This is a genomic window from Paraburkholderia jirisanensis, from assembly GCF_054782355.1.
Genome location: NZ_BAAGSQ010000033.1, coordinates 1,008,183 through 1,121,141 on the forward strand (window position 1 = coordinate 1,008,183; position 112,959 = coordinate 1,121,141).

At 63.3% G+C, this 112,959-nt stretch carries 105 protein-coding genes and 1 pseudogene (2 of these 106 running past the window's edge); 45 read left to right on the forward strand and 61 right to left on the reverse strand.

The genetic code is table 11. The features are described from left to right. On the forward strand, positions 1–278 hold the 3' portion of the coding sequence (locus ACYVNQ_RS36495; RefSeq protein WP_460910436.1) for an aminotransferase-like domain-containing protein. 1,057 nt of this gene lie to the left of the window's left edge; only the last 278 of its 1,335 coding nucleotides appear in the window; the start codon falls outside the window, past its left edge; its stop codon occupies positions 276–278. Positions 279–297: 19 nt separating this feature from the next. Here ACYVNQ_RS36495 and ACYVNQ_RS36500 read toward each other — a convergent pair whose 3' ends face one another. Then, positions 298–1,503 (reverse strand): MFS transporter, encoded by a 1,206-nt coding sequence (locus tag ACYVNQ_RS36500; RefSeq protein ID WP_460910438.1) that lies wholly within the window; start codon positions 1,501–1,503, stop codon positions 298–300. 296 nt (positions 1,504–1,799) lie between these two features. Between ACYVNQ_RS36500 and ACYVNQ_RS36505 the strand changes: the two genes are divergently transcribed. Next, on the forward strand, positions 1,800–2,717 hold the full coding sequence (locus ACYVNQ_RS36505; protein WP_460910441.1) for a LysR family transcriptional regulator: 918 nt from the start codon (positions 1,800–1,802) through the stop codon (positions 2,715–2,717). Positions 2,718–2,780: 63 nt separating this feature from the next. Here ACYVNQ_RS36505 and ACYVNQ_RS36510 read toward each other — a convergent pair whose 3' ends face one another. Next, complete coding sequence (locus ACYVNQ_RS36510; RefSeq protein WP_460910443.1) at positions 2,781–3,902, reverse strand: Gfo/Idh/MocA family protein; 1,122 nt, start codon at positions 3,900–3,902, stop codon at positions 2,781–2,783. A gap of 234 nt (positions 3,903–4,136) precedes the next feature. On the opposite strand from ACYVNQ_RS36510, the gene ACYVNQ_RS36515 reads away from it, so the two are divergent. From ACYVNQ_RS36515 to ACYVNQ_RS36525, 3 genes are all read left to right on the forward strand, one after another. Further along, positions 4,137–5,009: a DUF427 domain-containing protein gene (locus ACYVNQ_RS36515; RefSeq protein ID WP_460910445.1), complete on the forward strand. Its 873-nt coding sequence runs from the start codon at positions 4,137–4,139 to the stop codon at positions 5,007–5,009. 49 nt (positions 5,010–5,058) lie between these two features. Continuing rightward, positions 5,059–6,843 (forward strand): MOSC domain-containing protein, encoded by a 1,785-nt coding sequence (locus ACYVNQ_RS36520; protein ID WP_460910447.1) that lies wholly within the window; start codon positions 5,059–5,061, stop codon positions 6,841–6,843. A gap of 273 nt (positions 6,844–7,116) precedes the next feature. Continuing rightward, entirely contained in the window at positions 7,117–7,767 is a 651-nt protein-coding gene (locus tag ACYVNQ_RS36525; RefSeq protein ID WP_460910449.1) for a chalcone isomerase family protein, read from the forward strand. 200 nt (positions 7,768–7,967) lie between these two features. Here the strand turns inward: ACYVNQ_RS36525 and ACYVNQ_RS36530 are convergent, their stop codons facing one another. Then, on the reverse strand, positions 7,968–9,035 hold the full coding sequence (locus ACYVNQ_RS36530) for an extracellular catalytic domain type 2 short-chain-length polyhydroxyalkanoate depolymerase (RefSeq protein WP_460910451.1): 1,068 nt from the start codon (positions 9,033–9,035) through the stop codon (positions 7,968–7,970). 544 nt (positions 9,036–9,579) lie between these two features. Here ACYVNQ_RS36530 and ACYVNQ_RS36535 point away from each other — a divergent pair. Together ACYVNQ_RS36535 and ACYVNQ_RS36540 are read left to right on the forward strand one after the other, a co-directional pair. Beyond that, a complete protein-coding gene (locus ACYVNQ_RS36535) occupies positions 9,580–10,515 on the forward strand; it encodes a helix-turn-helix transcriptional regulator (protein WP_460910454.1) in 936 nt (311 codons plus the stop codon). A 66-nt stretch (positions 10,516–10,581) separates the two neighbouring features. Continuing rightward, positions 10,582–10,836 carry a hypothetical protein gene (locus ACYVNQ_RS36540; protein WP_460910456.1) on the forward strand — a complete coding sequence of 85 codons (255 nt, stop codon included), beginning with the start codon at positions 10,582–10,584 and terminating at the stop codon, positions 10,834–10,836. 24 nt (positions 10,837–10,860) lie between these two features. On the opposite strand, the gene ACYVNQ_RS36545 is transcribed toward ACYVNQ_RS36540, so the two are convergent. The 5 genes from ACYVNQ_RS36545 to ACYVNQ_RS36565 all read right to left on the reverse strand — a co-directional run bounded on the left by ACYVNQ_RS36545 (position 10,861) and on the right by ACYVNQ_RS36565 (position 16,233). Further along, entirely contained in the window at positions 10,861–11,814 is a 954-nt protein-coding gene (locus tag ACYVNQ_RS36545; protein ID WP_460910458.1) for a helix-turn-helix domain-containing protein, read from the reverse strand. 322 nt (positions 11,815–12,136) lie between these two features. After that, positions 12,137–13,576 (reverse strand): CHASE2 domain-containing protein, encoded by a 1,440-nt coding sequence (locus tag ACYVNQ_RS36550; RefSeq protein ID WP_460910459.1) that lies wholly within the window; start codon positions 13,574–13,576, stop codon positions 12,137–12,139. A 126-nt stretch (positions 13,577–13,702) separates the two neighbouring features. Next, a complete protein-coding gene (locus tag ACYVNQ_RS36555) occupies positions 13,703–14,287 on the reverse strand; it encodes an OmpA family protein (RefSeq protein ID WP_460910461.1) in 585 nt (194 codons plus the stop codon). A 59-nt stretch (positions 14,288–14,346) separates the two neighbouring features. After that, complete coding sequence (locus tag ACYVNQ_RS36560; RefSeq protein ID WP_460910463.1) at positions 14,347–14,811, reverse strand: FecR family protein; 465 nt, start codon at positions 14,809–14,811, stop codon at positions 14,347–14,349. Between the two features lie 288 nt (positions 14,812–15,099). Next, complete coding sequence (locus tag ACYVNQ_RS36565) at positions 15,100–16,233, reverse strand: porin (protein ID WP_460910465.1); 1,134 nt, start codon at positions 16,231–16,233, stop codon at positions 15,100–15,102. Between the two features lie 456 nt (positions 16,234–16,689). Here ACYVNQ_RS36565 and ACYVNQ_RS36570 point away from each other — a divergent pair, with 456 nt between their 5' ends. Next, entirely contained in the window at positions 16,690–18,102 is a 1,413-nt protein-coding gene (locus ACYVNQ_RS36570) for a sensor domain-containing diguanylate cyclase (RefSeq protein WP_460910467.1), read from the forward strand. 100 nt (positions 18,103–18,202) lie between these two features. Here ACYVNQ_RS36570 and ACYVNQ_RS36575 read toward each other — a convergent pair whose 3' ends face one another. The 5 genes from ACYVNQ_RS36575 to ACYVNQ_RS36595 all read right to left on the reverse strand — a co-directional run bounded on the left by ACYVNQ_RS36575 (position 18,203) and on the right by ACYVNQ_RS36595 (position 24,293). After that, positions 18,203–18,949, reverse strand: a complete 747-nt coding sequence (locus ACYVNQ_RS36575) for a hypothetical protein (RefSeq protein ID WP_460911250.1) — start codon at positions 18,947–18,949, stop codon at positions 18,203–18,205. Between the two features lie 252 nt (positions 18,950–19,201). Then, entirely contained in the window at positions 19,202–19,792 is a 591-nt protein-coding gene (locus ACYVNQ_RS36580; RefSeq protein WP_460910469.1) for a tetratricopeptide repeat protein, read from the reverse strand. Between the two features lie 212 nt (positions 19,793–20,004). After that, a complete protein-coding gene (locus ACYVNQ_RS36585) occupies positions 20,005–21,060 on the reverse strand; it encodes a helix-turn-helix domain-containing protein (protein ID WP_460910471.1) in 1,056 nt (351 codons plus the stop codon). 252 nt (positions 21,061–21,312) lie between these two features. Beyond that, positions 21,313–22,140: a flagellar brake protein gene (locus ACYVNQ_RS36590; RefSeq protein ID WP_460910473.1), complete on the reverse strand. Its 828-nt coding sequence runs from the start codon at positions 22,138–22,140 to the stop codon at positions 21,313–21,315. A gap of 470 nt (positions 22,141–22,610) precedes the next feature. Next, positions 22,611–24,293 carry a carboxylesterase/lipase family protein gene (locus tag ACYVNQ_RS36595; protein WP_460910475.1) on the reverse strand — a complete coding sequence of 561 codons (1,683 nt, stop codon included), beginning with the start codon at positions 24,291–24,293 and terminating at the stop codon, positions 22,611–22,613. 214 nt (positions 24,294–24,507) lie between these two features. Between ACYVNQ_RS36595 and ACYVNQ_RS36600 the strand changes: the two genes are divergently transcribed. Continuing rightward, entirely contained in the window at positions 24,508–25,536 is a 1,029-nt protein-coding gene (locus tag ACYVNQ_RS36600) for a linear amide C-N hydrolase (RefSeq protein WP_460910477.1), read from the forward strand. A 75-nt stretch (positions 25,537–25,611) separates the two neighbouring features. Here ACYVNQ_RS36600 and ACYVNQ_RS36605 read toward each other — a convergent pair whose 3' ends face one another. Further along, a complete protein-coding gene (locus ACYVNQ_RS36605) occupies positions 25,612–25,953 on the reverse strand; it encodes a RebB family R body protein (protein WP_460910479.1) in 342 nt (113 codons plus the stop codon). A gap of 335 nt (positions 25,954–26,288) precedes the next feature. Here ACYVNQ_RS36605 and ACYVNQ_RS36610 point away from each other — a divergent pair, with 335 nt between their 5' ends. The 3 genes from ACYVNQ_RS36610 to ACYVNQ_RS36620 all read left to right on the forward strand — a co-directional run bounded on the left by ACYVNQ_RS36610 (position 26,289) and on the right by ACYVNQ_RS36620 (position 28,053). Then, positions 26,289–26,957 carry an N-acetylmuramoyl-L-alanine amidase family protein gene (locus tag ACYVNQ_RS36610; RefSeq protein ID WP_460911252.1) on the forward strand — a complete coding sequence of 223 codons (669 nt, stop codon included), beginning with the start codon at positions 26,289–26,291 and terminating at the stop codon, positions 26,955–26,957. 53 nt (positions 26,958–27,010) lie between these two features. Further along, the gene (locus ACYVNQ_RS36615; protein ID WP_460910482.1) at positions 27,011–27,391 is read left to right on the forward strand and encodes a lysozyme inhibitor LprI family protein; all 381 of its coding nucleotides are present in this window, start codon (positions 27,011–27,013) and stop codon (positions 27,389–27,391) included. Positions 27,392–27,729: 338 nt separating this feature from the next. After that, on the forward strand, positions 27,730–28,053 hold the full coding sequence (locus ACYVNQ_RS36620; RefSeq protein WP_460910484.1) for an HdeA/HdeB family chaperone: 324 nt from the start codon (positions 27,730–27,732) through the stop codon (positions 28,051–28,053). A 75-nt stretch (positions 28,054–28,128) separates the two neighbouring features. Here the strand turns inward: ACYVNQ_RS36620 and ACYVNQ_RS36625 are convergent, their stop codons facing one another. The 5 genes from ACYVNQ_RS36625 to ACYVNQ_RS36645 form a co-directional block, all read right to left on the reverse strand. Then, complete coding sequence (locus ACYVNQ_RS36625; protein ID WP_460911254.1) at positions 28,129–28,824, reverse strand: DJ-1/PfpI family protein; 696 nt, start codon at positions 28,822–28,824, stop codon at positions 28,129–28,131. A gap of 231 nt (positions 28,825–29,055) precedes the next feature. Next, a complete protein-coding gene (locus ACYVNQ_RS36630) occupies positions 29,056–29,511 on the reverse strand; it encodes a cupin domain-containing protein (RefSeq protein WP_460910486.1) in 456 nt (151 codons plus the stop codon). Between the two features lie 125 nt (positions 29,512–29,636). Beyond that, complete coding sequence (locus ACYVNQ_RS36635; RefSeq protein ID WP_460910488.1) at positions 29,637–30,674, reverse strand: carbon-nitrogen hydrolase family protein; 1,038 nt, start codon at positions 30,672–30,674, stop codon at positions 29,637–29,639. A 36-nt stretch (positions 30,675–30,710) separates the two neighbouring features. Next, complete coding sequence (locus ACYVNQ_RS36640; protein WP_460910490.1) at positions 30,711–32,570, reverse strand: solute symporter family protein; 1,860 nt, start codon at positions 32,568–32,570, stop codon at positions 30,711–30,713. Continuing rightward, positions 32,560–32,901 carry a DUF485 domain-containing protein gene (locus ACYVNQ_RS36645; RefSeq protein WP_460910492.1) on the reverse strand — a complete coding sequence of 114 codons (342 nt, stop codon included), beginning with the start codon at positions 32,899–32,901 and terminating at the stop codon, positions 32,560–32,562. The genes ACYVNQ_RS36640 and ACYVNQ_RS36645 overlap by 11 nt, the downstream gene beginning before the upstream one ends. 170 nt (positions 32,902–33,071) lie before the next feature. Here ACYVNQ_RS36645 and ACYVNQ_RS36650 point away from each other — a divergent pair, with 170 nt between their 5' ends. From ACYVNQ_RS36650 to ACYVNQ_RS36665, 4 genes are all read left to right on the forward strand, one after another. After that, complete coding sequence (locus ACYVNQ_RS36650) at positions 33,072–33,962, forward strand: LysR family transcriptional regulator (protein ID WP_460910494.1); 891 nt, start codon at positions 33,072–33,074, stop codon at positions 33,960–33,962. Positions 33,963–34,173: 211 nt separating this feature from the next. Continuing rightward, on the forward strand, positions 34,174–34,920 hold the full coding sequence (locus ACYVNQ_RS36655) for an SDR family oxidoreductase (protein WP_460910496.1): 747 nt from the start codon (positions 34,174–34,176) through the stop codon (positions 34,918–34,920). 140 nt (positions 34,921–35,060) lie between these two features. After that, on the forward strand, positions 35,061–35,996 hold the full coding sequence (gcvA, locus tag ACYVNQ_RS36660; RefSeq protein WP_460910498.1) for a transcriptional regulator GcvA: 936 nt from the start codon (positions 35,061–35,063) through the stop codon (positions 35,994–35,996). Positions 35,997–36,221: 225 nt separating this feature from the next. Next, positions 36,222–37,142, forward strand: coding sequence for a LysR substrate-binding domain-containing protein (locus ACYVNQ_RS36665; RefSeq protein ID WP_460910500.1), 921 nt, complete (start codon positions 36,222–36,224; stop codon positions 37,140–37,142). Between the two features lie 45 nt (positions 37,143–37,187). On the opposite strand, the gene hutC is transcribed toward ACYVNQ_RS36665, so the two are convergent. The 7 genes from hutC to ACYVNQ_RS36700 form a co-directional block, all read right to left on the reverse strand. Then, positions 37,188–37,928 (reverse strand): histidine utilization repressor, encoded by a 741-nt coding sequence (gene hutC / locus ACYVNQ_RS36670; RefSeq protein WP_460910502.1) that lies wholly within the window; start codon positions 37,926–37,928, stop codon positions 37,188–37,190. Positions 37,929–38,000: 72 nt separating this feature from the next. Beyond that, a complete protein-coding gene (locus ACYVNQ_RS36675; RefSeq protein ID WP_460910504.1) occupies positions 38,001–39,611 on the reverse strand; it encodes an HAL/PAL/TAL family ammonia-lyase in 1,611 nt (536 codons plus the stop codon). Positions 39,612–39,666: 55 nt separating this feature from the next. Beyond that, positions 39,667–40,458 carry an ABC transporter ATP-binding protein gene (locus ACYVNQ_RS36680; RefSeq protein ID WP_460910506.1) on the reverse strand — a complete coding sequence of 264 codons (792 nt, stop codon included), beginning with the start codon at positions 40,456–40,458 and terminating at the stop codon, positions 39,667–39,669. A 39-nt stretch (positions 40,459–40,497) separates the two neighbouring features. Further along, the gene (locus ACYVNQ_RS36685) at positions 40,498–41,241 is read right to left on the reverse strand and encodes an ABC transporter permease (protein ID WP_460910508.1); all 744 of its coding nucleotides are present in this window, start codon (positions 41,239–41,241) and stop codon (positions 40,498–40,500) included. 36 nt (positions 41,242–41,277) lie between these two features. After that, positions 41,278–42,000 carry an ABC transporter permease gene (locus ACYVNQ_RS36690; protein WP_460910510.1) on the reverse strand — a complete coding sequence of 241 codons (723 nt, stop codon included), beginning with the start codon at positions 41,998–42,000 and terminating at the stop codon, positions 41,278–41,280. Between the two features lie 37 nt (positions 42,001–42,037). Next, a complete protein-coding gene (locus ACYVNQ_RS36695; RefSeq protein WP_460910512.1) occupies positions 42,038–42,889 on the reverse strand; it encodes a transporter substrate-binding domain-containing protein in 852 nt (283 codons plus the stop codon). 251 nt (positions 42,890–43,140) lie between these two features. Further along, complete coding sequence (locus ACYVNQ_RS36700) at positions 43,141–44,073, reverse strand: LysR family transcriptional regulator (RefSeq protein ID WP_460910514.1); 933 nt, start codon at positions 44,071–44,073, stop codon at positions 43,141–43,143. Between the two features lie 108 nt (positions 44,074–44,181). Between ACYVNQ_RS36700 and ACYVNQ_RS36705 the strand changes: the two genes are divergently transcribed. Next, positions 44,182–44,841: a peroxiredoxin-like family protein gene (locus ACYVNQ_RS36705; protein WP_460910516.1), complete on the forward strand. Its 660-nt coding sequence runs from the start codon at positions 44,182–44,184 to the stop codon at positions 44,839–44,841. Between the two features lie 107 nt (positions 44,842–44,948). Continuing rightward, a complete protein-coding gene (locus ACYVNQ_RS36710; protein ID WP_460910518.1) occupies positions 44,949–45,752 on the forward strand; it encodes a hypothetical protein in 804 nt (267 codons plus the stop codon). Between the two features lie 66 nt (positions 45,753–45,818). On the opposite strand, the gene ACYVNQ_RS36715 is transcribed toward ACYVNQ_RS36710, so the two are convergent. The 3 genes from ACYVNQ_RS36715 to ACYVNQ_RS36725 form a co-directional block, all read right to left on the reverse strand. Then, a complete protein-coding gene (locus ACYVNQ_RS36715) occupies positions 45,819–46,496 on the reverse strand; it encodes a dihydrofolate reductase family protein (protein WP_460910520.1) in 678 nt (225 codons plus the stop codon). 64 nt (positions 46,497–46,560) lie between these two features. Further along, complete coding sequence (locus ACYVNQ_RS36720) at positions 46,561–47,883, reverse strand: PQQ-dependent sugar dehydrogenase (protein WP_460910522.1); 1,323 nt, start codon at positions 47,881–47,883, stop codon at positions 46,561–46,563. Continuing rightward, positions 47,876–48,319, reverse strand: coding sequence for a DUF2231 domain-containing protein (locus tag ACYVNQ_RS36725; protein ID WP_460910524.1), 444 nt, complete (start codon positions 48,317–48,319; stop codon positions 47,876–47,878). Before ACYVNQ_RS36725 ends, ACYVNQ_RS36720 begins: the two co-directional genes overlap by 8 nt. 206 nt (positions 48,320–48,525) lie before the next feature. Here ACYVNQ_RS36725 and ACYVNQ_RS36730 point away from each other — a divergent pair, with 206 nt between their 5' ends. Continuing rightward, positions 48,526–49,044 (forward strand): hypothetical protein, encoded by a 519-nt coding sequence (locus ACYVNQ_RS36730; protein WP_460910526.1) that lies wholly within the window; start codon positions 48,526–48,528, stop codon positions 49,042–49,044. Positions 49,045–49,112: 68 nt separating this feature from the next. Here ACYVNQ_RS36730 and ACYVNQ_RS36735 read toward each other — a convergent pair whose 3' ends face one another. Then, positions 49,113–50,141, reverse strand: a complete 1,029-nt coding sequence (locus tag ACYVNQ_RS36735; protein WP_460910528.1) for an ABC transporter substrate-binding protein — start codon at positions 50,139–50,141, stop codon at positions 49,113–49,115. Positions 50,142–50,315: 174 nt separating this feature from the next. Then, positions 50,316–51,287 carry a LysR family transcriptional regulator gene (locus tag ACYVNQ_RS36740; RefSeq protein ID WP_460910529.1) on the reverse strand — a complete coding sequence of 324 codons (972 nt, stop codon included), beginning with the start codon at positions 51,285–51,287 and terminating at the stop codon, positions 50,316–50,318. 551 nt (positions 51,288–51,838) lie between these two features. On the opposite strand from ACYVNQ_RS36740, the gene ACYVNQ_RS36745 reads away from it, so the two are divergent. After that, the gene (locus ACYVNQ_RS36745) at positions 51,839–53,779 is read left to right on the forward strand and encodes a thiamine pyrophosphate-binding protein (RefSeq protein WP_460910530.1); all 1,941 of its coding nucleotides are present in this window, start codon (positions 51,839–51,841) and stop codon (positions 53,777–53,779) included. 22 nt (positions 53,780–53,801) lie between these two features. Further along, positions 53,802–54,485, forward strand: a complete 684-nt coding sequence (locus ACYVNQ_RS36750; RefSeq protein ID WP_460910531.1) for a c-type cytochrome — start codon at positions 53,802–53,804, stop codon at positions 54,483–54,485. Between the two features lie 131 nt (positions 54,486–54,616). Here ACYVNQ_RS36750 and ACYVNQ_RS36755 read toward each other — a convergent pair whose 3' ends face one another. Further along, on the reverse strand, positions 54,617–54,973 hold the full coding sequence (locus ACYVNQ_RS36755) for a DUF4148 domain-containing protein (RefSeq protein ID WP_460910533.1): 357 nt from the start codon (positions 54,971–54,973) through the stop codon (positions 54,617–54,619). A 375-nt stretch (positions 54,974–55,348) separates the two neighbouring features. On the opposite strand from ACYVNQ_RS36755, the gene ACYVNQ_RS36760 reads away from it, so the two are divergent. Next, positions 55,349–56,365 (forward strand): alcohol dehydrogenase, encoded by a 1,017-nt coding sequence (locus ACYVNQ_RS36760; RefSeq protein WP_460910535.1) that lies wholly within the window; start codon positions 55,349–55,351, stop codon positions 56,363–56,365. A gap of 82 nt (positions 56,366–56,447) precedes the next feature. On the opposite strand, the gene ACYVNQ_RS36765 is transcribed toward ACYVNQ_RS36760, so the two are convergent. Further along, positions 56,448–57,467, reverse strand: coding sequence for a GlxA family transcriptional regulator (locus ACYVNQ_RS36765; protein WP_460910537.1), 1,020 nt, complete (start codon positions 57,465–57,467; stop codon positions 56,448–56,450). Positions 57,468–57,591: 124 nt separating this feature from the next. On the opposite strand from ACYVNQ_RS36765, the gene ACYVNQ_RS36770 reads away from it, so the two are divergent. The 4 genes from ACYVNQ_RS36770 (at position 57,592) to ACYVNQ_RS36785 (ending at position 60,368) form a co-directional block, all read left to right on the forward strand. Further along, positions 57,592–58,233: an HD domain-containing protein gene (locus ACYVNQ_RS36770; protein WP_460911256.1), complete on the forward strand. Its 642-nt coding sequence runs from the start codon at positions 57,592–57,594 to the stop codon at positions 58,231–58,233. Between the two features lie 108 nt (positions 58,234–58,341). Further along, complete coding sequence (locus ACYVNQ_RS36775; protein WP_460910540.1) at positions 58,342–58,923, forward strand: TetR/AcrR family transcriptional regulator; 582 nt, start codon at positions 58,342–58,344, stop codon at positions 58,921–58,923. A 102-nt stretch (positions 58,924–59,025) separates the two neighbouring features. Further along, positions 59,026–59,907 carry an NmrA family NAD(P)-binding protein gene (locus ACYVNQ_RS36780; protein WP_460910542.1) on the forward strand — a complete coding sequence of 294 codons (882 nt, stop codon included), beginning with the start codon at positions 59,026–59,028 and terminating at the stop codon, positions 59,905–59,907. Between the two features lie 167 nt (positions 59,908–60,074). After that, complete coding sequence (locus ACYVNQ_RS36785; RefSeq protein ID WP_460910544.1) at positions 60,075–60,368, forward strand: hypothetical protein; 294 nt, start codon at positions 60,075–60,077, stop codon at positions 60,366–60,368. A 111-nt stretch (positions 60,369–60,479) separates the two neighbouring features. On the opposite strand, the gene ACYVNQ_RS36790 is transcribed toward ACYVNQ_RS36785, so the two are convergent. Further along, on the reverse strand, positions 60,480–60,641 hold the full coding sequence (locus ACYVNQ_RS36790) for a DUF1328 family protein (RefSeq protein ID WP_460910546.1): 162 nt from the start codon (positions 60,639–60,641) through the stop codon (positions 60,480–60,482). Between the two features lie 403 nt (positions 60,642–61,044). Between ACYVNQ_RS36790 and ACYVNQ_RS36795 the strand changes: the two genes are divergently transcribed. After that, entirely contained in the window at positions 61,045–62,967 is a 1,923-nt protein-coding gene (locus tag ACYVNQ_RS36795) for an AAA family ATPase (protein ID WP_460910548.1), read from the forward strand. A gap of 57 nt (positions 62,968–63,024) precedes the next feature. Here ACYVNQ_RS36795 and ACYVNQ_RS36800 read toward each other — a convergent pair whose 3' ends face one another. Then, on the reverse strand, positions 63,025–64,197 hold the full coding sequence (locus ACYVNQ_RS36800) for a GGDEF domain-containing protein (RefSeq protein ID WP_460910550.1): 1,173 nt from the start codon (positions 64,195–64,197) through the stop codon (positions 63,025–63,027). A 175-nt stretch (positions 64,198–64,372) separates the two neighbouring features. Here ACYVNQ_RS36800 and ACYVNQ_RS36805 point away from each other — a divergent pair, with 175 nt between their 5' ends. Further along, a complete protein-coding gene (locus ACYVNQ_RS36805) occupies positions 64,373–67,042 on the forward strand; it encodes a ligase-associated DNA damage response DEXH box helicase (protein WP_460910552.1) in 2,670 nt (889 codons plus the stop codon). Next, positions 67,039–67,719 (forward strand): ligase-associated DNA damage response endonuclease PdeM, encoded by a 681-nt coding sequence (pdeM, locus tag ACYVNQ_RS36810; RefSeq protein ID WP_460910554.1) that lies wholly within the window; start codon positions 67,039–67,041, stop codon positions 67,717–67,719. Before ACYVNQ_RS36805 ends, pdeM begins: the two co-directional genes overlap by 4 nt. Before the next feature lie 47 nt (positions 67,720–67,766). Here pdeM and ACYVNQ_RS36815 read toward each other — a convergent pair whose 3' ends face one another. From ACYVNQ_RS36815 to ACYVNQ_RS36825, 3 genes are all read right to left on the reverse strand, one after another. Further along, positions 67,767–68,495, reverse strand: coding sequence for a cysteine hydrolase family protein (locus tag ACYVNQ_RS36815; protein WP_460910557.1), 729 nt, complete (start codon positions 68,493–68,495; stop codon positions 67,767–67,769). Between the two features lie 93 nt (positions 68,496–68,588). Next, complete coding sequence (locus ACYVNQ_RS36820; protein ID WP_460910559.1) at positions 68,589–69,179, reverse strand: TetR/AcrR family transcriptional regulator; 591 nt, start codon at positions 69,177–69,179, stop codon at positions 68,589–68,591. Positions 69,180–69,238: 59 nt separating this feature from the next. Further along, positions 69,239–69,421 (reverse strand): helix-turn-helix domain-containing protein, encoded by a 183-nt coding sequence (locus ACYVNQ_RS36825; RefSeq protein ID WP_460910562.1) that lies wholly within the window; start codon positions 69,419–69,421, stop codon positions 69,239–69,241. A 151-nt stretch (positions 69,422–69,572) separates the two neighbouring features. Between ACYVNQ_RS36825 and ACYVNQ_RS36830 the strand changes: the two genes are divergently transcribed. Further along, positions 69,573–70,307 carry a GNAT family N-acetyltransferase gene (locus ACYVNQ_RS36830; RefSeq protein WP_460911258.1) on the forward strand — a complete coding sequence of 245 codons (735 nt, stop codon included), beginning with the start codon at positions 69,573–69,575 and terminating at the stop codon, positions 70,305–70,307. Between the two features lie 18 nt (positions 70,308–70,325). Here ACYVNQ_RS36830 and ACYVNQ_RS36835 read toward each other — a convergent pair whose 3' ends face one another. From ACYVNQ_RS36835 to ACYVNQ_RS36850, 4 genes are all read right to left on the reverse strand, one after another. Beyond that, on the reverse strand, positions 70,326–71,171 hold the full coding sequence (locus tag ACYVNQ_RS36835) for a helix-turn-helix domain-containing protein (RefSeq protein WP_460910564.1): 846 nt from the start codon (positions 71,169–71,171) through the stop codon (positions 70,326–70,328). A gap of 37 nt (positions 71,172–71,208) precedes the next feature. Beyond that, the gene (locus ACYVNQ_RS36840) at positions 71,209–71,766 is read right to left on the reverse strand and encodes a carboxymuconolactone decarboxylase family protein (RefSeq protein ID WP_460910567.1); all 558 of its coding nucleotides are present in this window, start codon (positions 71,764–71,766) and stop codon (positions 71,209–71,211) included. A 177-nt stretch (positions 71,767–71,943) separates the two neighbouring features. Next, positions 71,944–73,284, reverse strand: coding sequence for an MFS transporter (locus tag ACYVNQ_RS36845; protein WP_460910570.1), 1,341 nt, complete (start codon positions 73,282–73,284; stop codon positions 71,944–71,946). Positions 73,285–73,758: 474 nt separating this feature from the next. Beyond that, positions 73,759–74,901: an ACT domain-containing protein gene (locus tag ACYVNQ_RS36850; RefSeq protein WP_460910572.1), complete on the reverse strand. Its 1,143-nt coding sequence runs from the start codon at positions 74,899–74,901 to the stop codon at positions 73,759–73,761. A 437-nt stretch (positions 74,902–75,338) separates the two neighbouring features. Here ACYVNQ_RS36850 and ACYVNQ_RS36855 point away from each other — a divergent pair, with 437 nt between their 5' ends. Then, complete coding sequence (locus ACYVNQ_RS36855) at positions 75,339–76,448, forward strand: alkene reductase (RefSeq protein ID WP_460910575.1); 1,110 nt, start codon at positions 75,339–75,341, stop codon at positions 76,446–76,448. 8 nt (positions 76,449–76,456) lie between these two features. Here ACYVNQ_RS36855 and ACYVNQ_RS36860 read toward each other — a convergent pair whose 3' ends face one another. The 5 genes from ACYVNQ_RS36860 to ACYVNQ_RS36880 all read right to left on the reverse strand — a co-directional run bounded on the left by ACYVNQ_RS36860 (position 76,457) and on the right by ACYVNQ_RS36880 (position 80,569). Then, entirely contained in the window at positions 76,457–76,633 is a 177-nt protein-coding gene (locus ACYVNQ_RS36860) for a DUF1427 family protein (protein ID WP_460910577.1), read from the reverse strand. A gap of 177 nt (positions 76,634–76,810) precedes the next feature. Beyond that, positions 76,811–77,773 (reverse strand): quinone oxidoreductase family protein, encoded by a 963-nt coding sequence (locus ACYVNQ_RS36865; RefSeq protein ID WP_460910580.1) that lies wholly within the window; start codon positions 77,771–77,773, stop codon positions 76,811–76,813. Positions 77,774–77,926: 153 nt separating this feature from the next. Beyond that, positions 77,927–78,736, reverse strand: a complete 810-nt coding sequence (locus ACYVNQ_RS36870; protein ID WP_460910582.1) for an AraC family transcriptional regulator — start codon at positions 78,734–78,736, stop codon at positions 77,927–77,929. A gap of 69 nt (positions 78,737–78,805) precedes the next feature. Beyond that, positions 78,806–79,279: a VOC family protein gene (locus ACYVNQ_RS36875; protein ID WP_460910584.1), complete on the reverse strand. Its 474-nt coding sequence runs from the start codon at positions 79,277–79,279 to the stop codon at positions 78,806–78,808. A 282-nt stretch (positions 79,280–79,561) separates the two neighbouring features. After that, the gene (locus ACYVNQ_RS36880; RefSeq protein ID WP_460910587.1) at positions 79,562–80,569 is read right to left on the reverse strand and encodes a zinc-dependent alcohol dehydrogenase family protein; all 1,008 of its coding nucleotides are present in this window, start codon (positions 80,567–80,569) and stop codon (positions 79,562–79,564) included. A 148-nt stretch (positions 80,570–80,717) separates the two neighbouring features. On the opposite strand from ACYVNQ_RS36880, the pseudogene ACYVNQ_RS36885 reads away from it, so the two are divergent. The 4 genes and pseudogenes from ACYVNQ_RS36885 to ACYVNQ_RS36900 form a co-directional block, all read left to right on the forward strand. Continuing rightward, positions 80,718–80,990 (forward strand): annotated as a pseudogene (locus ACYVNQ_RS36885) (3-hydroxybenzoate 4-monooxygenase); the annotation flags it as partial. Beyond that, positions 80,977–81,417, forward strand: a complete 441-nt coding sequence (locus ACYVNQ_RS36890) for a MarR family winged helix-turn-helix transcriptional regulator (protein ID WP_460910589.1) — start codon at positions 80,977–80,979, stop codon at positions 81,415–81,417. The pseudogene ACYVNQ_RS36885 and the gene ACYVNQ_RS36890, both read left to right, overlap by 14 nt. A 317-nt stretch (positions 81,418–81,734) precedes the next feature. Next, the gene (locus tag ACYVNQ_RS36895) at positions 81,735–82,673 is read left to right on the forward strand and encodes an aldo/keto reductase (RefSeq protein WP_460910592.1); all 939 of its coding nucleotides are present in this window, start codon (positions 81,735–81,737) and stop codon (positions 82,671–82,673) included. Positions 82,674–82,705: 32 nt separating this feature from the next. Continuing rightward, positions 82,706–83,089 carry a nuclear transport factor 2 family protein gene (locus ACYVNQ_RS36900; RefSeq protein WP_460910594.1) on the forward strand — a complete coding sequence of 128 codons (384 nt, stop codon included), beginning with the start codon at positions 82,706–82,708 and terminating at the stop codon, positions 83,087–83,089. 67 nt (positions 83,090–83,156) lie between these two features. Here ACYVNQ_RS36900 and ACYVNQ_RS36905 read toward each other — a convergent pair whose 3' ends face one another. The 4 genes from ACYVNQ_RS36905 to ACYVNQ_RS36920 form a co-directional block, all read right to left on the reverse strand. Continuing rightward, positions 83,157–85,982, reverse strand: a complete 2,826-nt coding sequence (locus tag ACYVNQ_RS36905) for a 2-oxoglutarate dehydrogenase E1 component (RefSeq protein ID WP_460910597.1) — start codon at positions 85,980–85,982, stop codon at positions 83,157–83,159. Positions 85,983–86,344: 362 nt separating this feature from the next. Further along, positions 86,345–87,136 (reverse strand): SDR family oxidoreductase, encoded by a 792-nt coding sequence (locus ACYVNQ_RS36910; protein WP_460910599.1) that lies wholly within the window; start codon positions 87,134–87,136, stop codon positions 86,345–86,347. Between the two features lie 33 nt (positions 87,137–87,169). Beyond that, positions 87,170–88,507 carry an MFS transporter gene (locus ACYVNQ_RS36915; protein ID WP_460910601.1) on the reverse strand — a complete coding sequence of 446 codons (1,338 nt, stop codon included), beginning with the start codon at positions 88,505–88,507 and terminating at the stop codon, positions 87,170–87,172. Between the two features lie 63 nt (positions 88,508–88,570). Beyond that, positions 88,571–89,500, reverse strand: a complete 930-nt coding sequence (locus tag ACYVNQ_RS36920) for a beta-keto acid cleavage family enzyme (protein ID WP_460910604.1) — start codon at positions 89,498–89,500, stop codon at positions 88,571–88,573. 141 nt (positions 89,501–89,641) lie between these two features. Here ACYVNQ_RS36920 and ACYVNQ_RS36925 point away from each other — a divergent pair, with 141 nt between their 5' ends. Beyond that, positions 89,642–90,670, forward strand: coding sequence for an AraC family transcriptional regulator (locus ACYVNQ_RS36925; protein WP_460910607.1), 1,029 nt, complete (start codon positions 89,642–89,644; stop codon positions 90,668–90,670). A 1-nt stretch (position 90,671) separates the two neighbouring features. Here ACYVNQ_RS36925 and ACYVNQ_RS36930 read toward each other — a convergent pair whose 3' ends face one another. Then, positions 90,672–91,544 carry an AraC family transcriptional regulator gene (locus tag ACYVNQ_RS36930; RefSeq protein ID WP_460910609.1) on the reverse strand — a complete coding sequence of 291 codons (873 nt, stop codon included), beginning with the start codon at positions 91,542–91,544 and terminating at the stop codon, positions 90,672–90,674. Positions 91,545–91,711: 167 nt separating this feature from the next. Between ACYVNQ_RS36930 and ACYVNQ_RS36935 the strand changes: the two genes are divergently transcribed. The 5 genes from ACYVNQ_RS36935 to ACYVNQ_RS36955 all read left to right on the forward strand — a co-directional run bounded on the left by ACYVNQ_RS36935 (position 91,712) and on the right by ACYVNQ_RS36955 (position 96,522). Further along, the gene (locus tag ACYVNQ_RS36935) at positions 91,712–92,701 is read left to right on the forward strand and encodes an acetamidase/formamidase family protein (protein ID WP_460910612.1); all 990 of its coding nucleotides are present in this window, start codon (positions 91,712–91,714) and stop codon (positions 92,699–92,701) included. 182 nt (positions 92,702–92,883) lie between these two features. Continuing rightward, on the forward strand, positions 92,884–93,840 hold the full coding sequence (locus ACYVNQ_RS36940) for an ABC transporter substrate-binding protein (RefSeq protein WP_460910614.1): 957 nt from the start codon (positions 92,884–92,886) through the stop codon (positions 93,838–93,840). Between the two features lie 3 nt (positions 93,841–93,843). Further along, positions 93,844–94,677, forward strand: a complete 834-nt coding sequence (locus ACYVNQ_RS36945; protein WP_460910617.1) for an ABC transporter permease — start codon at positions 93,844–93,846, stop codon at positions 94,675–94,677. Then, entirely contained in the window at positions 94,678–95,499 is an 822-nt protein-coding gene (locus tag ACYVNQ_RS36950; RefSeq protein WP_460910619.1) for an ABC transporter ATP-binding protein, read from the forward strand. Between the two features lie 132 nt (positions 95,500–95,631). Then, the gene (locus ACYVNQ_RS36955) at positions 95,632–96,522 is read left to right on the forward strand and encodes a 2OG-Fe(II) oxygenase (RefSeq protein ID WP_460910621.1); all 891 of its coding nucleotides are present in this window, start codon (positions 95,632–95,634) and stop codon (positions 96,520–96,522) included. A 75-nt stretch (positions 96,523–96,597) separates the two neighbouring features. On the opposite strand, the gene ACYVNQ_RS36960 is transcribed toward ACYVNQ_RS36955, so the two are convergent. From ACYVNQ_RS36960 to ACYVNQ_RS36970, 3 genes are all read right to left on the reverse strand, one after another. Then, positions 96,598–97,272, reverse strand: coding sequence for a hypothetical protein (locus ACYVNQ_RS36960; protein WP_460910623.1), 675 nt, complete (start codon positions 97,270–97,272; stop codon positions 96,598–96,600). A gap of 85 nt (positions 97,273–97,357) precedes the next feature. Then, the gene (locus ACYVNQ_RS36965; RefSeq protein ID WP_460910625.1) at positions 97,358–98,824 is read right to left on the reverse strand and encodes a cytochrome-c peroxidase; all 1,467 of its coding nucleotides are present in this window, start codon (positions 98,822–98,824) and stop codon (positions 97,358–97,360) included. Positions 98,825–99,001: 177 nt separating this feature from the next. Further along, the gene (locus ACYVNQ_RS36970) at positions 99,002–101,332 is read right to left on the reverse strand and encodes an alkaline phosphatase family protein (protein WP_460910627.1); all 2,331 of its coding nucleotides are present in this window, start codon (positions 101,330–101,332) and stop codon (positions 99,002–99,004) included. Between the two features lie 312 nt (positions 101,333–101,644). Here ACYVNQ_RS36970 and ACYVNQ_RS36975 point away from each other — a divergent pair, with 312 nt between their 5' ends. Then, positions 101,645–102,634 carry a zinc-dependent alcohol dehydrogenase family protein gene (locus ACYVNQ_RS36975; RefSeq protein ID WP_460910629.1) on the forward strand — a complete coding sequence of 330 codons (990 nt, stop codon included), beginning with the start codon at positions 101,645–101,647 and terminating at the stop codon, positions 102,632–102,634. A gap of 149 nt (positions 102,635–102,783) precedes the next feature. On the opposite strand, the gene ACYVNQ_RS36980 is transcribed toward ACYVNQ_RS36975, so the two are convergent. After that, positions 102,784–103,206, reverse strand: a complete 423-nt coding sequence (locus ACYVNQ_RS36980) for a hypothetical protein (RefSeq protein WP_460910631.1) — start codon at positions 103,204–103,206, stop codon at positions 102,784–102,786. Between the two features lie 551 nt (positions 103,207–103,757). Here ACYVNQ_RS36980 and ACYVNQ_RS36985 point away from each other — a divergent pair. Together ACYVNQ_RS36985 and ACYVNQ_RS36990 are read left to right on the forward strand one after the other, a co-directional pair. Next, positions 103,758–104,567 (forward strand): enoyl-CoA hydratase-related protein, encoded by an 810-nt coding sequence (locus ACYVNQ_RS36985; RefSeq protein ID WP_460910633.1) that lies wholly within the window; start codon positions 103,758–103,760, stop codon positions 104,565–104,567. A 111-nt stretch (positions 104,568–104,678) separates the two neighbouring features. Continuing rightward, positions 104,679–106,094, forward strand: coding sequence for an aminotransferase-like domain-containing protein (locus ACYVNQ_RS36990; protein WP_460910635.1), 1,416 nt, complete (start codon positions 104,679–104,681; stop codon positions 106,092–106,094). A 77-nt stretch (positions 106,095–106,171) separates the two neighbouring features. On the opposite strand, the gene ACYVNQ_RS36995 is transcribed toward ACYVNQ_RS36990, so the two are convergent. Continuing rightward, positions 106,172–107,443, reverse strand: a complete 1,272-nt coding sequence (locus ACYVNQ_RS36995; protein ID WP_460910637.1) for a phthiocerol/phthiodiolone dimycocerosyl transferase family protein — start codon at positions 107,441–107,443, stop codon at positions 106,172–106,174. A gap of 208 nt (positions 107,444–107,651) precedes the next feature. Here ACYVNQ_RS36995 and ACYVNQ_RS37000 point away from each other — a divergent pair, with 208 nt between their 5' ends. Continuing rightward, entirely contained in the window at positions 107,652–108,554 is a 903-nt protein-coding gene (locus ACYVNQ_RS37000; RefSeq protein WP_460910639.1) for a glycoside hydrolase family 16 protein, read from the forward strand. Positions 108,555–108,587: 33 nt separating this feature from the next. On the opposite strand, the gene ACYVNQ_RS37005 is transcribed toward ACYVNQ_RS37000, so the two are convergent. The 4 genes from ACYVNQ_RS37005 to ACYVNQ_RS37020 all read right to left on the reverse strand — a co-directional run. After that, a complete protein-coding gene (locus ACYVNQ_RS37005) occupies positions 108,588–110,282 on the reverse strand; it encodes an NAD-dependent malic enzyme (protein WP_460910641.1) in 1,695 nt (564 codons plus the stop codon). Positions 110,283–110,388: 106 nt separating this feature from the next. After that, positions 110,389–111,198: an alpha/beta fold hydrolase gene (locus ACYVNQ_RS37010; protein ID WP_460910643.1), complete on the reverse strand. Its 810-nt coding sequence runs from the start codon at positions 111,196–111,198 to the stop codon at positions 110,389–110,391. Positions 111,199–111,362: 164 nt separating this feature from the next. Continuing rightward, a complete protein-coding gene (locus ACYVNQ_RS37015; RefSeq protein WP_460910646.1) occupies positions 111,363–111,509 on the reverse strand; it encodes a DUF3563 family protein in 147 nt (48 codons plus the stop codon). A 272-nt stretch (positions 111,510–111,781) separates the two neighbouring features. Further along, positions 111,782–112,959, reverse strand: partial view of an amidase gene (locus ACYVNQ_RS37020; RefSeq protein ID WP_460910648.1) — the 3' portion only. The gene runs 373 nt beyond the window's last position; 1,178 of the gene's 1,551 nt are visible here — the last part of the coding sequence; the start codon falls outside the window, past its right edge; its stop codon occupies positions 111,782–111,784.

A 112,959-nucleotide genomic window follows, 5' to 3' on the forward strand; every position in this document is an offset into this window, starting at 1 on the left:
CACGCCAGGCGATTGCGGCCCGCGCGCTCGGGCCACTGAAGCGGATTGGCCATCCGGCTTCGTACTTCGTGTGGCTGCCGCTGCCCGCCGAAGTGCGCGCGGACAGAATTGCGATGGCGCTGATGCGCGAGCGCATTTCGGTCTCCACGGCCGAGCCGTTTGCGACGACCACGCAGGTACCGCATGCGATACGTCTCGCGTTGGGGTCCGTCGAGCTGGACATGCTCGACGCCGCACTGCGGCGGGTCGCGTCCGTGATCGCCGATCATGCGTGGTAGACGCGGCGCGTCACCCCCATCAACGCCGCAGCGTCCGCACCATCAGCACCGCAAGTGCTGCCGCACACAGTGCAGCCGCCGTCAACATCGTGCTGCCAATCCCCGCATGATCGATAAGACACCCGCCAGTCCACGCCCCCAACGCGATCGAAATCTGAAAGTTGGCCACGAACAGCGCCATGCTGCCTTCAGTCGAGCGCGGTGCGGCTTCGCTCAATGCCAGTTGCAACACCACTGGCATCGCACCGTACGCGATCCCCCAAAGCGCGAGCAGCGCGATCACCTGCAGCGGTTGCGACGCGGACCACGGCAACAACAGCAACGGCACGCCGATCAGGCCGATCGCGGCGGCAAGCGTTGCTCTCGCATGCTTTGCGGCCAGCGCGCCACCTACGAAATTACCGAGCAGCCCGATCAGCGTGTAGCCGAGCAATAACGCCGAAATCGCCTCACCGCCAAAGTGCGCGTCACGCGACAGAAACGGCGTGATGTACGTGTACGCGGCAAACTGCCCGAGCAGACCTAGCGTCATCGTGATCAGCACGTTGCGGCCACCCGGCGTTGCGAGCAAACCGAACAGATCGCGCACGGCAATGCGTTGTTCAACCGCGAGCCGCGGCAGCGACCCCACCTGCGCCGCCAGCGATACCGCCGCCAGCGCCGCCGTGATGCCGAACGCCCAGCGCCAGCCCAGCAGCTCGCCGATCAACGCGCCCGCCGCGCCACCCACCAGCATGCCCACCGACACACCCGCGAAAATCAGCGAGGTCGCCTTCGGCGCGCAGGCGCTATCCACCAGCCGTCCGCCCAGTCCCGCGCCGAGCGCCCAGAAGCCGCCGAGGCCGATGCCGAACAGCACGCGCGCGGCAATCAGCACCGGAAAATTCGGCGCCAGTGCGGCAACGACGTTCGCCAGCACCAGCAGCATGCCGAGCGCCCACAACACGATGCGCCGGTCCTGCTTGCGCACCAGCACCGTCACGGCCGGCGCCGCCAACGCCGCGAGCAGCCCGGGCGCGGTGACCGTGAGGCCCGCCGCGCCCTCGCTGACCGACAGCCCGTCGGCGATATAGCGCAGCAGCCCTACCGGCATGAACTCGGTGGTACAGAATGCCGCCGCGCTCAATGCGACCGACAGTACGGCGGCCCAGTACTGCGTCTGCTGCGCGGGGTGATCCGCAACGATCGGCGGATCGACTTCGACCGTAGTGAAAACTTTAGACATGCAAGACTCCTTGATTCGTTTCGACCGCTAGCCGGCTCGACATGAGCCGTAGCGCGCAGCGCGCAATCGCCGCTGCGTTTAGCCCTGTGCGCAATGTAGGGAAGCCGGCCGCGTCGATCAACGCGATGGAACGCTGAACACTTCGGACAATTTTTCTCAGGCGCCGGCCGCTACCACGCGCACCGGGCCTTGCCATCAGGCCTGCTGCATCGCGCCCGGCACGCCGCAATGCACGCAAATTCCGCGTGTGACGCGCGTGCTATAGTCCGCGCGATACCTGTCGAGTGAGCGCCCACATGGACAAATTCGGATCGGTCGACGCGTTCGTTAAAGCAGCCGAATTGCGCAATTTCAGCGAGGTCGGGCGGCAGATGGGCATTTCGTCGTCGGCGGTCGGCAAGGCCATTTCGCGGCTCGAAGAGCGTCTGGGCGTGCGGCTCTTTCATCGCAGCACGCGCAGCGTGACGCTGACGCCGGAGGGCCAGCTGTTTTTGAGCCGCTGCCAGCGCGTGGTCGAAGAACTCGAAGCCGCCGAAGCGGAACTGTCCGCCGCATCGTCGCCGAAGGGACAACTGCGCGTGAGCCTGCCGCTGGTCGAAACGCTGCTGTTGCCGGTGCTCGGCGCGTTCGTGCGCGAGTATCCGGAGATCCGGCTCGAACTCGACTTCTCGGACCGCATCGTCAATGTGATCGACGAAGGTTTCGACGTCGTGCTGCGCACCGGCGAATCCGCCGATTCGCGCCTCGTCACCCGTCCGCTCGGTCACTACGCACCGCTGATCGTCGCCGCGCCGGCCTACCTGTCGCGCCGCGGCGTGCCGCTCGAACCGGACCATCTGCTGCAGCACGCATGTTTGCTGCATCGCTTCCCGTCGACCGGCAAGGTGGACCGCTGGCTGCTGCGCAAAGACGGCCAGGTGCTCGAGATGGATCTGCCGCCGCGCCTGACCGCCAACACCGTCGAGCCGCTGATCGCGATGGCCGAACAGGCCCAGGGCCTCGCCTATCTACCCAATTTCCTCGTGCGTCAGCAGCTGGCCGAAGGCCGGCTGGTCGCGGTGCTCACCGACTACGCAACCGAGCGCAAGGTGTTTCGCGCGGTGTGGCCTTCGGGCCGGCACCTGTCGCCGAAAATTCGCGTGTTCGTCGACTACATGGCGCGTTATCTGTTTCCCGAAGAAAACCAGCACGCGCAAACGGCATCGGCGGGCTAGCGGGAGGTTACGCTGGCTCGCTTGCTTCGACTCGTTTGCGTCAACTCGCTTGCTTCAACTTGCTTACGTCAACGCAATTTCGCGGCCCTCGACGGAAGACTGCAACGCGGCATCGAGGAAACGGTGCAATCGCACCGCATCGTCAAAACCCGGCGCTTCGGCAGAACCGCTGCGCACGTCCTGCGCATAGGCCGCATACAGCTCGCCCAACTCAAGCACCGCGGAAGGCAGGCTGGATGGCGGCAGGCGTTCGTATTGCGGCGGCACGTCGAGCTTTTGCAGCGGCATGTCGTCGCCCTGCGCACCCTCGATCCGATATTCGTCGCCGACGTCGCCGAACGCCGACGTGTTGCTGATACGCAGATCGCCCGCTTCGCCGGTGATATCGATCTGCACGCCGCGCCCGCTGCGCTTGCCGGCTTCGACGTGCACCGCCAGCACCGCTTCGCCGGGCATCCGGCCGATCAGCATCAACTGGTCCGGTGCCGCCGTTGGCAGCACCTCGCCGGTTTCGCGAATCGTGACCGTCTTGAACTGGTTCAGCGCCAGCGCGGATACGCTTTGCGGCCAGCCGGTCGCGCTGAACAGCATGTCGAGGAAATGCCCGGCGTAGATCGCAATCGCGCTCGAGAAATTCTCCACCGGCACGCTCCAGCGCAGCGCTTGCGAACGCTCGGGGCCGAAGTGCCCCATGCTCACGTGAATGCGCACCGAACGCAGCTTGCCGATAAAACCGCTTTGCAGCAGATCGCGCAGATAGCGGTTATGCGGCGCGAGCCGGCGCTGCAGACCGACCACATGGCGCACGCCCGCCTTGTGCGCCATCGCCAGCAGCGCTTCGGACGCTTCGGTCGATACGGTCAGCGGCCATTCGCAGTACACGTGCTTGCCGGCAGCGATCGCCTGGCGCACCGTGTCCGCATGCTGCGGCGCGGTGTTCAGCACGACAATCAGATCGATCTCCGGATGATTGACGAGCTCGTCCAGCGAGCCGACCACTTCGTTGATGCCATAAGTGGCGGCCACCGCTTGCGCGCGTTCGGGCCGCATGCTCCACAACGCGCGCAGCTCGTATTGCGGCAGCAGCTTCAACACGCGGACGTGACCATGAACGGCCCAGTTGCCGATACCGACCAGACCGACGCGAATCGGCTGCTCACGCTCTACTGCATCAAGATTGGACATGGATTCACCTGTCTGGCAAAAAACAAAGGAAGAACAGACGAACTATAGGGAACCGAAGCGCGCCGATTGACACGCTGGCCGTCCGATCACCTGAGCCGCGCAGGCGGAAATCCCGCGAAGCCGTGCGCACGGCCCGCGCGGCCCCTGGCTGAAGTTTCCGCCCAACTCGGCGAAACTATTCTTCTATCGTTCTTGCACCGCTCGCTGCCGGTCCAACCGTAAGGAGAAAAAGCAATGGGATTGTCATGGCAACAGGGTCCGCTTGGAGCGGGCCCCATCGGCCGCTTCCTCGTACCCGGGCCGCTGCCGCAACGCCTGCTGTACGCCGAGCCGCTGCGCCGGCGCATGCGCGTGCGCCTCGGCGATGCGTGGATCGCGCAAAGCGAACAGGTGGTGCTGCTGTTCGAGCCGGCTCGCTACCCGGTCGCGTATTTCCCGGCCAGCGACGTCGCGCCCGGCGTGCTGGAACAGCTCAGCCACACGACACAGCACCAGGACCTCGGCGCCACCGCGTGGTACGCGGTGCATGGCGGCGGCAAGAGCGTGCCGCGCGGCGCGTGGCAGCACACCGCGCTGCCCGCCCATGCGGATGCGCTGCAGGGTCGCGTCGCTTTCGCATGGCGCCTGATGGACGCGTTCTACGAGGAAGACGAACGCATCGTCGGCCATGCTGCCGACCCGTATCACCGCATCGATATCCGCAAGACCTCGCGTCATCTGGTGGTGCGCCATCGCGAGCGCATCGTCGCCGATACGAAACGGCCGCTGGTGCTGTACGAGTCCGGCTTTGCACCGCGCTGGTACGTGCCGCGCGCAGACCTCGACGAAACTGCGCTGACGCCGGTCAAAACCGAGACCTTCTGCCCGTACAAAGGCGTGTGCAGCTACTACGACATCGACGACGCGCGCCTCGCCGCGTGGTCCTACGCCGACACCTACCCGGAGGTCGAGCGGATTGCCGGCTTCGTGTCGTTCGAGCCGGACGGCGCGACGGTTACGCTGGACGGCGTCCAGCTGCAGTTGGAGCCGGGCCAGTCGGTACTGCCGCACGGCCCCGACCGCGAGCTCACCGTGGACGAAGTACGCGCGGCGCGCAACGCACCCTGAACGTTTCAGTGCCGGGCGCGCTAACCCGCCGGCACGCTGACGGAGGAACATGATGGCCCGGCTGCTATCGGTGAATGTCGGACTGCCGCGCGACATCGACTGGAAAGGCCGCACGGTGTACACCGGCATCTGGAAACGCCCGGTGCAAGGCCGCTGCTGGGCCGGCAGGCTCAATCTGCAAGGCGACGGGCAAGGCGATCCGGGCGGACACGGCGGCGAGCAGCGCGCCGTGTTCGTCTATCAGATCGAATCGTATCGTCACTGGCAGGAAACCCTGCAGCGCGGCGATTTCGAGTATGGCCACTTCGGCGAGAACTTCACGATCGAAGGCCTGCCGGACGCGGCCGTGTGCATCGGCGACCGCTATCGGATCGGCGCGGCGCTGTTCGAAGTCACACAACCGCGCGTGACCTGCTATCGCGTCGGCATCCGCACCAACGAGCCGCGCATGCCGGCCTTGCTGACCTCGAGCGGCAGGCCGGGCTTCTATCTGCGCGTGCTCGAGGAAGGCGCGGTCGGCGCCGGCGACGAGATCGTCAAGGTGGGCGAGGCGCCGGAGCGCATGAGCGTCGCCGAAATCAATGCGCTGCTGTATTCGCCGCATCATCCGCGCGAGGGTCTCGAGCGCGCGTTGCGTATCGATGCGCTTTCGCCCGGGTGGCGTGGTTCGTTCGATGCATTGCTGCGCAATGCGGACAGTGTGGCGAACGGCCATGCGGGCGGCAATGCCGGGCTCGCGCCGGCGGCCGCCGCGCATGCGGCGCCGCAAGGCTTCCGGCCGCTGACGTTAGCGGCACGCGAACCGGAGGCCGGCGACGTGCTGTCGCTGACACTGCAAGACCCGCACGGCGAGCCGCTGCCCGCGGCACTGCCGGGGCAATATGTGGCGCTGCGTCTGCCGGGCGCAGGCGGCGGCGCGCCGTGGTTTCGCAGCTATTCGCTATCGGGCGCGGTTTCGACGCAGCGGTACCGGATCAGCGTGAAGATCGAAGCGAACGGCGCAGCCGGTGCGTATCTGAAGCAGTTGGCCGTCGGCGACACGCTCGAGGTCAGCGCGCCGCGCGGCGGCTTCGTACTGCAACCCGGCGACGGGCCCGTGGTGCTGGCGAGCGCGGGCATCGGTGCCACGCCGGTGCTGGCGATGCTGCACGCGCTCGCGGCGGCCGGTTCGACGCGCGAGATATGGTGGCTGCACGGCGCGCATGATGGGCAGCACCACGTGTTCGAAGGCGAGGCGGCCGCTCTGCTGGGCACACTCACGCGCAGCAAACGCTATGTGTGCTACAGCCAGCCGGCTGCCGGCGAGCGGCCGGGCGAACGCTTCGATGCGGTGGGCCGCCTGTCGCGCGCAGCCCTGGCCGCGGCCGGCGTGCCGCGCGACGCGGATTGCTATCTGTGCGGGCCGACCCGCTTCATGGCCGACATGAAAGACGCGCTCGCCGGTCTCGGCGTCTCGCCGCGGCGGATTCACGCGGAAATCTTCAATGGCGGCGAATCGCTGACGCCGGGCATCGTCGGTGCGGTGCAGCGTGCGCCGCATCTGCCGGACGACGCGCCCGCGGCGCATGCCGCGACCGGCCCGCTGGTGTCGTTTGCGCGCAGCGGCATTGCCGTGCGCTGGAATCCGGCGGCCTATACGAGCCTGCTTGAACTTGCCGAGGCATGCGACGTACCGGTGCGCTGGTCATGCCGTAGCGGCGTGTGCCACAACTGCGAGTGCGGCATGGTTTCCGGAGCGGTTGCGTACGAGCCGCAGCCGCTCGACCAGCCGGCTCGCGGCAACGTACTGGTGTGCTGCGCGCAGCCGCTTGGCGATGTCGTGGTCGATCTGTGAATGTCGGGGCGTGTGCAGGAGGCCGCAGCCGCGAACGTGTGGCGGCACGCACACAAATTGCACGGCATTTGAGCGCTAAAACACACCATCGCATCTCAGCCCGCCTGACTGCCGGTAATATTCTGCATCCAGGCCCACGCCACGTTCGCATGCGCTGCCCGCGCGTCGCAGCGAACCGCGCCTGTGTGCCGCCTCTGCCTGACCCGCCGCCGCTCCCGCTGTGCGCTCTGTCGCACGCGAGCGGTCGACAAAACGACATGGAATTGCCGCATAGTGAAGCCGATCCTCCGCCGCCTCGCCGGCGCCGCGCCGATTGACCGCAACCGGCGCGATGCGCGCCCATCGCTGCATCCGGCGCAGCCGCACTCCGCTACGCCCGGCCGCGCCGCGCGACGCATCGCAATAGCAATCGGCATCGCCGCCGGCCTCTGCGCGATAACACCCGAGCAAGCCCGCGCTGCGCAGGACTGCCATGCGGAAATCCCTGCCGCGCAATTCTCCGGCTCGGGCCCCTACCGCTTCCTCGGTCTGCATCTATACGACGCGCAATTGTGGAGCGCCCACCTGCCGGTCAGCTACGACAACGGCTTCGCGCTGCAGCTCACCTACGCACTGTCGGCAACCCGCGAGCGTCTCGCGTCGCTCGGCCTCGACGAGATGAAACGCCTGGCCCCCGCCCCGTTGCCCGACGCGCAGGTCGCACGCTGGCGCGACGAAATGCTGCGTGCGTTCGTCGACGTGCAGCCGGGCGACTGGCTATGCGGCGTATTCTTGCCGGGCACCGGCGTACGCTTCTACGCGAACGGCACGCCGACCGCGACCATCGCCGATCTCGACTTCGCTCACGCGTTCTTCAACATCTGGCTCGACCCCGCCACGCGTGCGAAGACGCTGCGTGCGCAATTGCTCGGCGGCGGCAGCTGAGCGCGACACGCGAGCGCCCGCTTTTCGCCGCACGCATCGCCCGGATGTAAGCCCATTGTCGGCCATCGAGCCAGCCGTCACCCACGACGCATGACCTGAGGTCATGCAGGTTGAAAAAGCCTGAGATTGGTCGCGTCGCCGGCGGGCTGGAAATATCCCGCCAGAATCCGCTACGGTTGCTTTTACGCGTGAGGCCTTGTTCAATGCGCCGGATCGGAAAGGCGCCTGATCATGCGCATCACAGCGGCAATCTGCGGCGCTTTTTTTGAATAGAAGTCGGGCTTCTGCGAATCGGCGCTCGTGTAGCCCCAGAAATCCCAGCAGCCGAGCGGATTCTTCGTCGACGTCGCGGTCTGCGGATAAAGGATGATGATGTGATTGCTCTCCGCGATTTCGTCGTAGCCGGCTTGACGCGGATAGAGATCGCCGATCTTCTGCGCGTTCTGCAGGCAACCGTGAAACGCGACGTGAATGCGGCACGCGCTACCCGCCTGCGCGCAGCCGGTCGGCACATAGACATAACCGGTCGGACCCAGCGAAGCCTTGTCGTCGGGGTCGAACGGGCGCTGATCGAAACTCAGCAGGTTGCCGCCGGGCGCAACCGTCGGCGCGTTCAACGTACCGTAAATCCAGCGCAGCATGTTTTGCGATTGTTCGAAGCCGCAATTGTTGATGAACGGCGGCTGCGATAGCGCGCATCCGGTATTTGCGCTGTTAGCCGTGATGAGCCCATGGCCTGCTGCCACGTTGTCGATATACCGGATGTGGTCGTCGGGCGTGCCTGCGAGCTTGTAGAAGAGCGGTATCTGCGCGACCACACTGCTCGCGACGACATGGTCCTGGGTGCCGCTGAAAACATAGATGCGCTGCGAGGCAAGCCCGCTCACATCGTCGATGCGCTGCTCGCCTGCGAACTTGCGCGCCGCCGCCAAAGCGTCTTGCGCGCGCGGCCCGGTATCGCCGGTCGGATTCATGCAGTGGGTTTGCGCGGCGCTGGCGGGATTCGCAAGCGGGAACAGGCCCGCGCAGTAGAACGGACCGCCCGCGACGATACCTGCGCCCACGAGATGTTTCGACCACGCGACGTCGAACTGCGCAGCCATGAACGCGCCCGAAGACAGCCCCGAAACCGAGGTGTGCGTCGCGTCCGCGCCATAGCCGTGCAGCGGCGCCGCATGCAGCGCGCCGGCCATGAAAATGCCGGCAGTCACGAGCGCCGCGCGAGCGACGCGCCGGCAGCCGCTTCGGTTCAAACTCCATCCATTCATTGCATTCTCCATGATCAGACCGATGAGGTGTCCGCATCGGTACGCACTATTCTCGGCTTGTCAGGAGACTTGAGCGTTCGTCAATTGCAGAAGGACGCGTAATGACATCTCGCAGTGCGAAGCCGCCGATTAGGTCGTCGCTTGCGTCGGCTGACGCATCGACTGTCCTGAAACGTGACCGATACATGACTGAGACGTTTCTGCGCTGCCATATCAATTGACAGGACGACACCGGCGTAACTTGCGCTCGCTTATCACCGGCCACCCGCTTTCATAGGCCGCCTGCTTTAACCGATTAGCCGAGCCTATTTGAAACGGAGTCCGCTGGAATAAAAATCGGGCTTCCCGGAATATCTGCAGCACTCCGGATGTTTTCAGATACATGCCGACACATCGAAGCCGAGGTGGCAAATGTCGAATCTTACGGACTCCCGGTATGTTGAAAGATTTCCGTCGTACATCGTGTGAACCAGTGCCAACCTGAACATCAGTTCCATGTCGAGTAATCTCCCGTCTGGTTCCGCTCAATGTTTGGAGATGTGCCTTGACGCTCGCAATCGTCGAATACCCAGAAAATCCTTCGTCAGTGCAGCAGGAGAGATGGAGGTACGAATTCGAGAACCAGTGCGGCATGACGTGTCCGTCAGATCTTGGGGAAAATTTCGCCTGCTGGTCCAAAACGTGGCATGCCGGTCCGGTGGGTTTCCTGGATGCCCGCGTGACGGATCAGACATGGGTCTCCCTATTGCGGGGCAAACGCCCAGCCAGTGAAGATTGTGTGTTCGTGAAGGTGATTGCGAGTGGTTCGGTAATCATCTCGCAGCATGGTGAGGACAGAACCTTTCCCGCCTCTAGCGTATTGACCGTAGACGGCGCGTGGCCATTCAAGGAGCGCTTTCTCGGTTCAACCCGTCTCATCGCGCTAAGAATGCCCAAACAGGCGCTGAAGGCGCGCGGGTACGCCTACGGCTCGCGTCGAATCATTGTTCCCGATCTGTCATGCCCGGACGTTGCCTTTCTTAGAGACCTGTTGATCTGTATCGCTGGCCAGATGGAACTTCCCAGTCTGCCGTTTCGCGAGAGAGTGGGTGAACAGACACTAGACATGATGGAAACGTTGCTAAGCGACCCGATCAATTCTTTAGTGTCCGGACGATCCGACATTATTATTCTTCGCGCGAAGTCAACCATTGCAAGACGGCTTGGCGACTCCCGCCTGAATATCGATCAGATTGCGACAGAGCTTCGCATCTCGGCAAATTACCTGGCGAAACTCTTTAGAAAAGAAGGAACGACCGTGATGCGTTACGTTCTGGAGAAACGCCTTGAGCGGGCCCATAGCCTCATTAAACAATTCGGTCAACACCGCATGCAGATACAGGAGATCGCATACCTGTGCGGTTTTGAATCGCCATCGCACTTTAGCCGTATGTTCAAGCAGCGCTTTGGTATTTCCCCTCGGGATGCGACTGGCGCGTGACCAGGGGCTACATGTGGCTGGCGATGCATCGACGGCTGCCGGCCCTTTTCAAAGACGGAGGTGACTATGAGCAAGCTAACCACACCGGACGCGTTCGACGACCACACCTTGGTGATCAGCCGGCCCAACGCCGACCATCCGGGCGTCATGCTGCGCACTGAGTTGTCGATGCCGACGCCAATACGCGTTGCCATCGCGGCATCGTTTGATGCGCCAGCCGCGCCTGAATTGCCGGTGTCGCGCCCAGTGAGGCTGCGCGCCATATGGAGAAAGACAGAGGGAGGAGGACTGGTGTGTCACTGGACGCGCGATCCGCAATAAGCCGTGTTCCGCGCATTGCTTTAGTCATTCGGATGATGCACAGCATTTTGCGGTAAGCGCGTCGCGCGGCGACATGCCATAACGCGCCCGAAATACGCGGCTGAAATGCGTAGGCGTTGAAAACCCGCAGCGATACGCGATATCGCTGATCTGCGCGTGACCCTGAGAGCGCCTCAGCATCTCCGCCGCCAGTTCAAGGCGGCTTTCCCACACGTAGCGCATGACTGACTGGCCTGCGCCGTGAAAAATCCGGCTCAGGTGCGCGTCCGATACGCAGGCCGCCGCGGCGATTCGCGAAACCGTTAACTCTCCATTGCGCAGGTTCTGCGCGATATAGCGCCTCGCGCGAAACAGCGTCGCGTCGCTGCGGCGCGTACGCATCAGTGCAGCCGGGTCGTCGATCAGCAAATCGATCAGTTCGAGTAGCTGATCGCCCTGGCGGCGCCGCAGACTCTCGCTCGTCCTGCCGCGCTGGGCGGCGATCGACATCACAAGTTCACCGATCGCGCGCGTATCGGCGGCCGACATATCAGGCATGATCGGGCCACGCAAATCGTGCCACAGCCCGCGCTCCTTCAGCAAATGCACCGGAAAACGCAGCGCGATTATTTCGGTTTGCGTATCGAACGACTGCCTGTACGCGTGCGACGACTCGATGAGCACGATTTCGCCGGGTCCGATGCGTCCCGTCCGTTCGCCTTGTTCGATGTACATCGCGCCGGTCCTGACGAGCTTCAGGTCCAGCCATGTATCGCCACGCTCGGCAAGCGGCGCCAACGACATATGCGCGAGACAGCCGTCCACCATGTCGAGCTGTCCGAGGCTCCATATGTTGACGCGCGAGCCGGCCGGTGCGCCCGGCCCGCCGTCGCAATCCAGACGCAGCAGGCCCAGACTGTCGTGGCGCCAGCGGTCCTTGCCGTCGGCATCGTCAGTCAGTGCGACGCAGTGGAGATAGTCGTTTTTGCATGCCGTCATGACGTTGTCCATATAACCGGCGATAGGGCAGCGCCCTCGCTGCCGCACAAAAAGCAGGTGCGCAACGATGTGAAGTACGACTAGCGCTCGCGACCTCCGGGGACGGTGTTCTGACGCGCTCACTATCGGTGACGATGCTACATCGGCGGGTTTCGCATCGACTAGCCTGAAACGTGCCTCATGCGTGACTGATACGTTTCTGCGCGGCCGCATACCGCCGGGCGGATTGTCACGTGGTCCTCGTTGACCGATGCGATTGCTGCGCCGGCGTTAGCCGTACTAGCCGATCGACAAAACGACGCGGGTCGCTGGTTGAGCACGGCTATTTCGACCGGCGTCGAAACAGCTTGCGCAACGCGAGCGCGACGCTCGGCGCCTGCACACCGGGCCCGTTCTGGGCACCGCTCGCATCGGCGGTGCCGCGCGTCTGGTTGTCGATCAGCAGCACGGAAAAGAACGACCCCATCACGGCAGAGAGAATGATGAAAATCGACGCCGCATCGACCAGCAAACCGAAATACCTGAACAGCAGCAGACAGCTCAACAGCGACAGCGCATTCAACCCGATGCCGAGAATCGCCGAAGCCTTCGGCACGGTTCGCACGAACACCGCGAGCCGTGAATCGGTGCGCGGCACGTACCAGATCAGCAGCATCCCGAACCCCATGATGAAAGCGCACTCGGCCCATTTCAGCCACACTGGGCGCCGCAGGAAGCGGCCGTCGAAGATCGTCTCGATGATCTGCGCCTGAATCTCGATGCCCGGCACCAGTTCGCCAAGCGCAGTCGTGCGCGTATCGGTCAGGCCCGTGCCCGTCAGCCCGACCAGCACCAGCTTGTTGCGGATGCGCTCGTCATCGACCTTGTCTTGCAGCAGGTCGCGCGCCGACACATAGCGATCCTGAGTAACACGCATCGACGCAAAATGCAGCCATATCTCGCCATCCGGCTGGGTCGGCACGCGCACGTCGGCCACGCCGACCGCCGCCACGCCCGAGTGGTCTGCAAAAACGTCGACCGCTGCCGCCCCGGTCACCACCCGCAGCATTTCGATCGGCATGCCGGGCACCAGCTTGTCGCGCAAGCCCATGATCAACGGAATACGCCGTACGGTGCCCTGCTCGAGGCCGACGTTCAGCATCGCTTGTCCGTGCGCCGCAGCCTGCAATTCAGGCAGGCTCGCCAGCACATAGTCGAAGCGCTGCACGCTGCCGAGCGGGTCGGGGCCGTGCACCAGAATCGGCGCGCTGTGCAGGTCGGTGCTGGAATTCGATGTGGCGTGATCCAGCGCGGCCGCACCGAGTATCGAAGGTGTCGCGCGCAACGACTGCGCCAGAATCGCCTCGTGGCTCGGCAGTGCGCGCAAGCCCGCCGCGAGACTCGCGGCCGATGCGGGCAGATTGTCGGCCACCTTGTCCGGCGAAGTCTGGTCGGCCTCCGGCATATAGAGGTCGAGGCCGACCGCGAGCGGCTTATGCGCGGCGATCGCATCGATCAGACTGGCGAGCCGGTTGCGCGGCCATGGCCATTGGCCGATTGCCGCCAGCGTCCGGTCGTCGATCTCGACGATGGTCACCGGCTGCGAGGCCGGAACCCGCGGAAACCAGCGCTGAAAATGATCGAACAGCAGTTGCCGCGCGGTGCCGAACGAGTTCGGCATCACGTCGTAGAACGTATCGAGCACAGCGGGACGCGCAAGACCTTGCGGCCATTCGCTGCTCAGATTGATCAGGCTCAGGCCGAGCAGAATCGCAAAGGCCATCGGCCGTCCCCTGCCCGCCAGGACCCCGTTCTTCAGATAGCCGAAGCATGCTTTGCAGAAGCGTCTCATGTCAGCCCGTACGCCTGTGCATCGGCGCGGCTCAATGGCGGCCGCGGGCCGCGCGTGTCATTGAATCGTGATGACCACGCGCCGGTTCATCTGGTTCGGAACGCCGTCCGGCGTGTGCACTTGCGGCTCGCGTTTGCCGCGGCCGGCGGTCTCGATCTCCTGCGCGGGAATACCGGCTTTCACCAGAAAAGCCGCGACCGTCTGCGCACGGCGCATCGACAGTTTGTCGTTGAACGCGTCCGCACCCGCCATGTCGGTATGACCGACTACCGTCAGATGCGGCGCGGGCCAGTTGCGCAGCGTCGCCTTCAGTCTGTCGACGGTGGCCGCCGATTCCGGTGCGAGTTCGGTGGCGGAATCGAACAGAAAATTGATCGTGAAGGTGGTCGGGCGCGGCGGCTGCGCGGCAAGCAGCGGACCATACCGGCTCTGCACCTCGGCTGCGTTGTCCATCGTCGGTTCGATCGCGCCGCCCTTGGCAACTTCTACGCTCGCATAGGGCTTGTCGAGCACTTTCGTTTGCGTCGCGCTGTGCACCACCAGCGCGCCGACGCTGCCGTCCGGATCGGGCAGCAAGGTGACCTTGTCGGGCGGCGTGCTGCAACTGCATAGCGACGCCAACAACGCAAACAACGTGGGCAACGTGCGTAACTCGCGTAACCCGCCCGCCGGCGCGCGCCCGGCTCCGCGCGCCGCCGCCGTCATCGCGCATGCTCCGCATCGCCACCCACTTCGATGATGAACTCGGTGCCGCGCACGCCCAGCGTCGTGGTCGGCGTGCTGTAGCGTACCGCCTTGGGGTTGGCCTTCGCGATCTTGCCGTCGACCACCGCAAGCGAGCCGCGCTGGATGGTGGCGTCGAAGGTGCCGTCCCAGGTGGTCGTATTGAAGGAGAACGCGTTCAGTTCGAGCACCGAGCCTGCGCCTTCCGTGAGCAACGTATTGTCGCGCAGCGTAATGCCGACCGCCGAGCCGGGGCCGGTCACGACGCGGTCGCTGCTGTATATCTCGCTGCCGACCGCCACGTCGATGCTCTTGCCGCCGCGTTCGATATGCACCTGGCCTTTGACGGTCTTGACCACGCCGATCGCATCGGCCGCGTAAGTAGCGGCCGGCAGGCAGCCGCACGCGAACAGCAACGCAAATCTGATCGCCTGGCTTCGCATAAGGGGGTGCCTGTCGTGGCAGAAGGCGCGCGCTGCGGCGCGGACCGCGCTGAGCCGCTCGTGTCACACGGGCTTGCGCTGATCGAGCAGAGGATACGAGTCGTGTGGCCGCTTGCTCTGTGCGCTAGCGCACATATCGGTGTCGCGGCGGGCGCGCCGGTGGCAGAGATTTTGCTGGGTGAGACGCGTCGCAGAAGTTGCAACGGCGCATCGCCCGGTGAACCCGGACGATGCGCCGCTGTCATTACATCGTTTTTGCATCGATCGGAGCATCGCGCCCCGCGCGCATCAGAAGCGCGTACGCATGCCCAGCGTTGCGGCAACCTGGTTGCCGGTGCTCGACTGCGCGAGGCCGTTGATGAACGCGCCGCCGAACGCCGAACCGTTGGCGCCGTAAGCGTGCTGATACACGCCTTCGACGTAGACATCGGTACGCTTGCTGAACGCGTAATCGGCCATCAACGTCACCTGATGCCACTTCGGGTCGCCCGAGCCGCTCGACCCGTTGAAAGCGCCTTGCGTGAACGTGTAGGCGCCGGCCAGCGAGATCGCCGGCGTCAGCGTGTAGTGCACGTTGACTTCGTAGTTGTCGAAGTGCAACGAGTCGAACGCTTGCGTGATCACCGAATTCGCACCCGGCTGCGTGTTATCGAACAGCGTATGCGTCCACAACAGGCCGATCACGGCCGGTCCGATCGTATAGTTGCCGCCCGCGCCCATCACGCGCTGGCGTACCGCCGGGAAATTGACGAAGTCGTTGTTGGTGACTGCGCCGCCATTCGTCAGGCCGCCGTTGTTCAGCTGCAAATACGCTGCAGCCAGGTTGACCGGGCCGATGCTGTACGTCACGCCGAAGCTGTACGTACGGTTGTTTGCAAAACCGCCGGCCGCATTGCTGAAGCCATACAGGCCTTCGGCCTGAAAGCCCTGATACGTCGGGCTTACATATTTGACAGAGTTGTCGATATAAAACGAATCGTCGACGTTGTCGTTGTCGAACGGATGGGCGGCGAGGTTGTTGCCGTCGCCGTTATTCGCCAGCGCGATCGGGCCGAGCATGTCGACCACCGGGTCGTACTGGCGGCCGAGCGTGACCGTGCCGAACTGATCGCTTTGCACGCCGACGAAAGCCTGACGGCCGAACATCGTGCCTGCGTACGTGGTCTTGCCGTTCTGGATGTTGAAACCGTTCTCGAGGCGGAAGATCGCATGCAGGCCGCCGCCCAGGTCTTCACTGCCTTTCAGGCCCCAGACTTCGTTCGACAGCAGGCTGCTTTGTTCCTGCCACGCGCTGCTACCGCCCTGGTTGTTGGTATAAACGATACCCGTGTCGATCAACCCGTACAGGGTGACGCTGCTTTGTGCATGAGCCGCCACGGCGAAGACGGACAAAGCTGCTGCGCCGATAACCTTCTTTTTCACTTATCTACACTCCAGGAAATGCCCGGACAAAAAACCACGATGGGCGAGCATGAGCGCGGTGGGGGGGTGTAAGCCGCCTCTGTACTCGCAGCGTGGCGATTCTAGGGACATTGCTGGTTTGCAGCATCAAAAGAAACGCACGTTTCTTGCAAAGATTTCATAAACGGCGAAGTGCGCGGATCAGCGCGAACTTGCGGTTGGCGGCTGTTTGTACCGGGCTTGATGCAAAGCCGGAGCCGCGCAAAATTCCTGGTATGATTGCACCGCACCGGAACGTGCGCACCTGCGCGCTCCGGCTGTATTTCCGCCACAGCGTATGGGGCCCACACCGGATGCGCTAAGCGCACCGGCTGCGATATGCATAAAGCGTCAACTCGAATAACTTCAAACCGCCTTTTCACGCTGCTTGCATCGCCACGCGTGCTGGTAGGTGGAGGCGTCGCCTTTGCGGTCGCGATGCTTTCAATCAGTATCGTGATTCTTTACGGCGGCCGGCACGACGCGACGCAGCATTCGCTGGAATGGTCGAACAACACGCTGAACGTGGTGAGCCAGGACATCGCGCACGATATCGAGCTGTGCGACCTCGCGCTGCAAGCCGTGGTCGACGGCATGGACCGCGCCGACGTCCGGGCCGCACCCGAACCGCTGCGGCGTACCGTGCTGTTCGACCGCGCGGCGATGCTGCCGTATCTGCGCGCGGTATTCGTCGCCGACGCCAGCGGCCGCATCATCATCGATTCGCGCACGCCGCGGCCGCCCGCGGCCAGCGTCAAGAATGCCGACTATTTCGAGGTGCAGCGCGACCACGCCGCATGGGGCCTGTATGTCAGTGCGCCGCATGCGTCGCAACTGCTCGATGCCGAACAGGTGCTTTACCTGAGCCGCCGCATCACCGGTCCGGATGGCGCGTTTCTCGGCGTCGTGGTGGGGGCAATCGATGTGCGGTATCTGCAGGGGCTGCTGTCCGGCCTGAACGTCGGCGAACACGGTTCGGCCGCGCTGGTGCACACCGACGGCGAGTTCGTCGTGCGCGTGCCGGGCGGCGAGGCCATGATCGGCCGCTCGGTGCGCGGCACGCGCACGCTGGCACGTCTGATGGCCGACAGGCAAGGCTCGTTCCGGGAACAGGCGTCGGTCGACGGCGTGGTGCGGGTCTATACCTTCAAACACATCGCGGGCCTGCCGCTGATCGTCGACGTCGCGCCGGCCGAGACCGACATTTATGCGCAGTGGCGTCAGCGCGCGATCCGCGTCGGCGCGGTGATGCTGCTCGTATGCGCGGCTTTCGTCGGCGTGGCGCAGCTGTTCGTGCGCGCGCTCGGGCAAAAGGAGCGGGCCGAGGCGGCGCTGCTCAAGCTCGCGCAAACCGACGGCCTGACGGGGCTCGCGAACCGCCGCACGCTCGACGAGATTCTCGAGCGCGAGTGGCACCGCGCGGTGCGCGCGAAACAACCGCTTTCGGTGTTGTTCGTCGACCTCGATCACTTCAAGGCCTACAACGACCACTACGGGCACCAGGCCGGCGATGCGGTGCTGATCGCGCTCGGACACTGCCTCACGGAGCAGGTGCGGCGCCCGGCGGATCGCGTCGCGCGCTACGGCGGCGAAGAGTTCGTGGTGGTGCTGCCCGACACGGATAGCATCGGCGCGCTGGCGCTCGCCGAACATCTGCGCGAAGCGGTCGCGAAGCTGTCGATCGAGCATGCGGGCAGCGCCGAAGGCAAGGTGACCGTCAGCATCGGCGCGGCGAGCTGGCAAGGGCTGAGGGCGGAAAGCGTCAGCTCCGTCGTGCAGGCAGCGGATCGCGCGTTGTACCGCGCGAAATCGATCGGCCGCAATCGCGTGTTCGGCACGATTCTCGGTTGACGTCGAATGCCGCCTGCCGCGCACACTGCCGCGGTGCGCGACGGCGCTGCCGGTGCCGCCGCTGCCTTGCGCGTATCTGGTTGCGTACCCGGTTGCGTACCTAGTTGACCTGCAACGTGCCTCCGCGTCCGAGGCCGCCCTTCACGTCCTGCGCCCTGTAGCTGCGCAGCGCGACGACCATCTTGTTGTACGCGTCGATGAACGCGGCAACGGTGGCCTTGCCTTCCGGTGTCTTCGAGAAACCGCCGAGGCCGCCCGCCGCACCGCCGCCGAGGCCGGCGAGCGCCGCGCCATAATTGGTCGCCGTCGAATTGCCTTCGGCCGCCGAGATCTGCACGGCCGAGCGCACGTCGAACAGCGTCAGCGTGACCACCGAGGCCTTCGACTGCATACCGCCGGCGATCTTGCCGATCGCATTGCTGCCGATCAGCCCGCCGAGCGCGCCCGTCACCCCGCCGATCGCCGAATCGTTGATGACGATCTGCGGCTCCATGTAGTAATCCGCCGCGACCCGCTGGCCTTTCTGCTGCTTCGATCCCGCGCGGTACTCGCCGGAATTGCGCTGCAGCGACGTGATGCGCGATAGCCGCGCATCGGTTTTCTGGTTGCCGATCGACGTGATCACGAAACAGTTCGACTGCTGCACGGCGAGGCGCAGCAGCGGTTCGATGGTGGTCACCTGGGTCGCGCTGCCGAACGGGCCGTACCAGTCCGCATTGCGGCCATCGTCGACCGCGATCGTGCCGAGCGGCGCCTGGCAGCGTTCCAGCGTTTCATCGGCGCCGGCGCTGACCGCACCGCCCGCGGCGCCCGACACGCCCGCACTCTGGCCGCCGGTCGAAACCATCCCGCCGCATCCGCCCAGGCCCCCGGCGAGGCATCCGATCAAAGCCGCCGACAGCGCGCTTTTGATGCCCACATGTTTTGCATAGAGATTCATGTCGTATTTTGCGTAGTGGTGTTGAAGAGAGACCGGCAGGCGGCCGTGCGAATGGGTGGCTTGCCCGATGGTTGCTAATGGGTGCCGCGGGTTATCGCGAGTTGGCGGCGGCTACGGCTTGCGCAAGCGCGCGTGCCCCCCCCCCGCGCGTGCAGCCCGCTAATACCCGTACCAGGCGCGCTCGCGCCAATAGCCCTGATACGCGTAGCCCGAGTACCAGTCGCCGTAGTAAAGCGCGCGTTCCTGCTGTTGCCAGCGGAAATAATCCTGATCGTTCTGCTTGGCCGTACGCGCCTGTGCGAGCAACTTGCCGGACTCCGCATCGCCGCGTTGCGACGCGATCAGCAGCCATTTCTCCGCTTCGCGCGGGTCCGCGCCCATTTCGTCGAGACCGAACAGATAGAAGCGGCCGAGCGCCGCCTGCGCCTGCAAGTCGCCGCCCTCGGCCGACTTGCGCATCCACACCAGCGCCTGATAGCTGTCTTGCGCGATGCCGTCGCCGCGGAAATAGCGCAGGCCGAGGTCATACGCGGCGCGCGGGTTGCCGGCGGCCGCCTGTTTCAACGCCGCAATGCGGCCGTCCGTTGCGGCATCCTGCGCGTTGCGCGAGGTTTCCGTCGTGAGCTGGTTTTTCGGCCGGTCGGAACAGCCGTTCTGGTCGCAAATCCGCACGAACTGGCTCGCCGACGGCTGCTGTGCGCAAGCCGCAAGCGCCAGCACGGCCCATGCCGCGAACTGGCGAAACTTCATCGTGAACCCCGATTCTGATCGTAGACGGCAGACCGCAACGGCACGCTGATTCGATATCGAGCGCATGCCTGTACTGGCCTTTCGCACCTGAAAATCAGGCGAGACGATGGTAGCAGCGGCCTGGCGCGCGCTTTGGCCTCAGCGTCTCAATTGCTTGCACCAGCGTCTCACAGGTGTTTCAAACGGGGTTCAGCGCCTTGCGCGCGAGCGGCTTATTTGTCGCGGCTGTCGAGATTGCCGAGCACATCGCGCAGCGAACCCGGTTGCGGCTGCGCATGGCTGCGCGATTCCTTGCTTGAGGCGCGCATCGCGGCGGCCCGCTCGCGGGCTTCGCTCGGCGAGCAACCGAATGCCTGGCGAAAACTGCGGCTGAAGTGCGACTCGCTCTTGAAGCCGTAGCGAAACGCCAGCGTCGACAAACGCTGTGCGCCCCCTTTTGCGCCCTCGACAATCTGACGGATCTTCACGAGACGGCGCTGCTGGATATAAGCCGCCACCCCCGACTCGCGCGAGAACAGCCGATAGAGTTGGGCGCGCGAAATGCCGACGTCGCGGCAGATCTGCAACGGCGCGAGATCGGGGGAAGTCAGATTGGCATCGATGTAGCGGCGCACGCGCGTCAGCAGCGCTTCGTTGATTTCCGTCTCGGCGGCAGCGAACGTATCGAGCGACGGTAGCAGCGCGGCCGATACCATCGCAAGCGTCGCCTGCTCGACGTAGGGCAGATCGGCCGGCGCGAAATGCGGCAGCTGGCGGCGCAGCGCGAGCATGTGATCGGCCAGCAGCGTGCTGATCGGGCCTTGCAGCACCGCGCCATGCAGATTCGCGGCGCGGATGCGCGGCTCGAGCAGGTCGCGCGCGATCGTCAGGATCACGGTATCGCCGGCCACGATCTGCGAATCGAGTTCGCGCGCGAGGTCGAGCACGTAGATTTTCGAGCTTTCCGCATTGAGCGGCGTACGCGCCGCATAGCCGGAAATCGAATGGGTCATGCCGAGACACACGTACAGATGATCGAGCCCGTCCTGGCGGGCCATTTGCGTCGAACGCCGCACCGCGTAACTAACCGGCTGGCGCTCGCCGGCCCAGCTGCCGCAGCCGATCAACACCGAGCCGAGATAGCCGGTGGTCAATGCGTAGTTAAAGCCTGGGGAGACCGACTTGTCTATATCGACGGTAAATATTGCATTCACCTCGTCGCGCCACGCTTCGAATCGTTGTTCGGGCGGATATTCATTCGTGAGAAAGCGGTAAATATAGGGATTCAATGTCCGGTCTCCATGGCCCTGGATCTATTTACCCTTTTCAGGGTGGATTTTCTTTAAACCTTTTTCTGGAATTTCGCATATTAGCTTGCATGGCATTTCTACACGAAAAAGATGACACGATGCGATAAGGGATTAATTGCGGGGAAAACGCACGGGGAATCGATGCCTGAGGAAAAACGAGGGTATCGAGGCGCGCACGCGACCGGCATTGCGCCGGACGCGTGGCAGAAAGCGTGGGTTACACGTCAAACGCTACGCGTTTGCGGCGCGGCCGAGGCGGCGCGTTTCGAGTTGCGTGATCGCGCGCTGCAGCGTGCGCTCCGCATTGTCGCGCAGTTCGACGAAGCGGCAGCCGAGCACGGTGCGGCGCTCGCCGGTCGGCGTGAATGCCTCGCGCGGCGCAACGATCTCGAGATCGGTCGAGACCGAGCCGAAGCCGCCCAGCTGCAACGTGACGTTCTTCCATACGCTGCCTTTGGGCAGCGCCGCGAAGCGTGCGTCGGACGTGCGCAATGCAACGCCGCCAAGCGACAGGTCCTGCACTTCGAGCCTGAACGTATCGCCACCCTGATCGCGGCCGCTGGCGATAAACGGATCGGACAGCGGCGTGTCGACGCGGAAGAATTCGCGCCGTTGCACGTAGTACAGCGACGCCGGGAAGTTCGCCTCGAATGCCGGACGCCCTTCGAATGTGGTACGCGCGGCACGGCCAGTGAAGAATTCCGTGCGGATTCCCGCCGGCTGGCCGCGAAACGTCAGGACGTCCGCACTGGCAAGCCGCGCGTTGTAGCCATTGTCGCAGCCGCAGTCGAACACGAAACGCGCATTGCGCGAGTCGACGTCGAGCAGTTGCGTGACGATTTGCGCGCAATCGAATTCGACCGTCAGGAAGTCGCGATGATTCACGAGCTTGCGCAGGCACATCGCGATCTGCAGCGGATGATGCTGCGCGTAGCGTTCGTCGATGTCGCGTGCATGCGTGTCGATTTTTTCGGTCCGGGTCGGAGCGGCGATCATCTTGGTGTCCTTGCCTTGTGGGTTTTTATCGCGCTGCGCGACGCTCTGGTTTGTCTGGCCCATGCGGGCCGGCATAACGTTGATGGCGTGCGCGCTGTTGCGTGCCGACGCACTACTACGCGAAGACTGTGCCAGCCGTGGCTTTACGCGGCGGCCGGGTGCCGCGCTGACGTGGCGGTGCGCAGAAGCGGCGTGAAGCCGTGCTGCGACTGGTTTGACGGGGCGACAGGAATTGCCGCGTGCGGCGCGTGACGTTCGACGTAACGTTGCTTGCTACGTTACGTTCGCTGCGTGTTACGGGTACCCGCAACGTCCCCAGGCGACGGCACGGCGCCCGTTTGCATGCGTGTGCGATTGACCAGCTAGTAGAAACCCGAAGCGCGTGGGCGGCGCATGGTGCACCGGCCGCGCGGAAATCCCGGACGGCGTTCCCGGCACCCGGTCTTGTCGATGCGTGCCGATGCCGATGCGGCAGGCATCACGTCAAATCCCGGCGCATCGGCATCGCATGCCCATCGAATCGCAGCAAACCGCTACGCACGCGATGAACGCACCACGCTACCGCGATCGACGCTGTACTCATACGGCGGCAAGCCGTCGAGCGCGCGGCGCGCCACGCCGCCCGGATCGCTTTCCACATGACTCTGCACGTCGATCATCATCGTCGCGCGGCGCGTGGTGTCGTAAGGCGTCCATGTCGGCAGCGCGCCGGTGTTCGGATTGCCGGTCCGCGCAAAAGCCGTCCACGCTCCCATCACATCGCGTGACAGACCCGCGAGCTGGTCTCCATTGCCGAGCAGTCCATGCGCGGCATCCATCGTGCCGAACACGAACGGCACCTCGACCGTATGCGGCGAGCGCAGATTGCCGTCGAGCACCGGCGTTTTCCAGTCGAACACGTAGTCGTACACCGGCGCCTGGGCCGACTGCAGCGCGGCGATGCGCGTCGTATTGCGGCGGAATACATAGTCGGTGCTGAGCGCGGCGAGCAGTTCGCTCGGGTCGGCGTGGGGTAGCGTCGTGCGATATGCGTCGACAATGCGTGCGGCCGATGCCGGGCTCTGCTTCAGCAGCAGGCCGGACCGTCTCGTCACTTCGGCGAGATCCAGCGAGAAATTGCGCGGATCGGCCGCCATGTAGAGCGTCATCTCGCTGGCGGCGTTGCCGATCAGCAGCGGCATGTTGGCCGACTGCGCGGGCGCGGCGGGATCGAACGGATGCCGCACGAAGCCTCGGCCGTCGACCACCGGGCGGAACGGGTCCTGAATCGGCTTCATCGCGGCGATCAGCTGGTCCATCGGCACCGCCTGCAAGCGCACCGGATCGAGTTCCGCAAGACCCAGCCGCACAGCCAGTTGATGCGCCTGCCGCGCGGCTTCGTCGCGGCTTTCCAGATGGATGCCGCCCGAACAGCTCTCGATCACGGCCTTGTGAAACAGGCCCTGCGCAGCGGGGAAATCCATCATGGCCGCTACTTTGGCCGCGCCGCCCGACTGCCCGAACAGCGTCACGTTGCCTGCGTCGCCGCCGAATGCCGCGATGTTGTCGCGCACCCAGCGCAAACTGGCCACCACGTCGAACAGGCCGGCATTGCCTGCATCCGCAAAGCGTGGATCGCTATCGCCCAGGTGCAGGTAACCGAATACGTTGAGGCGATGATTGACAGTCACGACAACCACGTCGCCGCGGCGCGCCAGTTGCGTGCCATCGAAACCGGGCGCGGTGCCCGCGCAGTTCGACCAGCTGCCGCCATGCAGCCACACCATCACCGGCCGCTTCGCCGTCGCACGGCTGCTGGCCGGCGCAAATACATTCAGGAACAGACAGTCTTCGCTTTGCGGCTGCAGCTGCGAGTACCAGCTGTTCAGCGCGCCCAGTGGCTCGGTGGTTTGCGGCGCGGATGCGCCGAACGTATTTGCGTCCTTCACGCCTGCCCAGCGCGGCACGGGTTGCGGCAGCATGAAGCGGTTCGCGCCGGCCGTGGTATCCGCATAGCGCACGCCCTTGAACACGTCGACGCCTGCCACATTGGTGCCGCGCAACTTGCCGGCTTGCGTTTCGACAACAGGATTGCTTGCGACGGATTGCGCTGCGCAGGAGTAAAGGCCCGGCAGCATCGTGGCGCCTGCTGCTGCCGCAAGCCCCTTCAATACGACACGTCGGGCCGGATCGCGAATGCTCTCGAAACATTCGGCCTCGTTTGTTTTGGCTTTCATTGTGCTGTCTCCGTTTGATTGTGTTTCACTGCGTTTTTTGCAGTCTATCCCAAATCATTCGAATGATTCATACGGCACAAAAAAGCGTAATTCCCTATGCGTGATCAATGCGTATTGCGTGCAATCAGGCATCGTTCACTGATGCGACCAAATATTCCTCAGACCTGTGAAAAATCTGACCTACGATAGGAATTCCAATTATTCGGAGACCGCAATGTGCACTGATTTTCTTTTAAAAGCCGCTGACGGTAGCGTCGTGAATGGCCGAAGCATGGAATTCGGCACCGCACTGCACTCGGAATTGATCGTGATCGGCCGCGGGACCCCAATGTATAGCACCACGCCGCAGCTCGCACCCGGTTTGAAATGGACCTGCCAATACGGTGTAATCGGCATGAACGCGTTCGGCACGCATATCGTGACCGACGGCATGAACGAAGCGGGCCTGTCGGTAGGTTGTCTGTGGCTACCAGGCATCACACATTACGCCAGCACGGTACGCGACCCATCGCGCTCGCTGCTGGTCGGGCAAGTCGCGAACTGGTTGCTGTCGAGCTTCGCAACCACCGCAGAGGTCAAGGAGAACTTCTCGAGCGTCGAGATCTGGGGCGACAAGGAAATCGACAAACAGCTGCCGCTGCACTTCGCGGTGCACGACCGGAACGGCAACAGCCTCGTGATCGAATTCACCGACCCGGCCGGCAAACCGGTGATCTATGACAACACGGTCGGCGTGCTGACCAATGCACCGGCCTTTCCGTGGCAGTTGACCAACCTCGATACCTACGTCGGCTTGCAGGCCCAGGATGCCGAGCCGATTACGATCGGCGGCAAAACCTATAGCCCGGCGGGGCACGGCAGCGGCATGCGAGGCTTGCCCGGCGACTCCACGCCGCCGTCGCGCTTCGTGCGCACGGTTTATCAGAAGCAGTTCGCCACGCAGCCGGTGGATGTCGTCGGTGCGCGCAATCTCGCGCTGCATTTGCTGAACACCGTCGACATTCCGAAGGGAAGCAGCGCATCGCTGCCGTCTCAACGCGGCAAGGTGGAGGACGACTACACGCAATGGGCCGTCGTCAAGGCATTGAGCGCGCGGACCTTTGCGGTTCGCACTTACGACAACACGACGTTGATGGAAGTAGACCTCAGGAAAATCGATCTCGGTACGCCGGGCGAACGGACCTTTCCGGTGCCGGGGGAGCCTGTATCGATCGATATCAGTTCGAAGCTGCAGCCTCACTAATGAAGCTGCGCGAATGATGCAACAGCGTGCCGCGGCGCCAATGGCCCGCGGCACGCCTGTATGAGTTGCAGCGCTTTATTTCTTGTCGTCCTTCAGCACCTTCATCGCCTCAGCGGCGGACAACACACCCGTCAGCTCGTCGGCCACAGCGGTTTGCACGATCTTCTCTTCGGCCCCTGCGGCCGCCGTAGTGTCGAGGCTGTAGATCTGCATCACACCCTGATTGGCGGCCGCCTGTGTCAGCGTATTCTGCTGCTGTTGCGCAGACACCGCGTTCTCGAACAGGATACCGGTGGAGTGCGCGATGCTTTGATAAGCGTCGCCCAACACTTCAGCCGGCGCCTCGCCTACCTGCTTTACATCGACATGCGTAACCTCAACAGTGCCCTTGCCTTTATCGAATTGCGAAGATGTCATGGTTGAGCCCCCTTCAGTTGATAGCGCGACAGGCGCCACGCTGGTTTGTGCGTACTGGAAGAACAGGTCGCCGCGAGAATCCATCGTCGAACCTTGTGATATTGGCACAGCGCATTTGAGAAAGCAGCCCGTCGAGCCGTTCTAATATCGCCTGCCACTTTACTGCACTGCCTGTTTCGCTAAACTGTGCGCCGGTCTCGTCGCGCATATCGATGCAATCTGGATAAGTCGGCTTGCCTGACTTTCGGCATACCGCTTCAAATTACTTAAAGACAATTGTGCTAGCAACCTTATTCCGCAGGACCGTTTTTGCGAAGCCGTCTTTCACCAAAGTGATAGCAAGGCTTCTGCCTCTCGCCTGCGCACTGTGCGCAGTGCATGCGCAAGCGGCATGGATCATCGTCGATGCGGGCCATACGCCGCTGCATCCCGGCGCGACCGGGGCAAGCGGCCGCGTCGAGCATCTGTACAACCTCGATCTGAGCGCGGCCGTGGCGCGCGATCTGCAACAGGCCGGCGAGCGCGTCACCCGTACCGGCGCCGACGATCGCGAGATCGCACTGACGGACCGGCCCGGTGCCGCACCGGACGCGAACTTCTTTATTTCGATTCACCACGATTCGATGCAGCAGGCGTGGCTCGATGCCGGACGCAGCCGTGAATTCAAGGGGTATTCGATCTTCGTGTCGAAGCTGAACCCGCACTATGCGCAAAGCCTGACCTGTGCGAAGGCGATCGGCACAGCGCTGCTCGCCGCAGGCGAAACGCCATCGCTGTACCACGCGACGCCGATCAAAGGAGAAAACCGCCCGCTGATCGACCGGCACCTGGGCATCCATCAGTTCGACGATCTGGTCGTGCTGAAGACCGCGCGCATGCCTGCCGTGCTCGTCGAAGCCGGTGTCATCGTGAATCCGGACGAAGAGCCGCGGCTGCGGGATCCCGCGACGATCGCGAAGCTGGCCGACGCGATCGCTTCCGGCGTAAAGCGCTGCCAGCCTTGAAGTGCAGACCCGCTTCTTTAGCAGTAAAACCAACCCAAGGGGATAACAAGGAAATGAAAAAGATCGCTCTGGCTTTGACCGTTGCCGCACTGCTGCCGCTCGGCGCTCACGCCGCCGGCTGCGCCACGCCGCGCAATGCGTTCGACCAGGTTTATTGCGCGGGCAACCTGTTCTCGCAGGCCGACCGCGACCTGAACCAGCAATATTCGCGTCTGCGCCAGCATCTGAACCCGACGCAGCAAGGCTCGCTGAAAACCGGCCAGCTCGCGTGGATCAAGCAGCGCGACGACCAGTGCAGCGAAGAAAAGTCGAATGGCTATTTCGTGAATCTGAGCTGCGCGGTGGACCTGACGCAGCAGCGTATGGCGTTCCTGCAGGAACGTGAGCGCGAGTGCTCGAGCACGGGTTGTGTGGACGCGAAGCTGGGGCAGTAACGCATTTCGATCGGCGGTGACGGCGCCCTGCGCGCCGCCTGTCCGGACTTTGCGCTGTATGCGATGGCGGATGCGCACGGAAAGAATGCACATAAACGCCTCACGCATCCTGCAGCGGAATCGTGCAGCACCTATGCAATATAAGACCAAAGTCCAATTGCATTCTCCCCGACAGCACCGATACTGCACGGAGTAATTTCCGTCGTGCAACACAGGCTGTACGCCCGTGTTGCCGCATTGTCGTGTCAGTCCATCCCCGGGGCCTTGCGCTGGGGCCATCCAAAGCGGCCCACCGATCCTGTCAGGCCGCCGCATTCGTCGATCTGGGAGTGTGCTACATGAACCGCCTTGTGATAGTCGCTTCGCTTGTCAGTGCAACCATCGCGATACCTGCCCTCGCGCAGACCCCGAAAACCAATCCGCTCAAGATGAAATGCGAGGACTTCGTAGCGGTCAGCGAAACGTATCGCCCGGCCGTCGTGTACTACCTTGCCGGTGTCGACAAGCTGGGCATTGCGGAAACCGACACGATGGTGGAAGACACCGCGACACCCGTCAACATGATCGTGCAAGAGTGCCAGAAGACACCGAAGGCATCGGTTCGCTCGAAAGTACGCGCAATGTATAAGAGCGGCAAGCTGCCGTTATTCGATCATCACTGAACGCAGTGTGGCGCTTACCGCGCTGCGATAAGCGCCTGTAGTCGTTGCGAGGTGGCGCGCGCCGCAGGTCGGCGCCTAGCCTGCCGCAGCAATACCCAATCGCGCCGCGACCCGGCGTGCGGTCGCTTCGCGCTGCGCGGCCAGTTCGGCGACGGCGGCGCGCGCTGCGGCCAGCACTTCTGCCGGCGCCGTCTGCGGCGTGCCGCTCGAAAAAGGCGGCTCCGGTGCGTACGCCATATCGAGCTGGATCCGCTGTGCGACCGGCACGCCGCGCACTTCGGCCGCAAGCCGCAGTGCGCCATCGATGCCAGCGGTTACACCCGCTGCAAAAATCCAGTCGCCATCCACCACGACCCGCTCGTCGACCGCGGTCGCACCGAACAGCGGCAACAGGTGAAACGAATTCCAGTGCGTGGTCGCACGCCGGCCGCGCAGCAGGCCCGCGCCTCCGAGCAAAAGCGCGCCGGTGCAAACGGAGAACACTTTGCGCGCGCCTGCTGCCTGCGAGCGCAACCAGCCGAGCACGGCTTCGTCTTCCATCAGTGCCTGCTGGCCGCGCCCGCCCGGCACGTGCAGGATATCGAGTTGCGGCGCGTCGGCCAGCGTCGCGTCCGGCACGATGCGCAAGCCTTGCATGTCGCGCACCGGTTCGCTGGTGCGCGCATAGATCCGATACGTCGCATTGGGAATGCGCGACAACACTTCGAATGGCCCGGTCAGGTCGATTTGATCGAGCCCGTCAAAAGCAACAGAACCGATCGTCAGATGCAGGTTTTCAGGCAGCATGGGAACTCCCGATGATGAATGGACGTGTGAGGCGGATCGCGAAGCCGACCTGGCCAATGTAATGCGCTGCCATTTGGCGATGTCGCCAATCAACCCAAGAATTCCGCCATCCGGTCAAAAGCATGTCGTGGGCAACGCAGTCGCTCATTGCGTCGCGTCGCATCGCAGGAATCCGGCAAGCGGCCCGCAGCACGTGCGCCCACTACCGCAAAAAGCTCACTCGTACGGCGTGCCGTCCTTGTGCACAAAGCGCCCGTCCGCATTGGCGGATTTCATGTCGACATCGGAGCAAGTGGTCAGATCGTCGAAGCAGCGCGCCCCGACTTCGAGATAAACCGCCACGTTTGCGGAACGGTTGATCATATGGTGACCGTTGCCGGTACCTTTGCGGAACGCCGCGCAATCGCCGGCGCGCAACGGCGTTTCGCCGTCGTCTTCGATCAGCACCAGTTCGCCCTGCAGCACATAGACGAACTCGTCCTCATGCGAATGCCAGTGGCGCTGGCTGGACCAGTTGCCGGGCGGCAGATGCATCAGGTTGACGCCGAAATCGCCGAGCCCACCGGCCTCGCCTAGCCGTTGCCGGACACGGCCCGCACATGGCGCATTGAATGGAGAGGGGTAGCCTGAGCCCGGCACTTTGGGCACGGCGGCAACATCGATTTTCGGCATGGCGGGCCTCACCGCGAAGCGTGCCCTCGATGCGTGCGCAACCGGCGTGCGCGCGTGCGACCACGGGTCGCACGGGGCGAGGCTCCAGAATATCAGCTTGTGCGGGCCGCGCCCGCACCCGCCGCTCAGTCGTCGGTCAATGCAGCTTCCGGCACAGGCTGCTGCACCGTCGCGGCCACGCGGTTCGAATCACGCCACGACACAGGCTCGAGCCGCTCACGGTTAACCGTCAACGAAAACACATCGAAGCGGTTGTAGTAGCCGACCACATCGTGGAACTGCTTCGGTTCGATACAGCGGTTTAGATCGAACTGCGCGTATGCGATGCCTTCTTGGTCGCTCAGCGTATCGCCGAGCGGCGTGCCGGTCGGATCGACGAACATCGTCACAGCGCGCGGCGATCCGTCCAGAACGGCAGCGGCCGATGCATCGCGGGCCACCAGGTAGTCGCGCATTTGCGCATCCATATACCCGGCGCAGATGATGCCGAACGCCTTCGCTTCGAACGAGTGCGCGCCGGCGCGCAGCCGGTTCGCCGCAACGTTGTCGAAGTTGCCGCCGCTCACGGGCCGGCGCGTCGGCCACAGCGCCGGCCAGCTCGAGATATGAATCTGCTCGCCCTGCGCAATCAGCGAATAGCGCGCGAGCGGATTGGTGTTCTCGCCGCAAATCAGGCCGCCGATGCGCCCGATGCGCGTATCGGCAACCTGCAGCCCGGCGCCGTCGCCGGCTGCCCAGACGAGTTTTTCATAGAACGTCGGCACCAGTTTGCGGTGCAGATTGAGCACCGTGCCGCGATCGTCGATCAACACATTCGAATTCCACAGGCAGCCGACGCTTGCATGCGAACGCTCGCTAAAACCCAGCGACACGAATACACCGTTGCGCTCGGCTTCCGCGGCGATTTCAGCGATCTCGCTGCCGTCCGCATACAGGCTTTCCTGCGCGAAGCGCTCGAACAGATCGTGATTGTCGATCGGCGCCCACAGCGACGCCCACACCGGAAACGCCGGGATGAACGACTCGGGGAATGCAACCAGCTGCGCGCCGTTGCGGGCCGCCTCGCGAATCAGCGAAACGGCCTTCGCGACCGACGCGCGACGATTCAGAAAAACGGGCGCGGCATGAACCGCGGCGACCTTCACGGTAGGGAGATAGGACATGAGCGAGTCTCGACAAAATAAATCAGCGGGGTTAAATCAATGTTCGATTGCAGAAATGGCGCCGTAGCCTGTTTCGCGCCGCACGACGAGCTCGGCCCAGCGCCTGCGCGCGTTGGCGTCCCGGGTGCACAGCGAGACCAGGACGACGAGGAGAAAGCCGATCGGGATCGAGATGATGCCGGGGTTGCGCAAACTGACCAGCGGCGCCTTGAGCCCGACCATGCTGGTGGCATCCGGTGCGATTGCATCGGCCGCGGCTTGTGCGGCGGCGCGGCGGGTCAGCAGCCGCTGCTTTTGCGCGGCGTCGGGTGCCGGGGCAAGCAGTTGCCGGTCGATGTCGGCCACCTGCCGCAGCGCCTCTACGCGTACTTGCGCCGGGTACGTCAGGTTCGGCGAGACCAGCACCAGCACGATCGCCGCGAGCGTGCCGCCGACGATGCCGACCACCACGCCCTGGGTGGTCGTGCGCCGCCAGTAGAGCGTCAGCACCAGCGCCGGGAGATTGGCCGATGCGGCCACCGCATAGCCGAGCCCAACCAGTTGCGCGACATTCTGGCCGCGCTCGAGAATGCTGACCGCGATCGCGACGAGGCCCACCGCAAGCGTCGCCACGCGAGCGGCACGCACCTGCTGCCGTTCAGTCGCGTGCCCGCTCTTCACCGCGCCGACATAGACATCGTGCGCGAGCGATGAAGCGGCCGCCAGCGTCAGCCCCGCCACCACCGCGACGATGGTGGCGAACGCAACCGCCGCGATAAACGCGAGCATCAGGTCGCCGCCGACACTGCCCTGCCCGCCGGTCAGCGCTTGCGCCAGCAGCGGCGCTGCGAGATTGCCGCCCTTGTCGAGCGAAGCGATCAGCGGTGCGCCGACGAAATACGCCGCCGCAAAACCGATCACCACGATCGACAGGTGGCACACGCCGATGCCGAGCATCGCCCACATCACCGACTGGCGCGCCGCTTTGGCGTCCTTCACGGTGAAGAGGCGCATCAGGATATGCGGCATCGCCGCGGTGCCCAGCACCAGCGCAAGCCCCAGCGAAAGCAGTTCGAGCGGCTTGTTCAGATACAGGCCCGGCTCGAGAAAACGCCAGCCGAGCGCCTCGCCCTGCAGGCCCTGCGCGGCAGGAAGCGCGGCCACGTGCGCCTGCACGAACGGGCTATGCACCACTGCATCCATGAAGGCCGGCACGTGAAACCCGAACGGCAGCCACGCCAGCACCACCAGCACAAACGACGTGCCGATCAACAGCACGGCCTTGATTACCTGCACCCAGGTGGTCGCCTTCATGCCGCCGCACGCGACGTACACCAGCATCAGCGCGCCGACGCCGCACACCGACACGTTGTAGTCGATACCGACGAGGCCACGCACGATCACCGCGCCGCCGACGATCTGCGGAATCATGTACGCGAGCGCCACCACCACCGCGGATATCGCCGACACCGCTTTCGTCGCACGGAAGCTGTTGCGTGCGGCGAGCACGTCGCCGATCGTGTAGCGGCCCAGGTTGCGGCACGGTTCGGCGATAAACAGCAGCACCGGTATGAAGGCCGCGAAGAAACCGACCAGGTAGATCATGCCGTCGAAGCCGTACAGCGCGATCAATCCGGATGCGCCGAGAAAAGCCGCGGCAGACAGATAATCGCCGGCAATCGCGAGACCGTTCTTCGCGGGCCCGATGCTGCCGCCGGCGGTGTAGAAGTCGCCTGCGGTGCGGTTGCTGCGCGACGCGAACCAGGTGATCAGCAGCGTCGACGCGATCACGAGGCCGAACACCACATAGGTGATCAGATGATGGCTAACGGCGGAATTGACCACCTGCGCAGCGTGCGCCGCAAGCGGCGCCCCACCGCAAGCCGCCGCTAGCGCGGCGCGCAAACTAGTACGCATGATGTTCCTCCGCAACGGCAAGGCTGCTTTGAGAACGCTCGGCCAGCCCCGCAGCCGCGCGATCGATCGCAGCGGTGCGGCGCATGAACACGTAGACGATCAGCCCGCCGAACGGATACTGCGACACCGCGAACGCAGTGCCCAGGTTGATGCCCGCGGCCAGCCTGATACGAAACACCTCGGGCGCCCACGCAATCAGCGCCGGAATCGAGAAGTAGTACAGCGCGGCCAGCACGCCGAGCACGACGATCGTATTGCGCCGCCGGCGCGCCAGCTGCCTGAAGCGCTCGCTTGCCAACACGGCCTCCCAGTCGATATCGCTTTCCGCCATGGATGTTCTCCGTCAGATGATCGGTTGGCCGGAGCGAACATCCGGCACCTGTAGCGAAGTCTATGAAAGCCGCCAGTCAGGACGAACCGGAAAACAATCTATGGCATGTGCAAATTTGCACGGCGACAATAAGCGCGTGACGAACCCGAACGCCTGCTGCCGCCATGAACATGAACCGTCTTAGCTGGGACGACCTGCGCGTTTTTCTCGCCGTCGCACGCGCCGGCAATCTTTCCAAAGCCGGGCGTGTGCTCGGCATGGACCACGCAACGGTGGGCCGGCGCATCTCGGCCCTCGAATTCGCGCTTGAAACGCCGGTGTTCGAACGCGACCGGCAAGGCTACCGGCTCAACGCCCAGGGCCGCGACATGCTGATGCACGTCGAAGCCGTCGAGGCCAATGTGCTGACGCTTGGCGACATGCTGAACGGCGAGCAGCCCGGACTCACCGGGCCGGTACGCTTCGCGACGATGGAAGGCATCGCGTCGCTGTATCTGAGCGAGCAGTTCGTCGAATTCAAACGGCGCCAGCCGGGCATCACGGTGGAGCTGGTCACGTCGGCCACCGACGTGCGCATCTCGCACCGCGAGGCGGACGTGTTCCTCGGTTTTTTCGAGCCGCGCGGCCCCAATCTGCAGATTCAGCAGATCGGCCAGTTCACGTTGCACCTGTACGCCCATCCCGATTACCTGGCCGCGTTCGGCAAGCCGAAAAGCGTCGACGATTTGCGGCAGCATCGCTTCGCGGGTTACATCGACGATCTGATCCAGCTCGATGCGGTGCGCTGGCTCGAACAAGCCGTCGAAAATCCGCCGCTCGCGTTTCAGTCCACCAGCATGATTGCGCAGATGTTTGCCGCGGCCGCGGGCGCCGGCATCGTGATGCTGCCGACCTTCGCACGCGCGGAGCGCTTTGGGCTGGTGCCGGTGCTGCAGGGACGCGTCAAGGTGACCCGCGACGTGTGGATGAGCTCGCATCAATACCTGCGCCGCGTGCCGCGCATTACCGCGGTTGCGGCCTATGTCGCCGAAGTGATCGCGCGCGACTATCCGGTGGCGTGACGGCAGCCGCGCGCATGCGGGCGGCTCCCGGCCATCGCCATCGCCATCGCCATCGCCATCGCCATCGCACCGGATAGTTTTTCTTTGCCGCTCGCGCAGATCTTCTCGTTTGTCGCCCCCGACGCCATCGACGATAGTTCATTCACCGGGACGCAACGTTGCAACCGCAACGGACCGTCGAACTCAACGTCAAGTCAAAGGGTGAACCAACATGAAACTCGCAAACAAGGTGGTGCTGATTACGGGCGGTACGTCGGGCATCGGTCTGGCAGCCGCGAAACTGTTTATCGCCGAAGGCGCGAAGGTGGCCGTGATCGGCACCAATGAAGCGCGACTCAAGGCGGCCGAAAGCGAACTGGGCGGCAACGCGATGGCACTGCGTGCCGACGTGCGCGACCCGGCGCAGATCGACAAGGCGGTCGCTGAAGTGGTGGAAACGCACGGCCGCATCGACGTCGTCTATGCGAACGCCGGCGCCGGCCTCGCCGCGCCGCTCGAAGCGGTGACGCGCGAACAGATCGACGAACAGTTCGCGCTGAACGTCACGGGCCTGTTCTTCACGATCCAGAAAGCCGCGCCGCATCTGCCCAACGGCGGCAGCATCGTCGTGACGACGTCGTTCCTCAACGAAGTCGGCACGCCGGGCCTGTCGATCCTGTCCGCAAGCAAGGCCGCGGTGCGCTCGCTGGTGCGTTCGCTGGGTGCGGAACTCGCGCCGCGCGGCATTCGCATCAACGCGGTCAGCCCCGGCCCGATCGATACGCCGTTCGCTACCAAGATGGGTTTGTCGGACGAGCAGTTGCAGGCAGCCGGTCAGGCGCTCGTCGCGGCGGTGCCGCTCAAGCGCGTCGGCAAGGCGGAAGAAGTCGCGAAGGCGGCACTATTTCTCGCGAGCGACGACGCGTCGTACGTGACGGGTGCCGAACTCGTGGTGGACGGCGGGCTGTCGCAAATCTGAGCACGCGAGCTGCCGCGGCGCTGAAGCATAATGACGGACGGCGCGCGCGAGGCGCCGCCCGTCCCGCCCGATTGCAGGGTGAAATGTTCGGCCGGGCGGCCGCGCGCACACTTTCAGAACCCTTTCGTGTCGCGACGAAAATGCGAGCACCGAACAACCTGAATGCGCTGCGCGCTTTCGAAGCCGTCGCGCGGCATCTGAGCTATACGGCCGCGGCGGCGGAGCTGAACGTGACGCCCGCCGCGGTCGGCCAATTGATTCGCGGCCTCGAAAGTTATCTCGACATCGAACTGTTCCATCGTTCAACATCCGGCCCTTCGCGGCTTACGCTCACCGACGCGGCAAGAGCTGCGATTCCCGACTTGCAGGCCGGCTTCGACCTGCTGTCCACATCCGTCGAACGGCTGCGCGCGAGCAAATCGCGCATCGCGTTCACGTTGACGCTGCCGCCCGCGTTTGCCGACAAGTGGCTGCTGTGGCGCCTCGAATCGTTCCAGACCAAGCATCCGTATTACGACCTGCGTATCGATACCAGCCGGCATCTGGTCGATCTCAACGCGCAGCGCATGGATGTCGGGATCCGCTATGGCGCGGGCGAATGGCCCGGCCTTGCGGCCACGTTCCTGCTGCGCGACGAATTCTTTCCGGTGTGCAGTCCCGCGCTGCTGAAAGGCAAGCACCCGCTGACCAGCCCCGCGGAATTACGCCACCACGCGCTGATTCACGACGTATCGATGAGCGCATTCGGCGTGTTTCCGACGTGGCGTTCGTGGCTGCAGCGCGCCGGTTGCCGCGATGCCGTCGATTGCGACCGCGGGCTGCAGCTCAACGATTCCGCTGCGGCGCTGCAGACCGCGATCTCAGGCAACGGTGTGGCGCTCGGCCGCACCACGCTGGTTGAACGCGACCTCTCCGAGGGGCGCCTCGTGCGGCCGTTCGAGACAGTGCAGAACTGCGAACTCGCGTATTACTTCGTGCATCGCAACGATAGTGAAGGCGTCGCGCACGTGGTGGCGTTCAAGGAATGGTTGCTGTCCGAGGTCGGCGCGCGGTCGCAGCGGCGCGAGCGCCGCTAGCGGTCGTCAGTCACAGGCTGTCCGGACTGTCCGGACGGTCCATCTTCCATGTACACATGGTTCATCAAAGACGAACCTTCACATCGCGCGCGGCCCGGCGTCGCTCTACAGGCCGCGCCGCGTGTCCCGCCTGCAGCGGGACACCAGCCGCCTTATCGCGCATTCCGGTACGTCTTCATGCAGAATATTCTTTGCACAATCGCATACCGATCACAGAGCGAACTGATGCTGGACCTCAAGGACGTTTACTACTTCGCACAAGTGGTTGACCACGGCGGCTTCACGTCGGCCGGCGCAGTCCTTGGGCTGCGCAAGTCGACGCTCAGCAATCGCATCAAGGCGCTTGAAACGTCGTTGGGCGTGCGCCTGATCAATCGCAGCGCGCGCCACTTCGCGATGACCGAGCCGGGCGCCGAGTTCTATCAGTACGCGCTCGCCTTGCTGCAAAGCGCACATCTCGCGGAAGATGCCGTGCGGCACACGCATGACGAGCCCTGCGGCGTAGTACGCGTCACGTCGCCGGTCGAAGTGTCCCAGTATTTGTTGCGCGACGTGCTGCCCACGTTCCTGCGCCGCTACCCGCAAGTGACCGTGCAGGAAAACGCCACCGACCGTATCGTCGATATCGCGAGCGAAGGTTTCGATCTGGCCATCAGAGGACACTCGATCCCGCTGAACGACACCGACCTGATGCAGCGGCCGATCGCGCACGCGCCATGGTGCCTGTTTGCCGCGCCGGATTATCTCGAACAGATGCCGGATCTCGGGCATCCCGAACAACTGCAATTTCATGCGGTCATTTCGCTGTTTCGCGACGGGCCGCCAGAGTGGCATCTGCAAGGCCCGCACGACCGGCTGGTCACGGTGCCGATCGTGCCGCGCTTTCAGAGCAACAATCTGATCTCGTTGAAAGAAGCAGCGTGCGCGAAGCTAGGCATCGCCCCGCTGCCGGGCTACATGTGCCGCGCGGAATTGAAGGCTGGTTTGCTGCAGCAGGTGTTGCCGGGCTGGATCGCGGCCGATGCGCGCATCTCCGCGCTGATTCCGCGTCGCAATGGCCATGTTCCCGCGGTGCAGGCGCTGGTCGATTTTCTCGCTGAAGCGTTTCCGAGAATCACCGCATTCGACGACCACCGTTCGCGATAAAGCGCCCACCGTACGCGCCGTGCTCGCGAACCGGCGTGCGCGAATTCACACGCTATCGGCCAGATGAAACCGCGAAGCCGGATGCCAAAGCTGCACTGAAGTGGCCACACGTTCGCCTACCCACGTGCGCCGCCACATCATCAGACAGGGCTCGCCGATCTCCATCGCGAGTTGGCGGCGAATGTGCGCGTCGGGCTTTTGCGCATAGATGCGAAACTGCGCGCGCTGGATCGGCGCGACTCGCACCATGTAATGGTTCGGCGTTTCCGCGCTGAAATCCTGCTCCAGGTAGTGCGGAAACACCTGCGGATTCACATAGCGGTCTTCGTACTGCAGCGGCTCGCCCTCTTCGCTGTGCACGATGCGCGAGTGGAACACCGGCCCGTGCTGTAGTTGCAGTGCCTCCACCGCTTGCGCTTCGTTGCTGGTCTCGAGCGTAATCACGCGGGCCGTGTGACGATGGCCGCGCGCGGCGATTTCGTCGGCGATATTGCGGATTTCCAGCACCGTCGATTCGATGTCGCGCGGCGCAACGAAGGTGCCCGAACCCTGTACGCGAGTCAGCACGCGCTCCGCCGTCAGCTCGCGCAGCGCGCGCGACACCGTCATGCGCGCCACGCCGAATTCCTTCACCAGCTCCGTTTCCGAAGGAATCATCTCGCCCGGCTTCCACGTGCCGTTGGCCACGTGCTCGACCACGTATCGCTTGATCTGCTCGTAAGCAGGCACCAGCTTGCGCGCGGCGTCGGGCTGCGTCGTAACGTGCACCGGCGGGTTTGTATTCATTGCGTATTCATCGTCGTTCGAGCTTCGTCAGTGAACTGCAACCGGTTGAGCCATCTGCGATGGCGCGTTCGATCAACCGCCGATGGCCGCCGGCCACGTGTCGTTGGCCGGCGCAAGCACGGTGCGCCCGGCGCGCTGCGTAGCGTCCGCTTCCAGCGAGCCGGCAACCCTGCTGAGCGGCGCCGGGCCCGGCAGCGGCGGCGGCCCGCCGGCGGCGATCAGGCGAAACGCGAAGCTCATGTCGTCGGCCAGCGGTCGATCGTCGCGGTACGGCGTCAGCACGTCGCGCACCTTGTCGTGCAGCGTCTGCGTGTATGACGCGCGCGGCGCATCGACGGGCTGCAGATCGTAGGCTTGAACCGCAGCAAGCAGTTCGATGCCGAGAATGCGGCTGCTGTTCTCGATCACCGCCAGCGCCTTCAGTGCGGCTGGTGTGGCATGGCACAAGTGATCCTCCTGCAGGCCCGATGTCACACCGCCGTCGAGACTCGCGGGCGCCGCTTCGCGGCGGTTCTGCGCGACCAGCGATGCCGCTGTGTATTGCGCAATCATGAAGCCCGAATATGTCCCGCCCGTGTGCGCGAGAAACGCCGGCAGATCGCTGACCAATGGGTTCACCAGACGATCGAGGCGCCGCTCGGCCATTGCCGCGACCTGCGCGACGGCGGCTGCGAGACTGTCCATCGCGAGCGCAATCGATGCGCCTACCGCATGCGCTTGCGAGAAAACCTGCGGCAGCTCGGGCGTGCCGGCCACGATCGGATTGTCGGTGGTCGAAGCGAGTTCGCGGTTCACCACGTCCACGGTCGCCGCGAGCACGTCGCGCGCCGCGCCGTGCACGTGCGGAATCGTGCGCATACTGAGCGGGTCTTGCGTGCGGCGCCCCAGCGACGCAGCCAGCAAACCGCTATCGCCGAGAATCGCGCGCATCCGTTCGCCGACGTGCGCGAGCCCCGGCGAGATGCGAAACGCGAGCGATTCGGCATCGAACGCCGCCATCTGGCCACCGAGATTTTCGAAGCTCATCGCGGACACCACATCGGCCCAATCGAGCAGGCGTTCGGCACGCACCAGCGCGAGCGCCGCGAGCCCGGTCACGCACGGCGTGCCGTTGACGAGGCTCAAGCCCTCCTTCGCCTCGAGCGACAGCGCATCGAAACCGAGCCGCCGCAGCGCTTCCGAGCCGCTCAAACGCTCGCCTTTCCAGCGCGCGTGACCCGCTCCGACGCACACCAGCGCGATATGCGCCATGTGGCTCAGATATCCGACCGAGCCGAACGCCGGCACCTCAGGCAGGCAATTCGCTTCGAGCAGCACGACGAGGCGTTCGACCAGCTCGACCCGCACGCCCGAATGTCCATGCGCGAAGTTGTTGATCGCAGCGGCCATGATCGCGCGCGTCTCTTCCGCGCCGAGCGGCGCGCCGACGCCGACCGCGTGGCTCATCAGGATGTTGTGCGACAGGTCGTGCTGCTCGGCGCGCGACACGATCACGTCGCACAGTGCACCGACACCGGTGTTCACGCCGTAAGCGCGGATGTTGCGCTCGACGATCTGTTCGACGAGCGTGCGCGCGGCGCGGATGCTGGCGCGCGCGTCATCGGAAAGCTGCAGCGGTGCGCCGGCGGCAACCGCCGCAATCTGCCGCCAGTCCAGCGGGCGATCGGTACGAGTGATGGTCATCGGAATCTGCGCCGGTAAGAGGCCGATAAAGGGCCGAGAAGGGGCCGAGAAGGGTTCAGTGGCCGTTGCGGTCGTGATGGCTCGACACGAACTGCCGGAAGCGTTCCGATGTCGATCCGCCGAATACTTCGGCAGGCGTGCCGTCTGCGTCGACCTGGCCTTGATGCAGGAACATCACGCGATTGGATACGTGCTTGGCAAAGCCCATTTCGTGCGTGACCACCAGCATCGTGCGGCCTTCGTCGGCCAATGCGCGCATCACGCGCAGCACTTCGCCGACCAGTTCGGGGTCGAGCGCCGAGGTCGGTTCGTCGAACAGCATCACTTTCGGATGCATCGCCAGCGCGCGCGCAATCGCCACGCGCTGCTGCTGGCCGCCGGAAAGATGCGCCGGATAGTGCTGACGCTTCTCGGCAAGCCCCACTTTGGCAAGCAGCGCCTCGGCCTCTTCGACGGCTTCCGCACGCGAGCGTTTCTGCACGCGCATCGGCCCTTCGATGACGTTTTCCAGCACGTTCATATGCGACCACAGGTTGAAGTTCTGAAACACCATGCCCAGACGCGAGCGGATCCGGTCGACCTGACGGCGGTCGCCGATCTGCAGCTTGCCGTCGCGACGGCGCTTCATCTTCAGTTCCTCGCCGGCGAGTGCGACCGAGCCGTCGTCGGGAATTTCCAGCAGGTTCAGGCAGCGCAGCAAGGTGCTCTTGCCCGAGCCGCTTGCGCCGAGAATCGAGATCACGTCGCCTTCGTGCGCATCGAGCGAAATGCCCTTCAGCACGTGATGTTCGCCGAACGATTTGTGAATGTTGCGGACCGACAGCGCGACGGGTGCAGCTGAGTTCATGCGTTTCTCCACATGCGTTTCTCTACGATCGGCGGCCGGTCACGGCGCGGCGCGATGGGTTTCGAGTGCGGGCAGCGTTGGTGCTGCCGGTGGCGCGCGGCGCAGATGGCGCGACAGCCGCCGCTCCAGCAAGCCGATGAGGCGCACCACGAGGAAGTTCAAGCCAAGATAGATCAGCGCCGCGCACACGAACACTTCGGTGGTGCGGTAGGTCTGCTGGATGATCTGCTGTGCGACGCCGGTCACTTCCCACACGGTGACGAGACTGGCGAGCGCGGTCGATTTGACGAGCAGCACGGCCTCGGTCGAATACGCGGGCAGACACTGGCGCAGCGCGATCGGCCCGATCACGCGGCGCAACAGCGCGAAGCCGGACAGCCCGACGGCGTAGCCCGCTTCGATTTCGCCGACCGGCACCGCCATCAGGCCGCCGCGAATGATTTCGGCGGTGTAGCCGGCGGTGCACAGCGCCAGCGACAGCACCGCGCACACGTACGGTTCGCGTAACACCGGCCACAGGAAGCTCTGGCGAATCACGCCGAATTCGCCGAGCCCGTAGTAGATCAGGAACATCTGGATCAACAGCGGCGAGCCGCGGAATACGAGGATGTAGGCGCGCGCAAAGCGGTTGGGCAACCAGCGCGGCGATACCCGCATCGTCACTATCACCAGCGACAGCAAGCCGCCCAGCACCAGCGACGCGAAGAACAGCCCCAGCGTGACCGGCACCGCGGCAATCAGCTGGCGCAGCGTATCGAACAGGAAATCGAAATCGAAGTGCATGAGGTGGCCGCCGAAACGTAAGTTGCGTCAGTTGCGTCAGTTGCGCGCGAAGCTGCGCTTGAACGAGCGGCCGACCGCCGCTTCCGCGCGTCCGAATACGCGGTTCGAGATGCCTGTCATCAGCAGGTACAGCACGCCGCCTGCGACGAAGAACAGAAAGTACTGATGCGTGGAACCGGCTGCCACCTGGCTTGCGCGCAGCAGTTCGGCGAGACCCGTGACCGAGATCAGCGCCGAGTCTTTCAGGCTCAGCTGCCACACGTTGCCGATGCCCGGCAGCGCGAAGCGCAGCACCTGCGGAATCAGGATGCGTCGGGCCATCGTCAAGGTCGGCATGCCGATCGCGCGCGCGGCTTCGAGTTCGCCGCGCGACACCGCGAGCACTGCGGCGCGATAGACCTCGGCCTGATACGCGCCGGAAATCATGCCGACCGCCACCGCGCCGACCACGAACGGCGGCACGCCGACGAAGCCATCGGCGCCGAACCACTGCCCGACCGTCGTGACGAGCGCCGAGCCGCCGAAGTAGAACAGGTAGATCACGAGCAGTTCGGGCACGCCGCGGAACACCGTCGTATAGCAATCGCCGAGCACGCGCAACGCGACGAAGCGCGACAGCTTGGCCGCCGCAATCAGCCCGCCGAACACCGCGCCGATCGCCAGCGCGGCAAGCGTCAGCACAACCGTCATCAGCGCGCCCAGCAACAGCACGCTGCCCCAGCCTTGCGGCCCGAAACCGAGGGTTTCAAACAGAGACATGGCGACTACCTCGATAGCTCAATTGCAATGCCTGCGTTCAAGGCGTGACGTCGGTCTTGAACCACTTCAGCGCGAGCTTCCTGATCGTGCCGTCAGCCTGCGCTGCAGCGATCGCGGTATCGAATTTCGCCTTCAGGTCGGCGTCCTGCTTGCGAAACGCGAGGCCTTCGCCCGGCCCCCAGATCGCGCCGGTAATCTGCGGGCCCGCCGGCACCACCGTGCCCTGCTTGTCCGCATTCGCGGTGTAGTAGGTGACGTCGTCGAACGATGCGTCGATGCGGCCGTTGGCGAGGTCGAGATCGCGCTCGGGCGCGGTCTTGTACACGCGGATCGATGCGACGTCCTTGAAGTTGTTGGTGACGAAGCCCGTGTAGATCGTGCCCGACTGCAGGCCGATCGTTTTGCCCTTCAACGACTTGCGCAAGGTGTCGATGGCGGGCTGGGTGCTGCGCGCGTCGTTGTCGAGCTTGACGGCGCTTGTCGATGCTGCGGCTTTCGGCAGGACCTTGGTGTCGGACACCGCGAAGGTGGCAGGCGTTGCTGCATACGGCTTCGAGAATGCGAGGATTTTTTCGCGGTCCGGCGTGATCGAGATCGCATCCATCAACACGTCGAACTTGCCGGCCTGCAGGCCTGGAATCATACCGTCCCAGTCTTGGGTAACGAGGTTGCACTTGAGCTCCGCACGTTCGCACAGATTCGCAACCAGTTCCGGTTCGAAGCCGCTCAGCTTGCCGCCCGGCAAGGTCAGATTCCATGGCGCGTAGCTGCCGTCCAGCGCGATCGTCACCGTCTTCCACTCTTTGGCCTGAACCGAAGCCGCAGCGACTACGGTACCGAGCAGCGCGCCGACCAATAGCGTTGCGACGCGAATGGACCTGATCTTCATATCGACATTTCCTGTGGTTGCGGGGGGTTCCCGAGCGTTGCCGTAGAGAATGAACCTAGCTTGTATAGACAAGCATGCGGAGTCAAAAACGGGTTGGCAAGAAATTTTTTGAGAATTGGCGACGAAGCCAGGGCATACCCTGGCGAATAGCCCATGGTTTTAAGGACATCTTCCTGATTTTCGGCTGGCTTGCAGCTTGAGCAACCGGTTCAGGCGGCGCGCTTTGCGTCGATTGCGGGCCTCGAAGTCAGCTAGTCAACCTGGCCTGTTACACCGCGGTGCGAAGCGGCCGCCATCGAGATCGGCGCGAGTTCCGCGACCAGATAATCGATTAGCGCGCGGGCGGCGGGACGTGCGGCACGGCCGGGCGGAAACACCGCGTGAACGTCGACAGGCTCGAGTTGCCAGTCTTCGAGGATCTGCACGAGGCGTCCATCCGCCAGCTCGCTTCGGCATCCCCACAAACCGATCGTCAGGATGCCGAGGCCCGCGGCGGCCGCCGCAGTTGCACCTTCGTTGACGGATGCGGCGAGCCGCCCTTGTGGATGAAATACCGCTTGCTGGCCATCCTTGCGCAACGTGCAGCCCAGTGCGCCCGAGCTCGACGGCCCAAGCACGAAGTGGTGGTGAGCCAGCTCGGCGGGCTCGCGCGGCCGGCCGGCGCGCGCCAGATAGGACGGCGCCGCAACCAGCATGCGCGGCGAGCGCCCGAGCATGCGCGCGGTCGCGCTCGAATCGGGCAGCGTGCCGAAGCGGATCGCAACGTCGACGCCCTCGGCGATCAGATCCTCGCGCTCGTCCGACATCAGCAGTTCGATGCGCAACGCCGGATGCGCTTCCATCAGACGGTCGATGCGCGGGATCACTTCACGGATCGCGAAGCTGGCCGACAGCGCCACGCGCAACTGGCCGCGCAGTTCCATCGTGCCGCGCGCGGCGTGATCGGCCTCCTCGAGCGATTCGAGAATCGCTTCGACACGCAACAGATAGTCGGCGCCGGCTTGCGTCAATTTCACCGCACGCGTGCTTCTGACGAATAGCGCGATGCCCACGTCGACCTCGAGTTCCGAAATCTGCCGAGATACCGAAGGCTGGCTGATGCCGAGCTCGCGCCCGGCGCGCGTGAAGCTCGAGGTGCGTGCGACGCGCGTGAAAAGCCGCAACACGGATAGCTTGTCATTCATTCGTGCAGCAAATAATTGAAAGTCATCCAGCCATTCTACCGGCTACCGGGCAAATGAATAAATATGTCTTCACACGCCAACCACTGGCGAGCCCAACCGGAGCCGATCATGAAACTGCAAGACAAGCTGGATGCCTTCAAAGCCCATTTCGAAACCAAAGTCGCGACGCCTGAGGTGGTCGAGATTTTCCACCGGACCATGGCGGAGCTGATCGCCACGGGCCAGGCCGAGCGCGCGCTGAAGGTGGGTGACATTGCACCGACCTTCAAGCTGGTCAACGCCGAAGGCGAACTCGTGTCGTCGGAGCAGATGCTCGAACAAGGACCGCTGGTCGTGACGTTTTATCGCGGCGTATGGTGCCCGTACTGCAATATCGATTTGCAGGCGATCGAGGAAACCATCGACGAAATCCGTGCACTGGGTGCGCAGCTGGTTGCCGTGTCGATGCAGACGCCGGAGAACAGCCTGAAGTCGCAACGTCAGAACAAGCTCAGCTATCCGATCCTCACCGACGCAGGCGGCAAGACTGCTGACGCATTCGGGATTCGCTGGCGCTTGCAGGACGAGCTGATCGACGTGCACAAGGGCTTCAACATCGATCTGGCCGTGATCAACGGCGAACCGAGCTGGACGCTGCCGATGCCGGCCCGATATATCATCGGCCGGGACGGCAAGATCGCGTACGCGGAAGTGAGCCCGGACTATACGAAGCGCCCGGACCCGGGCGAGCTGCTGCCGGTGCTGCGTGCACTGGCGGGTGAGGCTTGAGCCTCGCGCGGCCGGGACCATAGTTTGCGGATGCGAGCGTCGGGTGTGCCGATATGACGTCGATCGGCACACTGCCCTTTCAAGCCTCTGAGCGAGACCCGGCTTTCATGCGCAACCTCGATTTCAGTTCCTGGCCAGCATTGCTGTCGACCCTCGCCGGGTTGGCGGTGATAACGCTGATCGGCGTCGGCATCCGGCTGCTGTTGATGCAGACCGTGCAGCGGCGCCGCGAGCGCGAGAATCGTCAAATCAACGAACGGGTACGCACGCTGATCGCCGCGTATAAGGCGCTTGGCGGCTCGTTCACGGGCAATCTCGCGGTCGATCCGGTTCATCTGCGCGATCTGAAACGCGCATCGATGGCGGTGACGGCCGTGCAGCATCTCGCACTCGACGAAGCGGGCGGCGATGCCGCATTGGCTAGCGAAGCGCTGGCTGGTGAAGCATCGGCCGATAGTGCCGCAACGGTATCCGCGCCTGCATCCGCCGCAGCGCCGGCGAGCGACCCGGGCCGCTGGGACCGGTCGCGGCGTATCCGCGACGCCGTCGAAGCGGCGCTCGCCGATGTGATCCTGCTCGGCACCGAACGGCAAGTACGGCTTGCCGCGCAAGCAGCGCAGGAAATGACGCAAGGCCGGCCGATTCATACCGCGGAGCTGGTCGTGTCGCTACGCGACTTCATCCGCGAAGTGCTCAATCTCGAACCGGTGCCGCGCGGCCTTGCGATTCCCGAGCAGGGGCCGGCGCGGCCTGCGGGCAGCAAGGCCAAGGATGCGGGTGGGGGACAGCAAGGCAAAGGGGGCAGCGGTCAGGGCGCAGGCGCCGACGGCATCGGCGGCACCGGCGGCGCTGGATTGGGCAACGTGCATCACGCCAACGCCAACGGCAGCGATGACGAGCATCGCCCGTAACGCCTCACGTGCCGCCGGTGCGCGACCACCATCATCACGCGAGTACCTCAAGCCGCGCTCCGAAACCTATTTCGTCCGATACCTCAACCACACCGCGCCGTGCGCAAGCTTGTCGACCGAGTCCAGCTCGAGGTAACGCGGCTGCCGCCACGCCTGCATCGCCACTTCGAATGAACCCGGATGCGCGTCGCGTCCATCGACAAGCGGCACGATCAGCACACTCACTTCGTCTACCAGGCCTGCATTGACGAACATACCGGCGACATGCGGACCGCCTTCGACAATCAGCTTCTTCGTTTTCAGCTCACGGCCCAGCACGTCGACGACAGCCGCCAGATCGATGTCCGATTTGCCGCCAAACACATACGACACGCCGATCGACTGCAGATACGCCAGGTAGTCGTCGGACACGCTTTCGGTCAGCACTTCGACGATGTGCGAATCGAGCGCCGTGTCCGACTTCCATGCCACCTTGCCGTGCGGATCGATCGAAATCGCGTACTGACTCGCGTCGCGCTTGACGAAGCGGTGGTTGCGCCCGATCGGCCCTTTCGCAAGATTGCGCGGATAGTCGGTACCGTGCGAAATTTCCTGCATGGTCACGCGGCCGCAAATCCAGCCGTCCGCGTTGAACGACGCGGCGCTGGTTTCGTACAGGTCTGTGGTGTAGTCGAGATGCCAACCGTCGGTGAGACTGCGGCCATCGACCGACGACATCATATGGACCACGATGTAGGGCTTCATCTGCTTGCTCCTGCTTGAAAGGACATCACGTTCACTGCGACGATTTCGCGGCCCGCAATCATTGCTAACTACCGCCCGCCTTCGTCACGCGCCAGACGGTATTGCCGACGTCGTCGGCAATCACCAGCGCGCCGTCGCGATCCTGTGCCAGCCCGACCGGTGCGCCGTGCAGTTCCTTCTCGTCGTCGGTCGCGAAGCCGGTCACCACCGGTTTCGGCGCGCCGACCGGCTTGCCGTTCTCGAACGCGACATACGTGACCGCATAGCCGGACAGCGGCGACCGATCCCAGCTGCCGTGCTCGCCGATAAACGCGCCACCCTGATACTGCGCCGGCAAGTTGCTGCCCGTGTAAAACAGCAGGCCGAGCGGTGCAACGTGTGAGCCGATCGCATAGTCCGGCTTGATCGCCCTGGCGACCAGGTCGGGCCGCTGCTGGTGCACGCGCGGGTCGACATGCTGCCCGTAGTAGCTATAAGGCCAGCCGTAAAACGCGCCCTCCTTCACCGAGGTCAGATAGTCGGGCACCAGATCGGCGCCGATCTCGTCGCGCTCGTTGGCGACCGTCCACAGTTGCCCGGTTTTCGGTTCCCACTGCAGCCCCGTCGGATTGCGGATACCCGCCGCGTAGATACGCGTGCCGCCGGTCGCCACGTCGACTTCGAGCACGTTGGCGCGCCGGTATTCCACTTCGAGTCCGTTCTCGCCGACGTTGCTGTTCGAACCGACACCGACGAACAGCTTCTTGCCGTCCGGGCTCGCAAGCAACGCCTTGGTCCAGTGGTGGTTGACAGTGTCCGGCAGATCGGTGAGTTCGACGCCAGGCCCTGCGATATGCGTGTCGCCGGCCTTGTACGGAAACTTCAGGATCGCATCGGTATCGGCAACATACAGCGTGTCGCCGATCAATTGCATGCCGAACGGCGAATGCAGATTGTCGATGAACACGGTTTTGTCCCACGTGCCGCTGCCGTCCGCGCGCTTACGCAGCAACGTGATGCGATTGGCGCCCTTCGCCTTCTTGCCCGAGCGGCTTTCGACGAGGCCGGCAATCAGCTGCTTCGGCGTGGTCACCGCTTCCTCGCCGGGGCTATTCGATTCCGCGACGAGGATGTCGCCATTGGGCAGCGCATACACCTGGCGCGGATGCTCGAGGCCCGACGCGATCTTCTCGATCTTGAGACCCTCTGCGACCTTGGGCGTTGCGTCGTTCTGCCAGCCGACGTATTTGGGCACCTGCATCGGCGGCGCGAAGAAATTGCGCGCAGCGGGCAACGGCGGATTGCCGCCGGCCTGCTGTGCGCTGTCGTACTGTGCCTGCTGGCTGCACGCGGCGAGCACGGCAGCGGCCATCAGCGTGAATGCGCCACGCACGATCGACTTATTCATGAGCCGCCTCCACGAAAACAAATTTGTCGAACGCGAGTGCGATGCGTCCGATGCTCAGCAAGCCCACTGTAATGACGGACAGAATCACGTTCAGCGGCACCATCGCGTATGCATCGCGGCTATGCACGAACGCATTGACGATCGCCGCGACGATACCCAGCAGGTTCAGCCAGAAATCGAGCCGCTCGACACCGCTTACCACGCGGCGCGCCACGATCCATACGTGCGCGAGATTGATCAGGCGCGGCAGGATCGCAAAGAACAATCCGGTGATGACCAGCCAGGCCGCACCTTTGCCCCAGAAAACATTGCCAGTGCTGGCAAAAATGATGTCGAACACCAGCGTGCCGACGAATAGCCCATAGGGAATCGGGTTGAGCAGATCGAAGACCGCGGTCGCCACGCGCGAGCGGTATTTGGGGGGAGTGGAAGTCATCGGGTGTCCTTTCTGCGGTAGGGATACGACCGGCAACGCAGCGTGCCGAACTCCCCGGCAAGTCGCATTTCTCATACCTGAACCCGACTGGCGACATCCGTATCGCGGCAAGCGTCCCCGCGCGACTCGCGTAGAATGGCGGGCTGGTCTTTCAGGCCTTGGCCACTCCCTTCATCTCTCATTCAAAGCGATCGCGCATCCACCGCATGAACACTGCTATCGACTCCGCCTCCGGCACCGACGACTCCGACGACTCCGACGACTCCGACGTCGTTCACGAAGACCGCCTGTGGCACGATAACGGCTGGACCTGCCGCGTCATCAAGAACGAGGACGACGACGGCTGGGCGGTCGCGATGACCAAAGATGGCGAGGCGGAACCCGCGCTGGTCGGCCCGTGGACGATGGGCCGCGACAAGAAGAACCCGAAGCCGCTCGACGTGAACGCGTTCAACACGCTCGTCAAGACCGCCTCGGAAGTGCTGCGCCGGCATGAACAACAGCTGCACGCGCAACTTCACAAGCAGGTGTGGGTCGACACGTCAGCTGACCGGATCAGCGTAACGCTCGACATCGTCCCCGATGAAGACGATCCGCACGCGATCCTCGCCGCCGTGAACGCGTCCGGCGACGCGCTCGCGAGCCTGCGCGTGGCGCCGACCTTCAAGCTGTCGGTGCGCAGCGCGACCGACTGGATCGAAAGCGGCTACGCGAAGCCGCGGTAAATACCGCGGCGAATGCCGGAGGGCTTGCGCGGCGCGCTGGCTTCACAAGGCCCTCCGCTTCAACCGGCTTAGCTGCCCGGCGATGCATACGCCTCGGGGAAAAAGTAGTCCTTCCACGAGGCCGCCTTGTTCTTCAACACCCCCAACCGGTTCAACTCGCTCGCGTAGACATAGCTGCGTTGCGGCGAGATCGTGAAGTCGATTTCCGGATCGTTGACGATCTTCTGCACCAGCGGCAGCGGCAGGTTCGAATGCTCGATGCGGATATACGCGGCCGCTGCGCCGCTCTTGTCGCGGTTGATGATGCGCGCCGCTTCGGCCAGCGCATCGTAGAACGCGCGATAGGTCTTCGGGTTTTCGTCGTGGAATTTCTGCGTCGTGTACAGCACGTTGAAGGTCGCCTGTCCGCCTAGCGTGTCGTACGAACTCAGCACCTTGTGCACGTTCGGATGCTCGAGCGCCTGATACTGGAATGGCGGGCTCGAATAGTGCGCGTCGACTTCAGTGTGGCCCGCGATCAGCGCAGAGGTCGCATCCGGGTGCGGCAGGCTCACCGAAATGGCATCGAAACGTTTGTAGTCGCTGTCGCCGAACACTTTCGCCGTTTCGATCTGCAGCGTGCGCGACTGAAAACCGACGCCGGCGGCGGGCACCGCGATGCGGTCCTTGTCGCTGAAATCCTTCAGCGTCTTTACGTTGGGATTGTTGGTCAGCAGATAGTTCGGCATCGAGCCGAGCGCGGCGATCGCCTTGACATTCTGCCGGCCTTTAGTGCGGTCCCATACGGTCAGCATCGGCGGCACGCCGGCCGAGACGACGTCGAGCGCGCCGGCCAGCAGCGCTTCGTTCATGCCGGTCGCGCCGGAAATCGTGCGCCATTCGACCTTGATGTCGAGGCCCTGCTCCTTGCCGTGCTTCTCGATCAGATGCTGGTCTTGCACGACGTCGAGAATCAGATAACCGATGCCGAATTGCTGCGCGATGCTGATCTTGCCTTCGGCCTGGGCCGCGCACGAAAGCAATGCGGCACCGCATAGCACGATGGTTTGCGCAACGCGCCCGCCCAAGCCACCCCGAAGCTGCTTTTTCATTGTCATGGTGCAATCCTGACGCAATGCATTGAAGACGGCCTCGCGTGAAGCGGATACATCGTGCGAAGCCTGAAAGATTGCAGGCAGTTTACAGGCGCGATGTGCACCGCATAAATGACTTTTTGGAATATGCATTGCCGTCGGAGTGGGATAGCGCGTGCCGCGCCGCGCGCGGTGCGCCTAGTTCGACGGATGCTTCAATACGGCTAGCGCGCGCGTAGTCGACTTCGCCTCGTCCACCAGCCACGCTACGAACAACTCGATGCTCGCGCGCCGCGTGGCCGATACCGCGTGGTACGCCACACCACAATCGTTCAACACCGGAAACGGCGCGATGAGGCGGCCGCTCTGCAGTTCCGGCAGTGCCAGCATCGGCGCGCTGACCACCACGCCCATCTCGTCGACCGCGGCTTCCAGCGCGGTCATCGCATGCGCGAAATGATGGCCGTTGGCTTCGTCCGGCGTGGCGATCTGCGCAAATTGCGCCCACATTTGCCAGTACGACTTGCCGCCATGCACGAGGCCGCGATCGTCGTACAGCAAGGGCAGCGACAACAATTGCGCAGGCTCGCCAACATTGATGCGCGCCGCCAGTGCGGGCGCGAGCAGCGGCGTCAGCGTCAGCGGCAAGATCGGCGTGACGTCCAGATGCTCGTATTGCCCGTTGCCCAGCACCACCACCATGTCCAGTTCGGCAATCCACTGGCGCGAGTCGTTTGCCTCCATCGCCTGCTGCGTCCACGAGCGGCCGAAGCCATGCATGCGCGACACGATCTGCACGTCGATATCCGCGTGCTGCATCAGAAAGCGGTGCAGGCGCGGCATCAGCCAGCGATTCGCAAACGACGGCGGACAATCGATCGTCAAGGTTTCCTTATCCTTGAAGCGGCCGAGCAGTTCGATCGATTCGCGCATCATCTGGAAGCTGTCGCGCAGTTTCGGCAGGCACGCGCGCCCGGCGCGCGTCAGCACCAGCCCCTTCTTCGTGCGCTCGAACAGCAGCACGCCGAGGTGCGCTTCGAGCACGTTGACCTGAAAACCCACCGCAGCCGGCGTGACGTGCAGTTCCGCAGCGGCCTTGGTGAAACTCAGGTGCCGGGCGGCTGACTCGAATGCCTTCAGCGCGTTCAGAGGGGGCAGCGGCGTGGGCATGGTCTCCCTTGGACTGGTTGCGGCCGCCGCCGTGCATGACGGGTACGTTGCGGGCACGGGGCGGGTTTGTTGCGGGCACAGAGCGGGTTTGTTGCGGGCACGTTGCTCAAGAAAAACTAGTCGACCGCACAAGGATTTCTGATGTGACGGCAGCGTGGCAGCGGACTAAACTGGCTTGCCTTGAGTGCGCGCCCTGTGACGCAAGATCGGGCGCAGCCGCGATTTTCACATAAAAGCGCCCCGCCTCAAACGCCGGCGCGCCGCGCGCGAACGGTCCGACGTACCGATAAAAACAATCGACTGGAGACTTCGATGATCCATGCCCACCGGTGTCCGGAAGGGCTTCTTTGGCTGCGAGCGCCGGTAAAGGCGCGGCAGACTGCCTGAACGAAGGCTTCGCCTTCCCATCCATTTAAGCCAGTTTGACGGGTTTGACATGCGTGCAGCGAGCGCACGGTCGCTGACCGCGCCCGCCGCCTGACGACGCGCATACGCGGTGCAACACCAGGCATCGACGTTCCAGCTTCATCGACACAGGAGGAGCAACCAGCATGAGTGACCGACGCAGGTTTCTGAAGGACGCGCTTGTCACCGGCACAGCGGCCGTGCTCGCGAAGCCGGGTGCCAGCGCGGCGCAATCCGCCGCCCCCGAACACAAGCCTGCGGTCGCGAGGCCGTCGGCCGCGCTGGCCGCTGCCGAAACGCAGACGCCGTCGCTCGACGAAGCGCCCGCCACCGACGCAGCGCACATCGGCAACCCCGGCTCCGACTTCATGGTCGACCTGCTGAAGGTGGCCGGCATCGACTATGTGGCGGTGATGCCGGGTTCGTCGTTTCGCGGTATTCACGAATCGATCGTCAACTACGCCGGCAACGTGCATCCACAGATGATCGTCTGCACGCACGAAGAGGCCGCTGCCGCGATTGCACACGGCTATGCGAAGGTCGCGGGCAAACCGATGGCCTGCCTCGTGCACAGCACGGTCGGCCTGCAGCACGCGTCGATGGCGATTTTCAACGCGTGGTGCGACCGCGTGCCGATGATGGTGCTGGCAGGCAACATCGCCGACGCTGCCAAACGCCGGCCCGGCGTCGAGTGGTATCACACCGCGCTCGATCTGGGCGCGCTGGTGCGCGACTATACGAAGTGGGACGACAATCCGGTATCGCTGCAGCACTACGCCGAGTCGTTCATGCGGGCTTACACGATGTCGGTCACGCCGCCGATGGAGCCGGTGCTGATCGTCGCCGATGCCGAGTTGCAGGAACAGCCGATCGCCGAGCCGCACGATATCGTCGTGCCGCCGTTGCGCGAAGTCTCGCCGCCGGTGGCAAGCCCGGAGGCGCTGGCCGCGGCGGCCGCGCTGATCTGCAATGCGCAGGCGCCGGTGATCGTCGCGGATCGCGCGGTACGTTCGCAAGCTGCGATGGACACGCTTGTCAAACTTGCAGAGTCGCTCAATGCGCCGGTCGTCGATCTGCTCGGGCGCATGAACTTTCCGACTAACCACTATCTGAACCACACGTCGCTGCAGGCAAAATTGCTGGCGCAAGCGGACGTAATCGTCGCGCTCGAAGTGGGCGACGTGTGGGCCTTGACGGGCAATGTGCCCGACACGATTCATCGCCCTTCGCAGCGGCGCGCGAAAAGCGACGTCAAGGTAATCAGCATCTCCACGGCCTACCTGTACGGCAAATCGAACATGCAGGACGCCGAGCGTTATTTCGCGCCGACCCTGCCGATTGCCGCAGATGCCGAAGCATCGCTGCCTGGTTTGCTGCATGCGGTGCAACACGCGCAGACGCCGGCGCAGCGCAATGCCGCTGCCGCACGCGCGCAGCCGATGCGTGAAGCGTTCGACAAGATGCGTCATGCCGCGCGCGAAGCCGCGACGCGCGCGTGGGACGGCAGCCCGGTCAGCACCGCACGCCTTTCACAGGAAGTGTGGAACGTAATTCGCCACGAAGACTGGGGGCTGGTTTCGCAGACCAACTTTGTCAGCTACTGGCCGCAGCGGCTGTGGGACATCACGAAGACGTATCAGTTCATCGGCGGCCAGGGCGGCTACGGCGTCGGCTACGGTGCGCCTGCCGCGGTGGGTGCCGCGCTCGCGCATCGCGACGCCGGCCGCATTGCGGTCAACATCCAGACCGATGGCGATCTGATGGTGCTGCCGGGCGTGCTGTGGACCGCAGTCCATCACAAGCTGCCATTGTTGACAGTGATGCACAACAACCGCGCGTGGCATCAGGAGAGCATGCATATCCAGCGCATGGCAAGCCGCCGCGACCGGCATCCGGAAAACGGCACGGTCGGCACGGTGCTGAACGATCCGCCGATCGACTATGCAGCGATGGCAAAAAGCATGGGCATGTGGGCGGAAGGACCGATATCGAATCCTGCCGATCTCGGCCCCGCGCTGGTGCGTGCGATGGCGCAGGTAAAAAGCGGCAAGCCGGCCTTGATCGACGTGCTGACTCAGCCCAGGTAACGAAGTTACAACGGAACTGTCGATGAAATCTTATTCTGGTTCTTCAATGGTCCGGATCGCGGTGGCCGCTGCGGCAACGATCGTTGCCTGTGGATGGCCGATGCTGTCGCACGCGGATGGCAACGTAGCTACCGATGCGGGTGCCGACGTCGAGGCGGGCCGTGCGCTCTTTATGCAAAAGGGTTGCTACGAATGTCATGGGATATTCGGGCAAGGCAGCATGACGACGGGCCCTGCGCTTGCGCCGCATCCGATCCCGCTCGAAGCGATGCAGGCATACGTGCACAACCCGAAAGGCCAGATGCCGGTGTTCAGCGAGAAGATCCTGCAGAATGACGACATCGCGCGGATTCACGCTTATCTCGCTTCGATTCCGCCTGGACCGCCGCTCGACAGCATCGCGTTGTTGAACGACGGTAAGGCGTCGGGTAAGACAGGCGCAGGCGCGAGCTCCACTACGCAGGCAGCGGCAGGCGTTGCGGTGCATGGCGCATCGGTCTACAAGGCGAATTGCGCTGCGTGCCACGGGCAAAACGGTGAAGGCGGTGTCGGTCCGACGTTGATCGGCATCTCTGGACGGTATCAGACCGCCGATATCGAAGCGCGCATTCGCGAGCCGCGCGGCATCATGCCGCGGCTCTATCCAAATCCGTTGAATGCGAAGGATGTGCAGGATGTCGCGCGTTATGTGGCGTCGTTGAAGTAACGGGCGCGAGGACGCGAAATAGCAGACCAGGTTGCAAGCGGCCAAGGGCGGTGGAGACTGAGTGCCGCACCGCCCGGCCGCGACATTTACCGCTTGTTGCCACCGCTTGTTGCAGCGCTTGTCGCCACGACTTAATGCCCGAAATACACCGGCTTCGTGCCGGTCGCGCCCCCGGTATGCGCCGGCTGCATCGGCATATCCGGCGAGCCCGAAGCCGATGAGCCCGGCATCACGCCGCCGTACCCGCCGCCTTCCGCCTCCCGGACCTGCTCCGTACCGATGCGGGCTTCAGCCGCCTGCGCCTCGCGCGGATAGGAGGTCTGGTCGCCCACCGAGTTGTTGTAACCCGCCCGTTCCACCTGCAGTTGATCCTGCTTCACCTGCGCGCGGCTCAGCGAATCGTTCGATTGCATATCCGACTGCGCGAAAGCGACGAGCGGAGTCGCAACGAGTGCCGCCACTGCGGCCATCTGTTTGATCGTCTTCATCATCGTTCTCCCATGAGTTGAGTGCTACGTGGTGACCCGTTGCACGCGGTGTGCCAGCGCTCGCGCGCTTGCCGACGCTTACAGCCTTGTTGCGCAGAATTTGCCGATGCACCAGCGGCGCGCATCGATGCGTGTGGCATGCGATGCGGCTCCTTGCCTGCGGACCGTGCGACCGTCGCCACGCATAGCGCACCAGCCGCACAAGTCGCACATGCCGCGTGCGGGTGAATTTGCCCGTACCCGTCTTGCGACCTACTATCGAAGACGGACCCGGCTGGCGCGCCCGGCACCAGGTGGTCTGACGATTCACGGCCGATTCGCTGAAGCGGGTCGCGGCCGCGTCGGGCGAACTGTTCTTCAACTGGAGCTAACCCGATGCGAAAGATGAGAGCGGTACAGGTAGGCAGCGCAGGCGGCTCACTCGAACTGGTGGAACTCGAGATACCGGCACCCGGCCCGCATCAGGCGCTGGTCAAGGTGCAGGCATGCGGCATCTGCCATAGCGACTCGATGACCAAAGACGGCGAGTGGCCGGGTATCCAGTATCCGCGCGTGCCGGGGCATGAAGTAGCGGGCGTGATCGAAGCCATCGGCCCGGACGTCGAAAGCTGGAAAGCCGGCGACCGTGTGGGCGTCGGCTGGCATGGCGGACATTGCGGGCATTGCGCGAATTGCCGGCGCGGCATCTTCGTGCTGTGCGAGAAGGCCCAGGTGCCGGGTATCAGCTACGACGGCGGATACGCGGAATATATGGTCGCGCCGGTCGAAGCGCTCGCCCGCATGCCGCAGGATCTCGCCGACGTCGACGCCGCGCCGCTGCTTTGCGCCGGCATCACGACCTTCAATGCGCTGCGCAACAGCGGCGCGCGTGCCGGCGACACCGTCGCGATTCTTGGCCTCGGCGGCCTCGGCCACCTCGGCGTGCAATACGCGCGGAAGATGGGCTTTCGCACCGTCGCAATCGCACGCGGTGAGGACAAGGCGCCGCTTGCGAAGGAACTCGGTGCGCATCATTACATCGACAGCCGCAAGGAGAACGTTGCCGATGCACTGAAAGCGCTCGGCGGCGCGAAGATCATCCTCGCCACCGTGACGAACTCCGACGCGATGACGGCTGCGCTAGGCGGCCTGGGGCTCGACGGCACGATGCTGGTGGTGGGGATCGCGCAGGAGCCGATACACGTGTCGGGTGCGCAGTTCATCATGGGACGCGATGCGGTGAGGGGCTGGCCATCCGGCACGTCGGCCGATTCCGAAGACACGCTCGCCTTCAGCGCGCTCTCCGACATCAAGCCGATGATCGAGACTTACCCACTCGAGCGTGCGCCGGAAGCCTATGAACGGATGATCAGCGGCGCCGCGCGCTTCAGGGTTGTGCTGACGATGGGTTAGTCCGTAGCTTTCGCGGTATTTCGCATCGAGGCCGCCATCGCGACATACGCGCGACGGCGGCCTCGCCACTGCGCGCGTGGCTTTAACCGTCCGCCGCGAAACGGCTCGCGTATTCTCTGGGACTCACACCGAAGCGCCGCATAAAGGCCTTTCTCAGCACGTCCACGCTGCGATAGCCGCAGCGGCGCGCAATCTCGTCCATCGAGCGCGCTCCTTGTTCGAGCGCCCGGCACACGGCTTCGAGCCGCACGTCTTCGACGTATTTCGCCGGTGTGGTCTGCAGTTCCCGCTGGAACATGCGGATCAATGTCCTCACGCTGGTGGACAGCCGGCCAGCTAGCAGTTCGACGGTGAGTTCCCTCTGCAGATGCTCGCTGATCCACACGCCCAGCTCGCTCAGGCTCGAGCCCGTCGCACGCTGCGACTGAAGCGCGACGCTGAACTGCGCCTGTCCACCGGGGCGGCGCAGGAACAGCACGAGGTTCCTGGCAATCTCGAGTGCGAGCTCGTCGCCGAGGTCTTCCGCTACCAGCGCGAGCGCAAGATCGATTCCCGCCGATATTCCGGCCGACGTGTACAGCTTGCCGTCTTTCACCCAGATCGGCGCAGGATCGACCGACACTTGCGGATAGCGGTCGGCGAGGCGCTGCGCCATCCGCCAATGCGTGGTTGCGCGGCGGCCGTCGAGCAAGCCTGCCTCGGCAAGCACGAACGCGCCGACACAGATCGAGCAGACCCGGCGCACCGCCGGAAAGCGCTTGCGAAGCCACGCTATCGCGGCCCTGTCGGGCTGATCGAGCGAATTGAAGCCGGTGGTCACGAGCAATGTGTCGATCGGCTTGCTGGAGCGGCGCTCCTGCGCAAGCGTTTTGTGGCCGCTCAGGCCGATACCGGCTTCGCTCGCGAGGTTCACGTCGGAACCCGCGGATACCAGTTCGAGCAGGTACGGCGCCGGATCGCGCAGCTGGTTGGCGCAGGCGAATACTTCCGCGGGGCCGATCACGTCGAGCGCGTCGACCGGCGGCAAGCCGAGAATCACCACCCGTTTGCGCGCCGCGCCTGCGAGCGGGGTGCGTGGCTTCGTGCGTTGAATGGTTGTCATCGGTACCTCGCCGTGCGGATTCGGGTTGCTGGATATTGGCACAAATCATCCGAAAACAGTCATTTTTGCCAACCCGCAACTCGCTACATTCGAACCCATGTCAACTTCCATCTGCCCAGGCCCTATGAATACGCTTGCCGCCATCGGGGGAATCAGCGCTCCCGACTCCGAACTCACTCGCAAAGCCACCGCGCTCGTTACGCGGGTTCATACCAGACCGCTGCTGCACCACGTGCATCGCACGTGGTGGTTCGCCGCGTTTCTCGGCAGGAAACATGGTTTGAAATACGACCGCGAGGCTGTTTATCTCGCGGCACTGATGCATGACCTCGGCCTCACCCGCGAATTCGCCGCCGATCAGCGCTTCGAAGTCGACGGCGCCGATGCCGCCAGCCGCTTTCTGCTGGCGAACGATTACCCGCAAGCGAAAGCCGAACTGGTGTGGGATGCGATCGCCCTTCACTCGTCGGCCGGCATTGCCGAGCGCAAACAGCCGGAGATTGCCTTGATCCATTTCGGCGCGCATGTCGACGTGATGGGGCTGCGACTGGACGAGATCACGCCCGCGCTGGTCGAGGACACGCTCGCCCTCTACCCGCGTCTGGGCATGAAAGCCGCGTTTACCGAAGCGTTGGCCGAGGTGGCGAGGAACAAGCCTCATACCGCGATCGGCACCGGCCTCGCCGATATCGGACGCCGTCATGTCCATGGCTTCGACTGCCCGGACGTCTGCGACCTGATCGACGCCGCGCCGTTCGACAGTTGAAATTCATTATTGCCAGGCCGCGCGTCGAAAACTCCGTCGCGTTGCTTGATGTTGTTTTAGATTCAAACTATCATCTAAAACAACATCAGCGACGGAGTACCGGAAGCCATGAAGAAATCGAAGGTCGAAACTGCCGAAACGCGTCAGCGCATCATCGATGTCGCGGCCCGCGAGTTCCGCCTCAACGGCATCCGCGCAACCGGCCTCAACGATCTGATGTCAGCCGCCGGACTGACGCGCGGCGGGTTTTACCGGCACTTCGAATCTAAAGATCATCTGGTTGCCGAGGCATGCGCGGCCGGCGTCAAATCGATCGTCGGCGTACTGGAAGATGCGGCGAGCGATCGCGACGGCGCCGACGGTTTTCTCGCCATCGTCGAGCGTTATGTGTCGACGGCGCATCGCGACAACAGCGTCGGCGGTTGTCCGCTTGCCGCGATGGGCAGCGAGCTGGCCCGTGCCGACGACACTACGCGCACGGCGGCATCCGACGGCTTGAACAAACTGGTCGACGTAATAGCAAAGCGTCTGATCGATCCACAGTCGGAGGACGATCGTTCGCAAGCGGTTTTCGCACTCGCGGCGATGATCGGCGCCGTCACGATGTCCCGCATCGCGGTGGATCGCGATGCGTCCGCACTCATCTTGCAGCAGGTCAAACAACACCTCGAAGCATTGCCGGCGACCTGAGCGAAAAGGGAAGCCACGGTTTTTTTATCGTCAAATGTGCATACGCACTTCAACCCCGTGCTCACCGCGAGTGCGACTACCTTGAAAACGGAGCATCTCATCATGCAACAACGTAAATTGCTGGTCACCGCCGCCACGGGAAAAACCGGCGTGCACACGGCTCAAAACCTGATCAACGACGGCCACTCGGTGCGCGCCCTCGTCCATCGCGACGACGCGCGCAGCGATACGCTGCGCGCGCTCGGCGCCGAGGTGGTGGTGGGCGATCTGCTGGTGCATGACGATGCGATTCGCGCGACCGAGGGTGTATCGGGCGCCTACCTGTGCTACCCGGTGCGCCCCGGGTTCATCCAGGCAACCGCGTATTTCGCCGACGCCGCGCGCCGCGCGAAGCTCGACGTGGTGGTGAACATGTCGCAGATCTCGGCGCGCGAGAACGCCAAAAGCAATGCGGCGCGCGATCACTGGATCGCCGAGCGCGTGCTCGACTGGTCGGGCGTGCCGACCGTCCATATTCGCCCGACGTTCTTCTCCGAATGGCTGGTGTTCCCGTGGGTGCGCGACCCGATCGTCAACGAAGGAAAGATCACGCTGCCGTACGGCAACGGACGTCATGCGCCGATTTCCGCAGCCGATCAGGCGCGGGTGATCGCCACGCTGCTTGCCAATCCGTCTGGACACGTCGGCAAGATTTATCCGCTGTATGGTTCGGTCGAACTCAGCCAGCAGGAGATTGCCGAAGTGGTCGGCAACGAGCTTGGCCGCAAGATCGTCTATAGCCCGAGCAGCCTTGCGCAGTATCGCGAGCACTTGCAGAAGTACGACCTGCCCGATTTCATCATCCAGCACTTCATCGAAGTGGCCGTCGACTACCAGAACGGTATTTTTGCCGGCACCAACGATGTGATCGAGAAGATCACGGGTAAAGCGCCGCAATCCACCGCAGCATACGTTGCCGCGAATCGTCAGGCATTTAACGTGTAACGCGGCATTGCATGCGGCGTGTCGAGCAGCCCGCCGAGTGCGAGCACGGCAATTCGCATGGCGCGAATGACCCTAAAGTTGGCGTTTGTGACGGTACCAATCGGCAGGTCTGCAGACTAGACTCATTGCGCTGTCACACTCGATTAACCCTTGTACAAGGACCTTTTATGAAAGTCTTCGCGATCGCATCCATCACCCGTCCGCTGTCGCCGGAGGAGCGCCAGCAGATCATGCCGAACGAAGTGCCCGCCACCCTCAAGCACTATCTCGACGGCAAGATCGAGCAGTTCTGGTATCGGCACGATGCGCCCGGCGTGATCTTTCTGATGAACGTCGAATCGGTCGACGAAGCAAAGGCAACGGTCAATGAGTTGCCGCTCGTGGTGAATGGCTTCGCGAAATATGAGTTTATGCAGGTGGGTCCGCTCGCCCCGCTGGGCTTGCTGATCCAAGGGAAATAGCCCGACAGGCAAGCATGGCGGATAGTCTCGGCGCCTGAACTTCTCTCCAGTAACAACGACGCCGGTCCGACCTCTAAAAGATCGGACCGGCGTCGCACGTCGACTTTAGCGTCAACGCCTCATCACACCCATCACCAGCGTCACGAGGAAAATAATCAGGAAGATAAAGAACAGCAGCTTGGCGATGCCGGCGGCGCCCGCCGCGATACCGCCAAAGCCCAGCGCGGCAGCAACAATCGCGATGATGAAAAAAACCAGCGCGTAGTACAGCATGGTGTGACCTCCGTCGTTTCAGATGTGCCGTGCACCCCAATGCACACAGGCGGCGTCCCTGCTGTCGCAAATACCGTTCCTCGTCGCACGCGGCCTCTACCGATCGTGCATGGCCGTGCAAACCCGATAAATCGCTGGATTGAGCGCAACTCTTGTGCTTTTCCTGGTTATTGCGCTTCGCGCAGTCCCGGCATAATGGCGTTGGAGCAATGCAAATAATAGGGTCGTGTTTGCATTGTTGACCATAGCAGTCTGCGCTCGATCGTCTTGCCTGTTTCAGCCCCGCGCCGCGCGCCGGGAGCATTGGGCACCATCGATACGCGAACGCGACGCGTTCGAGTGCTCCAATCCTCCGACTATAGATTTTCCGCGCCGCCCCAACGGCGCGCTCAGGAATTGATTGATGAAACCGGCAAGAAATTCACTCTGGTCACGCTTTGGTCGCTATGCGATCTTCGGTGTGACAGCGGCTGCGCTCGCGGCGACCGTCACGTTTGTCCATTGGCGCTATCAGCAGCGCATCGCGCCGACCCAGCCGGTCGCGCTAACCGGCATCGCGAGCCAGATGCGCCACGACGCATCGGCATGGACGCACCGCGAGAAAGACGCTTCGCAAATGCTGCGCGATATTCGCGATCACGATGTCGCCGCCATCGGCGTAAGCCGCGATGCGATTCTCGTCTCCACGCTGCACGGCGAAAAATATTATGTGACCGACCATAACGGCGCATTTTCGAATTCGCTGCTGCTCGGCGAGCTGAAGCCGGGCGGCACGTCGCCGTATCAGCTGGTCTGGCTGCCCGACGCGAATGTGCAAACCGGCATCGCGCGCTGGAGCGCTTCGTTCGATCACCTGCGCGATGCGTTGAGCCTGCTGCTGCCGGTGCTGATGATCGGCGGCATCCTGTGGTTCATGCGCCGTGAAATGACCGGCGGCGCGCAACTGCTTGCGAGGGCGCCGACGCTGCGCTTTGACGACGTGATCGGCGCAGGCGAAGCCAAGGCGGCGCTGGCGGACGTGCAGGCATGGCTCACCGAGCCCGCACGCTTCAGCAGCCTCGGCGTACGCGCGCCCTGCGGCATTCTGATGACGGGCGGCCCGGGCGTCGGCAAGACACGGCTCGCGCAGGCGCTCGCCGGCGAATGCGGCGCGAACTTCATCGCGATTACCGGCAGCTATTTCAGCGCGAAGTATTACGGCGTCGGCATTCAGAAGGTCAAGCATCTGTTCGAACTGGCGCGCAAGAATGCCCCGACGGTGATCTTCATCGACGAAGCCGATGGCCTGGGCAAGCGCACCGATACCGGCGGCGGTCCGGTGGAGGCGGAGAGCAATCGCATCATCAACCAGCTGCTCGCGGAAATGGATGGCTTTGCATCGAACGAAGGCGTGGTCATCGTGGCGGCGACCAACCATCCGGACAACCTCGACGAAGCGCTGCGGCGGCCTGGCCGCTTCGACCGCACGGTACAGGTGCGGCTGCCGGATCTCGAAGACCGCGCGAAGATCCTGCGCTTCTACGCGGCGAACCTGAAGACGAAAGCCGACGACGTCGATTTCGTGCAGCTCGCGCGTCTGACCACCGGCCTGTCGCCTGCCACGCTGTCGATGATCGTGAATCAGGCTGGGCTGGTGGCACGCAAGGCAGGCGAATATCAGGTGAGCGCCGCGCACTTTATCGAGGCTATCAAGATTGCCCGCATCGGCGACATCAATGGTGCGGAGCGCGCGCTGTCGGACGACGAACGCACGCGCATCGCGATCCACGAGGCGGGCCACGGGCTGGTAGCCGCGCTGCTCAACACCGGCGTGCTCGAAGAAGTGACGATCTTGCCGCGTGGCGGCGCATTGGGTGTCGCGCTGATCACGAAAACGCAGGACAAGTACCTGTATCGCGAAACGGAAATGCGCAACGAGATTCAGGTATTGCTCGGTGGGCGCAATGCCGAGCTGCTGATCTTCGACGAAGCCTCCAGCGGCGCGGCGCAGGATCTGCAGGAAGCGTCGCGCATCAGCCTCGATATGGTGTCGAAGCACGGCTTTAACGTCGACGGCAATCTGTTCAGCCTTGCGGCCTTGCCGCAGCAGTATGCCGGCCTGCAATTGAAGAACGCGATCGAACATGCCAACGTGCTGCTGCACGAGCTGAACGATGCATGCTTTGAGCTGCTGCAGGCCAACGAGCCGGTGCTGCGCGCGATCGCAACGCAGTTGCTGGAAGTGGAGACGGTGCCGGGCGAAACGGTTTATCGCCTGATTCGCGAGCACGCGGCAGCGATGACGGTGACGCAATCCGCGACGGTGACCGAAATCGCCGCGGCGTAGTGAGCTATCCGCATCGGCTGCGCCGTTCGCCGTAAGCTCACCAAGCTGACTAGCTGACTAAGCCGCCGCCTCGCGCGCGTCGTTCTGCGCGAGCTCAAGCCGATTGCCGCCGTGCGCTTTCGCCGCGTACAAAGCGCGATCGGCGGCGGCCAGCAGATCGGCGAGCACGGGCACGCCACCGGTGGAATACGCGAGGCCGATGCTGACGGTAGCCTGAATCGCCACACCATCGATCCGACGCGAGATCGTCGCGGCGAAACGCCTGACGACGGCCTCACCCACCTCTTGCGCGCGAAGACTGTCATGCTGAGGCAGCAGCGCCGCGAACTCTTCGCCGCCGATGCGCGCGACAATCGCGTCGGGTCCCAACACGCCTTGAGCGACCTGCGCAAACGACTTCAGCACCAGGTCACCGGTTTCGTGGCCGTAACGATCGTTGATCGACTTGAAGTGATCGAGGTCGATCGCCAGCAATGCAACCGGCTGCGATCCGACCTCGCGCATCGCCCGCGAACCCTGTTCGAAAAACCATCTGCGATTGCCGAGGCCCGTCAGATAATCGGTTTGCGATTCACGCAAAAGCTCGCCGTGCGCTTCCTCGCGCACGAGCCTTAGCAAGGTCATCGGCAACACGACCGAGTACAACACGCCCTCGTACATCGTGATTTTGCCGGTCTCGATCAGCCACTCCCGACCATACATTGCCACCAGCCACGGCAGCACCAATGCCCTGAACGCATAGAACAGCGCATGTCCGCCCGACACGATTGCCGGAATATGCCGCGATTGCAGCCATTTCATGCCGTCGATGCGCATCAGCTCGCGCGCCGTCATACCGCAAGCCAGCGCAATCGGAATCGCGCTCAGGTAATTCCACATCAGGTCGAGCCGCTTGGCACCGGCGATTGCCCACGTCAGTGCGAGTGCAACGAGTATGGCCAGCGACACGCCGACGTAACGGCGCCCGCTGAACGACGCGACCCCTTGCAGAACGAACAGATAGCCGGCGACGATGATCAGGTTGCTCAATGCAGAGCCTGTCACGCCGGGCAAGTCGTGACGAAACGACGCGACCGCGCAGCCGACGGCAAGCGTGGCATAGGCAGCAGCCAATAGCGTCAACGCCTTGCGGCGTTGAGGATGACTGCGGCGCTCCCAAAGCGTCATGCCGGAACTGGCCAGAAGCGTTCCGATCGCAAGGAGATAAAGGGTTATAAGATCGACGTGCATCGCGGACGTGAAAGCGCAGCGCTAGTGCATTGCGGCGGGCAGACGCATTTTACCCGGAAAATCCGGCAGGACTGCGGCATCATTCGGTAGTCCTGCAGCGGGCATGCGCGATGCTAACTTATGCAGATCGCCTGAACCGCGGGCGACGTCGAGCATCGCATACGCATGTTGCCCCATGACCGATCCGATCGATTCCGAGCGCACCGCAGCGCGCATTGAAGCCGCTACCGGCAAGGAGCGCGCTGACGAAGCTGTCGAGGCCGAAGCCGACATCGACACAGCGCCCGCCGCGTCGCCGCGTGTTCGCGCGCCTCGCCCGCGCCGCATACCGAAGACGCGCGCCGAGCCCACGCGCGACACGTTCACCTCCGCCGCCTATCTACCGGATCCCGCCAAAGCAGACGTGCCGTTCGATACGCGTCTGCAGCAATGGTTCGACGCACGTACGTGGCAGCCATTCGAATTCCAGCATGAAGTGTGGCGCGCGCTCGCAGCCGGCTCGAGCGGCCTGCTGCATGCCACCACCGGCGCCGGCAAAACATGGGCCGTCTGGTTCGGCGCGCTGGCCGCGTTCGCCGCTCACACCCCGCGCGCACTCGCCGATCCGCTGACAGTGCTGTGGATCACGCCGATGCGCGCGCTCGCCGCCGACACCGCCCGCGCGCTGCAAAGCTCGGCACGCGAGCTCGCGGTGCCATGGACCGTCGGCTTGCGCACCGGCGACACCAGCTCGACCGAACGCGCGCGCCAAAGCCGGCGCATGCCGAGCGCACTCGTGACGACGCCGGAAAGCCTCACACTGCTGCTCACGCGCAGCGATGCGCGCGATGAACTGAAGCACGTGCGCGTCGTCGTCGTCGATGAATGGCACGAGCTGCTCGGCAACAAACGCGGCACGCAGACCCAGCTCGCGATCGCGCGCCTCGCACATTGGCGTGCCGATCTGCAGGTATGGGGGCTGTCGGCGACGCTCGGCAATCTCGGCTTCGCAGCAGACGTACTGCTCGCGCCGGTCCGCACACCGCGCACGTCGGTCAGCGGCATGCAGCCGAAAACGCTGATCGTCAATACGCTGATTCCCGCGACGATCGAACGCTTTCCATGGGGCGGCCATCTGGGTACGCGTCAGGTGGAACCGGTCGCGCAGGGTATCGACGAAGCGCGTACGTCGCTCGTGTTTACGAATACGCGCTCGCAAGCCGAGATCTGGTATCAGGCGCTGCTCGAATTGCGTCCGGACTGGGCCGGCCTGATCGCGCTGCATCACGGCTCGCTTGCACAGGAAGTGCGCGAATGGGTCGAGGACGGCCTGAAAAACGGCAAGCTGAAAGCCGTCGTATGTACGTCGAGCCTCGATCTCGGCGTCGATTTTCTGCCGGTCGAACGGGTGTTTCAGATCGGCTCGCCCAAAGGCGTCGCGCGGCTGATGCAGCGCGCCGGACGCTCCGGGCACGCGCCAGGCCGCGCGTCGCGCATCTCGATCGTGCCGACCCACGCGCTCGAACTGGTCGAAGCCGCCGCGGCGCGGCGCGCCGTTCAGGCGCGGCATATCGAGGGCCGCGACACACCGCGCAAGCCGTTCGACGTGCTGGTCCAGCATCTCGTCACGGTCGCGATCGGCGGCGGCTTCACCGCGCCCGAACTGTTCGACGAAGTGCGCACGAGCTTCGCGTACCACGACCTGAGCCCGGCAGAATTCGACTGGGCGCTTGCATTCGTCGAGCGCGGTGGCACGTCGCTGTCCGCCTATCCGGATTTCCACCGGGTGGTGCGCGACGCCGACGGCGTCTATCGCGTGCCGCGCGAGGATCTGATCCGGCGACACCGCAACAACGTCGGCACCATCGTCGCCAATGCGACGCTGCACGTTGCGTGGCTGACCGGCGGACGCATCGGGTCGATGGAAGAGTCGTTCATTTCGCGGCTCAAGCCCGGCGACGTGTTCACGTTTGGCGGCCGCGCACTCGAACTGGTGCGGGTGCGCGATATGACCGCCTACGTGCGGCGTGCGAGTTCGTCGCGCGGCGCGATGCCGCAGTGGGCGGGCAGCAAGATGCCGTTGTCGTCCGAGCTGGCGGATGCCACGCTGGCGATGCTCGCGGAAGCGGGCCGCGGCGTGTATGTCGAGCCGGAGATGATTGCCGTGCGGCCGTTGCTGGAATTGCAGGCAAGCTGGTCGGCATTGCCGGAAGCCGGCGTGCTGGTCGTCGAGGCGTTGCGCTCGCGCGAGGGCCACCACTTCTTCTGCTATCCGTTTGCGGGCCGCATCGCGCATATTGGTCTTGCGTCGCTGCTCGGCTGGCGTGCGGCGCGACATCAACCGGGCACGTTCTCGATCTCCGCGAACGACTACGGCTTCGAGCTGTTGTCGTCGCAACCATTCGATTGGGCCGCGCTGATCGCCGAAGGGCTTTTTTCATCGGCCCGCCTCGCCGACGACATCATCGAAAGCCTCAACGCCTCCGAGCTGGCGATGCGGCGCTTTCGCGAGATCGCCCGCGTCGCCGGTCTCGTCTATCAGGGGCACCCGGGGCAACACAAGAGTGCGCGGCAATTGCAGGCGTCGAGCGGGCTATTCTACGAAGTGTTTCGCAAGCACGACAGCGATAACCTGTTGCTCACACAAGCCGATACGGAGGTGCAGTTGCAGGAACTCGAACTTGACCGCATCAGTCGCGCGCTGGATACGATGAACACCAGCCGGCTCGCGTTGATGCACCCGAAAAAGCCGACGCCGTTCGCGTTTCCGTTGATCGTTGCGCGCATCCGCGAGAAGGTCAGCACCGAAAAACTCGCCGACCGCATCGAACGGATGCTGGCCGAACTCGACAAGGCGGCACGGTGAGCGCGTTCCAGAGCTTGACCGTCGACGTGAGTGGCCATTCGCTGCAGTTGTCTGCGCAGCGCGCCGCGTTCGATCCGCATCTAAAGAGCCTGCTGGTCGCCGATGCGCATTTCGGCAAGGATGCCGTGTTTCGCGCGCATGGCGTGCCGGTACCAAGCGGTTCGACGATGGACGATCTGGCGCGGCTCGATGCGTTGCTTGCTGCGTACCAACCGGAATCGATCGTGTTTCTCGGCGATCTGCTGCATGGCCGGGAATCGCTTGCGGGCGCAACGATAGACGCACTGACGCAATGGCGCGCACGGCATGCGTCGGTACGCATCGTGATGGTCGAAGGCAATCACGATCGCCTCGCAGGACACTTGCCGCCGGCGCTCGGCGTCGAGACAGTCGCGGAGCCGTGGCTGCACGGACCGTGGGCGCTGTGCCATTACCCGCGCGTAGTGGACGGCGCATATGCACTCGCGGGACACGAACACCCGGTGTATGTGATCGCAAGCCGGTCGGACTCCGTGCGCGTGCCCTGCTTTCGCTTTTCGTCGCGCTACGGGGTACTGCCGGCGTTTGGCGCATTCACGGGTGGCTTCGTCGTCAACCACCTGGCTGGCGACGCGCAGATCTACGCGGTCGCACAACACCGCGTGATTGCGGTACGCGAACGGCGCGAACAACGCTAGCGACGAATAGCGCCGGCGCGACCGCTCGCGCTATCGCGCACCACACGTCAGCGCGTGAGTTCGCGCACCGTCTGCTCCGTGGTCCACAGCGCATGCGCGAGATAGCGGAAGTTAATCAGCGCCGCGAGATAGCCGTCGCCATCCGGTAGCCGCGGGCCTGCAGTCGCATCGCGCACTACCACGACTTCGAAACCCTGTTCGATCAGCTCGCGCAGATGCGATTCGATGCAAAGATTCGCCGCCATGCCGGCGAGGATAATCTGCGAGACACCCTTCTTGCGAAGCTGTAGCGCGAGATCGTTGGTCTCGGGCCCATACACCTTGTGCGGCGATGCGATGATCGTTTTGCCGTCGAGGATGTACGGCTTGTACGCTTCCAGGAAGTCCGCGCCCGATCCCTCGAACCCCTCCAGCGTAGTCGGCCCTTTACGGTCGAACATGCAGATGTGGTGCATCACCTTCTCGAGCGGCCCGCCGAAGTGCCACTCATGGTCGCTCGGGTAGTAGTAATGCGGCGAAACAGCGACGGTAAGGCCGGTTGCTTTCGCGGTCTTGAACAGCTGATCCAGATGCGCGACCGTGTCGTTCTCCGTGATGCTCGGCCCGAACACCGACCATGCGGCACCCGTCGGACTCAGAAAGTCGTTCTGCGGATCGATCACCACCAGCGCGGCTTTCTGGCGATCCAGCCTGAAGCCGGTCTGCGGCAAGGCCGGATCTGCCGGATCGGCGTAGGGATTTGCGTTCTGCTGCACTGCCTCGTTGGCGTTACTCATGAGAACCTCTGCACGTGAAGGTGATGACATCATCGGAGAGCGAACATCGCCCTTTAATAAATGACCGGTCGCTTTATAAAAAGAGTAAAAAAATCAGCGCATCAGCCGCGGCAAAACGATCTTCTCGAAACGCTCGTACGCGTTACCGTTCTGTTCGATCTTGCCGCGCATCACTGCGCCTTCATACGCCTCAATCAGAATCGCCGACAATTCGTCGACGTTCTGCTTGCGGTCAAGCTCGTTGCGCGCCTGCGCGTCGCGCAGGCATAACGCAAGCGCGCTTTGCCAGCGCGCCAGCAAGGCCAGCAGTTTCGCGCGGGTTTCGTCGCTGCCATTCGATAGTTCCAGCGACAGGTTGCCGATCAGGCAGCCCAGTGCGAAATCATGCTTGCCATGGTCATCGGTCAGTGCGCGGAAGAACTTCGCAATGCGCGTAAGCGGCTTGATGCGCGCGTCATACAGAATCGGCCCGTGGCGCTCTTCGATGGACTGCCAGTATTCTTCGAGAATCTCGGCCGCAAAGGCTTCCTTGCTGTCGAAGTAGTTGTAGAACGACCCTTTCGGCACGCCGGCTGCCGCGGTAATGTCCTGCACGCCGCAGCCGTTGAAACCCATGTCATGCACGATGTCGCGCCCGACTGAAAGCAGTCGCGAACGCACTTCGGGGTTAGCTGGACGTGGCACCTTGGTTACTCTCGTATCGGGTTGATGGGATAGCAAGATAACCGGTCATCTATTTATTGTCAAACGCGCGTAATGTCGCGTAGCATGCGCAACGTGGCGCCGTCGGCGTAGCCCACTTTAGTGGCAATCGTATCGAGGTCCATCGAGGTGGTCTCGATCAGATGTCTCGCGCACTCCACCCGTCGGCCCTGGAAGTAGGACAGCGACGATTTGCCGAGCACCGTCTCGGCGCGTCGCTGCAAGGCAGGCCATGGCCATTCTGAAAGTTATCGAGCGGAACACGAGAATGCGCATGGCGTAAATGATGCGAAAATTGTCATTTGCGGTACTACCGCCGTGCACCGTCCGAGTCTATCCTTGGCGGCGGCGGAAAGTTCAACGCAGGAGGAGACAATGTCTGAAGCAGCATCGGTTGTAGTAGCGAGCGATACGAACCGCGCTCACCCGCTCGACGCAGTGATCTGGCATGCGCTCACCGGCAGGCAGCGCAGCCTCGCGGTGGGCGACGAGCGGGCCGTGCGGTTCGCGACGGACGTCGCGCCGTTTGGCGCCATTGCCGATACCAGCGCCGCATCTTTTGAAGCATTGCGCAGCCTGGTCGCGCAGCACGGGTCGGTCGCGCTGGTCACGCCGGGCGAGCTCGCGGTGCCGTCCGGCTTCTCCGTGGCTCGGCGTGCGACGCTGAGTCAAATGGTCTGGCAGGGTCGGCACGAGCCGGAAGCGGCGGCGGAGCCAACGGAATACGTCGAGCTAGACCGGCGCGATGTGCCGGACATGCTTGCGCTGACCGCGGCAACGCAGCCGGGTCCATTCGGCCCTCGTACGATTGAATTGGGCCGCTACCTCGGCGTGCGCAAGGAAGGCAAACTCGCCGCGATGGCCGGCGAGCGCTTGAAACTCGACGGATTCACGGAAATCAGCGCGGTCTGCGTGAATCCCGCGTTTCGAGGGCAAGGCCTCGCGGGCAGCTTGATGCAGCAGTTGATCGCGGCGACACACGCACGCGGCGAGACGCCCTTCCTGCACGTCTTCACGACGAACCACACGGCCGTCGCGCTGTACCGCAGGCTGGGTTTCGAGCAGCGGCACGAGATGCATCTGACGGTGCTCGATGCTGAGCACGAATAACCCACGCAGGCCAAGCGCTCATCTTTGCTTCGCATGCGCCGCCAGCAATTGCTGATGGTGCACTTCGGTTTCGTCATCGGCGGGGAACAGGCATTCGAGGCGCAGCTCCTGCGCGGCCACGTTTCGAGGCGCGCCGACGTTCGTCACCAGCGAGAAATAGCGAAGCACCGTTGCGCCGCTGACGAAACCAAGCGGCACCACCGGCGTCGCGGGTGCCGCCGCAGGCGCATGCCAGGTCTGCCAGTCGCGCGGCACGTCGGGGTACGCAAGCAGTTCGTCGAGCAGACGCGTGGTGTCGCCGTCGATCACCTGCCCAACCGATTCGCGATGCACGCGCTGCAGCAGGCTGCGCGACACGCTATCCCAGTCCGCCACGAACGGCCGCATACCGTGCGGATCGAACATCAGGTGCAGCATGTTGCGCGGACCCTGGCGCGCGGTCATATCGATGAAACAGTTGAAAAAGCGCGGCGCGGCATCGTTGGTCATCAGCACGTTCCAGTGCCGGTCCATCACGATCGCAGGAAACGGTTCGTGTTGGCGCATCACGCGTTCGAGCGCGCGCACGATGCTTTGCATTTCCGCGGCATCCCATGGCGCTTCCGAGTATATCGGCGCGTAGCCCGCGGCGAGCAGCAACGCATTGCGTTCGCGCAACGGCACATCGAGCGTTTGCGCGAGCGTCAGCAGCGTATCGCGGCCCGGCACGCTGCGCCCGCTTTCTATGAAGCTGATCTGCCGCTGCGAGAATCCCGCCTGTAGCGACAGATCCAGCTGGCTCACGCCACGCGCACTGCGCCAGTAACGCAGCAGCTTGCCGAGTTCGCCTGACGGCGCGTGCGCATCGCGACTGCTTGCGTTCATCGGCGCTCCTTGAGGTGGGTGTTCGACTATAGCGAACTCATGCGCCTCGCGCGTGCCAGACAAATTCCTCGAACGGCCCTTCGAGCGGCGGCTGGGTCACGCTGCTTGCGTAGTTGGTGATGGTCGATGCGGCGACGACCGCGATGACTTCGAGTATCTGCTCGTGGCTGAACCGGGCTTCGATGAACTGTTGCTGGTCCGCTTCGGAAATACGTCCGCGCTCTTCGATTAGCTTACGCGCCAGTTGGGACAGCGCGGCCAAGCTGGTGTCGTCGGGCAGCCGGCCGTGCCGGATCGCGTCGACAGCGGCAGCAGGCACGCGTTGCTTCAACGCGAGCGCGGTGTGAAACGCAACCGGCCATTCGCTCGCATTCGTTACCGCATTGGTCAGCAACAAGGTCTGGATCTGCGCTTCGGTCAAACTGCTTGCATGCACGCGCTCGAATAGCCCGATAAACCCGTTGATCAACACCGGCGACGCAGCCATCACGGCGGCAATATTCGGCACCAGCCCAAACGCCTGCTGTAGTTGCCGTAGCACCGGCGTCGATGCGTGCGGCGCGGTTTCGATCGTGTGGACGGGATAGTGGGACATGACCTCTCCTTGACAGTGAGCGCCGCCGGAACAGCGGCGCGATAGCCAAAGAGTAGAGAGCGTCACGCTGCACGCCAATTACATGACATGTAATCGCCGCGCCGATGGCAACGCAAGCCGAGGCAGAGGCAACACGCAAGAACGGCGCACGCCCACTGTCCGTCAACCTCGCCCGCTTCACACGCCGCGCGGCATCCCGCTCGCGTCGCGCGCCGCGACCTCCTCGACCCGCCGCCGCGCCATAAACCAGTAGAACAGCGCCGCACATCCGGCAATCACGCCGCCGATGATGAACGCGAGCGAATAGGACCCCGTGCGATCGACGATAAACCCCGCCACCACCGGTGAAAACGCGCCGCCGAAATAGCCGCCGAAGTTCTGCACCGAACTCACCGAAGCAACCATCGATGACGGCGCGATATCCGCGGCAAGCGCCCATGCATTGCCGATGGTTGCCGAGATGAAGGCGAGGCCGATCGTCATCAGGCACACGGTGGTGACGAGCGACTGCACGAACGGTAACGCAATCGCGCACACGCCGGCAGCAAGCGAGCAGCAGACGATCACGATGCGCTTCGCGCGCATCGGCGAAACACCCCTGCCGTCGACCATGCTCTTGACCACCCACCCCGCGGCGATCTCACCAAGCGCGCCACCAACCCACGGAATGCTCGCGTACACACCAAGTTGCGCCAACGAAATGTGAAAGCGGTCCAGCAGATACAGCGGCAGAAACACGAGAAACAGATTCCACAGCCAGATCGCGCAGAAATAACCGAGCACCATGCCCCACACACTGCGATACGTGAACAGGTCGCGCCACCTGATCGACGAACTCGACAGCGAGCGCTCGTGGCCGCCGCCGCCCGCCTCGATATACGCGAACTCTTCGCGCGACAGCCGCTTGCTGTCCTTCGGATTGCGGTACAGCAGCAGAAACAGCACCGCGAACACGATGCCGAGCGCACCGGTCACATGAAACAGCGAGCGCCAGCCGAAGCTAATCATCAACGCGACCAGCAACGCGGGCGCGAGCGCCGGCCCCCACTTCGACGACGAATCCCAGATGCCGGTGGCAAAGCCGCGCTCCTTGGCGGGGAACCATGCGGCGGTGATCTTCGCGCCGGTCGGCCAGCATGGCGCCTCGCCGATCGCGAGCAGCACGCGCATCGCCAGCAGCGCACCGATCGAGCCGACCACGCCGGTCAGCCAGGTCGCCGCGCTCCACCAGATCATGCCGATCGCATAGGCCTTTTTCGCGCCGAAACGGTCGATCAGCCAGCCGGCGGGCAACTGCATCACCGCGTAAGTCCACGAGAACACGGTACCGAGCAGACCGATCTGCGTACGCGTGAGTCCCAGATCGTGAATCATGCCGGGCGCGGCGATCGCGAGATTGGCACGGTCGAGATAGTTGATCACGCCGCCTATCAACAGCCACACCAGTACCGTCCAGCGGAACTGCTGGCGCGTCGTGGCCTTAACGGCAGCGCCGTGCGCGGCGGAATTGTCGCTCATCGTGTCTCCTCCCTCATCGGTGGTTGGGGAATGTAGGTTTGTTCCGATGATAAGGGGCGATGCGCTTGCGCGTCAGGCGCAGCTGACGCGCGTCAAGATTTGGGTTTTGCCGCCGCGCGCGAGATCAGGGCGCCAGGCATCTGGGCGCTGGGCGCTGGGCGCTGGGCGCTGGGCGCTGGGCGCTGGGCGCTGGGCGCTGGGCGCTGGGCGCTGGGCGCTGGGCGCTGGGCGCTGGGCGCTGGGCGCTAGGCGCTAGGCGCTAGGCGCTGGGCGCTGGGCGCTAGGCGCTAGGCGCCGGGCATCTGGGCATCTGGGCATCTGGGCATCTGGGCATCTGGGCATCTGGGCATCTGGGCATCTGGGCATCTGGGCATCTGGGCATCTGGGCATCTGGGCATCTGGGCGTCCGGGCACCCGGGCTCAGGGTTACCCGGGCGCCGGTCTGCCCGGCGCTGCGTCACCCATCCGGCCGGCTCACGCATTGCCTTCGTCGAGCGCCATGTCGGCCATCATGTCCGCCGCCAGCGATTCGAGCAGCGTGCGCAACGCGTCGATCGACATCGACTCCGGCACCGCGAGCACCGCGTTGACGCCGAATTGATGCGCGCCGGCCGGCGCGTGCTCCAGCGCCGTGCTCAGTTCCTCGATGCTGACGTCGTGCGCCGACAGGCTCGCCGAAAAATCCTGCACGATGCCGGGACGGTCGGGCGCCGTCAGCACCAGCGACACGCGGCGCCGGCCGCGCCCGAGCGGCAGCAGATCGCTGCGCGCGATCACCACGCGCAGCCCCGCGCTCTCGAGATCGCGCAACGCGGTGGTCAACGCATCGGCGTGGCGCTGCGGCACTTCGAACTGCACCATGCCGGCAAACTGGGTGCCGAGACTCGCCATGCGGCTGCCGGTCCAGTTCGCGCCGAAGGCCCGCGCGCGCTCCGACAGCAGATTGACGATGCCCGGACGATCGGCACCGATCGCGGTGACCACCAGCATCGCCAGCGGCCCTGTGGACTCCTCGGTGAGTTCGATGCGCCGCCGGATAATCGGCGCACGCGTCGCGAACTGCTCGTCCTGCATATGCGCCGGCAGTTCGCCGTGCTCGCGCGCGTGATGCACGACCCGCAGCAGCAACGCGAGGCCCATCGGCGCCAGCGCGCGCTCCCACAGTTCACGCGCGGTTTCGCCCTGTTTGACGAAGCACCAGTCCTGCGCCGCGATCGCACCGGCGTCCCAGCCGTGCGACAGGTGGTAGATCGAGCCGCCGGCAATCGGGTCGCCTTCGAGAATGGTCCATTCGACCGCCGCAATCCCGCGATGGCGCGGCAGCAGCGACGGGTGGTAGCCGACCCCGCCCAGACGCGAGCGCGCCAACGCTTCGTCGGTGACGCGCGCATGCGTGTGGGCGGCGATGATCAGGCCGGTATCGGACGGAATCGCGCTCGCGTCGACGCGCCGCGGATTGTCGTGGATCGCTGTCGGCAGACCGGCTGCCCGGGCAGCGACAGCCAGGCGATCGTCGGCAGAAGGGGCGACGACCCCGGCAATCTCGATGCCGTCGGCCCGAAACGCTTCGAGTACCGAAGCGCCGAAATATCGCGATCCCACGATCGTGCATTTCATTCATCTGTCTCCGTGTTGGGGTGCGGTGGGTGCGGCCGGGTGCCGCTCGCACCGGCGTAAGCGTACGCGAAACTGCGCTGGCAGGCAGCCGCGCGGATTTCTGACGAGGGGTTCTGCGTGCGGCGCAGGGGTTTTGCTGCGGCGCCGGGCGATCGGGTCAGCGGGCGATCTGGCCAGCGGGCCAGCGGGCCACCGGGCCACCGGGCCACCGGGCCACCGGGCCACCGGGCCACCGGGCCACCGGGCCACTGGGCAATCGGACCATCGGACCGCCACCGGCCGATTGCGGACATTCCTGTCCAAAGTGATGCAACGCGCAACCCGTTTTTCTCGCGGCCGCGAGCCTCTACATTTGACGTCAAGCGCAGCCGGCCGCGGACATCTGAAAAGCGGCTTCGGCTCATCCGTTACCGAATCGAACCTTGCAGGAAACCATCATGTCGCAGCTCTTTTCGAAAGTCGCCGTCGGCCCTTATGAATTCGCGCACCGCGTGGTGCTCGCGCCGCTTACCCGCATGCGTGCCGAAAGCGGCGCGCGCCCCGGCCCGCTGATGGCCGAGTACTACGCGCAGCGCACCTCGCCGGGCGCCCTGCTGATCGCCGAAGCCACCATCGCCGCAGCAAACGGCAACGGCTACCTGGGCGCGCCCGGTATGTATGACGATAGCCAGATCGCCGGCTGGAAACAGGTGACCGACGCCGTGCATGCGAAGGGCGGCAAGATTTTCCAGCAGCTGTACCATGCGGGCCGTCAATCGAACGCCCAGTTGCAGCCGGACGGCGGCCGCCCGGTCGGCCCGTCGGAAGTGCCGCACGGCGGCGTTGCATACACGGAAGCCGGCTGGGTGCCCAATACGCCGAATCGCGCACTCGAGACGGCGGAACTCCCCGCTATCGTCGAAAGTTTTCGCACGGCGGCCGAGCGCAGCCTGAAGGCCGGTTTCGACGGCATCGAACTGCATGGCGCGAACGGCTATCTGTTCGACCAGTTCCTGCAGGACGGCAGCAACCGCCGCACCGATGCGTACGGTGGCTCGATCGCCAACCGGGCGCGCCTGCTGCTCGACGCGACGCGCGCGGTGATTTCGGTGTGGGGCGCGGACAAGGTCGCGGTGCGCATCGGCCCGAGCGGTTCGTGGGGCGATATGTCCGATAGCGACCCGGCCGCGCTGTTCGCCCATGTGGCCGACGAGCTCGACAAACTCGGCATCGCGTATCTGCACCTGATCGAGCCGCGCATCGCCGGCAATGTCGAGGACGACGCGCGCGACCAGCAGCCGGTTGCGGCACGTACGATGCGCGCGCACTTCCACGGCCCGATCGTCGTGGCAGGCGGCTTCGACGGCGCCAGCGCGGAAGCGATCGTGAAAGCCGGCGACGCGGATCTGGTGGCGTTCGGCCGGCATTTCATCGCCAACCCGGATCTGCCGGAACGGCTGCGCCGCCAACTGCCGCTGAATGGCTACGACCGCCCGAGTTTCTTCGGCGGCAGCGAGATCGGCTACACCGACTATCCGTTCTACGACGAAGAAGCGGTCGCGGCCTGAACCCCGTATCAACCGGTCACGTGGCTCGCCACGTGACGGACCAGCGTGACCAGCGACTCGCCGGCCAGCATGCCGAGCAGCCCGACCAGGGCGATCGCAGGCGGCGCCGGCGATTTCACGTCGAGCACGCCGTACAGTGCGCCGGCCAGCACGCCGACTGCGAGCGAAACGACATAGGCTTTCACGTCGATCTCCTGTGCTTCGATTCAATTCGTGTGGCGATAGTGAGGCGGGTGAGGCGCAGGTCTTGAGCGTGGGCGATAGGTCGGACTCATCGACCACACTCATAGGCCCCACTCATCGGCCGCGCTCAAATGTTTGGCTCAAATGTTTGGCTCAAATGTTTGGCTCAAATGCGTGGCTCACATGCGCAGCACCACGCGGCCGCGCGTGCCCGCCGCGACAGCGGCATAGGCGGCGCGTGCATCGGCCAGAGAGAACGATTGCGCGATGGTCGGCGGCGCATAGCGGCCTTGTTCGAAGCCCGGCACCAACGCGCCGAGCAGCGGCGCCGAATCGGTCACACCGAGTTTCGCGCTGTCCGCGCCGAACAGCTGCGTTTCGTTGTGATAGAAGTCGATCAGATCGAACTCGACCCGCCGTTTGCCGGTTGCGCTGATTTCGACCACCCGCCCACGGCGTTTCACAAGGCCAAGCGCCAGTTCGAACACCACCCCGCCGACCGCATCGAATACGACGTCGACACCGCCGCCGGCCAGCGCCCTCACGCGTTGCGCGGCATCGTCGCCGATCTGCACATAGTCGTCGATCAGGCGGCCGGCTGGCGAATCCGGGTCCGGCGCATGACGATCGACGGCGATCACGCGCGCGCCGCGCGCGTTGGCGATCTGCGTCACCGCACCGCCGACGCCGCCCGACGCGCCGATCACTGCAATCGTCTCGCCGGCCGCGAGTTGCGCGTATTCGACCGTACCCAGCCACGCGACGACGAAATTCACGCCGATCGACGCGGCCTGCTGATGGCTCAGATTGGCCGGTTTGCGCGCAAGCGAAGCAACCGGTACGCGGATGAACTGCGCATGCGTACCGTCGCGCGTGAAGCCGATGTCGCCGCCGGTGCCCCACACTTCAGCGCCGATCCATTGCGCCGGACCATCGGCGACCACGCCGCTGAAATCGCGGCCCGGCACACGCGGCGGCACGGTGTGCGAAAAATGTCCGGCCACGTTTTTCACGTCGCTCGGATTGACCGATGCCGCTTCGATGCGCACGACCGCGTGGTCGGCGTCGGCAGCCGGTGTGGCGAGCTCGACGTACTCCAGTACGCCTGGTTCGCCAAACGATTTGAATTGAACGGCTTTCATGATTTGCTCCTGATCGGTGGACACTGCCGCGGCGATTGCTTCGCAGCGCAACAGAAGCAAGTTTATGGAATCGCCACGGCGCGTCAGGACAAGCTGTTTCGAGTTTCGGACAAGCGCGGGTGGACCCTCCTGCCCCGACCGCCCCCACCGCCCTTACTGCTCTTGCACCACACGCGTTGCGCCGCCGGCCAATGTGTCGCTTGCCGCGAACGCGCTGGGCGCCACGCCCAGTTCGCGCCGGAACATATCGCTGAAACTGCTCAGCCGATAGCCGAGCGCATGCGCCACCGCACTGATCGATTGCCCTTCCGCGAGCCGCGATAGCGCAATCGCCAGCTGAACCTGGCGCCGCCATTCGGCGAAGCCCACACCCAGCGCGCGCGAGAACAGCCGCGCGAGCGTCCTGACACTCGCGCCGACCGACGCGGCGTGCTGCTCGAAGCTGATATCGACCGACGGATTCTCGATCACCGCATGACACAGCGCGTCGAGCCGCCGGTCCGATGCGTCGGGGAGCGGAATACGCAACGAATAGCGGGCCGCATGCGCAAGCTCGAGCGCGACGAGCCGGTATGCGGTGTCCCGATATCGCGAATCGCGCTCGGCTTCATGCTCGGCGAGCGTCGTGATCAGTTCGCGCAGCAGACCGTTGACGTCGAACACGTCCGGCTTGCTGCTCAGGTGCTGCACGTCGGCTTCCCGCAGATACAGGTTGCGCATGTCTACCGCGGTCATCATCCGGATCGAGTGCACCGTGTCGGGCGGCAGCCACACCGCGCGCTGCGGCGGCACGACGAGTGCTTCCCGGCCTACTTCGACCCACATCACACCGGCCACCGCATAGAGAATCTGCGCCCATGCATGCGCGTGCGGATCGATCCGCAAGCCGCGCGGATAGTGTCGGGCCAGCGACTTGCCGCGTGCTGCGTCGCTGGTGAGGTCGGGGGGCAGAGCTTGTGGCATCGGAATGGGGTATGAGCACGACAGAGACCGGCACAAGCATACCAACCGACAGCGTCCAGCACGCGCCTGTTAGCCGGCAGCGCCCGAATAGGCGGCCTGCAGCGCAGCGACGTCGAACTTAACCATGCTCATCATCGCGGCCGCGACACGCGCGGCCTTCACCGGATCGGGGTCGGCGATCATCGGGATCAGGTCGTTCGGCACGATCTGCCACGACACGCCGAAGCGGTCTTTCAACCAGCCGCACGCATCGGTCGAACCGCCGCCTTCGAGCAGCCCGCTCCAGTAGCGGTCGAGTTCGGCCTGATCGGCACAGTTGACCATCAGTGAAATCGAATGATTGAAGGTGTCGGGTTGCCCGGAGCTCATCGCAATGAAGGGCTGGCCGAACAGAACGAACTCGACCACTCTGGTGTCGCCGGCACCCGGCACCGGCGTGACGCGATCGACGTGCGAATCCGGAAAGATCCCCGCATAGAAAGCCGCGGCTGCTTCGGCTTCTTTGGCATACCAGAGGAAAGGCGTGATCTTTTGAATCGTCATGGCAAATCTCCCGTCAATGTATCGGCTGAACGCGCACGCAGCGCAAAACGCCTGCTGCCCGTTCAGACGACGAACGAAGACCATCCGGATCGACACGCCGACAAAAAGTTACCTTCCTGGCGGCTGCGGCCATGCACGACGATTGATTGATGAGTCGGGTTCGGTACCGCGTGCACGCCCGGCCATCTTATCCGATCGCCGATTCACCTCCAGCACGAGGCGACGCTACGTACACGCGGGCACGCATGCGCGCCGGCCGCTGCGCCAACCGCCCGCCCTGCTTCAGATTTCCAGACAGAGCTTGCCGAAATGCTTGCCCGCGGCCTGATGCGCAAACGCGTCGGCGATTTCATCGAGCGGGAACGTGCGGTCGATCACCGGTTTGATGCCGGTCGCTTCGAGCGCGCGCACCATATCGCGCTGATGTTTGCGGCTGCCAACGATCAACCCCTGCAGCTTCTGCTGGCGCCGCATGAAATCGACGGTGGGCACCGGCCCGGCGACGCCGGTCAGCGTGCCGATCAGCGCGATATGGCCGCCGGTGCGGCACGCGCGAATCGAATGCTTCAGCGTGTCGGGACCGCCGACCTCGACGACCACATCGACGCCACGGCCATTGGTGAACTCGAGCACCTTCGCAGACCAGTCCTCATCGCGCCGGTAGTTGATCGTGTGATCCGCGCCGAGCGTGCGCAGGCGCTCCAGCTTCTCGTCCGACGACGACGTGCCGATCACCGTCGCGCCCATCCGCTTCGCAAACTGCAGCGCGAACACCGACACGCCGCCGGTGCCGAGCACTGCCACGGTATCGCCGGCCTTCAACTGCGCATCGACCACCAGCGCGCGCCACGCGGTGAGTCCGGCGGTAGTCAGCGTGGCGGCTTCCGCATGGCTATAACCACGCGGCGCAAGCGTGAACCAGTGAGCCGGCCGCACCACCCGCTCACGCGCATAGCCGTCTACACCATCGCCCGGCACGGTAGCGAAATCCGACAGTGTCGGGCCGCCGTCCAGCCAACTCGGAAAGAAAGTCGACACGACCGGATCGCCGACCGCGAACTCAGCGACGCCCTCGCCGATCGCCTCGACGACACCGGCGCCGTCCGACATCGGAATACGGCCGTCGGCACTCGGCAAGCGCCCGACCACCACGCCCAGATCGTGATAATTCAATGAACTCGCATGGATGCGCACGCGGATTTCGCCCGGCCCGGGCTCACCCGGATCGGCCAGTTCGACGCGTTGCAGTTGATCCAGCCCGGCAGGCTGGCGCAGGGTGATCGCTTTCATCGGAACGGTTCCTCAATCATGTGGAAGAGCGCCGCGAACGTACGCGGCGACGCAGCGAACGAGCGATTCTCGGAGCATACGTCGTTTGCCGCAAGAAGGTATCCGGCGCGCATGGAAAAATAGCCGAGCCCGCGCAGCAAACTGAAGCCGCGACGTGCGTGTGGAAGATCTGCCGTCGCTGTTGCTGCCGCGCAAGGGACGCTACGGTCTTATCGACTACGAGAAAGCATTTACGGGCAATGCCGCCACGGATATCTTCGACGAGCGCGGCATCGACCGCGAACAGGGTGCGCTGGTCGTCGTCCGTCCGGATCAATACGTCGCGCATGTATTGCCGTTGCGCGCCTTTGCGGAGCTGAACGCATTCCTGCGGCCCATCTTCCGAACTCACCGATCCGCCATCGACCTTGCCCAGACATAATCAACGCAACACGCTGTTCCGCTTCACCGGCAGCCTGGTGCGCCGCGCGCAGCAGCGGCATCTCGCGGTGTGGCTCAGCGAAGTATCGGCCGAGATCACCAGCGTGCAGTACGCGGCGCTCGAGATCCTGCACGCGACGCCCGGGGTCAATCAGCGGCAACTCGGCGACGAGCTCGATGTGGACCGTTCCACGATTGCGGACCTGGTAGCACGCATGGTCCGCAATGGGTTGATCGAGCGCTCCGACGATCCGCTCGACAAACGCAGCTACGTGCTGTTCCTCACCGCGGCCGGCAAGCAGCAACTGGCGACGCTGCGCCCACGGGTCGAAGAAGTCGAGCGCATTCTCACGGTCGGCCTGAGCGCGCGGGAACGCACGGAGTTGCGGCGGTTGCTTTCAGTGCTGCTGACGCAGCCCACCGGCTGAACGATCCCGGCCTCACATTTCACTTTACTTACGGGCAATGGAACCTGCCGCGCGAGGCCGCGATAGACGCGCATCAGGCCGGGCAAACCGACCTCGCGAACCCAGCAACCGTCTGCTAGACTGATTCGACGCGCATATGTCTGTTCGCCCTGTTCGCCGCCCGGTTCGCCCTGCGCCGAATGCTTCACCCCACCCCGAAGCCGCACCCGCCGCGCACCTGCCAATCAGGCGGCACATCACGTTCTACTGCTCACAGCGAAACCCCGAAAACCCCGCGCAAGTGGATGGCGGGCGCGAGATAGTGTGGAGACGTCGTCATGCTTGAGTCTGCCGATTTTCAGGTCAGAAGGATCGCGCTGAATCACGGAAGCGGTCAGATGCCCGCGCTCGGATTCGGCACGCTGATTCCCGATGCCGCTACGACCATCAGCGCAACGCGCTCTGCGCTCGAGGCCGGATATCGGCATTTCGATTGCGCCGAACGATACCGCAACGAACGCGAGGTCGGCGAGGCGCTGCAGGCCGCGCTGGCCTCTGCAGAGGTTGCACGCGCAGACCTGTTCATCACGACCAAACTTTGGAACTCCAATCACCGGCCCGAACGCGTCAAACCGGCTTTCGACGCGAGCCTCGCGAGACTCGGGCTCGATTATCTGGATCTCTACCTGATCCACACGCCGTTTGCGTTTGCGCCGGGCGACGAGCAAGACCCGCGCGATGAAACCGGCAAGGTCATCTACGACGAAGGCGTGACGCTCTTCGACACGTGGAAAGCACTGGAAAGCCTCGTCGATAGTGGACGGTGCCGCGCCATCGGGCTCTCCGATATCGGCCTCGAAGCATTGCGGCCGCTGTACGACGCGGCCCGCATCAAGCCCGCGGCCGTACAGATCGAGGCGCATCCGTATCTTCCCGAAACGGAACTGCTGGAATTCTGCAACGAGAAAGGCATCGTATTTCTGGCCTTCGCGCCGTTGGGCCACGGCATCCGGCCCGGGCCGCTCGAAGACCCGGTGATCGCACAGATCGCCGCGCAAACCGGAAAAACCGCGGCGCAGGTCCTGCTTGCATGGGCAGTGCAACGCGGCGGCGCACTGTTGACCACGCCCAAAACAGCGGCGCGCGCAAAAGAAAACTTCGACGTCTCTGCGCTTCCCGCAGACGCGTTCGACGCGATCAATCGCATCGAGACCCGGCAGCGGTACAACGAAGTCGTCAAGACCGGCAGCCCGGGTTTCATTCCGCAAAACAGATGACAGCAGCAGGTGAACTGCGTCCGGAGACAAGCATGCAACAAGATGAAATTCGTGAAGCCTTGCACGCGCACTGGCAAGCGTCGGCCGCGGGCGACCTCGATGCGGAACACCAGATCTACGATGACGAGGCGGTCTGCGATTACCCGCAATCAGGCGAACGCATCCATGGCCGAAGCAATCTGCAGGCGTTGCGCGGCCATCATCCGGACAAGCCTTCGGGCTTCGACGTCCGGCGAATTCAGGGGAACGGGGACCTCTGGATCACCGAATACACGATCAGCTATAGCGGGCAGCCGTACTGTGTCGTGAGCATCATGGAGTTCTGCAACGACAAGGTGATTCACGAGACGCAGTATTTTTCGGAGCCGTTCAAGGCACCGGAATGGCGAAGCCAATGGGTCGAGCAGATCGCGTGAGCGAGTCGGTTCGTGAGCGAACGGGCGACGCCTCACCCGTCGTCGCCGATTCGCCGCCGCTGCCGCGTTAATCGTCAATCGCGGCGCGCAGAAACTTCTCCTGCCGCGCGACGTGCAGCGAGCGAAAGCCCGGTGCGGTCGAAGCGGTCGCCTCCGGTCCGACATAGCGCAGCACAGCTGGCGCCTTGACGATTTCCAGCAGCGGCTCCAGCACGAAGCTCCACGCGCCCTGGTTTTTCGATTCTTCCTGACACCACACGACGCTCTTCAGATTCGGATAGCGTGCCAGTTCCGCACTGATCTGCTTCGCCGGGAACGGATACAGCTGCTCGACACGCACCAGCGCGATATTGTCCTTGTTCGCCTGACGCCGACGCTCCAGCAGTTCGTAGTAGATCTTGCCCGAACACAAAATGACCCGCTCGACGCTCGACGCCGCTTCCTTCGAGCGCGATTCCGCAAGCATCTCGTTGAACCGGCCGGTGGCGAGATCGTCGAGGCTGCTGACGGCATCCGGATGACGCAGCAGCGACTTGGGCGTCATCACGATCAGCGGCACACGATCCTGCAGCACCGCTTGCATTCGCAGCAGGTGAAAGATCTGCGACGGCGTGGTGGGCTGACAGACTCGCATATTGTCCTGCGCACACAGCTGCAGATAGCGCTCGAGGCGCGCGGACGCGTGTTCCGGGCCTTCCCCTTCCTGACCGTGCGGAAGCAGCATCGTCACGCCGCTGCGTTGCCCCCACTTTGCCGCGCCTGCCGACAGAAAGTTGTCGATCACCACTTGCGCGCCATTCGCGAAATCGCCGAACTGCGCTTCCCACAGCACCAGCGCATTGTGCCGAACCACCGAGTAGCCGTATTCGAAGCCCAGCACCGCGGCTTCCGACAGCACCGAGTTGTTGACCGTGAACCGGCCCTGTCGATCCGCCACATGCTGCAGCGGCACGTACGTGCCTTCCGCGCGGATCGAACGCTTCTGATCGTGCAGCACCGCATGACGATGGCTGAACGTACCGCGTTCGCTGTCCTGCCCGGTCAGGCGCACATCGATGCCGGCAGACAGTAGCGATGCATACGCCAGATGCTCGGCCATACCCCAGTCAAGCGCGCGCTTGCCTTCGGCCATCTCATGGCGCGCGGACATCACCCTCGCTACCAGCGGATGCAGCGAGAACGGCTGTGGAACCGTCGTGACCTTGAGCGCCAGTCGTTGCACCCGATCCAGCGACGGCGGTGCATAAGCGATACGGCCGACGTTGCCGGCCAGCAGTTGCGGCCAGTTCGCCTCCTGGTTCTTCTGTCTGGGCGGCTTCTTCTGTTCGACCGATTGCGCAGCGTCGAGACGTTCACGATAGTCATGCACATACTGCTCGACGTTTTCCGCCGTCAGGATCTGCTGATCCACCAGCTTCCTCGCATAGAGCGTACGCACACCTGGGTGGCCCGCGATCGAGCGATACATCATCGGTTGCGTGATGGCGGGCGTGTCCTGTTCCTGGTGTCCATGGCGGCGAAAGCATACGAGGTCGATCACGACGCTCTTGCCGAACGTGGTCCGAAAATCGATTGCCAGACGCGTGGCGGCAATCACGGCCTCGGGGTCGTCGGCGTTGACGTGCAGCACCGGCGCTTCGATCATCTTCGCGATGTCGGTGCAATAGAACGACGAGCGTACGTCTCTCGGGTCCGACGTCGTGAAACCCAGCTGGTTATTCACGACCACGTGTACCGTACCGCCCGTTCCATAACCTCGTGTGTTCGAAAGGTTCATCGTCTCCATCACGATGCCCTGCCCCGAGATTGCCGAATCGCCGTGAATTTCCACCGGTAGCACGGCGCTCGCGCCTTGTCCCAGCACTTCGGCACGCGCACGCGCAATGCCTTGCACGACCGGATTGACGATTTCCAGGTGCGACGGGTTGAACGCGAGCGTCACTTCTGCCGGCCCGGTGGCCGTAGGCAGCAAGCCCGTAAAGCCCTTGTGATATTTGACGTCGCCCGCCGGCAACAGATTCGCGGTCTTCCCTTCGAACTCGTCGAATAACGCCGCCGGTGGCTTGCCGACGATATTGACGAGCACGTTCAGGCGTCCGCGATGGGCCATGCCGAGAATCGAGCTCTTGACGCCCATGGTCGCGCCGTAGGCAACCAGTTCGTCGAGCAGCACGATCAGCGACTCGCCGCCTTCGAGAGAAAAACGTTTCTGGCCGACGTAGCGCGCATGCAGGTACTTTTCCAGTCCTTCGGCTGCGGTAAGCCGTTCGAGGATGTGCAGCTTGTCGCCGTGGTCCAGCGTCGCCTTCGAACGCGAAGACTCGATCCGCATGGCCAGCCAGTTGCGCTGCTCCGGATCGGCCAGATGCATGAATTCAACGCCCAGCGTTGCGCAATAGGTTTCTTTCAGCGCCTGCACCAGTTCGCCGAGCGTCGCATCGCGGTCCATGAAATACGTGCCCGCCATGCTGAACTTCGTGTTCATGTCCGCCTGGGACAGATCGTAGTAGCTCGGGCTCAATTCCGGCACCGGTGCCGGCGCGCTCCAGCGCAGCGGATCCAGATGGGCGTTGCGGGTGCCGACCGCGCGATAGGCCGAGATCAACGCCTGCACGGCGACCTGCTTGCGGGCGAACTTCAGGACTTCGTTTTCCGACTGCCCTGCGGCTCGCGTTTCTTTGACCAGCTCGACAAAACGCGATACGACCGGGCCGTGCGCGATATCGCCGGTGTCCGAGCCATCGAGGGCCGGCATGCCTCGCAATGCATCGAAATAGCCGCGCCAGTCCTCCGACACCGTGGCCGGATCGTCAAGGTATGCCTCGTATTGCTCTTCGACGTAAGGAGCATTGCTTCCAAACAGGAAGGAGGTCTTCTGATTGCGCATCATCATGGTGATTCTGTCCTCGTGCAAAACCTCACGGCTTTTGCCGCCAGGTTCCTGTGCTTGTCAGGATCGGCACGCTTCTGAGCGCCGATGAGAACAGTTTAGGTTCGATGGATGGATGCGGAGGCGATGGCTGCGACGGTCTGGGGACATTTCCGGCGCGATTCTGGCCAACTGGCGACGCTTGCAATTAACGCGTCGAACCCGAAGAAGGCGAAGCGACCGCGACGATATGCGCCGGCTTGCACAGTTCCGGGCGGCCCGCTACCGGCGCTGAATCGGGTGAAGTTCGGCTAGCACACCGCGCGACCGTCTCTGACGGTCTTCGCGCGGCGCCGCTGTCAACTACTGGCAACGAACCCTTAGGTTCACAGATACTCGACGTTGCCGTCCACGCTGATAGCCTGCCCGGTGATGTTCTGCCCCGCCGGCGAAGCAAGAAACAACGCCATCGCGGCGATATCGTCGACGCTTACCATCCGGCGTAGCGAGATCTTGCGAAGGTATTCCTGCTTCATCGCTTCGAAGGTTACGCCGGTTGCTTCGGCGCGGGCCGCAATCACGCGCTCCATGCGCTCGCCCTGCACCACGCCGGGCAGAATCGCATTGACGCGGATATTGCTCGGTCCGAGCTCGACAGCCAGCGACTTCACCAGCCCGACGATGGCCCATTTGGTCGACGCGTACGGCGTGCGATACGCATAGCCGAGCCGCCCCGCCACCGAAGACATCGCAATGATGCCCGCGCAATCCGAGGTTTCCTTCAGGATCGGCACGGCCTTGCGCAGAAAATAGTATTGGCTGTTGAGGTTCGTCGAGATGGTGCGATCCCATTCATCCGGCGCGATTGCGTCAACGTCACCCGTGGGTCCGGCGATGCCTGCGTTGTTGATCAGGATATCGAGCCCGCCGAGCTTGGTGCAGGCATCGTCGATCACCGCGTCGACCTGCTGGCGATTGCCCACGTCGGCCAGACCCGTGTGGAGCTTCGGATTGCGCTCCCTGGCGCTCGCGATGGCTGACGAGTCGACGTCGCAGATATAAACGTTGGCGTCGGCCTGCAAGAACCCCTCGGCGATCGCGGCGCCGATGCCCGACGCTGCGCCCGAGACGAATACACGCAAGCCGGCTCGCGGCTTTAGCAGTTCAAAAGTATTCAAGTGTGTTCCCAACGGGTGAATTTGCGCTGATGTTCAGTTGAACGCCGCCGCACGTGCCGCAGCGGGTTGCTCTTCGGCCCGAATAGCTCTGGCGAGAAGCGGCACGAGACACAAGCCAATAACCGATGCCGCGACAATGACCTTGAAGCCCGCATCGCTGCGATGGCTCAACGTCTCCACCAGTCCGAAAAGATAAGGGCCGGCGAATCCGCCCAACAGTCCCACCGTATTGATAAATGCAAGGCCCGCAGCGGCCTGGATGCCTTGCAGCCGCTTCATCGCCACTGCCCAATACGACGGCAGGATGCCGCCCGCAAAGAATCCGGTCGTGCCCAGAAGCAGGATTTGAATTGTCTGGCTGCTGCTTGCAATGAACGCCAGGCCGCTCACCACCAGGCCCGCAGTCAGCACGCCAAGAAATGCGCAGTCGTTTGTCAGGCGGCGGTGAATGCGCGGCAGCGCGAGCACGCCGAACAGAAAGCCGAAGCCAACGCTGCTCGACAACAAGCCCACGAGCAGCGGCGAACTCACATGCATCTGCGACACGATCGCCGGCGTGAAGAAGTACAGCCCCACGAAAGCCACCTGATTCATGAAGTAAAGCAGACTGATCACGATGGTGGTCGGCCGCCTGATTGCCGCGAACCAGCCTGCCGGGAAGAGCCCGGCATGACCGTGGGTATCGATGACCGCATGCTTTTCAAGCGATTGCGCCTCAGGCGTCGTCAGCCATTTGACGGAAGTCGGCCGGTCCGGAAGCTTGAAATAAAGCACGATGCCCGCGACGATGGTCGGCACGCCTTCGAGCAGAAACATCCATTGCCAGCCACGCAGGCCGCCGGTGCCACCCAGTTGCATCAGCGCCGCACCGAGCGGGTTGCCGACGATCAACGCGATCGACGGCGCGGTGTAAATCCAGCCGACCGCAACCGCGCGGTCTTTCGGCGCAAACCACAGCGTCACCATGTACATCAGCGCAGGGAACAACCCGGCTTCGGCGATGCCCAGCAGCACGCGCAGCACGTAGAACGACCACTCCCCTTGCACAAACATCATCGCCGTCGACAACGCGCCCCACGTCACCGCAATACGCGCGATCCATTTGCGCGGACCGACGCGGTGTGCGGCCAGATTGCTCGGCACCTCGAGGAGCGCGTAGCCGATGAAGAAAATGCCTGCGCCAAGGCCGTAAGCTGCGGCACTGATACCCAGATCTGCGGCAAGCGCGGCCTTGGCAAGCGCGACGTTCGTGCGGTCGATAAACGACAGGAAATAGATCGCGCACATCAGCGGGAGCAGCCTGATCATCGCCTTGCGAGTCGCCAGGCGATGGGTTATGCCCATGCCTTCGTCAACGGTAGCGGCATTCATCATGTCTCCAGTTATTGGTCTGCTATTTTTTGGGCAAGGCAAATTGCAGCTCGCAGCGGCAGTTCACAGCGAAACGTTATCGCGCCCCTTCAGCCCAAGCATCGCGCGAGCCTCAGCCGGCGTCGCAATCTCGAACGACAGCTCTTCGAGAATGCGGCGAATCTTGCGCACCTGCTCGGCGTTGGTTTTGGCTTTCACGCCTCTGGAAAGATAGACGCTATCCTCCAGCCCGACGCGCACATTGCCGCCCATGATCGCGCCCATCGTCACCAGCGACATCTGATGTCGCCCCGCACCGAGCACCGAGAACTGATAGTGCTCGCGGCCGAACAAACGGTCGGCGGTCGAGCGCATCACATTGAGGTTCTCCGGGTCCGGGCCGATCCCGCCCAGAATGCCGAGCACCGACTGGATGAAAAACGGCGGCTTGATCAGGCCGATGTCGATGAAATGGGCAAGGTTATACAGGTGCCCAACGTCGTAACACTCGAACTCGAAGCGCGTGCCGTAATCATTGAACTCGGTCAGGATGTTCCTGATGTCGCGGAAGGTGTTGCGAAAGATCATGTCCTCCATGCCTTCGACATAATCCTTCTCCCAGTCGAATCGCCACGACGGCATCCGCGCCGCGACCGGATGCAACGAGAAGTTCATCGAGCCCATGTTGAGCGAACACATCTCGGGCTTCGCGATGCGCGCATACGCGAGCCGCTCGTCGAGCGTCATCCGCGTGCTGCCGCCGGTCGAGATATTGATCACCGCATCGGTGTGGGCCGCAATCTCTGGAACGAATTGCCTGAAAACGTCGGGAGAAGGCGTCGGCCGGCCATCGTCGGGATTGCGCGCATGCAGATGCAAAATGGCTGCACCCGCCTGGGCTGCTTCGAGCGCCTGAGTCCTGATGTCCGCGGGCGTGAGCGGCAAGTACTCCGACATCGAAGGAACGTGCGCCGACCCTGTCACCGCGCACGTAATGATGACCTTGCGATTCATGCTGTCTCCAGAATATTGACGGGCCATGCCATCGCAACAGGCCCGTCTGTTGTTGTACCGATGATAGTGAGATACGATTTGCTTCGTAAGGTCAATTTCGGACAGAGTGATGTCCCCGCAGGACATCCGTGAGGAGGCAGGGTGTCTTCGAAATTTCCGCTGCTCAACGAGCGCATCCATGCGCCGTACAAAATCGCGGCACTGGTCGAGGTCCTCGCGGAACAAGGCATTGCCGCCGAAGACAGCCTGAAAGGAAGCGGCGTCGCGCCGGGCGAGATCTACGATGCTGCGGTGCTGACATCGGTGCGCCAATACGCTGCTGTCTGCAAGAACGCGGTGAAGCTTTCATCGGACCCGGCCACGCCTTTCAGAACTGGCTCCCGTCTTCATCTCGCTGCGTACGGGATGTACGGGTATGCGCTGATGTCTTGCCTGTCGCTGCGCGACTACTTCCGGCTCGGCGTGAAATACCATGGCCTCGCCACGCCGACGCTGACCATCGAGTGGACCGAGTATCCGGACAGCGCCGTCTGGACCTTTCCCGACGCATTCGCATCGAACCTGCCGCACGACGTGCAACAGTTTTTACTTGAACAGCAATACACGCAGCACGTCACCCATTTGCAAGACGTCGCAGGCAGAAGCTGCCCTCCGGTCAAGGCGCGTTTTGCGTATCCGGCGCCACGTCACGCAGCCACGTATGCGGAGTATCTCGGCTGCCCCTGTGAGTTCGACGCGCCGCAGTGCGAGCTGATCTATGACAGCGCGATACTCGGGTTCAAACCGCAGCTCGCGCACCGGCATTCGGCTGCGCTGCTTCAGGAAACCTGCGACCGGCTCATCGGGCAAGCCAAAACCTCATTCGGCGCATCCGGCGAGGTGTATCAGGAGTTGATGCGCAAACCCGGCGAGTTTCCGGATATGGAAGCCGTAGCCGCTGCGCTGAAGATGACCAGCCGCACGCTACGTCGGCGGCTCGAGGCGGAAGGCACTTCGTTTCTCGCCATCGTCGACGATGTGCGCTGCTCGCTGGCGACTGAATACCTGAAAACAACCAGGATGAGCACGGAAGACGTCGCGATGCTGGTTGGCTTTAGCGATACCGCGAATTTCCGCAGGGCGCTGAAGCGTTGGACCGGAAAAGGCCCCGCGGAAATTCGCCAGCAGTAAGTCACACGAGCGGAATGTAGATATCCGTCTGCCACTGGTCCTGCGGCGTTTCGGGAAACACGCTCAGATAGTGAAAGAACAACGGATGATCGCGCAGCTCTTCTCCGCTTGCGGGAAGCCAATCGCGAAAGATCGGGTAGATCGTCTCGCCGATATGGTCGGTCGAGCCGCTATGCCGAACCACCGCGCATCGGCCTGGCGGAATAGCAAGTTCGCGCACGCCGTAGTCGTTCGCTGCAACCGCTTGATCGATTTCACCGCAGATGTCGAAGCGGAACGCATCGGCCGGCGTCGTATCCGGATTGTTGCGCGGAATACCAAACGTCCGGCTCGATACCACCGGCGATTGCCCGCTTTGCTTGCGCCACTCGACGAACTTGCGCACGCTCTCGTTGACGAGTCCCGGCGCGCCACAGTGTTCGAGCGCGGCGACGCGCGTTTGTGCGAAATCCACGATTCGTACTTGCATGGTCAGTTTCCTTGAAAGATAGGGAACAACGAAGCTCGCACTCCAGACCAGCCAGCTCGGCCGCTGCCGAAACGCGCTCGGCGTCATGCCGAACGCGCGCTTGAACGCGCGGCTGAACGCTTCCGGGCTATCGAAGCCGGCGTCGAGCGCGACATCGAGCACCGCGCAGGACTCGCGTGAAGCAAGACAGCGTGCTGCCTGACGCAAGCGCAGCAGCTGCACGTAGCGCGCAACCGGCATGCCGACATAGGCCGCAAACTGCCGGTGAAAATGGAACTTCGAGAAGTTCGCAATGCCGCTCAGCGTGTCGACCGATAGATCACCGTCGAGATGGGTATCGATATAGGCGAGTATCGCTTCGAAACGCTTCGTGTAAGCGCGGGTCGGGTCGATGTCGATCTGCATGGGCTGCGTGTCTGGGTTGTGCGATGGATGTATGGTCGCCGATTGGCGATGCGGCGCGCCTAGCCGGGCTTGCTCAAGTGTCACCCCGCAATTTAGATCGCTTGACACACGCTATACCGATTCGTAGATTGCCACTCGAACCTTGAGCGTAGCGAATCGGAGGATGAATGGGGCGGTCACACGTATTACATGCCGGGCCGGAAACGGTCCACTGGGGCTACTTCGACGCTGCGCTCAAGCCAGCGCTCACCGTCGATTCCGGCGACAGCGTGCGTATCGAATCAGTGAACGGCCAGCCGCGCGATCTGATCGGCGTGCCGTTTGACGTGCTGCCCGAACATCGGCTTATTCACGAAGCATGCACAGCGAAGCTCGGGCCGCATATCGTCACGGGCCCGGTCGCCATCGACGGCGCACAGCCAGGCGATCTGCTGGAAGTACGCATACGCGAAATCGAATTGCGCCAGGACTGGGGCTGGAACGTGATACGGCCACTACGCGGCACACTCCCCGACGATTTTCCCCTCACCCGTTTGACGCACGCGCCGATCGATCGCGAACGGCGCACAACCACCTTGCCGTTCGGCGTCACCTTGCCGCTGCGCCCGTTCTTCGGCGTGATGGGTGTCGCGCCGCCGTCCGGTTACGGTGCGATCAGTTCGACCGAGCCGCGCGAGCACGGCGGCAACATCGACAACAAGGAGCTGTGCGCAGGCACCACCTTGTTCCTTCCCGTGCACGCGAGCGGTGCACTTTTCTCGGCCGGCGATGGACACGCTGTGCAAGGCGATGGCGAGGTCAACCTCACTGCGCTCGAAACTTCACTGGCGGGCGTGTTCGAATTTCACGTGCACAAGGCGGTGCATGCGCCGATGCCGATCGGCTTGACCGCCACGCACGTCATTACGATGGGCTTCGATGAAGACCTCGATACAGCGGCACGACAGGCGCTGCGCGAAATGATCGCGCTGCTGGCCGAGATCACCGGATGGGCACGCGAGGATGCGTATATGTTCTGCAGCATGGCGTGCGACCTGCACGTCACCCAGATGGTCAACGGCGAAAAAGGCATCCACGCAATGGTCGATCGCGCTCGCCTCATTTCGGTGCTCAAAGGCTCGCATCCTTTAACGATTGCGTTAAAGCAAGCGAGCTGATCGCTCCGCAAGCTTGTCAGCCGTGACTAACACGCGCAACAACACAAAATCATTTTTGAAATTCGCACGAGCCCATCCAGAATAGGCCTCGCAATCCGGCGGCCCATCATCTGGAGGACAAGGTGTCTTGCGCATCAAACAAGTCGGTTCCGTCACGCGGCGCGAAATATAGCCGCCGCCATATGCTGAAGCTCGGTGGCGCACTCGCCGGTACGCTGGCGATGCCGGCTCTTTCACATGCTGCGGGTCCGAAGATACGGGTGGGCTATCTGCCGCTGTCGGCAGGTCTGCCGCTCTTCGCGGCCGTAGAGAAAGGCTATTTCAAGGAAGCCGGCCTGGACGTTGAGGTCGTGCGTTTCGGCTCCGCGCAGCAAATCATGGAAGCCATGTTGGCCGGCCGGCTGGAAGGCTGCGCCAACGGCACCGGCACCGCCACGCTGGGTATAGGCAACATCGCGGAAAGCGGCGTATTTCGGCTGTTCTGTACCAACCCCAGCAACAAGGACCACGTGCTGGAAGAAATTCTGGTGGGCAAGGCGAGCCCATACAAGACGCTTGCCGATCTGAAAGGCAAGAAGATCGCGTGCGGCCCCGGCATCCAGAACGTGACGCTGTGCAAAGGGATCCTCGAAGGCGGCGGCGTGCCCGGTGTGAAGCCCGTCGAACTGCCGTACGAACAACACGTCGCAGCCGTCGCCGCGGGTCAGGTCGATGCGTGCTACACGCTGGAACCGATGGGCACGCTCGGCCGCCTGAACGGCACGACGCGTGTGCTGGAACCCGCTGTGGTGTCGCATTACGTGCTCGGCGATCCCGCAGCGCCCTGGCATGGCGGCGCGGCCGCGCTGACCGCGTCCTTCGTCAAGGCGAACCCGCAGGCCGCGAAGCAATACATCGCAGCGTATCTGCGCGGCGTGGATCGGGTGCGCCATTCGCTGGACTCGACGATCGGCTACCTGACCGGCTATACGCCGATTACCGCAGACCTCGCGAAGCAGGTGCCGATGGCAGCCTACGCGTCTTACACCGAATTGACCGCCGACGATCTGCGCTACTACCAGAAGTTCTACGATTTCTTCGCACAGAAAGGGGTGTTCTCGGAAAAGGTCGACGCGGCATCGATGCTGTACAAGGCATAGCGAATGGACAAGCCCGCCGTTTCCGACTCGCCAGCCCACACCTGGGCGCCGCCGGCTTCACGCGACGCCGCGCCGCCCCGCGCGCCGCTGGGCGACCGCCTGCTGCCCTTCGTAGGCCCTGTGATCCTGTTCATCGTGTGGGGTGCGGTCGTGCGTATGGGGCTGATCAAGCCCATCCTGCTGCCCGGTCCGATCGACACGCTAGGCGCGTTGGTGCATGGCCTAGCGGGCGGCCCGCTACTGAACGACTTCCTCGTCACGGTCGGCCGCACGCTGGAGGCGTTTGTGATCGCAGCGGTGATCGGCATGCCGCTCGGCATTGCGCTTGGCAGCAATCAGCGCGCGTATCGCAGCGTCGAGTTCCTGGTGGATTTTTTCCGCTCTACGCCGGCGTCCGCGCTGATTCCGCTGTTCCTGCTGATCTTCGGTGTGTCCGATATCAACAAGGTTGCGATTGCGGCGTTCGGCGCACTGCTGATCGTCGTGTTCAACAGTGCATATGGCGTCATCAATGCGCGCAAGCAACGCGTGATGGCCGCAAGAGTGATGGGCGCATCGCGCTGGCGCATCTTCAGGGACGTGCTGATCTGGGAAAGCCTTCAACCCAGCTTTGTCGGCCTGCGCTCCGCGGTGTCGATGTCGCTGGTCATCGTGATCGTGGCCGAGATGTTCATCGGCTCCGAAGATGGCCTGGGGCACGCGATTCTCGATGCACAGCAGGTTCTGAATGTGAAAACCATGTATGCGGCGATTCTCGCGGCGGGTGCGCTGGGCTATGCGCTCAACGTGCTGTTTCTGTTGCTGGAGCGGCGCGTGGTTCATTGGAGCGGACGATAGATGAACACGGTAGCGAACCCGCCGCGTTTTGCCGATATACCGCCCGCGCGGTTCAAGCCGGGACCGGCAGGCACCCACATCACGATTCGCGGCCTGACCAAATACTTCGCCGGATGGCCGCTGTACGAAGACTTCGACCTCGATATCCCGAAGAGCCGTATCGTATCGATCTTCGGCCCGAACGGCTGCGGCAAGAGCACGCTGATCAACATGATCGCGGGCCTTGTGCCGATCGATCGCGGCGAGATCCTGTTCGACGGCAAATCGCTGAAAGACACGCGCATCGGCTACGTGTTCCAGAACTATCGCGAGGCGCTGTTCCCGTGGATGCGCACACTCGACAACATCGCGTACCCATTGCTGCTGGAAGGCAAAAGCAAAGCCGAAGTCGATCGCCGCATGGAAGAGCTGGTCGCATCGTTCGACGTCAAATTCGACCTGAAGCGCTACCCGTACGAACTATCCGGCGGCCAGCAGCAAACGGCCTCCATCATGCGCGCGCTGGCGCCGCGCCCAGAAGTGCTATTCCTCGACGAGCCCTTCTCGGCACTCGACTTCGAGATGACGCTGTTCATCCGCGAAAAACTGCAGGAAGTTTTCATGCAGACCGGGACGACGATGCTGCTGGTTTCGCACGATCTTGAAGAGGCGGTGTATCTCGCCGATCAGGTGCTGCTGCTGACCAAGCGCCCCACCCGTGTCGCCGAAACCATCGAGTACGGCGAAGCACGACCACGCACGGTCGAAACGCTGTCGCAGCCGAGCTTTATCGACACCAGGAAGCGCAGCCTGGAAATCTTCCAGCGCGAAGTGCGCCGATGAGCGACGGCGAGTGCACAGGCAAGCCGCATTGAAACAACCGATAACCGCGCATGCAAGTATTGTCATGTAAGCATGCTATTGTCTTGCGCGCCTTCGGGATGCAATCTTTGCGCTCTACCTGCTGCCACGCTCATGCCCATCACCGTTAGTTTTCCCGCAGAAATCCGCGACTGGATTGCCCACAATCTGACGCGCGGTGTCGCTCCGCAATTGCTGGTGCGCGAACTGGTCGATCGAAACAACGCCACCGAACTGGCTACGGCAATGGTCGACGCGGTCACTTCGGCCTTTATGTACGGCACGTCGCTGCCCGGCGAAACACTTGAAGTGGGCGGCGCTCCGGTCACCTATGTACCGGAACCGTTGCGCGTGCCGGACGGCGCACAGATCACGATCGGCGAGCGCAAGCTACGCGTACTGGCCCGCATGCAACGGCCTGCCGCGGTGCATCTCGCCGGTTTTCTCAGCGCGAACGAATGCGAGCAGCTGATCGCACTGGCGCGGCCGCGCCTCGATCACTCGACCGTCGTCGATCCGGTCACCGGCCGCAACGTCGTGGCGGGCCACCGCAGCAGCCATGGCATGTTTTTTCGTCTGGGAGAAACGCCGCTGATCGCGCGCGTGGAAGCGCGCATCGCCGAACTCACCGCGTTACCGGTGGAAAACGGCGAAGGCCTGCAACTGCTGCATTACGAAGCAGGCGCGGAATCGACACCGCATGTCGACTATCTGGTTGCGAACAACCCGTCGAACCGCGAATCGGTGGCGCGCAGCGGCCAACGCGTCGGCACGCTGCTGATGTATCTGAACGATGTGGAACGTGGCGGCGAGACCGTGTTCCCGCAACTCGGCTGGTCGGTGGTGCCGCAACGCGGCGACGCGCTTTACTTCGAATACGGCAACCGCTTCGGGCTGTGCGATCCGAGCTCGCTGCATGCGAGCACGCCGTTGCGCTCGGGCGAGAAGTGGGTCGCCACCAAATGGATCCGTACGCATCGTTTCGTGCCGCGCGATCAGGCCTAACCAGCAACAACCGGACGCGGAACAAACCGGCACCGCGCGGAGCGCAGCAAGCGCCCGCCCCGCACTGCCGCTGTGTTAGCGCTGGAATACCTCGTCGGCAACCCAGCCATCTGCCGTCAGGTACACCCCTTCACGCAACTGCATCGTGCCGGCGCCCTCGACCACGCGCTTGATCATCGGGAACACGCGCTGTGCATCGGCATTTTTGGCCCACGGTGCCGGATCGATCTTGTACGTGTAGATGACCGACGTGGCCAGCTTGCCTTCCACTTGCGACGGCCGCTCCCAACCCACCACCTTGTCGAGCGTCAGCGTGGCCGCGCAGAAATCGCCCGGGTGCGTCACCTTGGTGGTGGCCGTCTGAACCACTTCGGGAATGTTCAGGTAGTACTTCTTGCCTTCTTCCGTCAGCTGGTACTGGCGGGCTTCGGCGGTGATCTTCTTGCCCGCGTCGTCGGTGCGCCCGACAACCATGTTCTTGCCCGACACGAGGCCGAGCTTCTCAAGTACCGGCATCTGCACCGCGTCGCGCGTGCCCGCAGCCATATCGTCCGCCGTCACATAGATCGGCCAGTCGTATTTGGCGAGGCACAGGTGGCCGCGTTTGGCGAGAAAGTCGTTGATGGTGGCCGTGAAATTCTCGCGGCTAACGTCCTGGCTCTTGTCATGGCAGCCAGCAGCAAACAGTGTCAGGGAGATCAAGGCAGCCGCGCCGCAAGCGAGGCGGACGGCAGTGGTACGTCGCGTCATGGTGTGTTGCTCAGGTTAATGGCTAAAGCGCAGATAAATCGCAGCGCGCAGCTCGCCGTTACGGCGGGCCGCGCGCAGAACATCGTTAGTTCACGCAGGCACCGCTGGTGGGCGGCGTGGCCGGAGCCTGGTAGCCGTCGGTCAGCGTGTTCATGAAGCAGATCAGATCGGAAATATTCTGCTGCGTCATCTGCGGCGCCGAATGGATCGCACGCGGCTTCGCACCGTCAGCCGCGGTGGTGCCGCCAGCGTCGGTCTGCCCCTGCCCCATCGGCAATTCTTCGTCGACATTGCCCTGGAACTGCGCCGGCAAGTCGTTAAACGACTGGGCCGTCGCACCCGATGCAGCCGTCGGATACAGCGCGTATTCCGGGTTCTGTACGACATGGGTGGGGTCGCCACCGGTGCTCGGATACCAGTATTCCGGGTTCGTATCGCGGGTGTTGTAGAAATTCAGCACCTGCGTGAGCGAGTGGAATACGCCATTGTGGAAAAACGCGCTACGGGTGGCCACATTGCGCAGCGTCGGCACCTTGAAGCGGCCGCAGTACGGATCAGGTACGTTGACACCGGTAATCGCATCCGGGCCGCCGCCGCTGTTGGCCGTACCCGGCGGGTGGATCGTGGCGAGCGGACCGCACAGGCCCATATCGACGAACGACGTGTCGGCGTTGGCCGGAATCGGATTCGGGTTGCCGGGGATCTGCGTGTCGTTGCGCGGCACGCCGAGCGACTGATACGTGAAGTCGGTCATCAGCCCGATCGAGCCGTTGAAGTTCGCGCCCGCATAGTGGCAAGCCACGCAGCCGGCGCCGGCATCCGTGTCGTTGAACAGCTGCAGGCCGCGCATTTCCGCCGGCGTCAGCGCGCCGCCAATCTTGTTGCCCGCAAACAGGTCGAACTTGCTCGAGTACGGCGCAAAGCTCGGGTCTTCAACCTGATAGGCCTGCAACGCAGTGCCGACGGCATTGAAGGTCGCGTTCGCGTCGGAGAATACGCTTGCGCCGAAGGCCTGCTGGAACAGCGCCGCGTACGACGCCGTTTGCACGGTCTGCACCACGGCGGCTGGCGACGCGTTGTTCATCTCAATCGGATTGAGCAGCGGCAGTGCCGGCTGCGTGGCGAGCGTGGTTGCGCGGCCGTCCCACATGAAGCCGCCGCCGGGCGCATTCTGCGTGATGCCGTCCGGATTGTCGGCGACGTCGTTGTACGGCGGCGTCATCGATTTATAGCGCAGCGAAGGCACCGCGCGCTGTCCAGCCTGCGACGGATCGGAGCCGAGCTGCACCGACAGACTGTTCGGCGGTCCGTACGCGAACTGCGGGTTGTGGCAGGTCGCGCAGGCCATGTTCTTGCCGCCCGACAGATTCTTGTCGAAGAAGAGTTGCTGTCCGACTTGCGCCGCGAGGCTCAGCTTGACCGCCGCGGGAGGCGGGAGTCCGCCGTTCGGGCTGCCGCTCGTCGTCTGGCTCGCGCCGCTGCTGCCGCCGCCGCCGCAGGCGGTCAACAGCAGGGATAGCGCGCAGAGTCCGCTAAATAGAAGTTTTCGCATGACAAGGTCTTTGATTGCCTGGGTCTGGTACTACGCAGTCCCGGTGAAACCGAGGGCCACCTGGCGATGGGAGCGACGATACGCAAACTGCCGGACCGCAAAACAGCGCGGTCCGGCAGCGAGATCACAAGCTTGCAATTGCGGGAGGCCACCACGCGCCTCCCGCGTACCGCGTGCTTACTTGGAGAGTGCCCAGATGTTGACCGCGCTCGCGTCCGGACCCGGAGCACGCGAAGCCAGCGAGGTACCCGTCACGTCGACCGGGTTCAGCTTCTGCGTGTAGGTTGCCGGCGTGATGTACGCGTGGTTCATCGGACGTACGCCGTCGAAGTGCGTATCCGCGCTGCCTGCGAGTTCCGGCAGGTTCAGGATGTTCGTCGCGATGAACGATTCCGTGTACTTTGCGCGAGCAAGGTACGTGGCCGGCTGCACCGGGTCGGCGACCTGGAACATGTCCTGCAGCGTACGCACCAGCGAGAAGTGGCTGTACTCGTCGCTGTCGACGATGTTCGGGTTCAGCTGGTTCGTCGCCACACCGAAGATCGAGTTGCCGTGACCGTGGTTGCCGCCGTTGTAGAAGGCGGTCGGCGTCGGCGCGAGCGCGCCGTTGGTCAACGTCAGCGGTGCCTGGTTGACGTTGGACGTCACCGGGTTCCAGCCGCAGCACGAGGTGGAGCTGCCTTCGCCTTCGTCGAACATCACGACGATGGCCACCTTGCGTTGCTTGTTCAGCCACAGCGGCGAAGCCTGGATCTTCGTGACCACCTGGCGAACATAGTCGTCGCCACGCTGCACGATCGGCGAGCTACCGCCCGCGCACGACGGATCCGAACCCGTGCCGTGCATGTCGTCGCACTGGTCAGGCATGATGAAGTTCACGTTGCCCACGTCGCCCGATGCGAGGTCGGTGCTGAACTGGTCCGGGTTGTAGCCGGTCGGGATCGGGTAGACGGTGGTCTTCGCCCAGTCGGCGGCGGTGTATTGCGTGCCGAAGATCGTGCGGTTGTCTGCCATGAACTCCGGCAGCTTACGCGTTTGCTGGTACGCCATGCCCGGATGGTGCTTGGTCTTGTACAGCGCGTTCGGCACGACGGAGGCCACGCCGGTGCCGCCCGGGCCCTGGTACGTATCCGTGATCGCCGGGTCGGCGATACTGTCGACGCGCGGGTCCTGGCCCGGGTTCATCGATTCGCTGTAGGTACGCCACGTCATGCCCGCTTGCGACAGCAGGTTGAAGATCGACGGTGCCTGGATGTTGTGGTTGGCCAACGTGCCGGCCGTCAGACACGACGCGCCCGTCACGCCCGACAGCGTGTTGCCGTTGCCCAGCGGCGGAACAGCGGGAGTAGCGACCAGCGGCTGCCCGTCGGAAGCCTTGCCGCCCGCGAATGCTGCATCCGTCGGCGCGTTGACGCCGGTGCCGGCTGCGCAACCCCACCAGTTGTCGTCGGTGATACCCCAGTCGTCGCCGCCGCCAAGTGCCGTGTAGTTCGGCTCGCTCGGGTTGCCGGTCGAGTAGTAGGTCGTGAACTGTGCGTTGGCGCTGAGGAACTGGTTGATAAACGGAGCCTGAGTGGCACCCAGAATACCCGGCAAGGTGCCGATCGGCGCCACGCTATGGTTTTCCAGCATGATGACGAACACGTTGTCATAACGCGGCACGCCTTCGACGTTGAACGCGGCTTGCTGTGCTTGTGCGAACGTGATCGGCTTCTGCTGCGCGGCCGGTTGAACGGCGGTAGCGGTGCTCACGCCTGCCTGACCGACCAGCGCCGGATCCCCACCCAGCACGGCGAGGTTGTCCGGGTACAGATCGGCACGGTCGAGCTTGGTCGTTGCGTACGTGTAGCGGTTCGCGAGCTGGTTGTCTTCGAACAGCACGGCTTGCTGCACAGCACCCGTCAGCTTGTTCGCATCGCTCAGCACGTTCGCGGCCGTCACGGCCACGGTCGCCGTGCCCAGCTGCGGTGCGCTCATGCGCGTCACGAGGTTGGTCTTCTCGGTCGCGTACGCGGTGCCATTCGCTTCAACCAGGCGTTGCACTTCGCTCGACATCGGGCTGATCACAACGGCCGACGAGCCTTGCTCCGTGATCTGGGCAGCCGAGGCGCGCAGGATCATGTGGCTCGGGACAGCTGCGCCGGTGGCCGTGTTGGTGGCCTTGGTGCTGATGTCGGCGATCAGTTGGCCGCTACCTGCTGCCTGCAGCGAGAAATGGCCGTTGGCATCGGTCGTCGTTTTGACTTCCGAAGCATCGCACACGCCATTGCCGTTTGCGTCGAGGCACACCGTTGCGCCGGTGAAGTAGCCGGCCTTGAGGGTCGGGTTACCGCTCGTGCTGCCCGGCGTGACGCCTGACGAGGCAACGACGCCCGCGAACGTGGTCGGCGTAGCATTGGCCGAAGTCGACGGGTTGTTGTTGTCGCTGCCGCCGCACGCTGCCAGCGTGCAGGCAGCAGCGATCGACGTTAGAAGAAGCGTGGTGCGATTAGGTGATATGACCGACATTATGGGAGCCCCTGCTGGTTTGTGATTACTACTCTTTTGCTGTCGCGAGACAGATCGCTTACCTGGCGGGGCGGATTATCAAGTCGTTACATTAATGTTTCGTGAAAGCAAGCTTGATTAGAGTTTCCTTACGTTTTAATTTCATTATTCTTCTATTTTCATTTTTTGCGCTGCCATTTATCGCAAAAAAGAATGGCCGTTAGCCATTTACTGGTATTTCGGGCAAGTTGCCGAACCAATAGATTACAGATCGCCAACACAATCGTCGCGCAAGCCTTAATTACGATTAACTTTCAATTTCAGGAGATTCACATGTCACGCATCGTCCAGTTCTCCCGTGCCGGCGGCCCTGAAGTGCTCGAATACGTCGACGTACCGGTTCGTGCGCCTGCTGCAAATGAAGTCCGGATCAACGTGAAGGCAATCGGCATCAACCGCGCCGAAGCGATGTGGCGCGCCGACCTGTATATCGAACCGGTGCAGTTTCCGGCGGGTCTTGGCTATGAGGCGGCAGGCATCGTCGAGGCGGTCGGCGCGGATGTGTCCGGCATTGCGACCGGAGATGCAGTCAGCGTGATTCCTTCGTTCTCGATGAACCAATACTTTACGTATGGCGAAATAATCACGGTTCCGGCTTATGCGGTCGTCAAGCATCCGCAATCGCTTTCGTTTACGGACGCGGCATCGGTATGGATGATGTTCATGACGGCGTACGGCGCGCTGATCGAAGATGCCAAAATAGGTAATGGCGATTTTGTCGTGATTCCCGCTGCGTCCAGTAGCGTCGGCCTCGCGGCAATCCAGCTCGCCAATTATGCCGGCGCGACCCCGATCGCATTGACGCGCACGTCGGCCAAGCGTGACGCGCTGCTCGCGGCCGGCGCCGCGCATGTGATCGCAACCGACGAAGCGGACATGGCAGCGGAAATCATGCGCATCACCGGCGGCAAGGGCGCGCGCGTCGCGTTCGATCCGGTCGGCGGTCCGACCTTTCCGAAGCTGATTTCCGCACTGTCGTTCCAGGGCACGGTCTACCTGTACGGTGCGCTCGCCAAAGGCGAAACACCTATCCCCGTGCTCGAGATGCTCGCCAAAATGCAAACCATCAAGGCGCACAACATCTGGCTGACAAGCGGCGATGAAACGCGCCGCAAGGCGGGCGTGGAATTCATCGTCAAGGGCCTCGCGAGCGGCGCGCTGAAGCCGGTTATCGATCGCGTCTTCAAGTTCGACGAAATGGCCGACGTGCATCGATATCTCGAGAACAATGGTCAGTTCGGCAAGATCGTCGTCACGGTCTAGCATTCATCCGGATCTGGAATAGCCGTCATCCCGGTTGATGCCTATCTGAAGCGAGTGGCACGCTCTAAAGTGGTCTCAACGCATCGCGCAAGTCCGAGACCAAGCGGGCTGGAAAGCGATTGCCACTTCTATCGCGAAGGCATCCGAATTTATCCCTTCCACACCAACAGCCCCCACAGCACCCACCCCACCGCAACCACTATCGCCAGCGAGCCGCCACCCAATAACACGGCGACGATCACCTCGCGTGACGGACTTGCCTGATGCCCCGCGCCTGCAATAGGCGTGGCCCGGCTGGTGCCCCACAACGCAGCCAGTAGCAAACTGGAAAAGATCGCGTACAGGCCCAGCACCGCCAGAACCTGCGTTGTCCGCTGCGCTCCCTCCGGCAGCGCGAGGTGCGGCCACATCAGCCCGAATGCCCATAGCGTCATGCCGCTTTGCAGGCCCGTGACGTGCGCCGTCACGCCCATGCGGGAATTCGGCAAGACTGGCAACGCGAATCCGATCAACAGTCCGAACAGGAAAAGCACCGTGCCATAGATCAAAAACTGCTGGGGGATCGGGTTCATCGCTTTTCTCGCTACTAGAACATGAAGTCGTCGTTGCTGTCGGGAATGGCATTCAGCAGATCGCGCAACCGCCTGCGTCTCGCCTCGATGCGCGACAGGATCCAACGCAACATGCTCACGCGAGCGCGGCCAGTCGGCCGATCCAACGCTTGACGGGACATCGCGGCACGCAGCTTTAAACACGCACACATTGCATCCTCCGTAATTCTGCGCGAGGCTGCGGGACGCATGGTTTGCGAGTGACATCTTCATAGATCATGCAGCGGGTCCTTCCAGTGACGACAAACGCGGTTGAACAATAACGTCTCGCGCATCCTCGCCCGAAGCACCCGTCATAGCCAGAAACAGTGCGGGGTATGTCGAAGGGACTGTACTGTCTTTGCGCAGGGTACGGTCGCGCACTGTGCCGCGTTTAACCGTACCGGTTGAATCATCCGTACAGTACCTTCGCACCGCCGATGGGTGTCGCTGGCACGGACCGATGACGTTTGAAATGAAGAGCGTTGCCCACTACAAGTGTCTTTTCCAGCTCACATTTTCAAAGGACGCGAATGACCGACGTCATCCGGGTAACGCGCAATCAAGGGGTAGCGTTCGTCACCCTGCAACGCCCTGAACGAAACAATGCCCTCAACCGCGCGCTGATCGATGCCCTTCACGGTGCGTTTGTGACGCTCGCTGCCGATAGGTCGATCGCAAGTGTCGTGCTATGCGGCGAAGGAAAAAGCCTCTGTGCCGGCGCTGACATCGCATGGATGCGAGAAGGCGCTTCGTATAGCCTCAAGGACAATGTCGAAGACCTGATGCATCTGGGGCACATGCTCCGAGCCCTGGACGAGATGCCTCAAACAACCATTGCGCGCGTCAACGGCCCAATATACGGCGGCGGCGTGGGGCTGGTAGCCGCTTGCGACATCGCGCTCGGCTCCGCAACCGCAACGTTCTGCCTGTCCGAAGTGAAGCTCGGCATCGTGCCGGGCATGATCAGCCCGTTCGTTCAACGAGCGGTTGGAGAGCGCATGGCGCGACGCTATTTTCAGAGCGCCGAGATCTTCGACGCTCAGGAGGCGCGGCGGCTCGGCCTTCTGCACGAAGTGATCGCCCCCGAACATCTCGACAGCGCGATCGACCGGATGTTGATGCAACTGACATCGGCCGCTCCGCAGGCACGGCGCCTCGCGAAACAGGCAATCACCGAGACCGCGGGCAAGCCAATCGATGAAGCACTGCTGTCGGACATTGCAACGATGATCGCCGACCTCCGCGCCCGTCCCGAGGCACACGAAGGACTTTCGGCATTTCTGGAAAAGCGCAAACCGTATTGGGCGCTCAGCTACACCAACGGTTTTTCTGCAAAATAAGCTGCGACCGTGGCCTGGCAGTCTCGCTGGCATTGGATCGCAGCCGCTGGCATTTGCCGGTACGGACGAATAAAATTGCTGAGCACTGTACGGGTTCAGCAAGAGGTACGGATGCCTGAAAGCAACAAGCCGCCTACCCGCATCGAAATAGCGATGTCGGTAATCCGGTCGCGCATCGAGAAATCGCCGGGCGTCAAACTTCCCTCTATTCGCCGCCTCGCCGAGCAACAGGGGTTTTCCAAATCGACGGTGGTCGAAGCCTATGACCGTCTGGTGGCCGAAGGCGAAGTCGAAGTGAAGCCGGGTTCGGGTTTTTTCGCGTCTGCACGCGTACGCCCGCTCAAACTGGCAGAACCCGGGTTGCAAGCCGATCGCGCGATCGATCCGCTGTGGATTACGCGGCATTCGCTGACCGTACTCGAACCTTCGTTAAAACCGGGCTGTGGATGGCTGCCGGACGACTGGCTCCCCGGTGACCTGATGCGACGCATTCTTCGCGCGATAGCGCGCGGGCAGACGGCGAATGTCACCGGTTATGGCACACCACAAGGCTTTCTGCCGCTGCGCGACCAGTTAGCCCGGCGTTTGAACGAACGCGCGGTTGCGGCCGAGCCGCACTCCATTCTGCTGACCGATTCGGCAACGCGCGCAATCGACCTTGTCTGCCGCTTTTTCGTGCAGGCTGGCGATACCGTGCTGGTCGACGACCCATGCTACTTCAATTTTCACTCGATGATGCAGGCCCAAAGAGTGAAGGCAGTGGGCATACCGTACACGCCGAACGGCCCCGATCTCGAATCCTTCGCAAAAGCTTGCGTCGAACATCGCCCGAAGCTGTATCTGACGACAGCCGTCTTGCACAATCCCACTGGCGTGAACGTCAGCGTTGCCACCGCGCATCGGCTGCTCAAGCTGGCGGAGGCACACGACCTCATTCTGGTTGAGGACAGCGTGTACGCCGATCTTGAGGAAAACCCATCCCCCGGCTTGGCCGCACTCGATGGTCTGGAGCGCGTGGTGCTGATAGGCAGCTTTTCAAAGACGCTATCTGGTGCATTAAGAAGTGGCTTTATCGCCGCGAGAAACGACTTTATCGAGGGGCTCACAGACCTGGCACTTGCAACAGGCTTTGGTGTGAGCGACCTGCCCGCGCAGATCACGCACCGGCTGCTGGTGGACGGCAGCTATCGCCATCATGTCGAGGGCTTGCGTCCACGCCTTGCGCGGCTGATGGGCACCACGATCGAACAGTTGCAGAAACTAGGCTGCTCGCCGTGGGTGCGCCCGGAAGCGGGCATGTTCGTATGGGTTGAACTACCGGCAGGACTCGACTCGTCGGACATCGCCCGGCGCGCGCTCGAGCATCGGCTGGTTCTGGCGCCGGGGAATGTGTTTAGCGTGTCGCGCAATGCAAGCCGCTATCTGCGCTTTAACGTCTCGCAGTGCGGCGACAAGCGGGTTTTCGACATTCTTTCGAAAGTGATGAAAGCGCGTAGCGCAACAGGTTCCGTACATCGCACTTCGTGAAGGCAGATGTACGGCAGTTACGCCCGAAGAGGTTTGCGACAGCGTCGACATTTCACGCATCCGCTGTCATGCGTCTATCAAACCGCGTCGCAAGCCGAAACCATCCGGTCCACAACCGCTTCCGATATCGCGCGCATGATCAGGGGATCGACAAACTCTTCCACATACGCAGTGTTAGCAACCAGCACCCCGTCGTAGACGGATACGGACACGTTAGGGAATTTCTTCAGCCATCCGCACGCGTATTCAAACCCGGTCACTTTCAGCTGCTGCGTCGGCCAGTGAAACCTGACCGCCTGCATATCCGAGATATTGAGCGCAACCGGCGCCTGCTGCTTGCTGCCGAACACTTTCGGGTAGTTCAGGTAATCGTGAAAGATCGCGCCATTCATCACCCCTTCGTGAATATCGCGGTACACGTCCTGCGCAATCGCAAACAACGGCCGGTCGAGGTTCATGATCGGCGTGATATGCCCGGTGATAGCCGAGAACACCAGTTCAGGCGAAACATGCGGCTCGATCCTGCGCCGCATATCCACTGACGAGCGCATCAGAATCTGCCTCGGGCTTTGCTTTGCCACGTCGCCAATCGCAAGCGCAAACGCCGCGAGCAGCACCGCGTGCACCGAAACGCCATGCGCGTGTGCGGCGGCGCCGATCCGGTGCATATCGTCCGCACCGATCACTGTGCGCTCCAGCCGATGCGTCACCGGGCCGCCTTCATACGTCGCGAGCAGCGGAATCTCCGCAAACTCCCCAACCAGGTTGGCCGGCCCGCTGCCCGGTTGCGTCGCCAGCGCGGCGAGACTTTGGCTCACCGCAGCATCGACCGGGCTCGGGAAAGGCTGCACATCCAAGGCCGGATCGACGCCACGCACGACGCAGTCGCACAAGTAAGCCAGACACGCATGCAGTTCCACCAGCGAAGTCGCATCGGTAATCGCATGCGAGCTCAGCATGAATACATCCAGGTCTTGCGCCCCTGCAATCACATAGACCCGATAGATGTTCTGGCGCGTATCCAGTTGTGCATTCAACAATTTCGCATAGAGCGCGTCGGCGCTGCAGGTCTCGGCCGAAGCCCACGTATCGACTGCGCTCGCATCATCGGTGCGTTCGACAAACTGCCCGTTCTCCACGACCGTGCGCAGCACACCGTAGCGCTTCTCGAGGCCCGCCACCGCGTTTTCGAATTGCTCACGGCTGAGTGCGCCGGCGATCCGGCTGCGGCTCACCACGATCAGGCCTGTCTGGATGTAGGTCATCTCCGTCGGCGAGGCCGCGCGGTAGATTCGCCCCTCCCCGGGCAGCTGGACTCGTGACGTCTGTTCGTGGGTGAGCGTTTGCATGGTCGGCTCCCGAAGCCAATGAATTGATATGAATAAACCAACTGCCGCGGCCTTCCAGCCGGTACCCATGCATCGTAAAGACCCACAATTAGCGCTGTGTTAGCGGCGCGGCGCACCGGCGCCCTTCCCTGTACGCGCTCGCACAGAACTCCACGAAGCTTTCTGCGACATTGATATGAACGATGCGCGCCAACTGGAGAAGCACCCGATGAGCCGTTCAAGCCTGTTTTTTGCCGCCGCGTCGATAGCGGTTCTAGCAATGCTGATCGCCGCGGCGGACCCTGCCGCGGAAGCGATCGGCCCCGGCCAGGCTCCGCAGGCAGGCGACATCGATCTGACCGGCTACACACTGACCTTCGAAGACAATTTCGATCACCTGAGCCTTGCTACCCGCTCGCCGAAAGGCAGCGCGACCTGGCTTCACATTCCGCCGTACGGAGCCGCCGCAAACTACTCGGCTTCAAAGTGGGACGCCAACGCACTCAGTGTTTCCGACGGCATCCTGTCCATCAAGGCATACAAGGACGCTGACGGCACCTGGCGTTCCGGCAATCTGTCGTCGATGGACGAAACCGGCCAGGGGTTCGCGCAACGCTACGGTTACTTCGAAGTCCGCGCCAGGATGCCGGCGTCTGGCACCGGTTCGTGGCCTGCATTCTGGCTGATGAGTTCGACGTCCATCAACAACACGGCGGGGAAAAAATTCTCGGAGGTCGATATCTTCGAGTGGTACGGCAAAACATACACGGACAATCGCGCCGTGATTTCAGAAGCGACGCACAACTGGGCTGCCGGCGCCGCGCGTGGCGAAGGCGCCGAATTCTGGTCGCCCACCACGCCGATGCCCAACGGCGCGAAGCCCTGGAAGGCGTTCCACATCTATGGTTGCCAGATCGACCCAGTGCACATCACCTGGTACATCGACGGCATTCAGACCAACCAGATCCCCACCGCGAATGCCGCGGAATATATGACGGGGCCCTACTACATGATGCTCGACTATGCGCTAGGCGGCGGTTGGCCGATTGACAAGGTCGTCAACAATTCCACCTTCGATATCGACTGGGTTCGCGTCTATGCGTTGCCGGCGTCGGCGGGCCGTTCCGGATAACCGGTGTCCCACCGACGCCGCATTCGAAGCATGCTACAGCGGTTGATACGTCGGCGAATAAGCGACCGATTTGATGTGTGCGATCAGATCGGCAGGCCGCTCGATACGCGCCAGACCATGATCGAAGATGTATCCGGCGATTGCAGCCGCCACATGCATCGATGCGTCGTAGATCTTGCTTTGCGGCGGGTAGATCAGCCCTTTTTCAAGGCTCTCGTCGGTGACCTGTTCGGCTACCGCCTTGGCCGCGACGATGAACATTTCCTCCGTCACACGGGTGGCCTGCGTGGCAAACACCGCCATGCCCATCGCCGGAAAGATGTATACGTTGTTGCCTTGTCCCGGCACGAAGGTGCGGCCTTCGATTTCGACAGGTGCAAACGGGCTTCCGCTCGCGAAGATCGCCTGGCCTTTCGACCAACGGTACGCTTCTTCCGCGGTACATTCGGAGCGCGAGGTCGGATTGGAGTACGGAAAGATAATCGGCCGCTGGTTGATCTCGCTCATCGCTTCGATCACCGGCTGGTTGAACAGCTTGGGCATGGTGCTCACGCCGATGATGGCCGTGGGCTTCAACGTGCGCACCGCATCGACGAACTTATCGATCGGGGCGTGATCGATTGCGAAGACCTTCTGGAAGTCGGCGAGGTCGGTGCGCGACTTCACCATCAGTCCATTGACGTCGAACAGCGTGTTGCGTTTGCGCGCCGTGTCGATATCCAGGCCTTCCAGCGTCATTGCCTGGCTGATCAATTCGGCGATACCGGTCGCTGCCGATCCGCCGCCGAGAAACAGGAAACGCTGGTCGGTCAACTTCTGCTTCGAGATGCGCAGCGCCGCATAGATGCCGGCGAGCGCCACCGCAGCGGTGCCCTGAATGTCGTCGTTGTACGTGCACACCTGATCCTTGAAGCGAGCGAGCAAGGGCACCGCGTTGAAGTTCGCAAAATCCTCCCACTGAATGCAGCACTTCGGATAAATCTCCTGCACGGCGGCCACGAATTCATCGACGAAGGCATGATATTCGTCGCCCCGTACGCGCTCCTGTCTCAGGCCGAGATAGAGCGGATCTTCGAGCAACGGTGCGTTGTTCGTGCCGACATCCAGCATGACGGGCAGAGAATGCATCGGCGGCACGCCCGCACAGGCGGTGTATAGCGCGAGCTTGCCGATCGGAATGCCCATGCCACCGACACCAAGGTCGCCGAGCCCCAGGATGCGCTCTCCATCCGTCACCACGATGAAGCGTACGTCCTGCTCCGGCCAGTTGCGCAGCACCTCTTTCACACGGCCGCGAGCGGTGATCGGGAGATAAAGACCGCGCGTGGCCCTGAACACATGATCGAACTTCTGGCAGGCCTCGCCGACCGTCGGTGTATAGACGATCGGCATATAGGTGGCCGGATCGGACATCAGCAGCGCATAGAACAGCGTCTCGTTGCGCGCCTGCAGGTCGGACAGAAACAGATACCGCTGCAGGTCGTTGTCGAGATGCGACAGTTGGGCATGCGTGCGGGCAATCTGCAGTTCCAGTGTGTTCACGCCTGGCGGCAGCAAGCCTTCCAGACGATATTTCTTGCGCTCTTCGTGCGTGAAAGCGGAACCGTGGTTGAGTCGAGGATTGTGCAGGATGCTATAGCCGTAGGCCTGCGTGGGCATGATCGTTTCCTTCCTGACGTGAGCTGACGATTTTGCGAAGACGTCGGCGCAGCCCCCTTTCGTCATCATCGACGCAGCGGCGACGTTGGCAGTTACGGCGCCGCAGGGGCGTCGGAGCTCGACGAAGGACTCGAAACGAAGGGCCGCAAGCGCGAACTCCGTTCCGAGTATAGATTCAAGCCGCGGTATCCGCCTCGCCAATATGCCGCACAATAATCGCGTTGACCTCGTCCGCATGCGTAAGCGGCCCCATGTGCCCCGCGCCTTCGACGATCGCAAGACGTGCCGCGGGCAGTAGCATCGGCAGGCGCTCCGCAATGGCGCGGCTTGGAACCGGTGCATGCTGGCCGCGCATGATCAGCGCCGGTACCCGCAAATTTCTGTAGGCGCTCGCGAGCGTGCGATCGTCAAGCAAGGCCCTGAAGTCGAGCGGCGCCTTCGGCGCCCAGCGCGTCAGCGCCGCCTGCACCGATGGCCGCAGCGCCTCCCACGCGCCGCGGCCACCCCAGTAATCGACAAACGAGGCCGCGGCGCCCCGATAGTCGCCGCAGATCACGCCATCGGCGGTACGCTTCGAAATCGCGATGATTTCCGCAAGCGCATGCGCGCCGTGCGCGCCCATCACCTTCAACAGATGAAACGCCGAGGGTTCGTAAAGCGTCAGGCTGGCGATGCGCTCCGGCCGTTCGACGGCCACGCGCAACGCCACCGCGCCGCCATACGAATGGCCGACAAGATGCACCTTGCCGCGCGACGCATCGATGATGCCGATGGTCCTTGCGGCTTCGTCGGCCAGCGTGAACGCGCGCTCGCCGCTCCATGCGCCGGTGCTATCGCAGCCGTAATGCTCGGGCACGACGAAGGCGTGGCGCGAGCCGAGCGCCTCGCCGAGCTTGCGCCATTGCGCCGCTCCCGAGCCGGAGCAGTGCAACGCGATCACCGAGGTTGCAGATGAAAAGGCTTGCGATGCGATAGGACTGTTCATGTCGCTCATGGAACTCAGGAGTGGGGGAGCCAATGCCATACCGCGGCGGGGACCGGAAAATTCCCTACTGTCGGCTCGGTGCAAGCAGTTGGCTATGACCAGGACACCGGCACGCCTGCTCCGGCATCCAGATTGATCGGTGAACAGCGGGTTGACGGGTGACCTTAGCGGTCGATTTCCATCGTGTGCATGCGGCGTTCGAGTTCGCCCATATCCATGGCGGACGACAGGTACGCATCACGACGGCTGTGTTCCGCACGGTCGAGCATTTTGATCAGCACGGGGAACAGAAAGATAAGCAGAATAAACACAACACCCTCCGGTCATACCTGGTCGATTGCGTGTCGGCCCGATGAGGCGCGACACAGGGTTCCAGGCGTGCATCCGGTGCGGGACATCCGGTTTGATGGATGAAGCGGGTCGTGCTACGGCTGGGACTCTCTCTATTGCAGAGTCCGTGCCATATTGGATCGATCCTTGTCTGGCGGGGGTTTCAGCGGTTCAGGACAGATTTGGAACGGGTGAAGTGTCGTCGCGCGCCCGACAAGATACGAATGACAGTCGGGTCGCGCCGAACATCGATTCAATCCGGCACGGCCGTTCGCCGATGCCCGGCGCCCTGCTCGTAAGCGTACGCATACCCAAGCAGCGCGGCCTCGTCCCACAGACGGCCGACAAAGATCAACCCGAACGGCGATCCCGACTCGTAGTAGCCCGCCGGCACCGCGATGCCCGGAAGACCGGCGATGTTGATCTCGCCGACCGTCGTTTCCTGAATGGTGTCGGTGCCGTGCAACGGCGGAAGCTCGCAGCGCATCTGCGGAAAAGCGAGGGCGTCGAGCTGATGCTCGTTGAACACCTTGTCGAAGATCCGCAGATATCGCGCCTTCAATGCAATGAATCCGGAGATATCCGGCGGCAGCGACGGATTGGCCAGTGCGGCGGTGAATTCCGGCAGGTTGTGCATATAGCGAAGCACACCGTTCGGGCCGAATGCGTTCTCGCTTTCGGTTGCTTTCGCGAAGTCGGCGAAAGTCTTTAGCGCAGAGTCGGGGCCAAGCCGCTTCAGATACTGCTCGAGATCGTACGGAATCGATTCGAGACCGCGCGCGTCGAAGTTGACTAGCGGCGGCGTGACCTCGCGCAGCGCGGCGAAACCGGATCCTTCGAACGGATCGTCAACCAGGATTGCGCCGAACGATCGCAGTTCGTCCTTGGCGCGTTCGTACAGCGCTGCCGCTTCTTCGGAGAGCGGCTGGGCACGCCATCCGGGTCCGTACAGACCGATGCGTTTGCCCTTCAGGGCGAGCTTGTCGAGCGCGGACGTATAGCCGCCTTCGGGTTGCTGGCCGACGCTGGCAAGCGTTTTCGGATCTTCGCTCGTGTAGCCTGCGAGCACGTCGAGGCACAGTGCCGCATCCGTCACGTTGCGAGCGATCGGGCCCACCACGTCACGGTTGCCCGACAGCGGAACCACACCGGCGTTCGGAACCAGGCCGATGGTCGGCTTGATACCCACGAGGTCTTGCGCCGACGCCGGGTTTTGGATCGAACCGCCGGTCTCCTCCGCGAGCCCCAGAACGGCGATACCGCAAGCGACGGCCGAAGCCGTCCCTGCACTGCTGCCGCCGGGCACCCGGTCGGGCATCACGACATTGATCGTCGGTCCTGCCCAGCTGTCGTTCGCATGCGAGCCGGTGTGGCTCAACACCGGGACGTTCGTCTTGCCGAGCATCACCGCGCCCGCACTCCGCATGCGCG

Excerpts from the sequence above, each read along its gene's own strand:
- ACYVNQ_RS36500 (WP_460910438.1), bottom strand. The coding sequence starts at position 1,503 with ATGTCTAAAGTTTTCACTACGGTCGAAGTCGATCCGCCGATCGTTGCG.
- ACYVNQ_RS36505 (WP_460910441.1), top strand. The coding sequence starts at position 1,800 with ATGGACAAATTCGGATCGGTCGACGCGTTCGTTAAAGCAGCCGAATTG.
- ACYVNQ_RS36510 (WP_460910443.1), bottom strand. The coding sequence starts at position 3,902 with ATGTCCAATCTTGATGCAGTAGAGCGTGAGCAGCCGATTCGCGTCGGT.
- ACYVNQ_RS36515 (WP_460910445.1), top strand. The coding sequence starts at position 4,137 with ATGGGATTGTCATGGCAACAGGGTCCGCTTGGAGCGGGCCCCATCGGC.
- ACYVNQ_RS36520 (WP_460910447.1), top strand. The coding sequence starts at position 5,059 with ATGATGGCCCGGCTGCTATCGGTGAATGTCGGACTGCCGCGCGACATC.
- ACYVNQ_RS36530 (WP_460910451.1), bottom strand. The coding sequence starts at position 9,035 with ATGAATGGATGGAGTTTGAACCGAAGCGGCTGCCGGCGCGTCGCTCGC.
- ACYVNQ_RS36540 (WP_460910456.1), top strand. The coding sequence starts at position 10,582 with ATGAGCAAGCTAACCACACCGGACGCGTTCGACGACCACACCTTGGTG.
- ACYVNQ_RS36545 (WP_460910458.1), bottom strand. The coding sequence starts at position 11,814 with ATGACGGCATGCAAAAACGACTATCTCCACTGCGTCGCACTGACTGAC.
- ACYVNQ_RS36550 (WP_460910459.1), bottom strand. The coding sequence starts at position 13,576 with ATGGCCTTTGCGATTCTGCTCGGCCTGAGCCTGATCAATCTGAGCAGC.
- ACYVNQ_RS36560 (WP_460910463.1), bottom strand. The coding sequence starts at position 14,811 with ATGCGAAGCCAGGCGATCAGATTTGCGTTGCTGTTCGCGTGCGGCTGC.
- ACYVNQ_RS36570 (WP_460910467.1), top strand. The coding sequence starts at position 16,690 with ATGCTTTCAATCAGTATCGTGATTCTTTACGGCGGCCGGCACGACGCG.
- ACYVNQ_RS36575 (WP_460911250.1), bottom strand. The coding sequence starts at position 18,949 with ATGGTTTCGACCGGCGGCCAGAGTGCGGGCGTGTCGGGCGCCGCGGGC.
- ACYVNQ_RS36580 (WP_460910469.1), bottom strand. The coding sequence starts at position 19,792 with ATGAAGTTTCGCCAGTTCGCGGCATGGGCCGTGCTGGCGCTTGCGGCT.
- ACYVNQ_RS36590 (WP_460910473.1), bottom strand. The coding sequence starts at position 22,140 with ATGGGCCAGACAAACCAGAGCGTCGCGCAGCGCGATAAAAACCCACAA.
- ACYVNQ_RS36595 (WP_460910475.1), bottom strand. The coding sequence starts at position 24,293 with ATGAAAGCCAAAACAAACGAGGCCGAATGTTTCGAGAGCATTCGCGAT.
- ACYVNQ_RS36600 (WP_460910477.1), top strand. The coding sequence starts at position 24,508 with ATGTGCACTGATTTTCTTTTAAAAGCCGCTGACGGTAGCGTCGTGAAT.
- ACYVNQ_RS36605 (WP_460910479.1), bottom strand. The coding sequence starts at position 25,953 with ATGACATCTTCGCAATTCGATAAAGGCAAGGGCACTGTTGAGGTTACG.
- ACYVNQ_RS36615 (WP_460910482.1), top strand. The coding sequence starts at position 27,011 with ATGAAAAAGATCGCTCTGGCTTTGACCGTTGCCGCACTGCTGCCGCTC.
- ACYVNQ_RS36620 (WP_460910484.1), top strand. The coding sequence starts at position 27,730 with ATGAACCGCCTTGTGATAGTCGCTTCGCTTGTCAGTGCAACCATCGCG.
- ACYVNQ_RS36630 (WP_460910486.1), bottom strand. The coding sequence starts at position 29,511 with ATGCCGAAAATCGATGTTGCCGCCGTGCCCAAAGTGCCGGGCTCAGGC.
- ACYVNQ_RS36635 (WP_460910488.1), bottom strand. The coding sequence starts at position 30,674 with ATGTCCTATCTCCCTACCGTGAAGGTCGCCGCGGTTCATGCCGCGCCC.
- ACYVNQ_RS36640 (WP_460910490.1), bottom strand. The coding sequence starts at position 32,570 with ATGCGTACTAGTTTGCGCGCCGCGCTAGCGGCGGCTTGCGGTGGGGCG.
- ACYVNQ_RS36645 (WP_460910492.1), bottom strand. The coding sequence starts at position 32,901 with ATGGCGGAAAGCGATATCGACTGGGAGGCCGTGTTGGCAAGCGAGCGC.
- ACYVNQ_RS36650 (WP_460910494.1), top strand. The coding sequence starts at position 33,072 with ATGAACCGTCTTAGCTGGGACGACCTGCGCGTTTTTCTCGCCGTCGCA.
- ACYVNQ_RS36655 (WP_460910496.1), top strand. The coding sequence starts at position 34,174 with ATGAAACTCGCAAACAAGGTGGTGCTGATTACGGGCGGTACGTCGGGC.
- gcvA (WP_460910498.1), top strand. The coding sequence starts at position 35,061 with ATGCGAGCACCGAACAACCTGAATGCGCTGCGCGCTTTCGAAGCCGTC.
- ACYVNQ_RS36665 (WP_460910500.1), top strand. The coding sequence starts at position 36,222 with ATGCTGGACCTCAAGGACGTTTACTACTTCGCACAAGTGGTTGACCAC.
- hutC (WP_460910502.1), bottom strand. The coding sequence starts at position 37,928 with ATGAATACAAACCCGCCGGTGCACGTTACGACGCAGCCCGACGCCGCG.
- ACYVNQ_RS36675 (WP_460910504.1), bottom strand. The coding sequence starts at position 39,611 with ATGACCATCACTCGTACCGATCGCCCGCTGGACTGGCGGCAGATTGCG.
- ACYVNQ_RS36680 (WP_460910506.1), bottom strand. The coding sequence starts at position 40,458 with ATGAACTCAGCTGCACCCGTCGCGCTGTCGGTCCGCAACATTCACAAA.
- ACYVNQ_RS36685 (WP_460910508.1), bottom strand. The coding sequence starts at position 41,241 with ATGCACTTCGATTTCGATTTCCTGTTCGATACGCTGCGCCAGCTGATT.
- ACYVNQ_RS36690 (WP_460910510.1), bottom strand. The coding sequence starts at position 42,000 with ATGTCTCTGTTTGAAACCCTCGGTTTCGGGCCGCAAGGCTGGGGCAGC.
- ACYVNQ_RS36695 (WP_460910512.1), bottom strand. The coding sequence starts at position 42,889 with ATGAAGATCAGGTCCATTCGCGTCGCAACGCTATTGGTCGGCGCGCTG.
- ACYVNQ_RS36700 (WP_460910514.1), bottom strand. The coding sequence starts at position 44,073 with ATGAATGACAAGCTATCCGTGTTGCGGCTTTTCACGCGCGTCGCACGC.
- ACYVNQ_RS36705 (WP_460910516.1), top strand. The coding sequence starts at position 44,182 with ATGAAACTGCAAGACAAGCTGGATGCCTTCAAAGCCCATTTCGAAACC.
- ACYVNQ_RS36710 (WP_460910518.1), top strand. The coding sequence starts at position 44,949 with ATGCGCAACCTCGATTTCAGTTCCTGGCCAGCATTGCTGTCGACCCTC.
- ACYVNQ_RS36715 (WP_460910520.1), bottom strand. The coding sequence starts at position 46,496 with ATGAAGCCCTACATCGTGGTCCATATGATGTCGTCGGTCGATGGCCGC.
- ACYVNQ_RS36720 (WP_460910522.1), bottom strand. The coding sequence starts at position 47,883 with ATGAATAAGTCGATCGTGCGTGGCGCATTCACGCTGATGGCCGCTGCC.
- ACYVNQ_RS36725 (WP_460910524.1), bottom strand. The coding sequence starts at position 48,319 with ATGACTTCCACTCCCCCCAAATACCGCTCGCGCGTGGCGACCGCGGTC.
- ACYVNQ_RS36730 (WP_460910526.1), top strand. The coding sequence starts at position 48,526 with ATGAACACTGCTATCGACTCCGCCTCCGGCACCGACGACTCCGACGAC.
- ACYVNQ_RS36735 (WP_460910528.1), bottom strand. The coding sequence starts at position 50,141 with ATGACAATGAAAAAGCAGCTTCGGGGTGGCTTGGGCGGGCGCGTTGCG.
- ACYVNQ_RS36740 (WP_460910529.1), bottom strand. The coding sequence starts at position 51,287 with ATGCCCACGCCGCTGCCCCCTCTGAACGCGCTGAAGGCATTCGAGTCA.
- ACYVNQ_RS36745 (WP_460910530.1), top strand. The coding sequence starts at position 51,839 with ATGAGTGACCGACGCAGGTTTCTGAAGGACGCGCTTGTCACCGGCACA.
- ACYVNQ_RS36750 (WP_460910531.1), top strand. The coding sequence starts at position 53,802 with ATGAAATCTTATTCTGGTTCTTCAATGGTCCGGATCGCGGTGGCCGCT.
- ACYVNQ_RS36755 (WP_460910533.1), bottom strand. The coding sequence starts at position 54,973 with ATGAAGACGATCAAACAGATGGCCGCAGTGGCGGCACTCGTTGCGACT.
- ACYVNQ_RS36760 (WP_460910535.1), top strand. The coding sequence starts at position 55,349 with ATGCGAAAGATGAGAGCGGTACAGGTAGGCAGCGCAGGCGGCTCACTC.
- ACYVNQ_RS36765 (WP_460910537.1), bottom strand. The coding sequence starts at position 57,467 with ATGACAACCATTCAACGCACGAAGCCACGCACCCCGCTCGCAGGCGCG.
- ACYVNQ_RS36770 (WP_460911256.1), top strand. The coding sequence starts at position 57,592 with ATGAATACGCTTGCCGCCATCGGGGGAATCAGCGCTCCCGACTCCGAA.
- ACYVNQ_RS36775 (WP_460910540.1), top strand. The coding sequence starts at position 58,342 with ATGAAGAAATCGAAGGTCGAAACTGCCGAAACGCGTCAGCGCATCATC.
- ACYVNQ_RS36780 (WP_460910542.1), top strand. The coding sequence starts at position 59,026 with ATGCAACAACGTAAATTGCTGGTCACCGCCGCCACGGGAAAAACCGGC.
- ACYVNQ_RS36785 (WP_460910544.1), top strand. The coding sequence starts at position 60,075 with ATGAAAGTCTTCGCGATCGCATCCATCACCCGTCCGCTGTCGCCGGAG.
- ACYVNQ_RS36790 (WP_460910546.1), bottom strand. The coding sequence starts at position 60,641 with ATGCTGTACTACGCGCTGGTTTTTTTCATCATCGCGATTGTTGCTGCC.
- ACYVNQ_RS36795 (WP_460910548.1), top strand. The coding sequence starts at position 61,045 with ATGAAACCGGCAAGAAATTCACTCTGGTCACGCTTTGGTCGCTATGCG.
- ACYVNQ_RS36800 (WP_460910550.1), bottom strand. The coding sequence starts at position 64,197 with ATGCACGTCGATCTTATAACCCTTTATCTCCTTGCGATCGGAACGCTT.
- ACYVNQ_RS36805 (WP_460910552.1), top strand. The coding sequence starts at position 64,373 with ATGACCGATCCGATCGATTCCGAGCGCACCGCAGCGCGCATTGAAGCC.
- ACYVNQ_RS36815 (WP_460910557.1), bottom strand. The coding sequence starts at position 68,495 with ATGAGTAACGCCAACGAGGCAGTGCAGCAGAACGCAAATCCCTACGCC.
- ACYVNQ_RS36830 (WP_460911258.1), top strand. The coding sequence starts at position 69,573 with ATGTCTGAAGCAGCATCGGTTGTAGTAGCGAGCGATACGAACCGCGCT.
- ACYVNQ_RS36835 (WP_460910564.1), bottom strand. The coding sequence starts at position 71,171 with ATGAACGCAAGCAGTCGCGATGCGCACGCGCCGTCAGGCGAACTCGGC.
- ACYVNQ_RS36840 (WP_460910567.1), bottom strand. The coding sequence starts at position 71,766 with ATGTCCCACTATCCCGTCCACACGATCGAAACCGCGCCGCACGCATCG.
- ACYVNQ_RS36845 (WP_460910570.1), bottom strand. The coding sequence starts at position 73,284 with ATGAGCGACAATTCCGCCGCGCACGGCGCTGCCGTTAAGGCCACGACG.
- ACYVNQ_RS36850 (WP_460910572.1), bottom strand. The coding sequence starts at position 74,901 with ATGAAATGCACGATCGTGGGATCGCGATATTTCGGCGCTTCGGTACTC.
- ACYVNQ_RS36855 (WP_460910575.1), top strand. The coding sequence starts at position 75,339 with ATGTCGCAGCTCTTTTCGAAAGTCGCCGTCGGCCCTTATGAATTCGCG.
- ACYVNQ_RS36865 (WP_460910580.1), bottom strand. The coding sequence starts at position 77,773 with ATGAAAGCCGTTCAATTCAAATCGTTTGGCGAACCAGGCGTACTGGAG.
- ACYVNQ_RS36870 (WP_460910582.1), bottom strand. The coding sequence starts at position 78,736 with ATGCCACAAGCTCTGCCCCCCGACCTCACCAGCGACGCAGCACGCGGC.
- ACYVNQ_RS36875 (WP_460910584.1), bottom strand. The coding sequence starts at position 79,279 with ATGACGATTCAAAAGATCACGCCTTTCCTCTGGTATGCCAAAGAAGCC.
- ACYVNQ_RS36880 (WP_460910587.1), bottom strand. The coding sequence starts at position 80,569 with ATGAAAGCGATCACCCTGCGCCAGCCTGCCGGGCTGGATCAACTGCAA.
- ACYVNQ_RS36895 (WP_460910592.1), top strand. The coding sequence starts at position 81,735 with ATGCTTGAGTCTGCCGATTTTCAGGTCAGAAGGATCGCGCTGAATCAC.
- ACYVNQ_RS36900 (WP_460910594.1), top strand. The coding sequence starts at position 82,706 with ATGCAACAAGATGAAATTCGTGAAGCCTTGCACGCGCACTGGCAAGCG.
- ACYVNQ_RS36905 (WP_460910597.1), bottom strand. The coding sequence starts at position 85,982 with ATGATGATGCGCAATCAGAAGACCTCCTTCCTGTTTGGAAGCAATGCT.
- ACYVNQ_RS36915 (WP_460910601.1), bottom strand. The coding sequence starts at position 88,507 with ATGAATGCCGCTACCGTTGACGAAGGCATGGGCATAACCCATCGCCTG.
- ACYVNQ_RS36920 (WP_460910604.1), bottom strand. The coding sequence starts at position 89,500 with ATGAATCGCAAGGTCATCATTACGTGCGCGGTGACAGGGTCGGCGCAC.
- ACYVNQ_RS36930 (WP_460910609.1), bottom strand. The coding sequence starts at position 91,544 with ATGCAGATCGACATCGACCCGACCCGCGCTTACACGAAGCGTTTCGAA.
- ACYVNQ_RS36935 (WP_460910612.1), top strand. The coding sequence starts at position 91,712 with ATGGGGCGGTCACACGTATTACATGCCGGGCCGGAAACGGTCCACTGG.
- ACYVNQ_RS36940 (WP_460910614.1), top strand. The coding sequence starts at position 92,884 with ATGCTGAAGCTCGGTGGCGCACTCGCCGGTACGCTGGCGATGCCGGCT.
- ACYVNQ_RS36945 (WP_460910617.1), top strand. The coding sequence starts at position 93,844 with ATGGACAAGCCCGCCGTTTCCGACTCGCCAGCCCACACCTGGGCGCCG.
- ACYVNQ_RS36950 (WP_460910619.1), top strand. The coding sequence starts at position 94,678 with ATGAACACGGTAGCGAACCCGCCGCGTTTTGCCGATATACCGCCCGCG.
- ACYVNQ_RS36955 (WP_460910621.1), top strand. The coding sequence starts at position 95,632 with ATGCCCATCACCGTTAGTTTTCCCGCAGAAATCCGCGACTGGATTGCC.
- ACYVNQ_RS36960 (WP_460910623.1), bottom strand. The coding sequence starts at position 97,272 with ATGACGCGACGTACCACTGCCGTCCGCCTCGCTTGCGGCGCGGCTGCC.
- ACYVNQ_RS36965 (WP_460910625.1), bottom strand. The coding sequence starts at position 98,824 with ATGCGAAAACTTCTATTTAGCGGACTCTGCGCGCTATCCCTGCTGTTG.
- ACYVNQ_RS36970 (WP_460910627.1), bottom strand. The coding sequence starts at position 101,332 with ATGTCGGTCATATCACCTAATCGCACCACGCTTCTTCTAACGTCGATC.
- ACYVNQ_RS36975 (WP_460910629.1), top strand. The coding sequence starts at position 101,645 with ATGTCACGCATCGTCCAGTTCTCCCGTGCCGGCGGCCCTGAAGTGCTC.
- ACYVNQ_RS36980 (WP_460910631.1), bottom strand. The coding sequence starts at position 103,206 with ATGAACCCGATCCCCCAGCAGTTTTTGATCTATGGCACGGTGCTTTTC.
- ACYVNQ_RS36985 (WP_460910633.1), top strand. The coding sequence starts at position 103,758 with ATGACCGACGTCATCCGGGTAACGCGCAATCAAGGGGTAGCGTTCGTC.
- ACYVNQ_RS36990 (WP_460910635.1), top strand. The coding sequence starts at position 104,679 with ATGCCTGAAAGCAACAAGCCGCCTACCCGCATCGAAATAGCGATGTCG.
- ACYVNQ_RS36995 (WP_460910637.1), bottom strand. The coding sequence starts at position 107,443 with ATGCAAACGCTCACCCACGAACAGACGTCACGAGTCCAGCTGCCCGGG.
- ACYVNQ_RS37000 (WP_460910639.1), top strand. The coding sequence starts at position 107,652 with ATGAGCCGTTCAAGCCTGTTTTTTGCCGCCGCGTCGATAGCGGTTCTA.
- ACYVNQ_RS37005 (WP_460910641.1), bottom strand. The coding sequence starts at position 110,282 with ATGATGACGAAAGGGGGCTGCGCCGACGTCTTCGCAAAATCGTCAGCT.
- ACYVNQ_RS37010 (WP_460910643.1), bottom strand. The coding sequence starts at position 111,198 with ATGAACAGTCCTATCGCATCGCAAGCCTTTTCATCTGCAACCTCGGTG.